Genomic DNA, 115343 nt, shown 5'->3' with positions numbered 1-115343 from the left:
GCGATTTGCTGCATGACGCCATGCCGTCATCGTTCGGTCCAACCGGCCGCAAAAGTCGAGCTTCGGCGCGCCACTACCGGACACTACCGGCCACTGCGAAACGGGCTGCGCAGAAGTGCGCGCAACTGCTGCTGACCGACCAATGCGCAGCAATTCACTGCTGAAAGCGGGCGGCGTGCGGCCCTAACGCAAGCGTCAAATCGCCCCTGGCGGCATGCACGAAAGAACATCGGCGGCTTTGAAGTGGAGCCCATTATATAACCAACATAATACCAGTCAATGTCTGCCGAATCGCCACACCCAACGCATGAATCCTGCTCAGAATCAATAAGTTACAGATTGAACAGCAAGTGCTTTCGGAGAATAATTGCCATCAGGACTTACCCGCATCGGCGCGGATGGTCTGCTTGCCAGTCAATGCACTAGAATTCGGGCAAGTTCGTATTCGCACGATCGTGCTTTCTTTGGCACAATGGGGACATTAGTTCGGAATCGCAACTAATTAATTAAAGCCAGATTTCTGAGAGAGCGAAGGCAGATGGGCTGTTTCGATTCGAGTCGGGCTGTTGAAGCCGTCAGGCGCTTCAACCGGTTTTACGCGCGCCACGCCGGCGCGTTCCATGAACGGCTGCACAAGAGCCATTTTTCGCTGACCGAGGTGCGTATCCTCCATGAGCTTGCGCACGATCGCGCGCACACCGCCGCCGATCTTTCGCGCAATCTCGGGCTGGATACGGGCTACCTCAGCCGCCTCATCTCGAACTTCCAGAAGATGGGGCTGGTCGTGCGGCGCAAGAACGAGTCGGACGGGCGCGCGCATCTGCTGTTCATGACGCCGGAGGCCAAAGCCAAAGTCGATGACCTCGACCTCCACGTGTCATCGGAAACGGCCTCGGTTCTCGATCGGCTCGCGCCCGGCGAGATCGAGCAATTGTCATCGGCGATGGCGGACATCGAACGGCTGCTGTCGCCCTCGTCCTCCGGACTCGCCACGCGCTTGCGCAGTCCGCGGTGCGGCGATTTCGGCTGGATGATCGAGCGGCACGCCCTGCTCGACGTCTCCGAAGGCGCAAGCCTCGCCAATGAAGCCCACGCGGCATCGGTCGTCGCGCGCTTTTTGCGCGCGATGCAAACCAGCGAGCCGGGCATCGCATGCTGGGTGGCGGAGCAGCAAGGCGCCGCTCGGGTCGGCGCGGCGGTGCTGAACGCGGCATCGAAGAACCAGGCGCGCATCGATCTGCTATTCGTCGAGCCGGGGGCGCGTCGCTGCGGTCTGGGAGAACGGCTCGTCGCCGCTTGCGCGAACTTCGCACAGGGCGCGGGCTACGAAAGCGTCACCTGCGAGTTCGACGATGCACGCGAAGACCTGGGCGGCCTCTTCTTGCGCACCGGCTTCAAGCTCCGGCACGACGAAACGGGCGTGGTATGGGAGCGTGAGTTGCGGCGGATCTACGCCGAGTGAGACGGCGCGTCGCGAGTCGCGGCGCAAAGAAAAACGGCGTCCCGAGGGACGCCGTCGAAAGAACGAATACTCGAGTTCTTAGAACGAAGGTACGACCGAGCCCTTGAACTCGTTCTTCAAGAACTGGCGCACGTCTTCGGACTGATACGCGGCGACCAGTTTCTTCACCCAGGGCTGATCCTTGTCCTTCGCGCGTACCGCGATCAGGTTCGCATACGGGCTATGCACGTCTTCGAGCGCAATCGCGTCTTTCGTCGGCTGCAGGCCGGCTGCGAGCGCGAAGTTCGTGTTGATCGCGGCGGCGTCGACATCGGCGAGGGTGCGGGGCAATTGCGCTGCATCGAGTTCGACCAGCTTGATCTTCTTCGGATTCTCGGCAACGTCGAGCGGCGTGGCGTTGTTGCCATTCACGCCCGCGCCTGCCTTCAGCTTGATGACGCCCTGCGACTGCAATAGCAGAAGCGCACGATTCTCGTTCGAAGGATCGTTCGGCACTGTGACCTTTGCGCCTTGCGGCAGGTCCTTCAGCGACTTCAGCTTTTTCGAATACACGCCGAGCGGCGAAATGTAAGTCAGCCCCGCATTCACGATCTTGTAACCGCGCTGCTTGATCTGGCTGTCGAGATACGGCTGATGCTGGAAGCTGTTGGCGTCGAGGTCGCCGGCATCGAGCGCGGCATTCGGCTGCACATAGTCGTTGAACTCGATCACCTTCACGTTCAACCCTTCACGCTTGGCAACCTTCTCCACGACTTGCCAAATCTGCGCATCAGGACCGCTGATGGTGCCGACCTTGATGACCTTGTCGTCGGCATGGGCCGAGAAGCTCGTAACGAACGCCGCGGACGCCACGAAGGCGGCCAAAGCTTTAAGCAAATTTCTGCGCTGCATGGTGTTCCTGTTTCGAATGCAATTGACTGCGGGAGTGCTGATACCGGCTGCCGCATCAGGCGCGTGGCCGGTGCACGAATCTTCGCACAGCGATGGTGCGAGCGGAAATACGGTTTGCTTATGTGAATATCCGCTGGCGGCGGGCCGTACAATGGAACGCACGCAAACTTCGTCGAGGCAGATCAACATGTACGTGATCAATCTGCGCTACACCGGCGCGCTCGCCGAAATCGACGATGCGCTCGACGAACATCGGGCGTTCCTCGAACGCTACTTCGCTGCTGGCATCTTCGTGATGGCCGGGCCGAAGGTGCCGCGCGATGGCGGCGTCATCATCGCGACGGGTGTCGATCCGGAACAACTCGATGCGATCATCGCCGAGGACCCGTTCGCCCGGCAGCAGCTCGCGCATTACGACATCACCGAGTTCAAGGCCACGCGGCTTGCGCCCGGACTCAACTTGCCGGAACCTTCGACGCCATGAAAAAAAGCGGCTCGCGGGCCGCTTTTTTCACGTTTCGCTGGCTGGTGAGCCGATCAATGCATCAGTCGATCAGCAGCTTCAGATCATGCACCCAGGGCTCGACGCCCTGCCCGTCGCGCGCAAAGAGACGCAGTTTGCCGTCCTTGTCGAACACATAGCTCGCGGCGGTGTGATCCATCGTGTAGTCGGCCGGCGTCTTGCCCGCTGCCTTCGCGTAATACACGCGGAAATCCTTGGCGATCTTCTGCAATTGCGCGTCATCCGCCGGACGCAAGCCAATGTACGACGTGTTGAACGCCGTCACGTATTGCCCGAGCAGATCGGGCGTGTCGCGGGCGGGATCGACGGTGACCATCAGCACTTGCACGTCTTTCGACTTGTCGCCCAGTTGCTTCATGGCCTCGGAAAGCTCCGCGAGCGTGGTCGGGCAGACATCCGGGCAATGCGTGTAGCCGAAGAAGAGCACGACCGCCTTGCCCTTGAAGTCCGCGAGCGTGCGGGTCTTGCCGGCTGTATCGGGCAACGAGAAGTCGCTGCCGAACTGCTTGTTGCCGGTGATATCCAGATTCTTGAAGCTAGGCGCCTTATCGCACGCGCACAAAAGCGCCGCGCATGCGAGCAATGCGAGGAGGCGGCGAACGGCGGCCATCATGCGCCGATCACCGTGCGAACGTAGTGGTCGATCAGCAGCGCCGCGAACAGCAGCGACAGATAGACGATCGAATAACGGAAGGCCCGGCGCGCGAGCGCGTCCGAGTAAGCGCGATACAGCTTCCACGCGTAGCCGAGGAACACCGCGCCCAGCGCAATCGCGCTCGCCAGATAGACGACGCCGCTCATTCCGGAGATGAAAGGCATCAGCGTGACGGCGAACAGCACGATGGTGTAGAGGAAGATGTTTAGCAGCGTGTACTTTTCACCGTGGGTGACGGGAAGCATCGGCAGGCCGGCGTTCTCGTAATCCTTGCGGCGATACAGCGCGAGCGCCCAGAAATGCGGCGGCGTCCACACGAAGATGATGAGCACGAGAATCCACGCGTCGCCGGGAACGGAGCCCGTGACGGCGGCCCATCCGAGCGCCGGCGGCATCGCGCCCGACGCGCCGCCGATCACGATGTTTTGCGGCGTATAAGGCTTCAGCAACAGCGTGTAGATGACCGCGTAGCCGACGAACGTCGCGACGGTGAGCCACATCGTCAGCGGATTGGTGAACGTGTAAAGCGTCCACATGCCGATGCCGCCCAACACCGCCGAGAACATCAGAATCTGCGTGCTGGTGATCTGCCCGCGCGCCGACGGACGCCACGCAGTGCGACGCATCTTCGCATCGACTTTCTGCTCGACGAGGCAATTGATGGCGAACGCGCCGGCAGCCAGCAGCCAGATGCCGACCGCGCCGCCGATCAGTTTGGTCCACGGCACCATGCCGGGCGTGGAGAGGAACATGCCGATGACCGCGCAGAAGACGGCCAGTTGCGTGACGCGCGGCTTGGTCAGCGCGATGTACTGCGAGACGCGGCTGCCGAGGGGGGAATTGAGTGTGGTGCTATCCATGGACATGGGCCATCACGCTGAAACGACGTCGCGCGCGGGAAGCGCGGCGCGGCCGGGACGGCTGGAAGAGATTCGAAAGTTTAGCATGACGAGCAGCAGCAGCAGGATCGCCGCCCCGCCGTTGTGCGCGACGGCGACCGGCAGCGGCCATTGCAGGACGATGTTCGACATGCCCGTCAGAAACTGGATGACGATGACCGCCAGCACGCCGTTCGCCGGCTTGCGCAGCGACTCGAAGCGGCGCAGCTTCGCCGCGAGCCACAGCAGATACAGCACCACGACGACCGCGAACGTGCGATGCGTCCAGTGGATCGCGACGAGCGCATCCTGCGAGATCACGTCGCCATCGCCGGTCATGCCGAGCGCGCGCCACAGGTGAAAGCCGTGTTCGAAGTTCATCGGCGGAATCCATTGGCCGTTGCAGAGCGGAAAATCGGTGCAGGCCAGCACAGCATAGTTCGTGCTCACCCAGCCGCCGAGCGCAATCTGCACGACCAGCAGCACGAGTCCGAAGACGGCGGCGGGCATCCAGCGAGCGGCGGCCGAATCGAGCGATGGAACCGGCGTCATGCGCGCCGCGAGCCAGCCGAGCACGCCGAGGAGCGCGAGTCCGAGCAGCAGATGCGTCGTCACGATCACCGGCTGCAGCTTGAGCGTGACGGTCCAGGCACCGAACGCGCCCTGCAGGCAGATCAGCAGCAGAATGCCGGTCGGCCACCACGGCGACACGTGCAGCGGACGGCGCTTGATGCGCGCGGTCCACGCGATGACGACCTGCGCGATGATCAGCACGCCGATCGCCATCGCGAAATAACGATGCAGCATCTCGATCCACGCCTTGACCATGCTGACGGGGCCGGTGGGCATCGCCTGATACGCGGCGGAAATCTGCGCGTGCGCGATGAACGGCGACGACGTCCCGTAACAGCCCGGCCAGTCCGGGCAGCCGAGACCGGAATCGGTCAGGCGCGTGAAGCCGCCGAACATGATCAGGTCGAGCGTGAGAAACGTGGTGAGCCAGACGAGCTTCCTGAACTTGTAGTCATCGGCTTTCACCCAGACATAGGACAGCGGCAAAAGTGCAATGCACACACCGATCAGTCCCAGTTGCAACACGAAATTCATAGTCCACCCTCAACCAATGCGCGACCACTTCAACAGCTTCGCCAGGTCCGCGTTGATCTTCTTCGGGTCCGGGTCCTTCGGGAAGCGCATCATCAGATTGCCGTTGGGATCGACGAGAAAGATGTGATCCGTCAGCTTCGTGCCGTCCGTCACCGGCAGCCAGTCCGCAACGGCGCGCGGATCGGCGATCAGCATGCGCGTGTCCGGCTGCGGATAGGCCGCCTTGATGACATCGGCGACGGGCTTGTCATCGGTGCGCAGCCAGACGTTGACCACGCGGTCGCGCTCCGCCGATTGCAGCACGCGTACCTGTCGCATGTAATAAAGGCGCGTGACGCATTGCTCATTGCAATCGCCGCCGTTGACCGTGATCATCAGCCATTTGCCTTCGAGCGATTTGAACGGAAGCGTTTGCCCCTTTTCATCGGTCACGACGAGTTGCGACGGAATCGGGCGTTGCGGATCGATCAGCTTGCCGTAGCTCGACGTGCCGCCTGCAGGCTTGAAGACGTAGTACATCAGATACGACGCGATCACGGGCGCAGCGCAGACCAGCGCGAGCAGCACGAGCATCCAGCGGCCGCTGGTCCAGGAGCCTTTGGAAGGCGTGCGCTGGCGCGTGGTCGGCTTGTCGGCGGCGGTCGTGGGACGTTGGGAAGGCATCGGATATCAAGAGTGAATTCAGGCGTGGTTCGCGGCTTCGTCGTCGTCGCGAGGATGATCTTCCGCGCCGGTCTTCTTCGCGGCGCGGCGCGCGGCATACAGGCCGAAGCCCACGGCGGCGACGGCCATGCCCCACCACTGGAGCATGTAGCCGTAATTGCGTTCGACGCCGAGCGTCGGCGCGGGCCAGTCGCGCACGAGCCGGTCGTGCGTGTCGTTCGTCTGCTGGATCACGAACGGCTGCAGCGCGAGCCCCGTCTCCGCGGCGAACGCGGGAATGCTCAGGTTCTGGCGAATCTGCTGACGCGCCGCCGATCCGCCCTTTCCCAGTTCGAACGCCTGCGATGGATTCGCGCGTGCGACGCCCTGAATATCGACGATGCCCTTCGGCGTCTCGTACCGTTCGATTCCGGTGCGATCGGCAAGGTTGCGCGGCAGCCATCCGCGATTGACGAGCACATAGCCGCCGCCCTCGAGTTTAAGCGGCATCACGACATAAAAGCCGGGCTGATCGTTATACGGACGATTGTCCAGATACACGACACGCTCCGGCATGAACTCGCCGCGCGCCTCGACGCGATGGAATTCGACCGACTTGAGCGGCAGCGGATCGACGCTCACGCGCTGCGCCGGCGCGTTCTCGAATGCGACGATGCGCGCGTTCAGCGCTTCTTTCTGAAGCGCACGATCGCGCTGCCAGAAACCCAGGCGCACCGTCACAGCCACGACGATGAGGATGAGGACCGTGGGCCAGAAGCGTATTTTCATGCGCGCCGGGACCGCAGTGAAGCGTTGCGCGCCGCGCGGCGCGATGCGTCGAGTGAGATAATGAGATGACTCGTTTCCATACTGCTCAATGCGTTATCCGGGCAACTTGAGCACCATTGCCGGCTGGTTTCATGCACATTATCGTCGCCATCGCTTTCATCCTCATTCTCGGCAGCCTCGGTTCGGCGCTGTACTTCATGATGACCGACCGCGGCAAGACCAAGCGGATGGTCTGGTCGCTCGCCATGCGCGTCGGGCTGTCCATCTCGCTGTTCCTGTTCATCCTCTTCGCGCACTGGATGGGCTGGATCCAGTCGACCGGCATCCCCCTCGGACGATAACCCGGCGCAAAGGTTCTCCAATACGGGACGGATTGTCGCGGGGCGCGGCGTTTTCGCCATCTCGCGCGCGCTAAATTGAAACGCCGCCCCGGAAGCATCGGGGCGGCGCGAATTCACTGCTCGACTGCGCGGTCAGCCAGGCGTGCCGAAGCCGCCCGCCCGAATCCCGCTTACAGCCAGTACACGACGACGTACAGCCCGAGCCACACGACGTCAACGAAGTGCCAGTACCACGCGGCGCCTTCGAATGCGAAGTGGTGCTCCGCCGTGAAGTGTCCGCGAATCAGTCGCACCAGCACGACCGCCAGCATCGTGCCGCCCAGGAACACGTGGAAGCCGTGGAAGCCGGTCAGCAGGAAGAACGTCGAACCGTACACGCCGGACGCAAGCGTCAGATTCAGTTCGTTGTATGCGTGGAAGTATTCGTAGCCCTGGCAGAACAGGAAGATCACGCCGAGCAGCACCGTCGCGGCGAGCCAGCCGATCGCCTTCTTGCGATGATCTTCACGCAGCGCATGGTGCGCCACCGTCAGCGTCGCGCCGGAGCTCAGCAGCAGCGCCGTGTTGATGGTCGGCAGGGGCCACGGCACCATCGCGCGGAAATGCGGGACCAGCGCTGCGGGGCCGTTGTTGGGCCACACGGCGGAGAAGTCCGGCCAGATCAGCTTGTAATCGAGGCTGCCGAGTTCGTGCATCGCGATGGCGCGCGCATAGAAGAGCGCGCCGAAGAACGCGCCGAAGAACATCACTTCGGAGAAGATGAACCAGCTCATGCTCCAGCGATACGACACATCCACGCGCTTGCCGTACATCCCGCCTTCCGATTCGGAGATCGCGTCGCCGAACCAGTGCCACAGCACGAACAGCACGAACAGCAGGCCGAGGAACGTGGTGAACGGCGCGAACGAATGACCGTTGATCCACGCCGCCAGCGAGGCCAGCATCACCAGCAAGCCGCACGCAGCCAGAATCGGATGCCGTGACGGATGCGGCACGAAATAGTACGGGCTCTCGTTTTGACCGCTCATTGTTGATTCTCCACTTCGATCCAGTTGCTTGAATTTTTCTGATGCCGCATCGCCGCGCTCAGGCGCCGCGCGATCGTTGCGTCTATCCGTCTTTTATCCGTCTATCCGACCACCGCCCGCACGACCACCAGCAACAGCACGATGAACAGCACAGCACCGATCACGCCAGCCGCGATCAGGTGCAGCGGGTTGAGCTGCGCCGCATCGTTTTCCAGATCGGCGCGACGCCGCACGCCGAAGAACGACCAGAACACCGCCTTCACGAGCTTCAAGAATCCGCCTTTGCGCGGCGTCCGGGCATTCATGGCGCTCAGGTTCCCTTGGCGACCGACTTCGGCGCATCGAGTTCGAAGAACGTGTACGACAGCGTGATCGTCTTCACGTCTTTCGGCAGCTTCGGATCGACGACGAACACCACCGGCATGCGCTTCGTCTCGTTCGGTTCCAGCGTCTGCTGCGTGAAGCAGAAGCATTCGATCTTCTTGAAGTACTCGGTGGCCTGCTTCGGCGCATAACTCGGAATGGCCTGCGCCTTCACCGTGCGGCCCTGTTCGTTGGTGACCTGATACATCACCGTCATCACTTCGCCCGGATGGATATCCAGGTTCGTCTGTTCCGGCTTGAACTGCAGCGGCCCGCGCGCGTTCGCATCGAACTCGATGGAAACGGTGCGGCTCGCATCGACCTGCGTGTTCTTTGCCTCGCGCGCGCCGACGTCGCGCTGCACGAGATTGTTGATGCCGGTGATCTGGCAGATCGCGCGATACATCGGCACGAGCGCGAACCCGAAGCCGAACATCATCGCGGCGACGACGAAGAGCTTGAAGAGCATCGACCGGTTGAACGAGCGGTCGACGCGCGAATCATCCTGCTGAGTGGACACGTTATCCTCGCGACAACAGGTACTGTCTGACGACGATACCCAGAAAAAAGACGGCGGCGATCAACACCATGATGAGGCCGAGCCGCTTGTTGCCCGCGCGGATTTCGTCGGGCGTGCGTCTTTTTTGTGGATTCGGGGCCATGCTTTCCTGGACTGACTGGCTGCAAGGCGTCCAGCGCTTCAACTGGGCAGCCTTGCAGCACGATGAAACGACTTACTCGACCGTCGGCGGGTTCTCGAACGTATGGAACGGCGCCGGGCTCGGCACGGTCCATTCGAGGCCCTGCGCGCCATCCCACGGCTTGTCGCCGGCCTTCTCGTGCTCGCCGCCGCCGCGATACGTCGGCAGCGCGACCGCGAACAGGAAGTACACCTGCGCGAGACCGAAACCGAACGCGCCGATCGTCGCGATCTGGTTGAAGTCCGTGAACTGCGCCGGATAATCCGCATAGCGGCGCGGCATGCCCGCGAGACCCAGGAAGTGCATCGGGAAGAAGGTGACGTTGAACGTGATCATCGACACCCAGAAGTGGATCTTCCCGCGCATCTCGTTGTACATCCAGCCGGTCCACTTCGGCGACCAGTAATACCAGCCCGAGAACAGCGCGAACAGCGAACCCGCCACCAGCACGTAGTGGAAGTGCGCCACCACGTAGTAAGTGCCGTGCATCTGGATGTCGAGCGGCGCCATCGACAGGATCAGGCCGGTGAAGCCGCCCATCGTGAACACGAACAGGAACCCGATCGCGAACAGCATCGGGGTTTCGAAGGTCAACGCGCCGCGCCACATCGTCGCGACCCAGTTGAAGACCTTCACGCCCGTCGGCACGGCGATCAGCATCGTCGCGTACATGAAGAAGAGCTGGCCCGTCACCGGCATGCCGGTGGCGAACATGTGGTGCGCCCACACCATGAACGAGAGAATCGCGATCGATGCGGTTGCGTACACCATCGAGCTATAGCCGAACAGCGGCTTGCGCGAGAACGCCGGGATCACCTGCGACACGATCCCGAACGCCGGCAAGATCATGATGTACACCTCGGGGTGCCCGAAGAACCAGAAGATGTGCTGGTACATGACCGGATCGCCGCCGCCCGCCGCGTTGAAGAACGACGTGCCGAAGTGGCGGTCGAACAGCACCATCGTGATCGCGCCCGCCAGAACCGGCATTACGGCGATCAGCAGGTACGCGGTGATGAGCCACGTCCACGCGAACATCGGCATCTTCATGAGCGTCATGCCCGGCGCGCGCATGTTCAGAATCGTCACGACGATGTTGATGCCGCCCATGATCGACGACGCGCCCATGATGTGCACCGCGAAAATCGCGAAGTCCATGCCGGGGCCCATCTGCGTCAACAGCGGCGCGTAGAGCGTCCACCCTGCGGCGGTCGCGCCGCCCGGCACGAAGAACGAGCCGACGAGCAGCACCGCAGCAACCGGCAGCAGCCAGAAGCTGAAGTTGTTCATCCGCGCGAACGCCATGTCCGATGCGCCGATCTGCAGCGGCACCATCCAGTTCGCGAAACCGACGAACGCCGGCATGATCGCGCCGAACACCATGATGAGGCCGTGCATGGTGGTCAGCTGGTTGAAGAACTCGGGGCGCATGATCTGCAGGCCCGGCTCGAACAGCTCGGCGCGAATGCCGAGCGCCATCACGCCCCCGGAGAGGAACATGATGAACGAGAACAACAGGTACAGCGTACCGATGTCCTTGTGGTTGGTGGCCCAGAGCCACCTGCGCCAACCATGCGGCACTTCGTGCGCATGGTCGTCGTGCGCGTGGTCGTGACCCGCGACTACATCGTGTCCGATGCTAGACATGACAATCATCTCCTAAAGCGAATACTCGTGGCACTTGGCTTCCCGGCGCTTCTCCGTTGCCTCAGCGAAGGAGAAGCGCGTGCGAGACATGTCAAGCAGCCGGACTGATTTCCACGCGGCGTGCTTCCTTCGCATCCGTGCCGCCCGTGACGGACTCGGGCTTCTTCAATACGATACGTTCTTCGGCCACGCCTGCCGCCTTCAGCGCGTCGCGCACGGCTTGCGCGCGCTGCTTCGCGAGATCGGCGTTGAGGTCGGCGCCGCCGGTTGCATCGGTAAAGCCCGACAGCGCGATCTTCGCGTCCGGATGGGCCTTCGCGTATGCTGCCGCGGCTTCCACTGCGTTCTTTGCGTCGGTCGGCAGCGTGCTCTTGCCCGTCTCGAAGTACACGCTCGCCGGCAAGCCTGCGGCTTGACTCGCCGCTGCGCCCGATGCCGCCGGCGCGCTCGCTTCCGCCGCAGCCGGCGCCGCGGCGCTCGCCGCGTCGGGCGCAAAAGCCGCTGCCGTTGCCGCGCCGCCTTCAGGCATCTTGCCGTTGCGGGCGTCGGCCACTTGCTTCGGCTGCAGCATGTCGCCTGCGTGGTTGCTCCACGCGTTGCGCTCGTAGGTCACGACCGATGCGATTTCGACGTCGTTCAGCGTGGTCTGCCACGGCGGCATGGCGCCCTTGCCGTGCAGCACGATGTTCACGTGCTCGGCGATCGGGCCGCTCGCGACCTTGCTGCCGTCGATGGCCGGGAACTGGCCCGCGCCCTTGCCGGTCGGCTGGTGACAGACCGCGCAGTTCGATGCGTAGACCTGCGCGCCGCGCGTCTTCAGCTCGTCCATCGTGTAGGTCTTGTTCGGATCGTCGGTTGAAGAAGCCATTTTCTTCTTCTGCGCATCGACCCACTTCGTATAGTCGTCGGTGGACAGCACGTTCACGACGACCGGCATGTACGCGTGCTCCTTGCCGCACAGTTCCGTACAGAAGCCGCGATACACGCCGACCTTCTCCGCCTTGAACCACGTGTCGCGCACGAAGCCGGGAATCGCGTCCTGCTTCACGCCGAACGCCGGCACATACCACGAGTGAACGACGTCGTTCGCCGTGGTGATGATGCGGATCTTCCTGTCGACCGGAACGACGAGCGGGTTATCGACTTCCTGCAGATAGAGATCGGAGATCGGCTCCTGGCCGTTCACCTGGCTGCGCGGCGTGGACAGCGTCGAGAGGAAGCTGATGCCCTCGCCCGGCCCCTTCACGTAGTCGTAGCCCCACTTCCACTGATAGCCGGTGACCTTCACGGTGAGATCGGCGTTGGTCGTGTCCTTCATGGCGACGACCGCCTTCGTGGCCGGCAGCGCCATCAGAATGACGATGATGAACGGTACGATCGTCCAGATGATTTCGACCGTGGTGCTTTCGTGGAAATGCGCCGGCTTGAAACCCTTCGACTTGCGATGCTTCACCACCGAATAGAACATCACCCCGAACACGCCGATGAAGATGACGGTACAGATGATGAGCATGAAGATATGGAGGCCGTAGAGCTCCTCGGCGATCTTCGTCACAGGCTGCTGGAAGTTGATTTCGTTCACAGCGGGACCGCCAGGACTGTCGTTGACCGCCAGGGCTACGCCGGCGTTCAGCAGTGCGCCTGCCGCCAGCACGCCCGCGAGGGCTCGCTTGATTGTTTTCATAGCATCCTTACCCAAAATTTCCATTCAAACCCTCGACCCCCGTGGGCATCGCGCCTGGTTGCCCGTTCCTCTTCAGGCAAGGCGTCTCAGTGACGCCTGCAACTCGGCAGCAAACTGCCTGCGACGATGCTGTGCAAGGTGCAGTCCGATTTTCACCGATTGACCGCGCGACACGATCGTAAGCGGCTCTCTCGGCGTCGCACCCGCTTCGACCCGCACCCAGCGCGGGTTGAACTCGAACTGCGTCAATACTTCGGCGTTCATCTGTTCGATCAACAACCGGTTTCGATACAGCCGGATTCTTTCGTAATCGACGGCGTGCCGCGCGTGGATCACGAACGCGACGGCCACGACCATCAACTCGACTCCGGTGAACGGCAGCACCAGCCAGGCGCCATTCAGAAAAAGCGGTGTCGCGATTGCCAGCGAAAACAGCGCAAGCGACAAATAGAAGCACACGAACTGACGCGGCGAGACCGAGCAGTTGCGTTTCATCAGCCAGTCTCTGACAACCGGCTCGGACTCCGTCAGCGTTTGACTCACCTGCATCGCCGCCTCCATCCATCCGCACGCAATCACATACATTTGCTCGAATTTCGCCCAAATTTGTGTCAGTCCGGGCGACAAACTGACGCATTATAGGCGGGTTGGGTGGCATCCACAAGCAAGGGTGGTCGCGTCGCAGAGCCAAGCGCCACAAGCCTCTGCGCCCAATTGACGCAGATTTTCACATGTCTTTTGGGCGCTAATCTCTGACATAACACGCGCCCTCTTTACGGCAATTGCAATGCCGTTCATCGACTTTCCCGCGACTCCCTAGCGGCCGCGTTTCGGCCCCCGCCCGATATCTTCCAGCCGCACGATGCCATGCCCTTCCGCCGTCGTTCGCGGCGCCGCTTTCCACGCGTGACCATAGATGACTTCGAAGGTCAGCGGGATGGCGCCGTCCTCGCGACGCAGCGCCCCGAGCGCCCGATGAACCGCGCCGCGCAAGGCTTCGGCGGCAGCGGCATCGGCTCGATCGGCCTCTGCGCGCTCGAACGGATACGCGCCCCAGCGCGTCACATCCGCGAGCAGCGACTCAGGCGAACGATAGGTGATCGTCAGCACTTCCTGATCCATGACCGGAATCTCGAACCCGCTTTCGACGAGCATGTCGCCGAGATCGTGCATGTCGACGAAATCGATCGTGTGCGGCATCGGCGCGAGGCCCAGCGTGCGCTCGGCTTCGCGATACGCGGCGGCGAGCTCACGCAGGGTATCGGGACCGAAGGTGCTGAACATCAGCAGGCCGTTGACCTTCAGCACGCGTTGCCATTCGGGCAACACGACGTCGGGGCGCGCATGCCAGTGCAGCGCGAGGTTCGACCATAGCAATTCGAATGCGCCGCCCGCGAACGGCAGCGCGGAGAAATCGGCCTGCGCGAGTTGCGGGCCGCGTGCACCGAACGCTCGCGCGAGCGTCAACGGCAGAAAGCGCCGCCAGCCGGCGCCGGATTCGGCTTCCGCGGCCCCGGCGGCGCGGGCGCGCGCGAGCATCGCGGAGGAAATATCGACGCCCAGCACGGATGCCTCGGGGAATCGTTCCCGCAAACGTCCCAGGTCCGCGCCGACGCCGCAGGCCGCATCGAGGACGCGCATCGGCGCGACCTTGATGTACTCCAGACGCTCGCGCATACGATCCGCGATTTCACGCGGCAGGAACGCGACTTCGTCGAAGGCAGCGGCGCGACGGTCGAAAATCTCGCGCAAGCGGCGCGGATCATAGGCCGGTCGGCTAGTTTTGGGGGACGTGGGGGACATGACGATCAGTTCGCGAAGAGTGCGAAGTATACTCGGTCGTCTCGAAATGGGCCGATGCCAGGGCGGTTTCGGCCTTCTCGTACGGATTCCCACGCACGCCCCGTCATGAAACTCGTCCGCCATTTGTCGCCACTTCGCGCTTTCTTTGCAACGCACGCACGCGTTGTGGCAGCGATGGCGCGCCAGACGCTCGACCTTGCGCTGCCAAGTCAGTGCGCGTTATGCGGCAATGTGTCGCAGCAGTTTCTGTGCAACGGATGCGACGGGCAGTACTGGAACGAGCCGCGGTTCCGATGCGCCACCTGTGCGATGCCGCTCGCGCCGTCGCATGTCAGGCGAGAACGCGAAGACGTGCGGCTCCATTGCGCCGCATGTCTCGAGAATCCGCCCGCGTTCAACGACACCATCGCGCTCGCGGACTATCGCGCGCCGCTCGACACGCTGGCCGTCGAACTGAAGTTTCGCGCGCGTCTCGCGGCGGGCGCCGCCTTCGCGCGTCATCTGCACGCGATCTTCGAAGACAGCGCCCTGCCGACGCCCGATGTCCTCGCGCCGGTGCCGTTGTCGCGAAAGCGGCTCATCGCGCGCGGCTACAACCAGGCGTGGGCGATCGCGCGTCCGCTCGCGCGACACCTCGGCGTTCCAGCCGATGCCGCGCTCGTCGCGCGAGTCGTTCATACTGCGGCGCAATCCAGGCTCGACGTCGATACGCGCAGGCGCAATGTCGCGCGCGCGTTCGTCGTTCGGAGCGATGTGCGCGGCAAGCACGTCGGCATCGTCAACGACGTGATGACGTCCGGCGCGACGCTCGATGCCCTCGCCCGCACGCTCAAGCTCGCAGGCGCGCGCCGCGTCACCAACTTCGTCGCGCTGCGCACGCCGAAAGATTGATTAACACAGCCGGAACTCACGCAATCCATGTTCAATGTCGTACTCGTCGAACCCGAAATCCCGCCGAATACCGGCAACGTCATCCGTCTGTGCGCGAACACGGGCGCGCGACTGCATCTCATCGAGCCGCTCGGCTTTCCGCTCGACGACGCGAAGCTGCGCCGCGCCGGTCTCGATTACCACGAGTACGCCGAAATGAATGTGCACGCGGACTGGGATGCGTTCATCGCGAAGGAATCGCCCGATGCCGCGCGCATGTTCGCGTTCACGACGCGCGGTTCGACGCCCTTCTTCGACCACGCGTTCAAGCCGGGCGACTGGTTCGTGTTCGGCGCGGAAACGCGGGGCCTCGCGACGGAATTGCTCGACCGCTTCCCGAGCGAGCAGCGCGTGCGCCTGCCGATGCGTCCGGGCAATCGGAGCCTGAACTTGTCGAATACGGTGGCGATCGTGACGTTCGAAGCGTGGCGTCAGGCAGGCTTCGAAGGCGGGGCCTGATTCGGCAACTCCGCAAGATAAAGCGCGAGCATCGAATCCTGGAAACAGGCGAAGACCACGCGCTCGACTGAAGGCGTGCGCGGCAGCGTCTCGATGACCGTCGATACCGCGATTCGCACCGCCGCTTCGACCGGAAAGCGATAGATGCCGCAACTGATCGCCGGAAACGCGATCGACTTGCAGTGCGCTTCATGCGCGAGTTCCAGCGAGCGTCGATAGCAACGCGCGAGCAGTTCCGGCTCGTCGCGCTTGCCGCCGCTCCAGCGCGGCCCGACCGCGTGAATGACGTGGCGGGCCGGCAAGTCATAGCCAGCGGTGATTTTCGCGTCGCCGGTCTCGCACCCGCCGAGCGTTTGGCACTCGCGCAGCAGACCGCGCCCCGCTCTGCGATGGATCGCGCCGTCAACACCGCCTCCGCCCAGCAGCGACTTGTTCGCCGCATTGACGATGGCGTCGACGTCGAGCGTGGTGATATCGGCGACTACGGCTTCGAGCCGGGCCATGACGCGCTCCGATACGTTGCGCTTATTCCGCCTTCGCGTCGCGGTTCAGCAGGGCCTGGACGGCATCGCGCGGGGCGACCTGATCGAACAGCACGCGGCATACCGCGTTCGTGATCGGCACATCGATGCCGCGCGACTGCGCCAATGCGAGAACCGCGCGCGCGCATCGCACGCCTTCGGCAACGTGGCCGAGCGCGGCGAGGATTTCATCGAGCGTGCGGCCGCTCGCGAGCTGCATGCCGACCGTGCGGTTGCGCGAAAGATCGCCGGTGGCGGTCAGGATCAGATCGCCGAGGCCCGTGAGGCCGGTGAAGGTCTCCGCGCGGCCGCCCAGCGCCGCGCCGAGGCGCGACATTTCCGCGAGCCCGCGCGTGATCAGCGCCGCGCGCGCGTTCAGGCCGAGGCCGAGGCCATCCGAGATGCCGGTCGCGATGGCGAGAACATTCTTCACCGCGCCGCCCACTTCGACGCCGATCACGTCGTCGCCGGTATAGATGCGCATCGCGCCATGATGGAACGCGGCGACCGTGCGCGCGCACAAGTCCGCCGATGGACTCGCCACGGTGAGCGCGACGGGCAAGCCTTGACCCACTTCGCGCGCAAAGCTCGGCCCCGACAGCGTGCCGTTGCTCGCATGGCCGGGAAGTTCGGCGGCGACGACTTCGTTCGGCAGACACTGCGTATCGGCCTCGAAGCCTTTGCACAGCCAGACAATATGCGCCGGAACGACGTTCGCCTGACGCATCGCGCGGCACAGCGCACGCAAGCCGGCAACGGGCGTCGCGACGACGCAGAGCGCATCCGGCGCGGCCGCGTGTTCGAGCGCGACGCCGATGTCCGCTTCGAACGCGAGCGACTCGGGCAAGCGCACGTCCGCGAGATAACGCGTGTTTTCGTGACTATGGGAAAGAGAATCGATGAGCGCGCGATCGCGCGCCCACAGCATCGTGTCGTGCCGTGTCGCAAGGTGGCCCGCCAGTGCGGTGCCCCATGCGCCGGCGCCGAGGACGGCTACTTTCATGCTCGGCTCCGGTCGGCAGAGTCAGGACAGGGCGATGACGCTCAGTGCGTCGCGCCGTTTGCCGCGCCTTCCTGCGCGCTCGCGAGTTGCGCGAGACGTTGCTCGTACAGCGCCTGGAAGTTGATTTCCGCGAGGTGGATCGGCGGGAAACCGGCGCGGGTGATCGCATCCGCGATGTTCGAGCGCAAGTACGGGAACAGGATGGTCGGGCATGCGATGCCAACGAGCGGGTCGGTCTGCTCGGCAGGAATGTTGCGGATATCGAAGATGCCGGCCTGCTTGGCTTCGATCAGAAAGGCGACCTTGTCGGCGACCTTCGCCGTGACCGTGCCCGTCACCAGCACTTCAAAGACGCTTTCCGCGAGGCGATCGGCCTTCACGTCGACTTCGACTTCAACCGACGGCATTTCCTGTTCGAGGAAGATGGCGGGCGAGTTCGGCTGCTCGAGCGACATGTCCTTCAGGTAGATGCGCTGGATGTTGAAAAACGGCTGGTTGTTCTCGTCGGACATAGTGGTTCCCTAGGTAAATCGGTTGCCCGGCGCATGACCGGGCAGCGTGTGGTGTGTCAGGCCGACTCGAGCAGCGGAACGAGACCGCCCTTGCGGTCGAGCGCCGAAAGATCGTCGTAGCCGCCGACGTGCGTGTCGCCGATATAGACCTGCGGCACGGTGCGGCGTCCGGTGCGCTGCATCATTTCCTCGCGGCGGCCCGGTTCACGATCGATCAGCACTTTCTCGATGCTTTCGACCCCGCGGGACTTTAAAAGACGTTCGGCCATCTGGCAATACGGGCACACTTGAGTGCTGTACATGACGACTTTCTTCACTTGACGGCTCCTTGTTTTACGACCGGCATTCCTGCCTTCTGCCAGGCATCAACCCCGCCCTGCAAGACATGGACCTCAGCGTAGCCAGCTTCCGACACGGTGCGGCTGGCGCGCTGCGATCGCTGTCCGGTCTGACAAACGAGCACGACCGGATTGCTCTTATTCTTGGCGATCTGGCCGATCTTTGCTTGGAGCTCCGCCGCGTCGATATTGCGCGCCGACGGCAGATGGCCCTGCGCGAATTCCGCGGCAGGCCGGATATCCACGACGACGGCGTTGCGGCGGTTGATCAGCGTGGTGGCTTCGGCGGCGGAAATGCCGCCGCGTCCGCGACGCGTGATGGCGGGCCACAGAAGCAGCGCGCCGGAGATGAGCGCAATGACGATGAGTGCGATATTCGTGTAATCAGTGAAAAACTTCACGTCTAGGGCCGCCGAAAGATAGTGGAGAAGGGAGAAAGGAAAATGGGGGCAATCCCGGCATTATAAAATAACCCTTTCCCGCGATGGCCCAGGCCATCCGGCCGATGGCGGCACTCCCCGCGCGATGGCAGGATGACGGAGTGCAAATCGGCGCAAGCGCTTTCTCAACTGACCGACCTATCAAACATGTACAAGCTAGTGCTCATCCGCCACGGCGAATCGACGTGGAACAAGGAAAACCGGTTCACCGGCTGGGTCAACGTCAACCTCACCGAGCAGGGCAATCGCGAAGCGCGTCAGGCCGGCGTGCTGCTGCGGGAAGCCGGCTACACGTTCGACCTCGCGTACACGTCCGTGCTTAAGCGGGCAATCCGCACGCTGTGGCACGTTCAGGACGAGATGGACCTGATGTATATCCCGGTTGTCCATTCATGGCGTCTGAACGAGCGTCACTACGGCGCGCTCGCCGGGCTGAACAAGGCGGAGACGGCGAAAAAGTATGGCGACGACCAGGTGCTCGTCTGGCGCCGCAGCTACGACACGCCGCCGCCCGCGCTCGATCCTTCGGACGAACGCGCGTCGTACAACGATCCGCGCTACGCAAAGGTTCCGCGCGAGCAGTTGCCGCTCACCGAATGCCTGAAGGACACCGTGGCGCGCGTGCTGCCGGTGTGGAACGAGTCCATCGCGCCGGCCATCAAGGCGGGCAAGCAGGTATTGATCGCCGCGCACGGCAATTCAATGCGTGCGCTCGTGAAGTACCTGGACGAGATCTCGGACGCGGACATCGTCGGGCTGAATATTCCGAACGGCGTTCCGCTCGTCTATGAACTCGACGAAAACCTGAAGCCGATCAAGCATTACTATCTCGGCGACGCCGACGCCATCGCCGCCGCGCAGGCAGCGGTTGCCAAGCAGGGCAAGGCGGGCTGACGCGCCTCGGCCCGACAACTTTGCAAGTGCACGGGCGCTTCGCCGCAAGCGCCCGTGGCCTATTGCTGTCGCCCGGCTACGCCCCGGGCATTTAAGTTGCGTTTAAGTCGTCTTTGGAGGGGAGCGGGTATACTGGCCCGTCACCCACGATGCTGCTCATTCGATTCCGAACGCACTCTCTATGCGAAAGAACCTGAAAAACTTCGGCCTGATCGCCGTAGGCGTTGCCGCCGGCGCGCTCGCCACCTTGCAGATCTCCGCGTCCGCTCAGCAAGCCGCATCGTCGCCGCTGCCGCTCGATCAATTGCGGCTTTTCGCCGAAGTCTTCGGGCAAATCAAGCACGAATACGTCGAACCCGTCGATGACAAGAAGCTCCTCACCGCCGCCATCAAGGGCATGGTGTCGAGCCTCGATCCGCACTCGTCCTACCTCGACAAGACCGACTACGAAGAGCTTCAGGAACAGACGAAGGGACGGTTCGCGGGCCTGGGTATCGAAATTTCCTCCGAAGACGGGCTGATCAAGGTCATTTCGCCGATCGAGGACACGCCCGCATTCCGCGCGGGCATTCGTCCGGGCGACCTCATCACCCGCATCAACGACAAGCCGGTGCGCGGCATGACGCTCGACAAGGCCGTCAAGCAGATGCGCGGCGAGCCGGGCACAAAGGTCACGCTGACCATCTTCCGCAAGAGCGACGACCGCACGTTCCCGCTGACCGTCACGCGCGCCGTGATCCGCGTGCAGTCGGTGAAGATGAAGGTGCCGGAGCCGGGCTACGGGTACATCCGGATCACCAGCTTCCAGGAACGCACGGTGCCGGACCTCGCGTCGAAGCTGCAGGACCTCGCGCGTCAACAGCCGAACCTGAAGGGCCTCGTACTGGACCTGCGCAATAACGGCGGCGGCCTGCTGCAAAGCGCGGTCGGTGTCGCGGGGGCGTTCCTGCCGGACAACGCCATCGTCGTGTCGACGAACGGGCAGATCGCCGACGCCAAGCAGACGTTCCGGGATACTTACGACAACTATCGCCTGCCGTCCTTCGATCAGGACCCGCTGAAGACGGTGCCGGAAGTCTTCAAGAAGGTGCCGATGGTCGTGCTGACCAACGCCTATTCGGCGTCGGCTTCCGAAATCGTGGCGGGTGCGCTGCAGGATCATCATCGCGCGCTGATCGTCGGCAAGACGACATTCGGCAAGGGCTCGGTGCAGACCGTTCGCCCGATGACCGCCGACACCGCGCTGCGCCTGACCACGGCGTACTACTACACGCCGAGCGGCAAGTCCATTCAGAACCAGGGCGTGCGCCCGGACGTGCCGGTGGATCAGTACGCGGACGGCGATCCCGACGACGCGCTCGTGACCCGCGAAGTCAACTATTCGAACCACCTCGCAAACACGCAGGACCCGAACGAGAAGAAGGAGCAGGACCAGCGCGAGCAGGATCGTCTGGAACAACTGCGCCTGCTCGAAGAGCAGAACGACAAGAAAACGCCGGAGCAACGCCGCAAGGATCGCGAGCGCAAGCCGGTCGAATTCGGCAGCACCGACGACTTCATGCTCCAGCAGGCGCTGAACAAGCTCGAAGGCAAGCAGGTCGTCGAGTCGAAGTCGTTCGCCGAGCGCAAGCTCGCGCAGAGCAAGCCGGCTCGCTCCGCATCGGCGCCGGTCGTCGCTCAGCCGGCAGCGCCCGCCGCGCCGGGCTCGTCGCCGGCTTCGGGCACCGTGCCGGCTTCGTCGCCGACTGCGCAGCAGTCGAAGTAACCAAGCAGCAAGGCTTCGCGGCATCGCGCCGCGAAGCCGTTTCCCCTCCCCGCGCGCTTAGAATGTCACGTTCAAGCGCGCCGTCTTTTTCGGCGTTCCCTTCGCAGCACCATCGGCGCATCCACGCGCGAGCTCGATGAACGACGACCAACTCCTCCGCTATTCCCGCCACATTCTCGTCGATGAAATCGGCATCGAAGCGCAGCAGCGTTTTCTCGATGCGCGGGCGATCATCGTCGGCGCGGGGGGATTGGGCGCGCCCGCCGCGATGTATCTGGCGGCGGCGGGCATCGGAACGCTGACGCTCGTCGATGCCGATACCGTCGATCTCACGAATCTGCAGCGCCAGATCGTCCACGCGACGCGCTCGGTCGGGCAAGCCAAGGTCGAATCCGCGCGTCGCACGCTGAACGCGCTGAACCCGGACGTACGAATCGACGCCGTCGACGCGCGCGCCGACGCAGCCTGGCTCGATGCGAACCTGCCCGGCGCGAGCGTCGTGCTCGATTGCAGCGACAACTTCGCGACGCGCCACGCGATCAACGCGGCTTGCGTCGCACATGGCGTGCCGCTCGTCTCCGGTGCGGCGCTGCGCTTCGACGGGCAGATCAGCACCTTCGATTTCCGCTCGCCGGAATCGCCGTGCTATGCGTGCGTTTTCCCGCCGGATCAGGCCTTCGAGGAAGTCGCGTGCTCGACGATGGGCGTGTTCTCGCCGACGGTCGGCATCATCGGCGCAATGCAGGCGGCCGAAGCGTTGCGGGTGATCGGCGGATTCGGCGAGACGCTTAGCGGAAGGCTGATGATGCTCGACTCGCTGCGCATGGAGTGGAACACGATGAAAATCGCGCGGCAGCCGGATTGCCCGGTTTGCAGCGCGCGTCACGCCCGATAGCGTTCAGGCTTTTTGCAGCCGGGCCAGCGCCGCCTGCAATTCGTTCGGTTCGAAGGACGCGAGCACATCCGCGACCGGCTTTTCCAGCGCCTTCAGATTCGAGCGCAGAATTTCCTGCTTCACGACGAGCAACTGGCTCGGATGCATCGAGAATTCCGTCAGGCCGAGCCCGAGCAACAGACGCGTGACCGACGGATCGCCCGCCATTTCCCCGCACACCGAGACCGGCACGCCCGCGCGCTTCGCCTCGCGCAGCGTCAGCGCGATCAGATGCAGCACGGCCGGATGCAGCGGATCGTAGAGATGCGCGACGGAGTTGTCCGCGCGGTCGATTGCGAGCGTGTACTGAATCAGGTCGTTGGTCCCGATCGACAGAAAGTCCAGCCGGCTCAGGAACAACTGCACCGCGATGGCCGCCGCCGGGATTTCGATCATCGCGCCGATCTGCACCTGACGGTCGTACGCAATGCCGGCGTCGTCCAGCTGGCGCTTGGCCTCGCGGATCAGATCCAGCGTCTGATCGATCTCCTGCGCGTGCGCAAGCATCGGAATCAGAATCTTCGTCGGGCCGAACGCGGACGCACGGAGGATCGCGCGCAGTTGCGTCATGAACATCTGCGGCTCTGAAAGACTCCAGCGGATCGCGCGCAAGCCGAGCGCCGGATTCGGCGCCGTCTCATAGCCGTCGCCGCCGGACATCGAATCGAGCGGCTTGTCCGCGCCGACGTCGATCGTGCGAATCGTCACCGGCTTGCCGTTCATCAGTTCGACGGCGCGCTTGTACGCCTCGAACTGCTCCTCCTCTTCCGGCAGCCGGTCCTTGTGATTCATGAACAGGAATTCGGTGCGGAACAGGCCGACGCCCATCGCGCCGGCTTCGACGGCCACTTGCGCATCGTCGGGCAGTTCGATGTTCGCGCACAACTCGATCTTGGTGCCGCAGAGCGTTTGCGTCGGCGAAAACTTGAGGCGCTGCAGCTTGCGCTGTTCCAGCAGCTTCTCGCTTTGCCGATACGAATATTCCTCGAGGACGATCGGCGCGGGGTCAACGATCACGATGCCGTGATCGCCATCGACGATGATCAGATCGTTCTGGCGAATCAGCACGCTCGCCTGCTGCACGCCGACCGACGCCGGAATGCCGAGACTGCGCGCGACGATCGCCGTATGCGACGTGCGGCCGCCGAGATCGGTGACGAAGCCCTTGAACGCCTGCGTCTTGAACTGGAGCATGTCGGCGGGCGCGATATCGTGCGCAACGACGATCATCTCGTTGTGGCCGTTGCTCGCGGCCGTATGCACGACGAGCGACGCGGCGGTCGGCGCGCCCGCAAGCGCCTTCAGGAGACGCTCGACGACCTGCTCGACGTCGGCTTTACGTTCGCGCAGGTATTCGTCCTCGATTTCATCGAAGTAACTGCCGAGAATGTCGAGCTGTTCGGTCAGCGCCCACTCGACGTTGTAGCGGCGCGTGCGAATGAGATCGATGGTTTCCTGCACGAGCATGGCGTCGTTCAGGATCATCGTATGCACGTTGATGAACGCGCTCATTTCGCTGGGCGCATCGGCGGAAAGGTCTTCGCGCAACGCCTCCAGTTCGGCGGCGACAGCGGCCTGCGCCGCGCCGAAGCGTTCGATTTCAGCGTCGATCCGCTCCGGCTCGATCAGGTAATGCGCGACATCCAGCGCGGCCGGCGCAATGAGATACGCCCGCCCGATGGCGATGCCTCGTGAAACGGGAATTCCATGCAGCGTGAAAGACACGCGCACCTCCTCTAGTTGTGATGTATCCGCGTTCTCCCAGAACCCGCGGGGGCTTGGTGGCCGCCCAGCCCATTATAAGTTCGAAGCATTGCAAAGTCCCTGCACGGACTGCCGCGCGCCAGCCGTGCCGGTCGCAGACTCGTCCGGCGCGAGCGAGCCGGTCGACACAAAAAAGCCGCGTCGATGCGCGGCTCATGAGGGTCGATGCGGGAATGATGGACTTATTGCCCTTCGCCGAATTTGTCGGCGATCAGGGCAAGAATGGCTTGCATGGCTTCGGCTTCATCCGCGCCTTCGGTTTCGATGGTCACCGTGCTGCCGATGCCGGCCGCCAGCATCATCACCCCCATGATGCTCTTCGCGTTGATCCGGCGGCCGTTGCGGCTCATCCAGATTTCGCACTGAAAACTCCCCGCGAGTTGCGTGAGCTTGGCCGAAGCACGCGCATGGAGCCCCAGCTTGTTCACGATCGTTGTTTCTTGTTGCAGCATGATGCTCCGGAACGCTAGTGGATGAATGAAGCGGCGTCAGTGACTGGCGGCTTTTGCGGCGGCCAGATCGGCGCTCGCGGAACACGCGGGATCGGGCGAGCCGGCCACTTTGGTCGCGATTGCGCAGGGATTGAGCGGCGTCGACGCATCAAGTTCCTGAATGCCCTTCGAGCCGCCCTGCAGAATCTTTTCCGACAGCGTGTCGAGCGGCGTCGCGCGGTAACAGACGGCGCGCACGAGCATCGGCAGGTTCACGCCCGCGAGGATGCGCACATCCGCGTCGGCGAGGCTCGCGGCGATGTTGGCGGGCGTCGCGCCGAACACGTCGGTCAACACGATCGCGCCGTTGCCTTCCTTCAGACGATCGATTTCCGAGCGCGCGAACGCGCGTACTTCGACGGGATCGCAGTCGGGCATTACGTCGATAACGCCGATGCGCGCGGGCAAGCCGCCGTAAATGTGGGCGACGCACTCACGGAGCGCGGTAGCGAGCGGTGCGTGCGCAATGATCAGAATGCCAGCCATAACAGGATTGCTGCCTCTGTGAACGAAACGTCAGAGTTCGCTCGAAAGCGCGCGAGCGTCGCGTGGTGCCAGTCGTATATGCGTCCGGGCGGTCGGGAAATCAACGGCCGGAACGCGCTGCTGAAATGTGATCCAGCCCCGAATGCAAGCCGCCGGGAAGTTGATTGTAACAGCGCCCGCGACACGCGTTTTGCAGTGCGACACACGCCGCCCACGCGAAGAAGCGCCCGTTCTCAGCCGACGGCGCGCTCGAGAGCGTCGATGAACATGCCCGCCACGTCGAAGCCCGTCTGGTCCATGATTTCGCGGAAGCACGTCGGGCTCGTGACGTTCACTTCAGTCAGGTAGTCGCCGATCGCGTCCAGTCCGACGAGCAGCAGCCCGCGCGCCTTCAGCGCCGGCCCGAGCGCCTCGGCGATCTCGCGATCGCGCGCCGAGAGCGGTTGCGCGCGGCCGAGTCCGCCCGCCGCGAGGTTGCCGCGCACTTCGCCGCCCTGCGGGATGCGCGCGAGCGAATACGGCACCGGCTCGCCGCCGATCAACAGAATGCGCTTGTCGCCGTCGGTAATCTGCGGGATGAACTTCTGCGACATGACCATGCGCGCGCCGTCCTCGCTCAGCATCTCGATGATCGAACCGAGATTCATGCCGTCGGCCTTCACGCGAAACACGCCCATGCCGCCCATGCCGTCGAGCGGCTTCAGGATGACATCGCCGTGTTCGGCGTGGAATGCGCGCAGACGCGCGGCATCGCGCGTGACGAGCGTCGGCGCCACGTATTGCGGCCATTCCGCGATGGCGAGCTTCTCCGAATGATCGCGAATTGCCTGCGGCTTGTTGAACACGCGGGCGCCCTGCCGCTCCGCGATTTCCAGCAGCCAGGTCGCGTTCACGTATTCGAGGTCGAACGGCGGGTCCTTGCGCATGAGCACCGCGTCGAACTTAGCGAGCGATACGTTCGCCGGCTCGTTCGCCGAGTACCACGGCGAGCGGTCGCTATCCGCTTCATCGCCGACGATCGCGATACGGCGCACGATCGACTCCACCGCGCCACCCGTCCACGCGAGCTGGTGCGGCTCGCACGCGTACAGCACGTGGCCGCGACGCGCGGCTTCGGCCATCATCGCGTAGGTCGAGTCCTTATAGATCCTGAAGCGATCGAGCGGATCGGCGATAAAGAGAATGTCCATGTGTATTCGCTTGATTGACGCGGCCTGCGAGCTTACCGCAAGCCGCGCAATTAGACCTGAATGGCTTCGGGGTCCGTTTTTTCCAGTTCCACCGATGCGGCGAGCAGCCCGAGCCGCGCGACCACGCCATACATGTAGAAGCGATTCGGCGGCGCCGCGCCCGGCTTCGCGTGCGTGTCCGGCAGCGCGGTGTGTTCGAAGCCGAGCGGCACGAAGTGCATGCCCGGCGCGTTCAGGTTCTGATCGCGCTCGCGCGAATCGTGCACGCGGTAAAAGCCGCCGACCACGTACCGGTCGATCATGTAAACCACCGGCTCCGCGACCGCATTCTCGACGCGCTCGAACGTATGCACGCCTTCCTGCACGATGACGTCGTGGACTTGCAGTCCTTCCTTCGCGTCGTTCATCTTGACGCGCTCGCGCTTCGTCAGCGCGGCGACTTCGCTTGCGTCGTGCACGGTCATCACGCCCTTGCCGTACGTGCCGGCATCGGCCTTGATGACGACATACGGCTTCTCGCTGATGCCGTACTCGCGATACTTCTTCGCAATCTTCTTGATGACGCCGTCGATGGCGTCCGCAAGCGCTTCCTCGCCCGTGCGTGCTTCGTAGTCCACGCCTTCGACGTGCGCGAAGTACGGGTTCACCATCCACGGGTCGATTTCGACCATCTTCGCGAACTTCTTCGCGACATCGTCATAACACGAGAAGTGCGTCAACTTGCGGCGCACCGCCCAGCCCGCATGCAGCGGCGGCAGCAGATACTGCTCGTGCAGGTTTTCGAGCACCGGCGGAATGCCCGCCGAGAGGTCATTGTTGAGCAGGATCGAACAGGGATCGAAGTTCTTGAGACCGAGACGGCGCGGCGTGCGCTCGAGCGGTTCGAGCACGATCTTCTGGCCGTCGGCGAGCGGGATCGTCACCGGGCCGTGAATGTTTTCATCGAGCGTGCCGAAGCGGACGTTCAGCCCCGCTTGCCGCATGATGGTCGCGAGCCGCGCGACGTTCTCGAGATAGAACGCATTGCGCGTATGCCGCTCCGGAATCACGAGCAGATTCTTCGCGTCGGGGCAGATTTTTTCGATGGACGCCATCGCCGCCTGCACGGCCAGCGGCAGCACTTCCTGCGGCAGATTGTTGAAGCCGCCCGGGAACAGGTTCGTATCGACGGGCGCGAGTTTGAACCCCGCGTTACGCAGATCGACGGAACAGTAGAACGGCGGCGTGTGCTCCTGCCATTCGAGACGAAACCACCGCTCGATGGCAGGCGTGGCCTCCAGGATTTTCCGCTCGAGATCGAGCAGAGGACCATTCAACGCCGTAACTAAATGCGGAACCATTGATTTCTCGCGAACAGCTTTGCATGGGACCGGCTTCGCGCGCCAACACGACAGCGCCGGCCGACAGAGACGAAAGATTGTAGAGCAATTGCTTTGCCTAATTGGGGATGGGCCGCCAATTACCAAGGTTTCCCGGCTCCCGGCAGTCATCTGTATCGCGCGCCGCTGGACGAAAGTGCGGCAGACCGCGCAGCCAAAAAAAACCCGCCATCGAAGGCGGGCCAAGTCGCTGCGCTCGTTGCTTGGACCGCGCCGGCGTGCGCCGGTCGCGGTATTGTGATCGACGCGTTACTCGACGTGCTCGCCATGCAAGGTGACGTCCAGCCCTTCGCGTTCCTGTTCTTCGGTGACACGCAAGCCCATGACCATGTCGATGACCTTCAGCAGGATGAAGCTGACGACGCCCGAGTAGATCAGCGTGACGATCACGCCTTTCGCCTGCACGAGCACGCTGCCGTCGAAACCGCCGATGTCCTTGACCGCGAACACGCCGGTCAGCAGCGCACCGATGATCCCGCCGACGCCGTGCACGCCGAACGCATCGAGCGAGTCGTCGTAATTAAACTTGTGCTTGAGCCAGGTGGCCGACCAGAAGCAGACCACGCCCGCAACGATGCCGATCACGATCGCGCCCGTCACGCCGACGAAGCCCGAGGCCGGCGTCACGGCCACCAGACCCGCGACCGCGCCCGAGATGATGCCGAGCACCGACGGCTTGCCCTTCGTGATCCACTCCGCGAACATCCAGCCGAATGCGGCGAATGCGGTGGCGATTTGCGTCGTCAGCATGGCGAAGCCGGCACGGCCGTCAGCCGCGACCGCCGAACCTGCATTGAAGCCGAACCAGCCGATCCACAGCATCGACGCGCCGATCAGCGAGAGCACGAGGTTGTGCGGCGCCATGACTTCGCGGCCGTAGCCTACGCGCTTGCCGAGGACGATACAGCACATCAGGCCCGCGATACCCGCGTTGATGTGAACGACGGTGCCGCCCGCGAAGTCGAGCACGCCCGCCGACGCGAGCCAGCCGGTCGGTTCCCAGACCATGTGCGCGATCGGCGAGTAGACGATCAGCGACCACAGCGTCATGAAGACGAGCATCGCGGAGAACTTCATGCGGTCGGCGAACGCACCGGTGATGAGCGCCGGCGTGATGATCGCGAACGTCAACTGGAACGCGAAATACACGGACTCCGGAATGGTCGATGCAAGGTGGCTGACGGTGAGCGTCGTCGCCTTGTCGCCCTTGATGTAGGCCATGCCGTGCAGGAACACGCGCGAGAAGCCGCCGAGGAACGAACCGCCCGGCGTGAACGCGATGCTGTAGCCGACGACCGTCCAGAGGATCGTGATCAGGCAGCAGATCGCGAAGCTCTGCATCACGGTGGCGAGCACGTTCTTCTTGCGGACCATGCCCGCGTAGAAAAGCGCGAGGCCCGGAATCGTCATGAACAGCACGAGCGCGACGGACGTCAGCATCCAGGCGGTGTCGCCCGAACTGATCTTCGACGAATCGACCATGAACGGCTCGGTCGGCGCGCTCGGTGCGGCCTCCGATGCAGCCTGTGCAGCCGACGCCGCTTCCGCCGACGAAGCCATCGCCGTGTTCGCGCTGGCCGGCGCGCTCGCGTTCGATGCGGCGTCGGTCGCGGGCGCCGAGGCGGCGGCCGGAGCGGACGCGTCCTGAGCGAGAGCGGTGCCGACAGTCGCGCCTGCCAGCGCGGTCGCCACCAACAGGGACATCAAAAAGTTACGCATTCTTCTGGTTCCTCTTATCGCCGATTATTCTTAGAGCGCGTCCGCGCCGGTCTCGCCGGTACGAATGCGAATGACCTGCTCGATTGCGGTCACGAAGATCTTCCCGTCGCCGATCTTGCCCGTGCGCGCGGCACGCTCGACGGCTTCGATCGCCTGGTCAACGATGTCGTCGGACACGGCCGCCTCGATCTTCACCTTCGGCAGGAAGTCAACGACGTACTCCGCGCCGCGATACAGCTCCGTGTGCCCTTTCTGACGACCGAAGCCTTTCACCTCGGTCACGGTGATTCCCGAAACGCCGATCGCCGATAACGCTTCACGCGCTTCGTCCAGCTTGAACGGCTTGATGATTGCGGTAATGAGCTTCATGTATCCCTCGCTGTGGTTTCCTGATCTTTCCGCGTGCCGTTCGGTGAAAAAGCGTGCAGAAAAGGTCGCGCCATCAATGCAACTCGTATGCCATGCTAATAACCACGCGGGTTTGCGCAATTCAGCCGCCGAATGAGGTTTTCCCTCTGCCGAACGGCTAACGCGGCCGCCACACGCTGGCGGAGGGGCAGGTTCGTTGCTAGAGTGGTCCCAAGGTCCCGTAAAAAGGGCAGGGACGGCGAAAGAGGCCGCGCGCCGGCGCTAAAATCGCGTCGCCTTCGGGATTGCCCCGCCATGTATCGCCGCAACGCAGCGGCGCACCACTTTCGACCATTCGAAAGCGCGGGGCACTGACCTAACAATGAATGCACATTATTTGTGCACACAGGGAGAAACGATGAAGCAGCCCAACGACGTATTCAACGACCTTCAGCAGAAGATGAGCGACCTGTTCAAGAATTCGCCGGCGAAAGACGTCGAAAAAAACATGAAGGCGATGCTCCAGCACGGCTTCTCCCGGCTCGATCTCGTCACGCGCGAGGAATTCGATACGCAGACGCAGGTGCTCGTGCGCACGCGCGCGCGTCTGGAGGAACTGGAAAAGCGCGTCGCGCAACTGGAACAGCGGCTGGCAAGCGGCGGCACGTCGCAGGACTGACGCGCGCTCCTCATCTCTCGTATCCGGCCGGCGAGCCGTGACGTTCTAGTCTTATTGCGGCGCGGCTTTTCGCTTGCGCCGATTCGGGTGAAATCATGTCGCTTGCCGTGGTACGCAGCCGCGCGCCCGCGCCTGGGCGCGCGCCGGAAGTCGTCGTCGAAGTCCATCTTGCCAACGGGTTGCCGTCGTTCTCTATCGTCGGCCTTCCCGATCTCGAAGTCCGCGAAAGCCGCGAGCGCGTACGCGCCGCGCTTCAGAACTGCGGCTTCGACTTTCCCGTCAGCCGCATCACCGTCAATCTCGCGCCCGCAGACTTGCCCAAGGAGTCCGGCCGCTTCGACTTGCCCATCGCGCTCGGCATTCTGGCCGCGAGCGGGCAGATTCCGGCGGAATCGCTGGAGCATCGTGAGTTTGCCGGTGAGTTGTCACTGACAGGCGCGTTGCGGCCGATGCGCGGCGCGTTCGCGATGGTCTGTGGCGCGGCACGCCAGCATGCCGCGTCCGATGCGCGCGTCCCCGATATCTATCTGCCGCTCGCGAGCGCAGCGGAAGCCGCGCTGGTGCCGGGCATCGACGTGTACGGCGCCGACGATCTCCGTGCACTGTGCGCTCACCTCAACGGCGTGCCGGATGCGCGCCTCAGTCCGGTGCAGGCCGCAACGCTTTCCGACGCCAACGCCGTGACGTCGCCCGATCTCGCGGATGTCATCGGTCATCCCGGTGCGCGGCGTGCTCTCGAAGTCGCGGCGGCGGGCGGGCATCATCTGCTGATGGTCGGGCCGCCCGGCGCCGGGAAGTCGATGCTGGCCGCGCGTCTGCCCGGCCTTCTCCCGCCGATGACCGATGACGAAGCACTCACGTCCGCCGCCATTCTCTCCGCCAGTTCGATGGGTTTCACGCCCGCGCAGTGGCGACAGCGGCCGTTTCGCGCACCGCATCACTCATCGAGTTCGGTTGCGCTCGTCGGCGGGCGTAATCCGCCGCAGCCGGGCGAAATCACGCTCGCCCATCTGGGCGTCCTGTTTCTCGACGAACCGGAAATTTCGCGTTTATGCACTTTCTTGTTCAGGGAAAATCACTAATAGAAACATCGTCTTATGTCCCTCCTGAACAACACGTCCTTGAACAACTTTTATTGAGTGACATCGTGCAGTTTTTGGCCCCCCGGTCCGCGCCGGTGCCGCTTTTCGATTGCGCCGACATCTCGGGCTAGCGCTTCGTATCGCCGCATCACCTCGAGAGTGAAATCGTCCGCCGACAGCTGCTCACGCAGCGCTTTGAGTTCTGCCACACTCGACTCAACGCTTGCAGCGACTCTTGCCAAATCGACGTGGTTGCTAGCAGCCCCATCCTCTCCCGACAGTTCGATAAACGCCCAGTCAATGTAATGGTCCAGTGTTCCCAAGCTCTTGTGGCCAGTCTGCTCTGCAACCTCCTTCATAAAACCTGCCATCTTGAACTTCAATTCGAATTCGGAACGATTTGCGAGCTTATGAGAAAGAATCAAGTCCTTCAATCGAATCGTAACAAACCGATGACGAAATAAATGCGGGTGTGCCTTTCCAGTTATTTTGGCAGCTATTCGAAGCGTGCGGACCTCTCCGGTAATGGTGGTATCTCTAATGGGCGTACCACTTGTTTCTGAAATAAGCAGATAGCCGTGGTCCTTGCTTCCTGACAACGTCCGCTCGATTAAGGGAGCGCGAAAAACCTCTATATAACGCCGAATATACTCAAGGTCATTGAAAGTGACCTTCACGAATCTATGAGGATTTTTGGATTTATCCATTCCCATTTTCTTGGCTGAGTAGAGCTTCAAGAACGGGCCCTCGGTCGCTAACGCCTCTTCAATATCGCCCACAGTTATGAGCGCAATTTCAGACCGACGACCGCCTGTAGCTTCCAATACCCGAAGCATTACCAGTCGCCGCTGCATTACGAATGGTTCGCTTCCACAGGTAACTGCTGCGCGTCGAAGCCTTGACACATAATCTATACCGATTAAGTGTCGCTTCTCAACGGGCACTGGCTCCGGGAAGGAATGGTGGTGCCAATAGTAAACAAGCTTCCTACTCCGAGAGTTATGAGAACCGACCGCTATCGCCCGTTTTTCTGCCTTTATATGGCCGCCGCTTCCATCAAGAAACCCATCTATTCCATGGAGTTCCCCGACAAAACTCAAAAAATCGAGCGAACGACGTCCAATGTTGCATACCGTATTAGCATTTCTTACGTCCTTCGACTCAAGACCATCCTTTTCTTTTTCTTTGGTTAAACCTTGTATAAATGCCGTGAAAATAGAATCATTCAACTCATCAAACGGACAGTTTTTGCGCCAGCAAAACCGCACCAGATGACTGAGATTATTGACATAGGTCCGTAACGTCCCCCCTTTGCTGAACCTCGAAAGATTCCTGCGCGTTGCCTTGCCGAGGAATAACGCCACCTCGTGGCACCAGCGACCGTCCGGCCACTTCGGCAACGGAACGGCTCCTGCCGCCACGGTATTAGCCTCTCCCATTTCGGACATTGATGAAAACACAACCATGTCGTCCGGCGCGATTAAAAAGAGTTTGGGATATGACATTTAGATGACCCGAATGGATTCTGCCCAACGCTCGGCATCGCCGCCCTTTGTCACAACCAACTTCTTAGAGAGCCGGACTTCGCAAAGTATCACCGCTTCCAGCTTTCTCCACTTCTCCATAATGGCTGCATTTTTACTATCTGCGGAGATAGCTCGTCCCGCCTGAATCGCTGCGTACAGCGCACTCGTCAAGTGCCAGCAGTCAACAAGACCTAACGTGACCTCTTCGCTTTTGCTCTTCGCCTTTTGCTTATAATGGTCGCGCGTACGCTTCGGAGGAGCGGGCATCTCATCAAGCAGACGGCCTACAGTTTTGAGTTCCTCTAATGCCTCCTTTCGTAGATTGTCGAACGCCTTCGTGCCTCCCTCTAACAACCTATTGCAAACCCTATCAATTGTGCTGCGAGACGTCGCAACAACATGATGTTCGAGATTTCGATACGTAGCGAGACGGTCCTGTCTTCTCAGCGCGAACAAAAGTTCCTTATCTGATGTGAACTTCCTGGGCGAATCGCGGACGAGTTCAAGAAAGCTATGGAGAGCGGACACAGCACGCTCTGTTTCTGTCTTTGCGCCTTTTATCATAACCGGCTCCCGTTCCGAATAGTCACCGCAATTCTTGCTAGCTTTACGCCACCTACTTCAAAGAAATGCGGAAGTATTTCTAGCCCTTTTTTGATAGACAGCGAAATGAAATTTTCAAGCATGTTTGATTCGATGATTTCAAAATTTCGAGTTCCAAACCTTCTTTCCATACTGTCAGAGAGCTCAGCGAACACTACCTCATGCATATCAATCTCCGATAAATCAAACGGATGATTTTGCAGAGCATCCACCAAGAAATATGCTTGAACCTCGCGGAGCATGTCGCCCGGAGTAATCTTCGTTAGATAATGCCAAAGATGCTCCACGTCGCTATGCGCCAGCATCCATCGCAACGTGTGAACATTTCCCTGCGTTGTTCCATAGTAAAAAGCAAGGACAAGAAACTTTCGATTCTGATGCTGCCGTACGTACCATCGTCGCTTACGCGCATCACATGCAACTTCGAAGTAGTCTGCGAAGGTATCGCAGCAACGGTAGAACACACTTTTCGATGCCGCCCTCATACCCAGTGCGCCTGGCGCATCAAAAAGACGCCCAGTTTCCAGTGTTCCGAGACGCGAATGCAACAACTCGCACAATCGGATATCGTCCGAAATGAGCTTTGGAATCGGACGCTCCTCCACCTGACGTATCTTGAGAACGCCCGATTTTCCGTTGCGGAAAATAATGTTGGCGCGCCGTTCATCTAGTACTCCCTTAACGGGCAAGCCAACAAGTTCGGCGCTACGCCTTGCTGTTAACGGTCCGACATTCTGAGCTACTGACCCAATCAGAACCCTTCCAAGTTCGACCAGTCCTCGATTACCGCGTAGGCCTGTGAAATACTGAGAAACAACATCCGACATCGCAATGTGTCGCTGACTGGCCGCGTGAGCTTCAGCCCCAAGCGAAAACCTCGTTACTCCCATCGCGATAGTATCTTCATGCAGATATTTGCGGAGCCCGTATCTTTCGACCAGGTCGGCGGGCGATAGGCCGGCTTCTTTCGCCGCATTGATTACGTTGGCGTAGCTTTTGACGATATGTTCACCGTGGCGGTAGCAGAACTCCGCTGCGTTTCTAACGTTTTTCATAATTACCGGAAACGGAGCCGTGGCGAAGCGGCTTGTCTCCCGAAGGGACTCGACATCTACAACGCCCTGACTTAGCGCCCCAAGAAGCGCCTGTGTTGGAATGTTTTCGCAAACCCCGTCGAGCACCAAGAGCGTCTTCAGCGACCGGCGCCTATACCCGAGTTCTTGCTTTGTCGGTCAACCGCCAAAGCTTGACACTGGAACAGCTTCTCGCTCGCGATAGCATCTCTCTACAGCTCCCACGCCTAACTCTGGGGTCAGCGGCTTAGCCGATACACCACGCAACGTCCCGCGATAAATAATCGCCGCTACCTTCAGGGTATTCACAGTGTGCGTAAAATCTGTAGAACCTCTGGTCTGATAAAAGCCCCCAACCCAAAGCGCAGCCCTCCAACGAATCAATGTCCGTTTATCGGGTGCCAACTCCCAATCACCCCGAGGAGTATCTATCTGACGTAAGATTGGCTTGGCGCGAAGTGCTCCTGCAAGCTGCGGCCTGTACTTCAAGACCAGAGAATTTAACCAAGCACTTAATCTTGGCTGCCAATCATATAGGGCTTGCACGTTGCTGGATGCAGACTCCATTGCCCGCAACATCTCTTTGAAGTCATTTTCGGTGACCGCCGCCAGACCATGTTTTCCTAGACCTAGTGACTCTTGGTGAAGCAACATGTAATCAATGTTGACTATTACCCGTGTGACGCGGTCATAGATATGTCCGTCATCGTGCAATCGACCATTTGTCACCTTGGGATGTGCTTGCGCGAGCACCCAGCACTTGAACGCATCAAGCAGCCTTTTGTGCTTCTTGTCGGTCAAAACACTTTCACCGAGGGGCACTCCCCAGTTTAAAACAATCCGTTGTTTTCCAATGACTAACGTCCATTCCGCATCGTTGAATGGAGACTTCAACCAAGGAGCTCTAGTAAAACTATCGAAAGTCGGAGTCGCAATGATTTTAAGATGGGCCAGGACGGCCGCTGGAACCGAGTTACTCATATATGGCTTCCTCCGCGATAACGACTTCATGCGCGCACGCCTCTGCCTGCTCCAATAAGAAAACAAGTTCTTCCCGCGGAGGTTGCGCAAAATTTATGTATTTCTTCAGACGCTCCGCGAAATCGGCCCATTCCATAGCGAGTGTTGTCACTTTCCTCGTCGCGAGCTCGACGGCGCGCCGCAAAGCCTCAAGGACGGCCAATGTCTCAACGCTCGCCGAAAAATACACTCGGCTATCTTCAAGGTCGTTGCGCACTTCGGGCTTCTCCGGCTGTATCGGCCTGACTTTGAGGGCATGATTTTCAAGAAATTCGTGGAGGTCCTCTATGCATACAAAGTCAGTGGCCCGAAGAAGATACTCGCTGCCTTTGAGAGCTTCCGCAATGACCGCGTTTTGAAACAAGCGCACCCAACGCTCTTCGAAGAAGGCAATGAGAGGCGGAGGAACGTATCGCTCAATCTGACTGAAGACAAGCTTTTCGTGCCCAAGATTCTTGGCGGCTTCTGCCAAATCGGGCTTTCGAAGGTACCTTTCAACTGCTTCGCTCGCACGCAACGTAATCAAACTAAACCGCAGCGCTAACCGACGGACTTCGCTTTCGCTCAAAGCTGCGTGTGGCGCAAACTCCTTCGTCAACCTTTCGACATTGTCATTTCCAGAAGTACGTTTTGAGGCAGCAACAGGAGTTGGATAGACGAACCCACGTTGGCATTCCAAAAAAATCCTGCGCCAGTTGCCGTCGCCCTTTTTTCGAAGATACTTTCGCAATGGCTCGGTCAAAGCGATGACTTGCGCTAATACCTCTGCCGCGCGGTCGGTGAGGGCGAATGTCTGCTGTGCATTTCTCGGCCCCTTTCTCGCCTTTCTCCCGTCTATAACCCAAGTCGTGTCGATTTCACTTACACCGACCACGTGGTCATGAGCATCGAAGAGAACGAGTTCTTCGAAAAAACTCGGAGTTATCAGGGGGTGTTCGCTTACCAATATCGCCATGTGAGGCAACAGCGTCCCTGCTGTAGGAAGCGCTAAGAGCGAGTACACGTCCGTAGCGGGCGAGCCATATAGCAAGTCAAGCCGCGGCTCATCTTCGGCTGTCTCAAAACCGCGGGCAAGAAACGTAGCCGCAATGTTTTCCCTCCACTTAGAATGACTGCGGCGCGTCTGCCCCTTGCCGAGGACATAGCCGGGCTTAGAGAGCTCCCGAACAACCCCTACCTTTGAAAGCGCGAGAAAGGTTTCATGCCTTTCCCAAAGGTCCAATATCTGAGCGTTCGCCCACTTTTTAACTATCGCCAAGTCACTTTGAATTCGGGAGAAGAGAATTTCGGCCGCTTCCTTATCCGTGAGTTTCAATGGCACGTCCGTCAGGAGTTTTGCGCTGTAGCGTCCGACGCCAGTTCCATCCTCTCGGCGGTGAGTATGATGCTGTACTACCGTAATCGGAAAAATGGGAAGTTCCCAAGACGGAGTCGCCCAAAAACCGGACTTAAGCAACGCTTTTATTATGAAGTTGCGGCCCTTTGTCCAATGTGATTGCACATAGGCATAATGATGCGTCTGCCCTCGTGTCTCGGCGAAGTGGAGCGCGTACAACGCGACTAATTCCTGAATCTTCTCCGGGCGTGCAAAATCATCATAAGCCCACTCAGGCGGAAGTGTTGCCAGGTAGTCGATGAGAAACGCGACCTGGTGTATGGATTCTTGATTGCGGCTGTCATAGAAGCCTTGCGTAGCGCGCTGGAAGCCAGTCGCGTATGCTTCGCCGAAGCGTTGCTCGAGGGCGCGCAAGTCGAGCCACCGGATGCCGCCTGGGGTAGTGACCGGCCAGCCTCTTGCGCTCTTTACCGCTTCCTCGTCCAGGTCGGTCTGTTCGAATTTTTCCTTCTTTTTTTTCCACTCGGCTGTGATGCCCAGCGTCGATGTCGAAGGAAAGGCAGACGCCTCGATGGTCCCGGTTTCGTCTGCGATAAACCTCACTACGCATACCAAATCAAATCGACGTGAGGGGGTCGCCCAGAGGAATTTCTCCGAGTAAATTGCTCCGCAAAAATCGAGGACCACAGACTTTGGGGAAAGGCGTCCATCGCGAAGCTTGAGGCTTTGATTCGTAATTTGCAGGAAGATGTCCAACAGGCGGATGACGACCTGTCGGTTGCTCTTGTGGGGCTTTGGTGCCTCAAGCAACTGGCTCAAACGGTCGAGCGCAGCTACTGAGATTCGTTGGTAGGGCTGCCCGGAATACCACCCTACGTCGCGAACGACCGCAGGCGATGAAAATTGACTGTCGCGCCGTGACTTGAAATCAGTCGTGGCTTCGGACGCAGACTCGGCAGTGGGAACTACATGCAGCCGGCTCATCGCGCACCTCCGGGCAATCCGGAAAGGACAAATGCGCGAAGATTGATTGCAGAACCGAGTGAAGAACGCTTGGCGTCGCCGAGCGCAATCAGGGCAGAAACTTTTCCAGACAAAACGAATCCCTCCGATAAAATCGGGTCAGATTCGTCCGGTCTGTTGACATGGCGCTGTTTGAGTTGGCGCCAACAAGTTGGACGGGTTACTGCTCCAAGCCACGCTTATCAGCGGCTTTGCCTAAAACCTTTCAAACGGCAGGTGCCTTCAACCCTATTTTTGGTCTGGAGCTATTTGATAGGATAGCATCAAAAAGTTTGGCCGGGAAATGGCAATGTTGGGAAAGTGTGGCATGGAGTACCTCGCCGAGAGGGTACACCGGCGTTCGCTTCAGCAGCGGAGGGCTTCCTTCATGCACACGAAGGCATGGGTGTTCCGGGTAGTGCAGCGCCCGGAAACCAGATGCCCGGTCAGCGTCCAGAGCTGTGCCTACCAACGGGGCTGGAGTTGTTTTTCAACCCTACGCTGGCAACGACGGTCTAGTCGCCGTTAGCACCTCGCATACGCGCGTACCCTATCTTGGAAAAACGGATTTTCCCAGTCAGCGACTGTGAAAACTCCGAGTTGCTCTCTTGTAGACGATTCGGCGAAGTCGATGACTGTGCACAAACAATCAGCGTAGATACGACATATCGGCTCGTTGAAGAAGTTGACGGACTCAAAGCCTGCGGCTTGAATCGGGACTTTAAGCCGGTCAAGCTGGGCGGCGACGCGCACGAAATCGGACTCTAGTACCGTCTCTATTGCATCTGCAATTTCTGGCCTACATTCGCGCCGTATGTCGCCAACCATCGCTGAAGCTGTCCTTGAAAGTGCTCTGTGTTCTGCGATATCCAATCAACGAAAATCACGTGTGCAGGATAGCTCGCGTCCGACACCGCTAGCAAAATCAGATGCGGTGCCTCCCCGGCGAAGCTCTTTGCGACAAAGCCACGATATGTATCAGGTATTGCCTTCGGCTTCGTGCTCACCGCGCTCCGGCAAAATACTGAACAACAGGCCTCGCACGTGGCTCCGCATTGCGTGCCGCAGTTTCCGCAGGACCGTGCGCTCGCGAGCGCTCGCCTCCGCTGCTAGACGCTGCTCCCAGATACGGTCATTTATTGCAATCAGGAACAGTGAGGTCAGCAAGCCAGAACCCAGATTCTGTAGCAGGCCCCCCACCATTGGTCGGCACCTTTCGAAAGACCGATAAGTCAGATGGCGACGACAAGAGTGAATACGAACGCGGCAAGGCGCGACTGGAATGGGTTCATTCGGCTCATCTGATGATTTTACCGAACGAATCCCGCCTGGCGTACGCGTCATCCTCCTACGAGGCGTAGCGCGCTCCCTCCGACAACTGTTGAAGGGTCTTCGCCAACTACAAGTGGTTGTCCCAGCTTACTGAATGCCTCGTTGGAATCGACGACAAATCGTCGCTGCCGATGTCTCTTGCAATGACGACGGCTCCCAAGGGTACAACCGTTTCATCCTTGAGCCTTCGCGGAGCTGAAAAAGTAGTTCCAACGGACTGCAGCAAGAGTCGGTCATCCGCATTTTCGCCCGGCACCACCGCCTTTATCCTCAGCAGTCGCTCGCCGAGCGCGCCGGCTATGTTCTCAAGCCAGTCTAATGCGTCTTCCCATGGAATAATGGCGTCATACTTTGCGTGAAACACTCGGACACGCGGATGGAGGAGACGCCGGCGCTCGAAAGACTTGCAGAAGGCACCGACGGGAACATCAATGTTGCCTGGCGGAGCGAAGGCCTCCCGCGCGCGCACCGACGCCGAAAACTCGTTCACAATGAATGCGAGAGGATTGAGTGACCTTACAGTTTCAACCGCTTCCTCGCGCCTCTCCACCGCCACTTGGTCTATCTTTGTGAGCACGACCGTGTGAGCCGCGGCTAACTGCGCCACCGCGTCCTCGAAATCGGGGCCTTGCAGCGGAGGGCGGCTGCAATCGTATGTAGACAGCAAATGGAGCTTGAGGCGAAGGTCCGCAAGTTCCTGTAGCGATGACACTATGGGACCAGGCCTGGAAAGGCCGCTGCACTCAAGAATTATTCGCGAGAACAGGCCCTTGCCAGCGACCTGGCGAAAGTGCATCAGGTCCTGAATAGATGTGACCAAGTCGCTCGTCATCGAGCAGCAGACGCATCCGTTGCTGAGCGTGGCCATGGACATGCCGCTAGCCGATTCCGAGAGCACAGCGCCATCGATATTTATCTCGCCCGCCTCGTTGACAATGACAGCGGTGTCGGACGCGTCGTCACTGCAGTTGAGCAAGCTCTCAATCAACGACGTTTTTCCGCTTCCCAATGCCCCGGAGACGATTATGAACTGCGGTCCACTTTCCATGACTTCCTCACTTCTTCGTCTGCTGGCTCAGGGACGAATCTTTCCAGCTTCCAGCGACCATCTCCCGAACGTCCGCGAGCAATTCTTCGACGTCGTACACCATTCCGCCGCGAATGGTCTTCTGCAGACAACGCTTGAACTCCGGACCGTTCGTTTCTTCGTTCAACCGGACCGCGCCAGTGCCATACAGTAGCTTGAAGTCTGTCAGCGGATTTTGGTCGTGAATCAGAATGTCTGCGCGCTTGCCGACTTCCAGCGTCCCAGCCTCGTCTTCGACACCAAGCAGTTCGGCAGCGTGAGATGTCGCGGCACGCATCACCTCAAGCGGAGAGAAGCCTGCCTCTTGCAGCAGCTCAAGCTCACGGACAAACCCGAAGCCATAGACTTGATACATGAAGCCGGAGTCGCTACCGGCACACACACGCCCGCCGCGGTTCTTGTATTCGTTAAGAAAGGTCATGAGGATGCTAAAACTCTCCTTCCATTCGACTTCATTCTTCACCGACCAGCGGTAGAAGTACGCGCCGTGCCCGCCGCGCTGCGGCTGGAAGTATTTCCACGTTGTACTGTCCGTGTACTCGTCATGCCAGTCGGCGCGACGGGCGCGCATAAGGTCACGATTGCTGTCATACACGTTCATGGTCGGAACGAACGTGTGTCCGGCTTCCAAGAATGCTTCAAGGACCTCGTTCCACTTCGTGCTACCCGGCCGCGCTGCTTGCAGGAACGTCTGCCCCGCAGTCGCGAACCGCATATATTCGTCGTTGTAGTTGTAGTCGTCGCCCACCGATTGGAGCGTGCGGCCGTCGAACAGCGCTTCAGGAATGCCGTAGGCGTGCTCCGTGCTCGTGAGGCCCCAACGAGCGGTACGCAGAGAATTCATGCGCCCAACAGAAAGCTGCGCGTGATGACAACACGTCCTCAGTCCAAGCTTCTTGCTTTCGTCCAGTGCGGCTTGCATGATTGCTGGCGGTGCGCCGAAAAACTTCACGCCTCGCGCGCCTTTTGCATGTGCCTTGCGCAGCCACTCCCTACCTTGCTCCGGCGTATAGATGGTCTTCAGGTAGTCGTTGACCGCAGGAAAATAGACGTACGGGTAGAGCGTTGGTGCAGCAATTTGCCCCTCATCGGCCGCCGCCGCCTGCTGCTGTGTCCACGCAAGACCGTTCATCGTGCCTGCTTCGCGGACGCTCGTGACACCGTGAGCGAGCCAAAGCTTGTAGATATAGTCGGCCGGCAGCATCTCGCCGTTTTCTGCGTGAAACGGCGTGCCGATGTGCGCGTGGCAATCGATGAAGCCCGGGGTGGCGAACTTGCCGGAACAGTCGATTTCGTGGTCGCCGGCTGCGGGCCGACGCGCCGGGTTGATAGGCAACCCCGGTACGCCAACTGCGGCGACTTGAGTGATGCGCCCATCCTCGACTACGATGTCGGCCGGTCCCCAGGGAGGCGCGCCCGTGCCGTCGATGACCATCGCACCGCGCAGGACGAGTCGAACGGAAGGGGCCGGCGCCGCGGTCCCTCTTCGTCGCGGCTTGCACCTGTCCCAAACCTTTCTTTGCGAAACCAGCGACCATCTCTTCTCCGACTTCAATATCCGCATCAGGCGCGCTCATGCTGTCTCCGTTATCGATTTGCCCTTTTCAGGCTTTCGTCAATTCTCAGAATACTTTCGTGCCGGGGGCGACATCACGCTCCGGCTTGAGGTAAACAACTGCGCCGTCCGCGCCCTCGACGCCAAGCATCAGGACCTCGGACTTAAATCCGGCAATACGTCGAGCGCCCAGGTTCACCGCGCAAATGACCATCTGACCGACAAGCTCTTCCGCTTTGTAGAGTGCCACGTATTGACCGCTGGTCGCGAGCTCACCCAGCTCACCGAAGTCAATCCAAATCTTGTAGGCTGGCTTACGTGCCTCTGGGTTCAATTCAACACGGGCGATGCGACCGGCGCGCATGTCAACCATTGAAAACGCTTCGTAGGGGGTTGTATCGCTCATCTTGTGACAATAGAAAATTTGTATCCAAAGCCCAACGGGGTCTCGAGACAAAGCCGCAGTACGGCTGATGTTATCTGGTCGCTATGGCGTCGAGTCCGCGTTCAACATCTGTGCGTCCTGAACTTCGTCCGGATGCTTGTATCTGACCACAGGGAGCAGAGGTCCTTCGAGTTCCCCCTGGCAAACCCGCATGGAAGGGTGAGCATAGTCCAAAATCACGGGACGGAAATGTCGCGGCTCAGCCGCCGGCTCGATGACCGGTAGCGCTGCTCCCGCGGCCACCGCTTCTTCGATTTGTTCCTCTAGCAGAGTCGCCGCCACATCATCGATTAGAGGCCCAACGTCGGTTTGCTCATCGAGCGGGTCTCCGACATGTAACTGAGATACTCGGCTGATGAGTGCGGAGACGGCCGAGTCCCCAATGGAATCGGGTATGTAAAGACACGACACGCGCTCGGCTTCCGCTCGCAAAGGAGGAAAGAAGGCCCGCTCAACAATTGAGTCACATACGGACTCGATGTCGGAGTGCTCGTCAACTGCAAGCGGAGACCGAGTGACCGTAGTCACTGTCACGGGCACTAATGCTTCGTCGCATGCACGCAGGATGTAGCTGCCGACCTCACGGCTTCCTCGAAACCTGACTTCGCTCACACGAGAGTGCATGAGTGCCGCACGTAGCATTCCAATCGCGTCAGTGGAAGGAGCGACGCATAGCAATCCGTCGAGGTCGTCACCTTCGTTCCAGAGGGCGGCGAGCGATAACGAAGATAGCGAGGCTCGCGTAGATGGCTTCACAAGCAAAGCGCGGCCGTTGCTTAGCGCCGCCACCGTCTCTGTTATCAATGACAAGACCGGGTCGCACCAATTCAAGATGCCAAATGTGACCTGCGCTGTTGTCCACTCTCGTGCCAGGGACACAGCCGGGCTCGAACAATACAGGTCGAGAGTCGCGAGTGCCGTCAGCACCTCGACACGAGCAAACCTGATTGGCTTGCCCGTCTCCAGGCTAATGGTGCGCGCCAGTTTCTCTCGATGTACGGCGATTCTTTTCGCCCAGGAACACAACCGCTCCTGAACGACTCGTGTTGTGTGAAGCGTTCCCGCAGCGATAACCGCGCGCTCGAAACACGCCGCGATGGTGCGGCAGTCGGTGTCGGGCGCGGTGCCAACCACCGAACCGTCGAACGGACTATTGATGTCAAATCGACGTATGACGCCTGCTCGCACGCCGAACGGACGCGCAAGCAGGCGTTGGGTGGCTTCGTCAAGCCGTCCGTCCAGCATCGCTCAGACAGCCGCCTTGGCGGCAGTCACGGCGCGACCGAACATCCCAAGTGCGTCCGATACGTCCTGGTCCGAAACCGTCAGGGGCGACAGGAAGCGGACCACATTGCGTTCAACGCCGCACTTGATGATGAGCAGGCCCTCTTCGCGTGCTGCGTCGAGGATGCGTTGTACGAGAGCGCTGTCCGGGGACTTCGTACTCGCGTCGGAGACAAACTCGACAGCGACCATCGCGCCGGTTTGACGGATTTCGCCCATTTCCGCGTGCTGGGCCTTCAACCCTTCCAGCCCAGCGCGGAGTTGCTCGCCGATTTTGGCGCTGCGCTCGAGCAGGTTTTCTTGCTCGAAGATGTCCAGCACGGCATTTGCCGCCGCGCAACCCAACGGGTTGCCGCCATACGTGCCGCCCAATCCGCCCGGCTGCGGGGCATCAACAATTTCGGGGCGACCCACAACGCCCGAGATGGGCAGACCGCCTGCGAGACTCTTCGCCACCGTCACGAGGTCAGGCTGGATTCCCGAGTGCTGAAAGCCAAACATCTTCCCAGTGCGGCCAAAGCCCGTCTGGATTTCATCGCAAATCAGAACGATGCCGTGCTTCTTCGTGAGCTCGCGCAGAGCCTGCATGAATTCGGCCGGCGCGGCCAGGAAACCACCATCGCCCTGTACGGGTTCGAGGATGATTGCCGCAACGCGGTCCGGCTGAATTTGCGTGCTGAAGATGGTCTGGAGTGCCTTCAGCGCATCGTCCGAGCTGATGCCATGGTACGCATTGGGGTACGGAGCATGGTAGACGTCGGGCGCGAACGGTCCGAAGTTCTGCTTGTAGGGTGCGCTCATGCCCGTAAGCGACATGCCAAGGAGCGTGCGGCCATGGAAGCCGCCTCGGAAGGCAATCACGCCAGGGCGATTCGTGTAGCCACGCGCAATCTTGATGGCATTCTCAACTGCCTCAGCGCCGGTCGTCAGAAAGACCGACTTGTAGCCCTGGCCGGGGGCAACCAGTTCCGACAGACGCGCTGCCAAGCGAATGTATGGCTCGTAGCCGACCACTTGGAAGCAGACATGCGAGAAAGATTCGAGCTGCTGCTGCACCGCTGCGACCACCGCCGGGTGGTTATGGCCAACGTTGAGCACGCCGATGCCGCCTACGAAATCGAGGTACTTGCGACCCTTGTCGTCCCACAGGTACGCACCAGCCGCACGGGTAGCGATAACGGGGTGGGCCGTTGCCACGCCGCGAGCAACGTAGGTTTCGCGCAGCGCCGCGGCGCTCGGATTTTTGTCGAGTTCCTTGTTCATCAAATCACCTCCTGAGATAGAACCCATGGTAGGAAGCCATAAACCGTGCGAACACCTACGAAAAGTAGGAATTTCGACGATAATTTTCGTTTTTTTTGGCCTAATTCATAGTTCTTGCACTAATCTACAAGCTCCCGTTCCTACCAAAGATGGGTAGTTATGTGGTTTCTGGCTGAGTTCAATGAGATACGGCTGGTTCCTGACCGGAACCGAACCGACCATTGAAAGCGCTAAGTACGCATCGGGAGCGGAGATGAACACAGTAAATTTGGCAGGAAGCTACGTAGACGAGAAAGCCGCCCGACGGCGGGCCATTGTTGCCACCGTGCTGGGGAACGGCTTCGAGTGGTTTGACTTCATGGTGTACGGCTTTTTCGCCATCACCATCGCAAAGCTGTTCTTCCCGACTGGCAACGACCTCACGTCGCTGATGCTCTCGGTCGCGACGTTTGGTGTCGGCTTCCTTGTTCGCCCCTTTGGCGGCATTCTCATCGGCATCTATTCCGACCGCGCCGGCCGGAAAGCTGCGCTGTCGCTGACGATTCTTCTAATGTGCGCCGGTACGGCAATCATCGGTCTCGCCCCGACGTACTCGCAAATCGGCATGGCAGCCCCCTGCCTGATTGTCTTTGCGCGCCTGCTTCAAGGCTTTTCGGCCGGCGGCGAGATGGGCACGGCAACTGCCTTCCTGACGGAACACGCACCCAAGGGCAAGAAGGCGTACTACTCCAGCTGGATTCAGACGAGCATCGGTTTCGCCGTGTTGATGGGTGCCTGTTTCGGGACGGGTATTACGCTCGGCCTCTCCACTGCCGACATGGAGAGCTGGGGTTGGCGCATCCCGTTCCTCTCAGGTTTGCTCATCGGGCCAATCGGCTTCTTCATTCGTCGCAACCTGGATGAAACGCCGGTCTTTCTTGAGGCAGAGAAGTCGAAGACGCCGCTGAAGGAGGTTCTCCGCGACTACCCGTGGCAAGCCTTCGCAAGTTTCGCGATGGTCGTGCTCTGGACCGTTTGTATCTACGTGATTCTGTTCTACATGCCGACGTTCTCGGTGAAGGTCCTGAAGCTTCCGCAATCCGCATCGTTTATCGCGGCAATGGTCGGTGGCGGTGTCATCACTGTCTTCTCGCCGTTCACCGGCTGGTACTCGGACAAAGTGGGCCGCAAGTGGCTGCTCGGTGGTGCGTCGGCTGCGATGCTTATTCTCGCTTGGCCCATGTTTGCGATGATTGTGAAGGCTCCGTCACTCGCGACGCTGTGCGTTTTTCAGGCCGTGTTCGGCGTGCTCATCGCGATTTATACGGGTCCTATCTTGGCCGCTCTGTCGGAAACCTTCCCAACCAAGGTGCTGTCGACTGGACTCTCGGTCGCCTACAATCTGGCCGTCATGACGTTTGGCGGCTTCGCATCGCTCATTCTGACGTGGCTCATCAGCACGACAGGTACGGCTATGGCGCCGGCGTTCTACGTCATCTTCGCCGCCGCCTTCAGCTTGCTGGGCGTGCTGTTCGGTTATCGCCAGCCCAAAGAGGTTTAACTGTTGCCGCGGTGTCACGCTGATACCGTGGCGAAACTTTTCGCCGCCATGAAGCTTGACACCGCAATTCGTGAAACTGTCTTACGTGAAGCAGAGGTCGTCGCGGGGGAGGAAAACCTCCAACGCGACATCACCTGGGTTCACATGGTCAACCACCCAGATATCGTCAACTGGGTTAAGCCTGGTGAGCTGCTGCTGACCACCGGCTACAACTGGCCGAGCGACACTGAGGCTTCGAGACGACTGGTACGCGACCTGAGTAAAGTCGGGCTGGCGGGGGTTGTGCTGGCGGTTCCTCACTTTCGCGACCACTTCCCTCAAGAAGCCATCGACGAAGCGCGAAGTGTTGGCTTTCCTCTTCTCGAGCTCCCTTGGGCTGTTCAGTTCAGCCAAGTCACGCACGAAATTCTCGCGAAAATAATCAACTTTCAGGCCGAGATAATCGAGCGCTCGGAGCAAATGCACCGTGCTTTGACTAACGCCGCGGTTACAGCGATTAGCCTGGGTGACATCGCAATCACGCTCAAAAAGCTGGTCGGTCGCGAAGTAACATTCACGAACATCTCCGGCGAGGTGCTCGGTACGTCGGCCGCAGAATCCGAAACGCAGGCGCTTGAGGAGCAGTTCCTGAGCTCGTTGTCCGACGCACCCATCGATTCCAGCAGTTCCTCGCGCCCCATCCGGGTGAAGTTCGTCATTGCAGGCCGCTCCCTTTATCGGCTCAGGCTGCCAGTTCGACTCCACGACTCGCTCGTTGCAGTGAACTGGCTCGATTTGGACGGCGCGGAGGTCGATGAACTGGACACTCGAGCAATGGAGCATGCGAGTGTGGTCGCCGCACTGCATCTAATGCATCAACAGCAGCTCGCGCAACAGGAAGACCGGCTAGGATACGCGCTCGTAGCCGGACTGCTCGACGGTGAGTTCACTTCGACGCCAAGCGCGCTCGAACGCGCCCGAGTATGTGGCTGGAGTCAAACGGGCCAATATCGCATCTGCCTTGTGCTGCTCGATGAGCCCATACCCCTGACCACGGAAGGCCTGAATCGTCGTGAGCGCTGGGTCGAGTCGCTCAAGCATCAGCTTCGGGCATCAGGGCAGCCCGAGTTGCTCGCAATATGGCTGAACCAAATCAAGTTCATCCTGCCCGCAGATGCTTCTCCTGAGACGCTGTGGGACGCGGTCAGTGACCAGCGCGCTGCGATGGCAATCAGTCGCGTGCACTCAGGTGTCGACGGGATGGCGATAGGCTCGAAGGACGTTGATGCTCTGCTGCCGACATTGCGCCCTGGAAGACTGCATCGATTCGACGAGATTCTCTTTCCTCGAGCGCTTCTTGGCGACGCAAACGCCCGCGACATGCTCATCGAACGGCTCGTCACGCCACTTGTCTCGCGGCCTCGCGGCGAGTCTCTGTTAGAGACGCTATGCACGCTCGCAGATGAGGGCTTCCAGTTGGTCAACGCGGCACGTTCGTTGGGTATTCACATCAGCACGATGCGCTATCGCCTCGAGCGAATCGAAGAAATTCTCAACGTCACGCTCGAGGACCCCAAGATTCGATTCCAGGTCCAGGTCGCGATGGCGCTGTACCGACTCCGCGAAGATTGACGCCAGCCTTCCTACTTTAAGTAGGAAGACTTCCACTTTGTGTCGCGTTTTAATTTTGGAATGACGCGGGATTTGACGGCAAACGCGCAATTCGCGTGGAGCCGCAGTCTCGCCGCTTTTTCCGGATTGCGCGACCACATGACTTCGAACTCGTCCTCCCCACGCCCCGACCTCAACAAGCTTCTTTCACTGCAGCGCCGACTGGCTCAGACAAGCGACGCTGAAATCAGGTTCGATGCAGGGTCTCGAGCAGCCTACGCGTCAGAAGCATCGAACTACCGACAGGTGCCCATCGGCGTCGTACTGCCGCGCACAGTTGAAGACGTCGTTTCGGTGATGCGCGCCTGTCACGAGGCCGACGTGCCGGTGCTCACACGTGGTGCGGGCACCTCAATGTGCGGCCAGTCCGTGAACGTCGCGGTCATCATCGATACATCGCGACACCTCACCCGCATTGAGCAACTCGACGCCGAGCACCGGACCGCTCTGGTTCAGCCTGGCGTCATCTGTGACCAGTTGAAGACCACCGCTGCACTCAAAGGTCTCACTTTCGGCCCGGACCCCGCCACGCATAGCCGCTGCACGATTGGTGGGATGGTGGGCAATAACTCGTGCGGCGCGCACTCGGTGATGGCCGGAAAGACTGCCGAGAACATCGAGTCGATGGAAATCCTGACCTATGACGGAGAGCGTTTTTGGGTCGGACCGACAGACGAGGCGGCATATCAAGAGCACATCGCCGCCGGGGGGCGTCGAGCCGAGATTGTTCAAGCACTTCGCAAGCTCGTCAACCGTCATGCGGATGAGATTCGCATGGGGTTCCCGAAGCTGAAGCGACGAGTCTCGGGCTACAGCCTCGACCAGCTCTTGCCAGAAAACGGCTTCAACATTGCTCGCGCGCTCGTCGGTTCGGAGGGCACATGTGTGTCGGTCTTGCGAGCAACGACAACGCTCGTGCGCAATCCGACCGCGCGAGTCGTCACCGTCTTCGGATTTCCGACCATCTTTGACGCAGCCGATTGCGTTCCCCAACTGCTGCCGCTCGAGCCCATTGCGATGGAAGGCTTGGACACAGGCATTGTCGGTGGGCTACGCGAGCGAGGGCTTGCTCTTGCTGACATCGCGGAATTGCCTGACGGCAATGCGTGGCTGATGGTCGAGTTCGGCACGGATACCCTCGAATCCGCAGTGGAGCGTGCACAAGCTGCCGCAAATCTTGCGGCGTCGTTGCCCGGCTCCCCGAACGCGCGCGTCGTATCTGACGCAGCAATGATGAAGCGACTTTGGTCGATTCGGGAAACTGGCGCATCCGCTACCTCTATCGGCGATGACCCATCGAAGCCAGACCCGGTTGTTGGCTGGGAAGATGCGGCAGTCGAGCCTCGCCTGCTTGGCGCTTACCTTCGCGAATTCGCTGCATTGGTCGAGCGGTACGGCTACACAACCAACATGTATGGCCACTTCGGCGATGGCTGTATCCATTCGCGCATCAACTTCGACCTGCGCAACAGCCAGGGTATTCACACATGGCGCGAGTTCCTACAGGAAGCAGCGCTACTCGTTGTCAAATATGAGGGGTCGCTGTCTGGGGAACATGGAGATGGACAAGCGAAAGGCGAGCTGCTTTCGCTGATGTACTCGCCCGAGCTTATGGATGCTTTCCGCGAATTCAAGACTATCTGGGACCCGAAGAACCGGATGAACCCCGGCAAACTCATTGACGCGATGCCTGTCGATGAGAACTTGCGACTGGGGCCGACCTATCGCCGAGTCGACGTTCCGAGCCACTTCTCATTCGGCAATCTTCAGACGCCAGACACTTTCGCGCGCGCGACCGAGCGTTGTATCGGCATGGGCAAATGCCGCTCGCTCGACGGTGGGACGATGTGCCCGAGCTATCGTGCGACGCGCGAGGAAAAGTACTCCACCCGCGGCCGCAGCCGCTTGCTTTTCGAGTTGCTCAAGGGCGAAGTCATCACTGACGGTTGGGACAACAAGGACGTCAAGGACTCGCTCGATAACTGTCTCGCATGCAAGGGATGCCGCAGCGACTGCCCCACGCATGTTGACTTGGCGAAGTACAAGAGCCACTTCTTGTACCAGCATTATCAGAAGGCAAAACGTCCTTTGATGGACACGATGATTGGACACATCGGAACATGGCTGCCAATCGCGACCCGCATCAGCGGCGTCGTGAACACTGCCATGACGATGCGTCCTTTCCGCGCCGTGGCAGAAAAATTTGGCTTGGCTTCCCACGTCAAGTTTCCCGCCGTAGCGTCCACGGCTTTCAGGAACAGCGACACCTGCAAGCACCTCATACAAGACGCGCGTACTGCAAGTGCCCAGTCAAAGACGGTCCTGCTGTGGACCGACACCTTCAACAACGGATTCTCTCCGGAGGTTCTTGAAGCGTCTGTCAGAGTGCTGGAGTCATATGGAGTCACGGTCCGCCTCATGAGCAAGCAAATTTGCTGCGGGCGTCCCTACTACGACGCCGGCATGCTCGACCACGCCAAGCGCAACCTCATCGACATCATGGCGGAGTTGAAAGAGGTCATTGCCCTGAAGCTTCCGGTGATTGTGCTGGAGCCGAGTTGCCTCTCCGTGTTTCGTGATGAACTCCGCTCGCTCTTTCCGAGCGACGAGAACGCCACCGCGCTGGCCACCTCAGTCAAGACATTGGCCGAGTACCTCGAGGCGCAACGCTTCGATGTTCCGAAGCTCGACGAGAGCGTCTACGTCCATGGTCATTGCCATCAGAAGGCGTGCGGTGGAGTCCAAGCTGAGTCTCGTCTTGTCAACAAGGCCGCACAGTCCGGGGCGGTCCTGCAGACGGGCTGCTGTGGAATGGCGGGTGCCTTCGGCTATCACACGAAGACGGCAGACGTCGCGCGTTCGGTCGCCGAATCCGAGTTGGTGCCCAAGATTCAGCCGCTCGATGAAAACGCCGTCCTCGTGAGCGACGGCTTCAGTTGTCGCTCTCAGATTCGAAACACCACGGGCCGCTCTGCGATTCACCTCGCGCAGTGGCTTGATGGAAGAACCAAGAAAAGTCCGGCACAGCGCCAGGTCCAATCGCCCAAACAGGAGGAAACCGTATGAATCGTCGTCACTTCGCAAGCCTTGCCGCAGTCAGCGCTTCGGCGCTGCTCCTCTCGCGCACGAGCAACGCCGCCACGAACATCAACGGCAACGACCCCTCGGCTACGCTCGCTCAAGCCCAAACTGCTATTCGGCAAGCCACCTCGCGCGACGCGGCAATTCAGGCGTGGCTCGAGGTTGTGAAGCCACGACTTCCGTTTCTTCAGGCGACTGCTTTGGTATCGCGTCCGCGCCCCGAGGCACCGAAAGAGCTTGGTGCCGTCCGCCGGATTTACTCCACTGTTCCGAGCGCTTACCCCGTAGGTGGCTGGAAACAGCTTTCGGGTTCCGACTGGGCCCGAAAAGTCCTCGAACGCGGAGAGGTTCTCGTCGCGAACAACGACGCGGAGCTCGAACACTACTTTCCCGACCACAAGCTGCTGAAGTCGCTCGGGACTGCAACGCTCGTGAACATTCCCGTCGTCGTCTGCAAGCGAACCGTCGGCGCATTTGCCTTTATGTGCGCAGAGGTTGTCCCTGAAACCGCCATCACCGAAGAAATTCGACTGCTGACGGCACTGACCGCTCCTCTGTTTTCAGACGACCTGGTGCCGGCCGCCTGACAGCAGAAAATGCTAAGCGGAGCCTCGGCTCGATTGGGGAAGTCGAAGAATGGCTTCTCCGGGCGAAACCAAATGCTGCAGGCTCCGGATACTCTAAAGATAGGCAGACCCCTATCAAGGATTGTGAAATGTCACTCGCAACGCTCATTGATTCAGACCGCAAGCATCTCATCCATCCCGTCGCCAATTACCGCGCGCATGAGCAGCGCGGTGTGACGGTCCTCGAACGCGGTAAAGGCGCCTGGTTGTATGACGCCCAAGGCAACGAACTGCTTGATGCGTTCGCGGGTCTCTGGTGCGTCAATACAGGGTACGGCCACGAGAGTATCGTGAAGGCCGCAGCAGAGCAGATGGCGAAGCTTCCCTATGCGACGGGATACTTCCACTTCGGTTCGCAACCGGCCATCGAACTGGCCCAGCGTCTTGTCAACATCACGCCCAAGAGCCTGCAGCACGTCTACTTTTCGCTAGGCGGCTCCGATGCGGTCGACTCGGCCCTGCGTTTCATCACGCACTATTACAACGCCATCGGTCGGCCGAGTAAGAAGCATTTCATTGCTCTGGAACGTGGCTATCACGGCTCCTCGTCCATCGGCTCTGGCTTGACAGCAATCGCCAGCTTCCATCGCAATTTCGACGTTCCGCTGCCGACCCAGCATCACATCCCGTCCCCTTATCTTTATCGCAGCGAGACGCCAGACGATGCTCAGGCGCTCATTGCGAAATCAGTCAAGTCGCTGGAGGACAAGATTGCTGAGCTTGGCGCAGAAAACGTTGCAGCTTTCTTCTGCGAGCCAGTTCAAGGCTCGGGCGGCGTCATCGTTCCGCCGAAGGGGTGGCTCAAGGCGATGCGCGATGCATGCAAGCGGCTCGACATTTTGTTCGTCGCCGACGAGGTCATCACGGCCTTTGGCCGGACGGGTCCGATGTTCGCTTGCGAAACCGAAGGTGTTGAACCGGACCTGATGACTATCGCGAAAGGCCTTACGGCTGGCTACGCCCCCATGGGTGCAGTGGTCATGTCCGATGCGGTCTATCAAGGCATCGCTGATGGTAGCAAGCCGGGAGAAGCAATCGGCCACGGCCAAACTTACTCGGCGCATCCGGTAAGCGCCGCTATCGGACTTGAAGTTCTCCGGCTGTACACCGAAGGCGGCCTCCTTGCAAATGGCCAAGCTCAGGCACCGAAATTTGCAAGCGGTCTGGACAGTCTTCTTGACCACCCACTGGTCGGGGACTCGAGACACGCCGGTCTGCTCGGAGCAGTCGAACTGGTCGCAGACAAGACGACGCGGGCCCGATTCGACCCGGCACTTCATCTCGCTGACCGCATTTTTGACGCTGCTGCTCGCAACAAGGTTATCTTCCGCGCCTTCGGCGACAACATACTCGGTTTCGCTCCGGCGCTTTGCTACACGGAAGGTGAAGTCGACATGTTGGTTCAGCGCGCCCGTAAGACGCTCGACGATGTTCTCGAAAGCGCCGACGTTCGTCGCGCTATCAAAGGTTAAGGGCTTCGGCTCATTTGCCGAAGCAACACGAGAAGTATCTATCGAAGGTATCGGGTATGGAACTGAAACTGAAACGCGAAGAACTGCTGCGCCGCCAGAACCTGATTGGTGGCGAATGGACGGACGCGGTGGACAACGCCCGCTATCCGGTGACGAACCCCGCCACGGGCGGGCTCATTGCTGAAGTCGCGAACAGCGGTAAGGCCGACGCCCGTGCTGCTACTGACGCAGCGGCGAAAGCGGCAAAAGACTGGCGTGAGCGTTTGCCCCGAGAACGGGCAGAGATTTTGAAGCGCTGGCACGCTCTGATTGTCGCGAACACTGACGACCTCGCTACGCTCATGTCGATGGAGCAAGGCAAACCGCTGGCAGAAGCTCGCGGCGAAGTCGCGTACGGGGCGTCGTATGTGGCCTGGTTCGCCGACGAAGCCACGCGCATCTACGGTGACCTCATTCCCCAGCAGCAGCGCGGCAAGCAGATGCGCGCCATCAAGGAGGCGGTCGGAATCGTTGCCGCCATCACCCCGTGGAACTTCCCGCTGGCAATGATTGCCCGCAAGATTGCTCCCGCGTTGGCTGCGGGCTGCACGGTGGTCGGGAAACCGGCTGAGGACACGCCCCTGACGGCACTGGCGCTTGCAGCACTCGCTCAAGAAGCGGGCGTTCCTGCCGGCGTTCTCAACATGCTTAGCGCGTCGCGCGACCACGGCATCGAAGCAGTTGGTGACTGGCTTGCCGACGACCGCGTCCGCAAAATCACGTTCACTGGTTCGACAGCGGTCGGCAAGTATCTCGCGCGCGAGTCGGCTGGCACGCTGAAAAAGCTTTCGCTCGAACTTGGAGGCAATGCGCCTTTCATCGTGTTCGACGATGCGGACCTTGATGCAGCCGTCGTCGGCTTGATGGCAGCGAAATTCCGCAATGGCGGGCAAACGTGCGTTTGCCCGAATCGCGTCTACGTTCAGTCGGGCGTGTTCGACAAGTTCGCCGAACTGCTCGCTGCGCGAGTTGGTGCGCTGAAGGTCGCACCTGCGACGGACCCGCAAGCGCAGATTGGTCCCATGATTAACGCAAAAGCAATCGACAAGATTGACCGTCACGTCAACGACGCGGTTTCGAAGGGTGCGACCGTGCTGACTGGCGGCAAGCGTTTAACCGAGATGGGCCCGAATTACTACGCGCCGACGGTCATCGCCCATGCGACCAACGAAATGCTTGTCACCTGTGAAGAAACCTTTGGCCCGGTGGCTCCGCTGTATCGTTTCGAGTCCGAGGAAGAGGCAATTCGCCTCGCCAACGACACGCCGTTCGGACTTGCCGCGTACTTCTACACTCAAGACATGCGCCGTGCCGACCGAGTCTCGCGTCAACTTGAAGCCGGCGTCGTTGGCCTGAACGAGGGCGCGGTCGCGAGTGAGGCAGCGCCTTTCGGGGGCGTTAAGGAGTCGGGCTACGGTCGTGAAGGGTCAAAGTACGGTCTCGACGATTACCTGTCCATCAAGTACATCTGTCAGGGCGGTCTCGACTAATATCGTGTCGAGCCCCAGGCCATCGTCTCACAAGGACGATGGCCTTTTTCGTTTCCGCTCAGAAAGCCTGGCGCATGCCGACACGCACGACCACCTGGTTGCTCGTGCTCGACGGCGTCACGAAGGCCATCGCGGCCACCGCCTGTTTGCCAGTGGAGTCCGTTCCGATTGCGTGTTCCCACGCGGCAATTGCGTACAGCATGGTTCGCTTCGACAGGTCGTACTCAGCTCCGACGTTCACCTGACTGTACTTGGCGTTCTCTGCTTTCGTATAGTTGTAAGCTGCGCCGACAAGCACATCGGGCTTGATACGGTACGTCGCGTTCGCTTCGATGCTGTTAAACGTCGCAGTGCCTGAGAACGGTGTGGAGTTCGTTGGCACCACATCTTCAAAACGCGTGTTGGTGCAGAGCACACCGATGACTGCGTTGCCAATCGAGTAATTCAGGCCAGCCCCGGCGATTTGCAAGGTATGAGCCGAAACATAGCCGCTGAAGGTCGGGTTCGTAATCGGATTGGTGAACGCCGCGCCCGCCTGCGGACTCGCGGTAGCGTCGTAAAGCGAGGTCGCCGGATTGTTGAGGCGCAACAGCGCGGCTGATGCAGTGACAGGGCCGCCCGCATAGGTCAGGCTCAACCCCTCACCACGTCCTTGGGAGAATTTGCCTGCGACACCGCCGAGGCTCAATAGCGCGCCGAGTTTGAAGCCAGCAAAGTCCGGCGTGTAATATTTGATGGTGTTGCTGACCGAATAGTCGCCCCACACATTATCGACGTCAGCCGCGCGCGTCGTAAGCACCCCACCAAATTTCAGAGACGAAGCCAATGGCATCAGCGAATCCGCGATGAGGTCATACTGGCGACCCAGCCTGAGACTGCCGAACGGGCCGTTCAGCGCGACGTAGGCCTGCCGCCCAAAGAGGCGGCCTCCGTTACCGAGCTTGCCGGTGTTGACGTCAAAGCCGTTCTCCAAGACCGCGACCGCGTTCAGACCGCCGCCGAGGTCCTCGACGGTTCGGAAGCCCCATTTGCTGCTCCCGCGGCCGCCATTCACCATCTGATAGTTGTGGGAACCTGCCTGGTTGTTAGTGAAGGAAAAGCTGTCGTCAACAACGCCGTAAAGCGTCACCGAACTCTGAGCGATGCAAGTCGTTGAGCCAACGAGCATTGCGGCACATAGCACTGTCTTCTTCAATTGTCCCCTCCGGACAGTATGGAATATCTGCCCGGCAGCGAGACCGATTGAACTACGGTCGTTATAGACCTTGATTGCCGGGGCTATCGGAGGTCAGTATTCCTGCAACTATTTTTGGCACCAATCGACGATAGGTAGGAAACCGGCAGCCCAGGTTCGAATGTTTCGTATGACTGCATTTTGCAAGTCCGTCGCCGTGCGTAACGAGCTCGGTCGCGTGAGGAGTCTTTAGAAGCTCAGAGTGGAAGCGGGTTACCGGGAGGCCGGATATGGCCCGGGAAAATCGGTGCGGAGAAGCGCTACTCAGTGCAGCAAGGCTGCCAACTCAGACGCACACCATTTCTGGAATGCTGTCGTACGTCCGTAGTTCATGTGATAACCGAGGGCAAAGACCGCTCGGTGGCTTAACAGATACCCGCGTCCGTCGTTACGCTTGAGGTCCTTGTCCGCGTCGATTTCGCCAGTAGCGCCGACCTGCCAGAGTAGCTTGGCTGCCTTCTGTGGCCTGATGCCGAAGAGATATGCGACGTGGTGAAAGTCGAGCCAAGCCGCGCGCCCATTTAACTTCTCTCTAATCATCTTGCTGCTGGATGCGCAGATATACTGGACCGTCGTCATCCTGATTAGCTCCGTTGCTCGTCGTCTTCCGAAAGCAGTTTGTCGAGCGGTACTGTCTGCTTGACGAAGGTCGACCGAATGACGATATAGCTGAAGTACTTCTCGATTCCAATATTGCGGTCAACCAGCGTCTCAATGACCTCTTGATAATGGCCGATATTCTTGACGATTGATTTCAGCAGGTAATCGTATCCGCCGCTGACCAGGTGGCATTCGGTTATCTCTTCGAAGTCGCGCAGGTTCGCCTCAAAGCGCGTGAAATCCTCTCGACGATGGTCATGAAGCATGATTTCGGTGAAGACCGTTACTGTGCTGGTCAGCTTTGCCAAGTTCAGATGCGCACCGTATCCGGCGATAATTCCCGCAGCTTCAAGGCGCTTAACACGTTGCAGGCACGGACTTGCTGACAACCCGACCGCGTTGGCGAGGTTTGCGTTCGTCATATTGCCGTTCTTCTGCAGTTCGGCAAGGATTTTGACATCGGTCCGGTCAAGCTTCTGTCGCATATCGTGCGTGTTCGAATCGGCTGTGTGTCAATCGAAGGCAACTATGCCATGCTCGAGCAGGTCCTCATGGTGTGCTTTCACCAACTGCGCCATGCTCGTAAATTTGTAGTCAACGGATGGTTCGACCGAGTACTTCACGTTCGCACCAGCTCCGCGCTGCTCGTAGCGACGCTGAATCCAGCATGAGCGAAGCTGCAGTTGGCTTGCAGGCTGATGGTCGTGGTAGACACTATCTGCGACATGAAGTGTATCGTCCCTTCCGATGCCCATCGAGGCAAGGGTCGAGAATAGATATTCGAAGTTGCTTCGCGAAGGCTTGTATGAACCGACGTCTTCAGCCGTCACGATAGCGTCAAAATCGACCGCGAGCTTCTCATTTGTCGCTCGGAAGCTGCGGTTATCAACGTTGGAGACGACAACCAGCTTGAAATACTTCTTCAGATACTGCAGCGTACTCGCCGAGTCTGGAAATGCTGGCCAATCTCCCACGGAGGCACCGTAGGCGACCGCTTCCTCCCAACGATAGGGCACGCCCCATTCTTCGGCGATTCGCTTGAACACAACCTGAAGCAAGCGGTCATACGACATGCCAGGCGTGACTTTCTGCTGATACGACTCGTGGCGCGCGTGGGCTTCGAGAATATCATCGCGCGTGAGAGGTTCTGCAGCTCGAGACGCAAGCTCCGACAGGCCCGACGCGATACCTGACTCCCAGTCGATGAGAGTCCCGTAGCAGTCAAATGTGAGTGCCTTGAAATCCGTCAAAGCCACAACGCCCCCTTTGATTCAATCGCCTGCAGATAAATCTTAACCGGCCTCAATGGTCTCGTCTGCCTCGCCCGCGCAAAATCGGCTCGCAGCGCCCCGAGGCTGACGAGACTCCATTGTCTTACTTATTCGCCAGTTCTTCCTGGTGCGCCTTCGCGAGGTCCGACATGCTGTTGAAGCGGAAATCGATGTTAGGTTTCGAGCCCGGGTTCATCGTCGCACCGAAGCCCGGCTGCGAATGACGGCGATAAATCCAGCACGACGCCAAGCCAAATTCGTTCGCAGGCTTGTGGTCATGGAAGAGGCTTTCTGCCGTGTGTAGAATCTTTTCCTTCTTGATGCCACGGTCGCCGAGCTTCTCGAGCATGTATTCGAAGTTGCGCGGCGACGGTTTGTATGAACCCACGTCTTCCGCAGTGATAATGGCATCGAACTCGACTTTCAGCTTGGCATTGCTGTGGGTAAAGCTCTCGTTGTCGATGTTCGACAGGATGACGAGCTTGAAATGCTTTTTCAGATATTGCAGTGCCTCGGCGCTGTCTTCGAACGCCGGCCAGTTCTGGACCGAGCGACCATAAGCGACGCATTCTTCGTGCGTGAACGGCAGACCCCATTCCTCGGCCAGACGCTTGTAGACGATGGGCAGCAGTTCTTGATAGCGCTTCGCCGGCGTGTACTTCTGTTGCGACGACTCGTGACGCGCATGCGCCTCCAGCACCTGGTCTCGCGTGAGCGGCGTCGTCGCCCGGTCCAGCAGGGTCTTCAGACCCTGGAAGATTCCGCTTTCCCAGTCAATCAAAGTGCCGTAGCAGTCGAACGTAAGGGTGTTGAAGTCGGTCAGTTTCACGGGTTCTCCTCTCATGTGTCCAGGTGGAGACCACAGTTTATTGAGCAGTGGCGGCAAGCAGCACTTTAATCGAGGGGCCGAGCAGCAGCTTTCACCGTCGTGAGCCGCCGCAGCAGCAGCTTCTGCTGCCTTCGTCGTTCTGCCTCCAGCCCAAGTGTTTTCCCTTACGAAGAGGTGCCGCAGAACAGCTAACAGCATCCCGGAACGGTTGCCTCCAGCTTTCGTCGTCATCAGCGTGGGCCTTGCCGGCATCGACCTCCTCGACGAACACCCAACAAAAGTTGCCGAAGTTTTTCCTACTTCAAGTGGGAAGACAGCTGTTGAACGGATGACCCAGATTCAGTCATTTTGAAGGGGCCAAGATGACTACCATCGGCGTGCTCGTGACCGTGTTGATGTGGAGCACGCTTGCAACGAGCGTGGACCTTCTGCATGGAACACCGACGTTGTTTGTCAACGGCATCGCGCTAACAATCGGCGGAATGATTGGTCTGCCGTGGCTTCGGCATTGGAAAATGCCGCTGACACTACTGCTTGCCGGAAGCGGGTTGATGTTCGCTTATCACGTCATCTACTTTTACGCACTGCAACTCGGAAGCCCAATTCGCGTGAGCCTCGTGCACTACCTATGGCCAATCATCATTGTGTGCATGACGGGCTGGCTGGCACCGGCAGAACGCAAGCCGCGGTTCCTGTATGCGAGCGCGTTGCTCGGCTTCGGAGGAGCCGTCGCCGCCTGCTGGTCGATGCAACAGCCTCTGTCGACGCACGACACAGCGGACTCGATGGGGTCGCATGTTTTGAAAGAAATCGCGGCTTACCTTCTCGCGTTACTTTCGGCTCTTGCCTGGGCTGCGTACTCGGTTCTTGGTAAGCGATTCAAGTCGATTTCCAGCCTATCGGTGGGCGCCTTCTCGCTACCCGCTGGTCTCGCGTGCCTTTCGATGCACTTCCTCACGAGCGACTGGCCAAGCCTGCCAGCACAGGACTGGCTCGTCCTTGTCTACATGGGGCTTGGCCCCATGGGTACGGCGTTCTACCTGTGGGATTCCGCGATGAAGAAGGGCAACACAGGTCTCACGACGGCGTTGAGCTACGCCACGCCCGTTCTTTCGACAATCTTTCTCGGTCTACATGTCGCTCAGCCATTGCCGCCCACGTTGTGGCTCGGCGTCGCGATGGTCACCGCCTCTGTCGTTATGGCACGTGCGCGGCGCCGTCCGGACCCCATAGCGAGAGATGGACGAGCGAGCCCGAGCACCAGCGAAGGGTAGGTGCCGCGTCCATTTAACTCCGGCTCGCTACAGTAGTAAAAGGACTCTGTACTCGATAGAAGCTTCGTTCAAAAGCCAAAGCAAAAGAGCTTCTTATCCAACGGCGTCCTATCAGCGAAGACCACAGTTCCGTCCGAAAAGGGTCCGGACAGCGGCAACAAGGTCATAAAAAGGTGAAAGCGTTGCGAGGCAGAGGAAACGAATTTGCACGCTCTTGAAGCGTCGTTCTCACAGCTTCGGCGAATAGGGACCGCGTCAATCGCCGACGAGGTTCCGACTGACAAGGTGTCGATGTTAAGTCGCGTCTTCCCGCGCAACGCTATCGATTCGGGTTCGATGACGAAGACCGAGCGGCGGCGTATAAGGGCGCGGTGTTGGGCTATCCTTCGGCGTACCTCCTCTGATGCGTACGTTCCCGCCATGGCCCTGTCCCCCTTGCCACCACTGCCGTGTCTACACGCGTTCGAAGCCAGTGCACGCTACCTGAGTTTCACTAAAGCAGGTCAGGAGCTTCATCTATCGACATCCGCCATCAGTCGGCAAATTTCTCAGCTCGAAACGTTCCTCGGTCGTCGACTCTTCCTGAGAGAACACAATTTGCTGAGGCTGACCCCCGCCGGAGAAACGTACGCGGTGGACGTTCGCCGCATCTTAGAGCTGTGCACAAGCGCCACATCAAGCCTCATGGCAAGGGTTGTCAAGTCTCGCCTGACGGTTTCATGCACTGCCGGCATCTCGACGCTCTGGTTGGCGCCAAGAATCGGGGCGTTTATCGACGCCAACCCGGACGTTAACCTTCGCATCATCGTGCGGGACCATTTCGGCGTAGTGTCCCCGGCCGAATATGACATTGGAATCTTCCTCCTCCGCAAACCTGACATGCCGGACACGCACACAATAAAGCTGTTCGATGAGAAGGTTTTCCCGGTCTGCTCTCCAACCTACCTTCAAGGCAAGAGGTTAACGCCAGCCGGGCTACTATCGCGCACGTTGCTAGTGCTCGAGGATGCGGAAAGGAGCTGGATGTCGTGGCACAGCTGGTTCGAGCGCGCAGGGTTAGAACGGCCATCGTTGAGCCAGACCATCATCGTTAACAGCTATCCAGTCATCGTGCAGCTCGCCGCGCAAGGCAGAGGCGTCGCACTCGGGTGGAATGGTGTCATTGACCTACTTCTTGAGAACGGAACCCTCGTGAAGGCATCTGACGCTGAGGCCACCTTGGGCAGTGCGTATTTTCTGACTTGGCCATCGGAACGTGGCCAGAGCTCGGCCGCGCGCCGTTTTCAAGAGTGGGTGTTAGCTCAGGCAGGAGTCATTTGATTCCTTGTTCCCCGGAGGGCTGTTGCGTTTTGCGCAACCGCGTTTGCGAAATTAGCGTTATGTGACCAGCACGCCAAAAATTACATTGTTTGCGTGACGAATCGCGAACGCTCACCTCGCTAAACGAATTCGGGGAGGTTTAGATGGCAACTGACGTGTCGAAGCAGCTTTACGTGGGCGAACCGCCTGCTCGCTCAGTGACTCGCAAGAAGGCGATTCTTGCAACAGTCATTGGCAGCGGCCTCGAATGGTTTGACTTCTCTGGCTACGCTTTCTTTGCAGCAATCATTGGCAAACTGTTTTTTCCGCTGGCAACGAGACAACTTCTCTTTTGCTCGCGTTGGCAACCTTCGGTGTTGGCTTCGTCATGCGGCCGCTTGGAGGTATCGCATTTGGTATCTATGCGGACAAGGTAGGTCGCAAGCGTGCGCTTTCGCTTGCCATGCTGGTCATGGCGCTCGGTTCAGCCATCATCGCGTTCGCTCCCACGTACGAAACCATTGGTATCGCTGCCCCATGTCTCATCGTTATTGCGCGAATGCTGCAGGGCTTATCCGCGGGCGGCGAGATGGGTGGTGCGACGGCGTTCCTTACTGAGCATGCGCCAGCGAACCGTCGTGCCTTCTATTCCAGTTGGATTCAAACAAGTGTCGGCTTCGCCGTTGTCATCGGCAGCATCACTGGCGCGGTCATCACCTCGAATATGTCGCCTGAATCGCTGACTTCATGGGGCTGGCGCATTCCGTTCGTTATCGGGATGCTCGTCGCGCCCGTTGGCTACTACATCCGCCTGCGAATCGAAGAAACGCCAGAGTTCGCCTCAGAGACGCGTCACGCGAGTACGCCATTGCGCGATGTCATTCGGGAATATCCGCGGGGCGTCTTCTCGAGTCTTTTGATGGTCGTCCTCTGGACGGTATGCACCTACGTCATCTTGTTCTATATCCCGACGTATGTTGTGAAGTACCTTCACATGCCTCAACGCGAAGGTTTCATCTCCGGCATCGTTAGCGGCTCAGTTCTGATGGCGGTGGCACCCATGTTCGGCGCGCTTTCGGACCGCGTCGGCAAGCGGCCGGTGATTACAGTTGCGGCCCTTGTGATTCTCTTCGCCAGCTATCCGCTGTTTTCTCACCTCATTAAGTCGTCTACCTTCGGTACGCTGCTCACATTTCAGGTCATATTCGGCGTACTCATTGCAGCGTACACCGGCCCTATCTTGGCACTCTTCACTGAGATGTTCCCGAGCCGCGTGCGCACGACGGGGCTATCTCTTGCGTATAACGGCGCCGTGACAATCTTCGGCGGATTTGCATCCTTCATCATTACTTGGCTAGCTCAAGCCACCGGCGATGCTGAGTCCGCTTCCTACTACATCATTTTCGCCGCTGTCGTAAGTTTGTTGGGAACGCGGTTGATGAAGCCATACCAGTCGTGAGGAAAAAAGCAAATGAGTAAGTTAGTCCTTGAAGGTGTCGCCGTTTTCGACCCAGTCACCGGGAAGCGTCAGACGAACGTGAACCTCTGTATTGCTGACGGGAAGATAAAGGCTATAGGAGATGTTCCACCGTCCTTCAGCGATGCACGGAGAATGGAGCTGCCCGGTCGCACGGTACTTCCTGGTTTCACCGACCTCCACGTCCACGTTGCCGCTGCGAATGCCAACTTGGGGGTCAGCGCTTCAATGCCCAACTTCCTCGTGGCGCTCAAGACTCTGCCCGTGCTTTGAGGCATGCTTAATCGCGGCTTCACGACGGTACGAGACGCCGGCGGCGCCGACTACGGCATGTGCGAGGCAGTGAATAGCGGTGCGCTCTGGGCCCCGCGTATCCTCTCGTCCGGAAAAGCGCTGTCTCAGACCGGAGGCCACGCAGACTTTCGCCAGCGTAATGACAAGCTGGATGATGCTTGTGGCTGTTTGGGTCGTCAGGGAGCTATTGGACGGGTGGTTGACGGGGTAGACGCCATGCGACTTGCGGTTCGTGAAGAGTTGCTCAAAGGAGCAACTCAAATCAAGGTGATGGCTTCAGGTGGTGTTGCTTCACCGAACGACCCCATCGCGAACACGCAATACTCAGAGGAGGAACTTCGCGCAGCCGTCCAAGAGGCGGAAGCCGCCGGCACTTATGTAATGGCGCACGCGTACACTGCGCGCGCCGTTCGACGCGCTGTCGAGTGTGGCGTCAAATGCATTGAGCACGGCAATCTAATCGACGAGGAAACCGCCCGCCTGTTAGTTGAGCGCGATGTCGCTTGTGTTCCTACCCTCGCCACTCTCGACCGACTGTCCGAGAAAGGCGCGGGACTCGGCTTCCCAATCGAGTCACTCGAAAAAATCGACGGCGCCCGTTCGGTGGGCCGGAAGGCATTAGCGCTCATGCAGCGCATGGGTGTGCGAGTCGGCTTCGGCTCTGACATGCTGGGTGACTTGCACCCATTCCAGTCGGACGAGTTTGCGGTGCGGGCTGAAGTGGTCGGCAATATCGAGGCCATTCGCTCCGCGACGTGCGTTGCCGCCGAAATCACGCGGGAAACAGGTGTGCGCGGGACCGTCGCAATCGGCGCAGTCGCGGACCTCGTGGTCGTTGATGGCGACCCGGTAGAGGACATCTCCCTCCTATTAGGTCAAGGCGAGCACATCCCTGTGGTCATCAAGGGCGGTGTCGTAATGAAGGAAGCAGGTCGACTGCTCGAACCGGCTGGAAGCTGAGGCACGTTGTGGTTGGGGCGGCTGTGTGCCGCCCTTACTCATCTGCTCAGAGGCGTATCAACTACTGCGGCGTGATATCGCGCTGAACCCGATGGATGTGCTGCTCAACGTAGAAGGCCGCGGCATCGCCGTCTCCGCAGATTATGGCTTCGTAAATTAGCCGATGTTCCGCGACGTAGAGTCGGATGCGTGACGGGTCGTAAATCCCGTCATCCTTCAGCCTCTTCCACAGCGATTGGTCCATGGTCGAGGCAATTTCTTCGGCAAGCTTCGCGAGTAACACGTCGCCGGTCATCACGGCGAGTTGCCGATGGAAAAGCCTGTCGCTGTTGTTCCACAACGCTCGCTCCTCAGGCGTCGCGACGTCGGTCAACGTCTCCATCTGCTCAAGATAGTGCTCGGCGAGTCGGTCGCGTTGCTTGTGTACTGCCGCGCGTCGCGCAATTGCCGGCTCAAGAATCAGTCGGACGTCCAGAGTCGCCGACGGACTAAAGTCCGACGTCGACTCGCCGGTCACTGGGTCTTCGCCCGGTGCTGTTGCAAGAATTTGGTTCGCTGCCGGAGCGACGTAAGTTCCGGAGTTGCGCTTCGTGACGACAAGGCCCTCGTTCTGCAATGCGCCAATGGCTTCGCGCACCGCCGGGCGCCCGACGCCGAACAGGGTCGCCAGCTCACGCTCCGACGGGAGCCGAGCGTCGGGCAGGAATCTGCCGCTTCGGATTTCAGCCCGAATCTTTTCCGACACCTGCTCGTAAATCTGCAGAGGACGAAAGTTTCCCTCTAGTTCGAAGCGTGCGGACGCCATCGTGTGCTCTCTAATCCGGTCATGTGGTTCTCCAATATACCACTCCGTTTAGAAAGCGCACCTATCGGTGTCGTAATCAATCAAACGTCGCTTTAGAACCGGGTTGGACCGAAGCCAGGTCTTCGCTTACGTGGCCCTCAAGAGGGCGGTCTGGTCTTCTATCTGTCCACGCGTGGTCAGATAGGCACCATACTGGCTTGCAAATCGCTCCAACGTGGTATAAATTTAATCCACACCCTGGCGAGCAAAATTGGATGAAATGGAGCCAGATTCCGCCATCGTCCGAAGACCGATTCCCGGCGGCCCACTTAACCGCAATTCGAGGTTTCCAAATGACGTCACGCAGTATCCAAACCTTTGACGCAACGGCGACTGCGTCGCTCCTTGACTATCGTCTGCTGGTACGCGTGCTTGCCGATACCATCGTCCAATACAGCGACGGGAAAGTGGTTAGCCCCGAGCGGCTGGCAATCCCAATCCAGGAAGGCGGCCTGATGCTCTCAATGCCTGCCAGTGCGCAGGACATCGCGATTCATAAGCTGGTCAACGTCTGTCCTTCCAACGCGACACGCCAGTTGCCTACTATTCACGGGCAGGTTATCGCATGCGACGCGTGCACGGGCGAAATGCTCTTCGTCCTTGACGGACCGACGGTCACGGGACGTCGCACAGCTGCGGTGACGGCATTGGGCATCCAGACCCTGCACCGCGAGCCGCCAAAGCAAATCATCATCATCGGCACGGGGAAGCAGGCGTCGAATCACGCGGAGGCATTGGCTGCCATATTTCCGGAAGCGCAATTGCGAGTAAAAGGCCTCTCGAAGGCCGATGCAGACGACTTCGTCGCCCGCAATCGCTCAGTGGCGCCGAATCTCGTCGCGCTGCCCGACGGTGCAATTCCCGAAAGCGCCGACGTTGTCATCACCCTGACAACCAGTAAAACCCCTGTCTACACAGAATCCGCCCGCCCCGAGCGACTCGTAGTCGGTGTTGGCGCTTTCACACCGGACGCCGCTGAAATCTCGAAACAAACGGTTGATGGCAGCGCCGTTGTGGTCGACGACCCAGTCGGCGCGAAGCATGAGGCCGGGGACCTTATACAAGCCAACGTCGACTGGAGCGCGGTTTCGCCCCTGGCGAAAGCTCTCGCAGGTGACTTTCAGCCGACAAAGCCTATTCTTTTTAAAAGCGTTGGATGCGCAGCGTGGGACTTGGCGGCATGCCGTGTCGCCCGCAACGCGTTGCGCTAGTAGTTGGTTGTGACGGGCTCGCCTGCAACGGTTGGGCCTCGTCACAGCGCAGCACTTACGGTCCTCTCGCGTGACACCAACAATTGCGACGCGGAGAAGACGCTCCCCAGAGTGCTCGTACGAAGACGACATAAGACTGCTTCGTAACAGCCGTCTCCAAGTTTGCGGCGATGGGCTGACCTCAGTTCATCGCCATGTTCGTTTGGAAAAGAGTGATTCGCCATGTCAACTCCCGCCGCAACCTCGCAACAGTCGGCTCCCCGACCATCAGTTAAAGGCCCGTTCAGTCAGTTCAGCGCTGAATTGATTCGGCAGTCACGCTTGCGTGAGCTGATTACTGCCGCCTATCGAGAACCTGAGACCGAGTGTGTACCCCGAATCATCGAGCAAGCCCGGCTCAGTTCACCTGCCGCGAAGGCGACGGCGCAATTGGCAGCAAAACTTGTCGAAGCGCTGCGCCGAAAAAACACGGGCTCAGGAGTCGAAGGGCTCATTCAGGAGTTTTCCCTGTCAAGCCAGGAAGGTGTCGCGCTGATGTGCCTTGCCGAGGCGCTCCTTCGCATTCCCGATAGGGCCACGCGTGATGCACTGATACGAGACAAGATTAGTCGCGGCAATTGGCGCTCTCACCTCGGGCAAGCGCCCTCGATTTTCGTGAACGCGGCCACTTGGGGCTTGCTCATCACCGGCAAGCTCGTCGGGACGAACAGCGAGGCGACGCTTGCGTCATCGCTGACCCGCATCATTGGTCGCGGCGGTGAGCCATTGATTCGCAAGGGCGTAGACATGGCCATGCGCCTGATGGGCGAACAATTCGTCACTGGCGAAACCATAGAGAAAGCCCTCGCGAACAGTCGGAAGTTGGAAGCTTTGGGCTTCCGCTACTCCTACGACATGCTCGGGGAAGCTGCGACGACCGCCGAAGACGCGAAGCGTTATTACCAATCGTACGAGAGTGCGATTCACGCCATCGGGAAAGCGTCGGACGGACGCGGCATCTATGAGGGTCCGGGCATTTCTATCAAGCTCTCGGCCTTGCACCCACGGTATTCGCGTAGTCAGCACCGCAGAATGGTGGAAGAGTTGTTGCCTCGCGTTCGCTCGTTGGCCTTACTCGCACGACGCTACGACATCGGTTTGAACATCGACGCGGAGGAAGCGGACCGGCTCGAAATCTCCCTCGACCTTCTCGAGGCGCTTTGTTTCGACAAGGACCTGCAAGGGTGGAACGGCATCGGTTTCGTCATTCAGGCGTATCAGAAGCGCTGTCCATTTGTCATCGATTTCGTCCTCGACTTGGCGCGTCGAAGTGGCCATCGAATCATGGTCCGCCTGGTCAAAGGGGCGTACTGGGATACAGAAATCAAACGCGCGCAGCTAGACGGCCTCGACGGTTACCCGGTCTATACGCGCAAAATCTATACGGACATCTCGTATCTCGCGTGTGCGAAGAAGCTGCTTGCCGCGGCCGACGCAGTCTATCCGCAGTTTGCTACGCACAACGCCTATACGCTTGCTGCAATCTACAATCTAGCCGGTCCGAACTACTACCCGGGGCAATACGAATTCCAGTGCCTGCACGGGATGGGCGAGCCTCTTTATCAAGAAGTCGTTGGGCGCGGCCAACTGAACAGACCATGCCGCATCTACGCGCCAGTTGGAACGCACGAAACCCTCCTCGCGTACTTGGTGCGACGACTGCTTGAAAACGGTGCCAACACTTCGTTTGTGAATCGCATCGCTGACAAGAGTGTCGCCGTCGCGGATTTGATTGCTGACCCAATTCGCGAAGCGGAGCAGTTGTCCCCGCTCGGCGCTCCGCACGCAAAAATCCCGTTACCGCGAGAACTCTATGGTGCGGAGCGTCCCAACTCGCAAGGCATCGACCTCTCGAATGAGCGCGCGTTGCAGGAACTCGGGAAAGCGCTGAACTCGAGCGTGCTGAGAACATGGACGGCAGCACCAATGCTTGCGACGGAAGCGGCCGTGCGGCCCACCGGAGCACCGGTTCTTAATCCCGCAGAACACCAAGACATCGTCGGTACGGTTGCTGATGCAACACCCGACGACGTGGAACTTGCCCTTTCGAATGCGACTAGCGCCTATCGCGGATGGGCCGAAACGAGCGTCGCGCACCGTGCAGAGTGTCTGAATCGAGCTGCGGACCAGCTTGAGGCGGAAATGCCGACCCTGATGGGACTGGTCATCCGCGAGGCTGGGAAGTCACTTCCCAACGCAATCTCCGAAATCCGCGAAGCCGTTGACTTTCTGCGTTACTACGCCGCCCGAATCGGCGAGTTCGACGGGCAGGCTCACGAGCCGCTCGGCCCGGTTGTCTGTATCAGCCCTTGGAACTTTCCGTTAGCGATTTTCATGGGCCAGGTAGTCGCGGCACTGGCCGCTGGCAACACGGTCATCGCGAAACCGGCAGAACAAACCCCGCTAATCGCGGCGCAAGCTGTCCGCATCCTCCGCGAGTCCGGCGTGCCAGCAGGCGTTGTTCAGCTGCTTCCTGGCGACGGCGGGAAGGTTGGGGCCAAGCTCGTTTCTGATTCACGTGTACGCGCGGTCATGTTCACAGGGTCCACTGAGGTGGCACACATCATCAACAAAACGCTGGCAGCACGCCTTGACGCGGAAGGTCGTCCCATCCCGCTGATTGCAGAAACCGGCGGTCAGAATGCAATGATTGTGGATTCCTCGGCACTTGCTGAGCAAGTCGTGGTCGACGTGCTTCAGTCGGCTTTTGATTCGGCCGGCCAGCGTTGCTCGGCTTTGCGCGTGCTGTGCATCCAGGAAGAAGTCGCCGACCGCACGCTTGAGATGTTGCTGGGCGCGATGCACGAGCTCGTCGTCGGAAACCCGGACAGACTTTCGGTTGACGTGGGACCAGTGATTGACGCCGAGGCACGACAAGGCCTTGAGGCGCATATTGCCTCGATGCGTGCCTCGGGCCACCGCGTGACACAGCTGTCGCTTCCCGAAAGCTGCAGCAACGGCACGTTCGTTCCGCCGACGCTCATTGAAATCAATTCTCTGCGCGAGCTCAAGCGCGAGGTCTTCGGGCCCGTGCTGCATGTGCTGCGCTACAAGCGCACCGAGCTGCAAAAGTTGATGAGTGAAATCAAAGATACCGGCTACGGTTTGACGCTGGGCGTACACACTCGAATCGACGAGACCATTGGACTCGTCCTCGAGCAGGCTCATGTCGGAAATGTGTACGTGAACCGCAACATCGTTGGCGCAGTAGTGGGCGTGCAACCGTTTGGAGGCGAAGGTCTATCTGGCACAGGACCGAAGGCTGGCGGAGCGCTGTATCTGCGCCGCCTTTTGGGCAAGCGTCCTTCAAGTCTGCCCAAATCGTTGACTTTTACGCCTACGGCGGTGGCGGACTCTGCCGCGCATCCGAACAATGTTCTTGAGCAGTTGCGTTGACACTTCCATAGCGTGGGTGACGAACTGTCAGCTTCGCGTTGCACGCGGTACATCCAGCAACCTGTCTTCGGCGTGACCGCCGCGTTGCCTGGACCCACCGGGGAGCGAAACACCTATTCGCTGGCGCCGCGCGGAACCGTACTTTGCGTCGCGAACTCGACCGAAGGCGCGCACGCGCAGTTGCTCGCCGCGCTGGCAACAGGCAATTCCGTTGAGCTCGCTGGGTCTGTTGCGGAACAGGTCTATCAGGAGCTGCCGCAGGGACTTCGACAGCACGTGGCGTTGATTGATGTAGCGTCGTCTCAGCCGGACGCAGCCCTCTATGACGGCGATGAAGCAGGCTTGCTGTCGTTGACGAAGATGTTGTCGCAGCGCCATGGCCCCATCGCGACGGTGCAAGCTCATCCGCGTCGGGAAGGGGTGGACGGATTTGAGTATGCCGTTGACCAGCTTCTCGTTGAGCGGACGGTCAGTGTCAACACGACCGCCGCCGGTGGAAACGCTAATCTGATGACTCTCGTATGACGTCGGTCTCATGCGCGCCGTCATCTTGGAGCGGCCCCACGTATCTGAGTACACGAGGACTCTCTTAAAATAAGGGATAGTCTTGTGTCTAACAGTAAGCCTAGTCATTACGTGGAATCCATCGAAATTCTGAGCGAGCCGGAGCGCCGTCGTCGGCGCACCGCGCAGGAAAAAATCGCCATCGTGCAGGAAACACTGGAGCCAGGAGCGTCCGTGTCGGGCGTGGCGCGCCGGCACGGCGTCAACGCCAACCAGGTGTTTGGCTGGCGCAAGCAATACCAGGAAGGCAGTCTGGCGGCGGTGAAGGCAGGTGAATCTGTTGTGCCCGCATCTGAGCTGGCCGCCGCCATCAAGGAAATCAAGGAACTGCAACGACTACTCGGGAAAAAGACAGTGGAAGTCGAAATCCTGAGAGAAGCCGTTGAATGGGGCCGCTCAAAAAACCTGATTGCGCGCTCGCCCTTGCTGCCAGGGGACGACCATTGAAAACGGTCTGCGAAGTTCTCGGCGTGGCGCGCTCTGGTGTAGCAGCGAAACAGGCTCGCTCGCCCGATTGGCAAGATGGTCGTAGCGCCAGGCCGACCGACGACACGGAATTGGTCGAGGAAATCCAGGCCCATGTAGCGCACCTCCCAACTTACGGCTACCGACGCATCTGGGCGCTGCTGCGCCGTAGTCGAGAACAGACCAGCGCGCCGTATATCAATCACAAGCGCGTGTATCGGGTTATGCGTGAGCATCGGTTGCTGCTGCGGCGCCCCGGCGTGCGGCGAGACAATCGGCGGCATGACGGTCGCGTTGCCGTTGACCGTAGCGACACCCGCTGGTGCTCCGATGGCTTTGAGTTCCGGTGCGACGATGGCACGCCGCTGCGCGTCACGTTCGCGCTGGACTGTTGCGACCGGGAAGCGATTAGCTGGGCGGCGACGACCGGCGGCCATAGTGGCGATGTGGTACGCGACGTGATGCTGGCTGCCGTCGAACAGCGCTTCGGCACCACGCAGGCTACGCAGACCATCGAATGGCTATCGGACAACGGCTCGGCCTACATCGACCACCGCACACGCAGCTTCGCTCGTGAACTGGGACTTGAGCCGCTAACCACGCCGGTCCGTTCGCCGCAGAGCAATGGCATGGCCGAATCGTTCGTGAAGACCATGAAGCACAACTACGTCGCGTATATGGACAAGCCCGACGCACCAACAGCGCTCTCGCGTCTGGCCATCGCGTTTGAGCACTACAATGAACGCCACCCGCACAAAGCCCTGAAATACCGCTCGCCTCGCGAGTTTAGATGCGCTGCGGTCTCATCAACCTAGCAGTGTCCGCGTGTCCTGAGTTACAGGGGCAACTCCACATCTCCTTGACGGCGCGCCTGCACGACATTACCCGCAACAGAAATGCGCAGGCTCCGGAAGACCCTGCGCATTTTTGCATCGGTGCCTCTGTAGAAATCGGTCTATGGGTACATCGACTTTGCCGTGAGAGGAATAGGAGGAACGTCTCAGTGAGACGGCAATGCAGCAGAGAAGGGACGAGGGGTCGGCAAGAAACAAGAAAAAGCGCAGACTCACCTGAGCCTGCGCATCTGTCCTTCTCCTATCGCTTAGAAGAACGTTAGCCTTTATCGGAGCTCGCGGACTGCCAAGATTCTGCTCCCGTCCGGCTGAAGCCCCACCTGCGGAACGTCGACGCCGAGGCCAGGACCGCTTCCGGCACATGCTACGCCGCCCTTGATGGCGCCTGCGTCATCACGATACAAGAAGGACAGATGGTCATGAAAACAGTGAAATTCGGCTGAAACGACGTTCGCACGTGCCGCCGCAAAGTGAAGGGTTGCAGCTTGAGCAATCGAGGTAGAGAAACACTGAGGCGTGGACGACACTCCCGCCCGGGATGCCATCCCATCAAGCGCAAGGGCGCCACTTACGCCCCCACAAAGTGGCAGGCAAAACTGCAGGTGCGTAATCGCCTTTGCATTAACGAGTCGCTGGAGCTCGTCATGACGATACTCAGCTTCCGCGGCAATCACGGGCAGGAACTCTCGATTGATGTGCTGCATGAGCTCGACGTCATCGAAGGCGACGGGAGACTGAATAGCGTCAGGCGCGAATCTCTCCAGTTCGCTGAACCACTGCGCGCAAGAGACAGCCGTGAGTTGATTGACGGCGTCCACCCAAAAACACGCGCTGTGGCCGATGGTCGCTCGGACGGCTTCGACCCGCTCCATGTCTAGGGAAAGCGGTATGCCGGCGATTTTCATCTTGAATGAGGTGAATCCGCTGTCAACATACCGCTGGAACTCAGACGCGAGCGCCTGTGCGTCTTGCCCGTCGCGATATAGGCCACCACTCGCATATACGGGGGCTAGCGCATCGCCGCCACCCAGCAGCTTCCAGAGCGGGAGATTGCGTCGCTTGGCAGCAGCATCCCACATGGCAATGTCCACCGCGCTGATGGCGGCGGACAACGCCCACGCAGGCTGCATCGCGTGAGACATGCGCAAGAAGTTATAGGCGCCGCTCGCTGAGTGGAACGTCCGCCCAACGAGCGCTGGCCCGACTTCATCCACGAGTAAGCTGAGAACCGACTGGCAGTCCGTGTATCTAGACCACCCCTCCCCAATGCCGACCACACCGTCCTCAAACTCAATCGAAACGAGCGGTGCACGCCTCTCGCGCCACCGGAAGACGGGATTCCACACCGTCCCATCCAGTTCTCGGCTGAACTCCAAAACAGATACTTTCGTGATTTTCATTGCAGTTCAGCCGGTGCGTCTATCTTCGCCGCGGGATTCGGTTTTGACCTCAAACGGTCGCAATCTCGGAAAGGAAGGACTGTGCACGCGGATGCTTCGGCGAGTTGAAGAATTCGTCAGGCGCGCCCGTTTCCAAAAGCGTGCCTTTGTCCATGAACCAGATGGTGTCAGAGACGTCCCGAGCGAACTTCATTTCATGCGTCACGCACACCATCGTCATGCCTTCTTTCGCCAACGACTTCATGACGGAAAGAACCTCGCCGACCATTTCAGGGTCAAGAGCACTCGTCGGCTCGTCGAACAACATCACTGGCGGCTTCATGGCAAGGGCGCGAGCAATGGCCACCCGCTGCTGCTGTCCGCCTGACAACTGGCCAGGAAATGCCGTCGCCTTGTGACTGAGGCCGACCTTGTTCAGAAGCTCGTGAGCAAGTGAAACCGCCTCAGCCTTCGGAACTTTTGCCACCCTGGTTGGCGCAGCAATGATGTTGTCGAGTACCGATAGGTGCGGAAAGAGGTTGAACTGCTGAAACACAAAGCCGACGCGGCTACGGAACGCGTTCATGTCTATGCCCTTTGCGTGAATGTCCTGCCCGTCGACCTCAATGGTCCCCCCATTGATTTCCTCTAGGCGGTTCACTGTCCGGATGAGCGTTGATTTACCGGAGCCGGAAGGCCCGCAGACGACCACGACCTCGCCGCGTTTGACGGTGGCATTGATATCCTGCAGAGCGTGATAGCTTCCGTACCACTTCTCGACATTCTTGAAAGTAATCATCTCACGGCTCCAGCAATTAAGAGGACACGACAGGCGTCACGCCTTCTGCTTCCAGTACGGCATCTGTGCGTGCCGCAGTACGCTTCTTCGACACTTTCGCCTCGAGATGTCGCGCAAGCTGGGTGAACGTAAAGCAGATGACGAAGTACACAAGAGACAACAGAAAGAAGACTTCGAACGGCTTGGTGAGTGTGTTGTTGTTCACCTGGTTGGCAGCGTAGGTGAGTTCTTGCACACCGATGACATAGCCAAGCGACGTGTCCTTGATTGCAGTCACAAACTGCCCCACCATACTCGGTAGCATGTTGTACAGAGCCTGCGGAAGAATCACGACACGAACTCGCATCCAGTAGCTCATACCGAGTGCCGCCGCTGCTTCAGTCTGCCCCCTCGGCAATGCCTCGATACCAGCTCTCACGATTTCTGCAAGGTAGACCGCTTCAAAGATGACGAGCGTCCACACCATCGTGGTAAAGCCGGTGACCTGGTGTCCGACCAACACCGGAATCACGAAGTAAGCGCCGAAAATGAGCATCACCAGTGGAATGCTTCGGACGAGGTATTTGATGGCAATCGCGGGTCGCCGAATCCAGTTGAAGGGACTCAACTGGGCAAGCGCGAGCAAAATGCTAAGCGGAAAGGCCAGGCCGATGCCGATTACAGAAAGAATTAGCGTAGCCGCCACGCCACCGAGCGGACCGCTCGGGTAAGAGCCAATCAAAATTAACAGCCAGTTGTCTCGGATAATGTCAAACATGGCTTACCTCAAAGGGATATGGTATCTGCGCGCGAGTGCGGCTCCCGCCCACATCAACGCCAAGGCGATGCCGACATAAATTGCTGTGCTCAGACCATAGATGTCGAACGCTTTAAAAGTGCTATTTGCGATTTCTTTGGTCGCGTAGGTGAGCTCAACGGCTCCTACGACCATTGCCAAGCTCGTCGTCTTCATCAGAAGAACGCTGCCACTTACCATCGGTGGGATAGCGTTTCTCAGAGCCTGCGGCATGATGATGTAACGCATAGCGCTCAGGTAGTTGAAGCCGACCGCGCGGGCCGCTTCATGCTGGCCGTACGGGACGCTACGCAGACCACTCCGAATATCCTCAGATACGTAAGCCGCGTAGTACAGACCGATGGCTAATGCCGCGAAATACATCTCCCCATGATGCGCATTCGCTACCTGTTGCAAGCTGACCGGCAAGAGATTTGAGACGCCGAAGTACCAGAGGAAAATGTGCACCAGAGGCGGCACACATCGTTGGTATTCAACGAAGGCGATGACAAGCCATTCCAACACACGGATTCTCGTCATCCGAATGATGGCGAGGAACGTCCCGAAGATGAACGCCAAGAGCCAACTGCCAACGGAGAGAATGACCGTCGCGGCGATGCCGCTCGCTAGCAGCTTGATATTCTGAGGCGTCAAAATTGAGAGGTGGCCTTTCCACCCGGCTGGCGGTGCGGCTTTCTGGGCACCCTTGTTCGGCGTAACAGCCCCTGTTCTCGGAATCGGCGATATCTTGAACTCGCGCGTCATCTTGTAGAGCGTATTTGGCCCGAGCCATTTGTCGAATATCTGTTGCGCCTCGCCAGAGCGCTCGATGTCTTCGAGGGCGATATTGACCGCCTTTAGGAACGGCTCCTCGCCCTTCCTCACACCGAAGCCCCAAATTTCACTTCCGATGGGCGGCTCGAGAATCTTGAATTGCGTGGCTGCGGGTCCGAGTTTGTTCACGAGTCGGCTTGCAACCTCCTCAGAGACGCTGATGGCGTCGCTTTTGCCCTGAGCCATCGAAGTGAACGCCGTCGGTGTGTCCTCAAGACCGACCAGGATGGCGCCGGGCACCTCCTTCTTAACGTAGTTCTCGGCGATGCCGCCTTTCGTGAAGGCTATCCGCCGCCCGTTAAGGTCCGACACTTTGTTGATGCCGTGGTCGACGCGTACGGCGAGGATGTGCGGACTAACGTAATAGCCGTCTGAAAAATCGACCTGCGTTGCGCGCTGTGCCGTGTAGGCAAGACCCGCCGCCATGATGTTGACACGACCCGCCTGCAATTCAGGTATTCGGGCATCAATCGCCATCGGGCGGACCTCGGCGGTGACTCCAATACGTTTTGCGAGCGCATTGCACATGTTGACGTCATACCCCTGCAGCTCACGGTTTGTGCTGACAAAGCCAAAGGGCTCAAAGGAACCGAGGACGCCGCAGCTCATCGCCCCTTTTGCTTTAACGTCTGCAAGTTCGTCCGCGCTGGCGGAGGCCGAGACGATGCTCGTGAGCCCGACTACGCAGGCAACCACGGTCGGAAAGTGCTTTCTCATCATGTCCTCGAAAAAGGCGCCTGAACCATCGTGACGCCCGACATCAATCTGCGGTGGTAAAGTCTCGACCACAGTCCCGGGTAGCACCCCGGTTGCACCTAGAAGGTGGAACGATACTAGGCCAGAAAATAAGACAACTCAAGTCTCAAGACAACTTCTGGTCTTTTTATGACCACTTATCGGGGAAAACCATTATGCGATTTACAAGCAAAGCCTTTCGTGAACGAAGGCGCAAGGGGAAACGAGCATATTGGTATCGTAGGAACCAAGGCCGGTTCGTTGTTTTTGAAATAGGTTGAGTTTCGACCAAAATGCGGTTAATGTGGTCACTCATAAGTCCAATTCGTGGAGTGTCCATGCGCCGCTTAGTAACAACAATGACCGCCGTGGCCGTCGCCGGCTTTTCCTTGTCGACCAATGCTCAAACCGTTGTAACAATCGGTCACTCTGCTCCGTTGACAGGCCCACAGGCACCGAACGGAAAGGACAACGAGAACGGCGCGCGTCTCGCGATAGATGAACTCAACAAAGCCGGCGTCACGGTCGCTGGCCAGAAAGTGACGTTCAAACTGGACTCGGAAGACGACCAGGCGGACCCGAAGATTGGCGTGCAAGTCGCGCAGAAGATGGTGGATAGCGGGGTCGTTGCCGTCATGGGGCCGTATAACTCAGGTGTCGCTATCCCGGCATCGCGCGTGTACAACAGCGCTGGCGTACCCATGCTGCCGGTTGCATCCAACCCGGCTCTAACCAAGCAAGGCTTCAAGAACATTTTCCGTATCGGCGCAAGCGACGAGCAGCTCGGCGGCACGATGGGTCAGTTCGCTGCTAAGACACTGAAGGCGAAAACCGCCGCGGTTATCGATGACCGTACCGCATATGGTCAAGGCGTCGCCGAACAGTTCGTCAAGGAAGCGAAGGCCAACGGAATCCAAATCGTCGACCAGCAATTCACGAACTCGTCAGCGACCGACTTCCTCGGCATTCTCACTAGCATCAAATCCAAAAACCCGGACGTCATCTTCTTTGGTGGGTACGCTTCACAAGGCGCGCCGATGGCCAAGCAAATGAAGGCCCGCGGTCTGCGCGCCAAGCTGCTCGGCGGCGACGGCATCTGTTCAGCTGACATGGGCAAAGTCGCAGGCGACGCAGCATCCATCGTCTATTGCGCACAAGGGGGGATTTCCCTCGACAAGACGCCGGCCGGACGCGAGTTCCTTCAGAAGTACAAGGCCGCGTACAACACGGACACGCAGGTGTACGGCGTCAGCTACTACGACGGCGTGAAGCTGCTCGCGGATGCCATGGTTAAGGCGGGCACTACAACCGACAAGGCGAAACTCACGGCCCAGCTCGCGAAGACGGACTACAAGGGCGTAGCCGGCACGTACTCGTTCGATGCAAACGGCGACCTGAAGGGCGCCCCGACGACTGTCTACGTCATCAAGAACGGGCTTCCGGTCCCGTACGGACAGTAACGCCTCAAGGAACGACGAAGAGCACATGAAAATCACTCGCACTATTTCGACTGTTGAAGTCCATACCGGCGGGGAGGCGTTCCGTATCGTGACGAGCGGACTTCCTCGTCTGCCCGGCGACACTATCGTGAAACGTCGCGCATGGTTGAAGGAGAATGCCGACGAAATCCGTACCGCGTTGATGTTCGAGCCACGCGGCCACGCCGACATGTACGGCGGATATCTGACTGAGCCGATTAGTCCGACAGCCGACTTTGGAGTCATTTTCCTCCACAACGAGGGCTACAGCGACCACTGCGGGCACGGCGTTATCGCGCTCTCTACCGCCGCGGTCGAGCTAGGCTGGGTTCAGCGACAAGTCCCTGAGACACGCATTGGCATCGATGCTCCCTGCGGCTTCATCGAAGCGTTCGTTCAATGGGACGGTGAGCATGCCGGTAACGTTCGGTTCGTGAACGTTCCTTCCTTCATCTGGAAGCGCGACGTCACTGTCGAGACGCCGTCGTTCGGTGCGGTCAAGGGTGATATCGCTTTTGGTGGTGCGTTTTACTTCTACACGGACGGAGCGCCGCACGACCTCGAAGTACGTGAATCGTCGGTCGAAGACCTCATCCGTTTTGGCGCTGAGGTGAAGCAGGCAGCGAACAAGGCATTCCCGGTCGAGCATCCGGACATCCCGGAAATCAACCATATCTACGGCACCATCATTGCCAACAAGCCGCGGCATGAAGGCTCCACGCAAGCGAACTGCTGCGTCTTTGCTGACCGGGAAGTGGACCGCTCACCGACCGGCTCAGGCACCGGCGGCCGCGTCGCTCAGCTTTACCTTCGTGGCGAAATAAGCAAAGACCAGACGCTCGTGAATGAGTCCATCATCGGTACCGTCTTCAAAGGACGTGTGCTCAGCGAGACAACCGTTGGTGATTTCAAAGCGGTCATCCCCGAAGTCGAAGGGAACGCCTACATCTGTGGCTTCGGGCAATGGATTGTGGACGAGCGTGACCCGCTGACGTACGGATTCCTCGTTCGATAACCGGCTCCTAGTGGTACCAGTTAGCGCGGAAAGCTGCGACCCAGCATTCCGCGCTTTTTTTCGCGCGTTAAATCGACAGGTGCCGAAATCAGTCCTTCTCATTGTGCGGCCCTGTCGTCCGGTCCTACCGACCCGAGTCTCTGCCTTCCGCCTGACTGTTGTGCGACCGGTACGTCTGCATAAAGACACGATAGTCTGGTAGGCGTTTCATATGGGCATGGAACGGCTCTTCCGCGTGACACCCGATGCAGAGAACCTCCAGATTCTCATCACGATTGTCATTCTTCTGCCCGTTCCGATGATGGACGTGCAGAAATCTCGAGTCGCTCTGTTTCAATGCCGTGCGGCATTTTCCGCAACAATATCCCCGTTGTCGCCTGGTTCTATCGGAGACCTCGTTCCAGTCGTTCGTGTAATTGTTGACTGGTGCCGTATCAGATGTGTGACCCGGCTTGTTCGCCATCAAATCGCGGGGATATTTCTCGAAGAACGCTGGGAGCCTGAAGCTCGAGACGAGCTCGAGTCGATGCGGGCGGGGCTGTTGCATATCAAACCCGTTCCACGAAATGCTAGCGAGGCAGTTCTGGCAGACATTGAGCGCAACGAGCTTCGAACGTACCGCGCCATCGATGAGATTCACCTGGAAGAGGCCCGAGTCCGAGTTTGCGACGACGTAACGCTCGGAGCGCTTGTTGCGGTACATCATTTCGAGCGTGTGACAGTAGGCAAGATGATATCGCGGCATCTCCACTCTATGGCCCAGGTTCGGCACATCTCTGATGTAGACCAGAACGCGAAAGCCCTTGTATGCGAGCGTGCGGTCGTCGAGGATTTCGATTTGGTCGACGCTGACATCGACGCCGCCATCCTTGAGACGCTCACTTAGGGGAAGCTCAATTTCTTTGATTGGCCGCTTGGCACCGAATCGTTCGATAAGTGGCGCGCCCATGTGGTGCCGGAGCGTGTTGAACGCTCCCCAAGCGAGAAAATCGGGTAGCCGAATACTCATTGCTTTTGCAGCTTCTCAGCGATAGCGTCCATCTTCTCGCTCGCGTTCGTTACGATGCGGAACTCGACCCGCTGATTGGCAAGCTGTGTCTTTGACGTCTGCTCATCCGCAGACAGCGGCCGCGACGACGAGAGCCCATTGGCAGTGACGTGTTGTACCAGCCACTTCTCGTTGTCGCGAAGCGCCGACAGTGAAAGAAGGTACTCGAGGGTGCTCCGCGTGCGCGCCTGCGATAGTTCCATATTTCGGAAATACGCTACCTTCTCGTCGGAAGTTCCAGTCCACGCGGCGCTTGTGTGGCCCTCGATTCGAATTTCTTTGACTGCGCCCTTGTACTGCTTCGACGTAAGCAAACGAACGTACCGAGGGAAGAATTGACCCAGTACCTCCTTGAATTTCGGGCGGAGTTCGGACGAGCCGGTTGCGAACAACACCGTGGGGTCATTGAACCGGATAGTCATATCCCCAAGAATCTCAGCGTTCCACTGTTTCAAGTCTTTCGCGAACTCCTTCTGCAGCGCGAGTTGCATGTCGCGCTTGGTTGTCTCGTATTCCTTGACCACAAGCGTTGTCGTCTGCTCGACTCTTAGCATGAAGGCGGCCGTCAACAACATGAAGACCATCATCAATCCGGTCATCAAGTCGGCCATCGGAATCCAGTATGACTGGTTGCTGTGCTCGAAATCCATCGCGCCCGTTCCTTAGGCTGATTTCGCGATTCGGACGACTTCGCGCAGACGGTCGGTCAAAGGCGTGTAATCCGAGACGAACTTCTCCGATAGGGATGCCAGTTGGCGCCCGAGCGATTCAAGGCTCTTCGAAAGCTCTTCCTGCAGTCCCTTGTCCAAGGCGACGACACTCTGCCTGATTGACTCCATTGACCTGGTCAGGTTGTCGCTTACCTCAGTCTGCGATTTCTTCATTGTGTCCGTGAGCAACTGCTTCAGCTCGGCCGACGACGATTGCAACTGCGTGCCAAATGCCTTCACAACCTCCGCCGTATCAGAGTGAACCTTCGCGACGCCTTGCTTCATCGCCTCAGTCATCTCATCGACCTTTCGCGAGAATTGTGGTGTGACATCCTTCATCTGAAGCAACACCTCAGCCATTGAACGCTGAGACTGGTCTATCGCCTGGTGTTGCTGCGCCAAACCCTTCAAGGTCCGCTCGAGCGCTTCCGCCGTGCTAGCGAATCCTGATGCTCTATCGATGAAGAGCGCCAGTCCGGACGATGCATTGCGGAGGTCGTCAGCCGACGACTTTTGGAGCACCTGTAGCTTGTCCAGTTCCTCCTTGTACTGCTGCTGCCAGACCACTAGCTTCTCGACCGCAGAGTTCAGATGCTTGAAGTTCTCGCCGAACTGCTCGTTGATTTGTGTGTTGAAGTCCCGAATCACTTCCTTCAGCGCTTCGATGAGTGCCTTCGAGCCGTCTTCCGACATTCGCTTGGCGAACGTATCGAACGATGTCCGTAGTTGCTTGAGCTCGTCCCCTTGCTCTTGGCGCATCAACTTCAACTGCGACAAGAGGCTGCCCTCTTCGGTCCCAGAGAGACTGCGTTGTAAGGCGTGCGTTGCAGCGACAACATCGTCCAATGTCGCGGACTTCGGAGCTCCATCGGTCTGTGGAATTGGCTTTTTATGAAGACCATGCCTCGCCCGGATAAGAAGTGACCCGAAGACGCCGCTGACTGATGCCCAGAAAGCTGTTTTGACACCTTCCAGCAGGTGCGGAACGCTCTCCGAGACGTTCGACGCGTCAAAATGAAGCAGCGCGAGGGCGATGCCCAGGAAACAGCCGAGGATGCCGACGGTCGTCAGTATCTCCGGCCCATGGACCACCGCGAAGCGGTTAAATCTATAGAAGACGAAATAGCACGTCAGCACAGCGTTCAGGAGAATAAAAAACAGTGTCGTTGTGTCAGAAAACACCGCTGAAAAAGGACTTGCTGCCACCGCATAGGGCGACAGAGCTGCGCAGGCGACTGCGAGAACTGCTCGTGCTTTCATGATTGCTTGGTCTCAGGTCCAAATCGGCGCGTGTTCGGCGCGTACGCATTCTTGTTGAGTAAATTTGCTCCACTTTTGTCGCATAGCGGTGGAACGTCCTTCTCATTACGTCCTTGATGGACAAAACTTGAGGGCTTCGCGTACTCAAGTTGGCGCTACGTCGGCCGTTAACGCTGAGACGCGTTATCCGGTCGCCTCACAAGCGCGGGAGACCGACATCTGCCGCGGCAGTGTTTAATGTCCGGCGGCGCCCGGAACGACTGAGCGCAGGATTGGAGCGCGTTCACAGTACGACAAATCCGCCGCGCTGACCAAAAGGTCGCGTTCACCGAAATTGCGACGACAGGGATTGTCGGCCCTTAACATTCGATTAAGTGACCACGCAACTTGTCATTTGGACGAAGTCGGTAGGATACGTCTTCAACGTCTGAGCCATCCCATGCTTGCTCTCAAGCTTGCCTTGGTACCCGCTTTCCTTTGGTTCATCTCGATGTCGGGCAAATGGTGGGGCCAAGAGCGGCCGGATGGCTCGCCGGCTTTCCCGCTGTAGCCGGGCCGATACTTCTCTTGCTGGCAAACGAGAAAGGGGCCGCATTCGCTCCCCGGCGGCTTTGTTTTCTGTGTCCGCAATCTGCGCTTCTGAAACATTAAGCTTCGCGACGCCTGGGCGTGCCGCACGGCTAGGTGGCCGACCGCGATTGCGCTCGGCTTTGTTTCCTGGATATTGGTGGCATCGTTGCTATCAAAGTTGCCCGCTACATTGCCGTGGTCCATCAGCGTCGCGCTCGCAAATGTCGTGTTCGGTCAGCGATTTCTCCCTCGCCGCAAGACGGAAGCACGAGGGCTGCCCCTTCTACGGCACGACCTGAAGTTATGAATGGTCCTACGAGCGCTTCTCACACTGGCTGTCACTTATTTTTCTGCCGCTGTTGGCCCCACGTGGAGTGGCTTGCTCGCAATCTTTCCGCTGCTCGCAATCATTCTGTCCGTGTCATCTTGGAAGAAAAGCATGCGACTCAATTGATGATTTTGTGCTTTTTCAACCACACCAAGTGTTTCCTCGTAACCTGGGCGAACAGCTCAGGATGAGTGCGATTCAGAACTGCAAATGCTCCGAGGCAGTCCTGTGGCGATGGGTTCGACCGTAGCTCGGCCGACGCTTCTAGCAGGCTGGCGGTTGGTCCCAGATAAAGGGCCTTTTGCGCACTGACTGTGGTTGCTTGCGAATCTATAATGCCTTGCATCGCACACGATTTGAGCAAGTTTCCTGCTTCCGCAGTGACTTCGGGTCCTAGCATATGTGTTCGATAAACACCAAACTCAAGCTCCGCAGATTGCTGCCAGATTTCGTTTTGTATTTCCTGCCTTTCGATGTCAAGCGCAGGGCTCTCAACGATGGAACCAACGAGTGAGACTGCGGTGCAGAGACAAGCGCCAACTTCCCACCAACCCGACGCAAGCGCCTCGAAATATCGCAAGATGATGGCTGCGGCCACCATGCCGCCACTCATGATTGACGAGGCCGCACTTATGTATTCACCATTCAACCCGGACCTGATACCGAAGAACAGGCCAGCAAAGGCAAAGACGGCTGCTGCAATCGTTCTCACGCTCATAGATTTTGCTCGACCAAAAGCGGTTTCTTTAGACTTTCCGGCTTACCCAGCGCCAAAGTCTTCAACAGAATACGCGTTGAAACCTTGAGTCGTCCTTTACAAACTCCGGTGCAACTCGTCCATCGCTTCTGTCCACAGCGAAGAGAAAGCGGGCGAAGACGTGACTAGCGGCCCGTAGCTCGCTCTTACCCGTACGGCTCCATCGGCAGGATTCAGCCCGCCTGTACAAGCTGACGACTGGGCGCCAATGTGTGCTTATTGTGTCTTTAAAAGGCGAAGTTTGACCAACTCGTCCAACACAACCCGTGCAATGGGAAGGTCTTCAAGCCGGCGAACACGAAGCCAATCGCGCACCTGTACCGCCGTAAGGTCAGAACCTCTAATTTGACCGCTCAATGCCTGTGCCGAAATGCGCGATAGGCCTAGTTCGATGAGCGAGACAACAGTCTTTGTGCATGCCCCCAATTCCAGAGAAAGGGCGACCGGGTAGATGCGTTCTGCCTCCGCATTCATGCCGGCGTTACGCAGCGCCGCAACGAAGCAATCGCAGTAAGCGCGCGTCAGCTGAACGTATCTGAAGCGAAGCGTGGTCTCAAGCAGCGTGAAAATCTTCCGAACAGCACTGTCTGAGTTGGGACCTTGCGCCGCCGCTCGCGCTGTTTGCTTTGGGGGGCTGTATTGAAGCTGTTTCTCGACCATCGTCGCTATGGTTGCCCCCTTCATCCATGCGTTTGCCTGGTAGTTCAGATACCTGGCCCATTTATCATTCGGTTTGCCGACTAGGTACGTCTCAATAGCAACGAACATCCTTTCATATCGTGAATAACTCTCCGGGAGCATGGGATGCGCCGGAAAAACCTCCTTCCAAGTTCCATCGGCAATCGCAGTCGCAAGATACTTAAACATGACTTCCAGTCGCCATGGTGAAATCAACCAATTCCGCTCCGTGACTGACGCGGGTACATCAAGCTCTTCCAGAGCAGTCTGAAGGTGCATCTCGAGCGTTGTTATCTCCGCCTCGCCCAAGCCAGCAGCACATCGTCGTACTGTTTCACGATAGCTCCCCTTCCGAACGCGATTCAATAAAAGTCCAGCTGCGGCTTCGACATCACGGTGGTCCCGACCGCGGCTAGCGACCCTTCCACGGTCCTTGATGTATTGTTCCAGTTCTGGGCGCTCGGAACCAAAGAATCTGCTGAGGGCGGGCTCAACCTTGATTTGAGGTGGTGTATCTAGCTGCTTGGCTGGCCAGTTGTCATAGTCGACGAGGAAGACGTTGCCAGCAACGTCGTTCATCAGGCGTCCGGCCCGCCCAACGAAATTCCAGACATCGTCATCCTCTAGTTGGGCGCTCCTGCCTCTACGTACTTTATCAATGAATACATTTCGCGCCGGCAAGTTGACGCCTTGGAACAGCGTTGTCGTGCACGCGAGGTACGAAAGGCTTCCGTCGCGAAACGCATCCTCCAACGCCTGACGTAACAAGGTTGGCATGGACCCATAATGGAAGCCCACGCCGCGCAATACACAAAACGCAAGCGAATAATCCTTGTGGACGTGCTCGCGTACGAAGCGAGACAGTTCCCTTAATTTGAGGGAGTCGCGCTCAGGCAAATTTATCGCAATCTGCAAAGCGGTAGTTTCAGCGTCGGCAGGCCCAGATGCATATATAAGGGAGCCGCCAGCTGTGCCAAGTTCGGTGCAGACAGAAGTAAGTAACGTGCGACGGTCGCCGAACCCGTAGTCTCGATACAGACGTCCAATCGGACGCCGCAAGCCACGGTCCAACATTTCAAGGGTGAGTTCGTTGGCCGAATCAGCGCTCGGCTTGACAACTATTTTCGTCGACACGACGGGCGAATCGGTTGTTAGATGAGTCGCTACATCGTTCCGTCCAACTGCGGCGGCAAGGTTGTCCACACGGCTCGCCATTGGAGCGATGAAATATTGCCCGCACCTCGGGTTAGCCTTGTTGATACGCTCCAGACAGTCTTGCAAAATCATCCCACGTGAGCCGTCTCCCATCTGTTGAGCCTCGTCGACGACGACGAAATCAAAAGCTGCCGTCGGGACTTCGTCGAGGTAGGCGAGCAAGCGCTCCTGAGTGACTACGAAAACTTGCTTGGGCCTCTGCTCTGCATCCTCAACTGGTACACTTGTAACACGCAGTGTCTCGTCGTTGCCATTGAGAGAGTCAGTTAACTTCTCCTGAACTTCCGCCATCAGGGCACGGGTCGGTACGATGTAGGCGACGTGGACGGCTGGCATTTGCTTGACTTTCTGCACAACGAATGCCCGAACAACAAACGACTTGCCAGCTGATGTCGGAGCAGAAATCGCCGTTGAGCGGCCATGTACCAAGTCGCTCCAGATGTCGAACTGAAAATCCGTCAGTGGCAAACGCCCACCCGGAAGCGTCACCGTATTCTGGTATCTGCGCGCGAAGTCGCGAACCTGGATAAGTGGCGGTAGTACCTGGTCCTTTAGCCCATGCAAGCTCTGAACAAATGTCGAAGCTGGAAAATTGCCGAGCTCAGATAGGATGTGACCGCAGGCCGCGACGAGCCCGGGTTCTTTGTCTGATGCGACAGCGTACAGCGCGATTGTTTGAGCAAATTGATGGCTAACATCGTCTTCAGCGAGCGCAAGACAGCTCGCCGACTCAACCAGCCTCGTAAGACGAAGCAAATCGTCAGCCGACTCGTCGGCCTCAAGCCGAAGGTCCTTGTTCTCTGCAAGTGCGGCAATCCCTCGTGCACATAGCCACGAGAAGTCGCGTTGAAACGACGGATTTGAACGGATTCGGGCAGCGACCCGCGCCGCAAAATTAGCCATTGCTCAATGCCCTTTCGAATTCTTTTCGAAACTCGGAAACGCTTGGTAGGCCAAATATAAACGTCGAGATTTTTTCTTCGGCGAGCGACCGCGCAGCGTACGCATCCGCGACTGTATTTTTTCGGGCGTCACAACGACCGAGGAAGTAATTGCTAACATGCTCTTTTGCACTCATCCCTGCGCTCGTCGCCTTCGAATAGGCAGGTTCGTTGTACGCGAGAAGGCAGGCATGCCTATCAAGACGGCTCGCCGTCTTCGTTCCATATGGGTCAAGAAAGCTCGCCAACGCTTCTTGAGCATCGTCGTCGAGATGGTCGAAGTTGCCGAAATTCAACGCAAGATTGAGTTCCAGGTTGCGCTGCTTGCCTTTTTGAAAATCGCTCATGGATTTTGCCGCGTCTGCAGCTGCCGAATTGATGGTCTTGTGAACCTTTGACTCCAGGTAGAATACTTCCAACGAATCAATATCGCTTCGGTAGCGCACGTGGAGACCGTCCGCGCCGAAGACAGGCATCTCACTATTCGTTTTCGTGTGCATTTTCGCAATGGCCATTGGGGCCCGAAGAAAATGCTCAGCAAACAGATACGCCAACAGCTCACCCGCCTCGCCTGACCTGGCTGGACATTGTTCCCGATAAGTCTGAAAGGCCTGCCTAGCTTCCCGTCTCAACGCGGCCATCGCTGAGGCGACGTCCATCGGATTGCTAGCGTGCTTTTTCAGCTCTTTCAGGATGCGTTTTCGCGGGAGACAGTACCCAATTATTTTGTCCGCAAGTTTCGCGGCGAACTCAGCAAGCATCGGTTGGTCTTCCCGCATCGCGAGAAAGAACTGCCTGAAAGAGACCTCTTCGGTTACCCCTGTTGGTTGCTCTGTCAGATAGACGGTAACCCAATCTGTCGTCCCGAGCAGACTATCCAGAGCAGTTTCCAGATTGTTGGACACCATTCGCCTTTTGTAGTTTTATCTTGTGTTTTAGTTGTTCCGAGCCGGGTTCGGAGATTTTTCCGGCGCGGCTATCTCAGCGTTGGATATGCTACAACACGCTTTCCGATAACGTACATCGTGTGGCTTGCGGCGGTTACCATTGGACGCAGCGCCTTATCTTTGATTCAGAGGGAACCGGTTGATACGCGAAGGTTAATCAAGACTCCCGCTGTTGTCACGTGTCTCCGTATCTTCCTTTTGCCTCGAGATGGTCTCAACCCATCGCTGAAGCAGAAGCTGAATCATTCATTGCCACATGCGCCGCATTCGTCACATGAGGTTCCCGTCAGCGTACGAGTCGTCATTGCTTACACGGTCCACCGACCAGTCGATTCCGGCGCCGGTGCTGTGGGTCAGCTTAACGAGCGTCACCGGACAGGTCGGATAGTGGATGAACTCGATGAGCCTAGGCGTAATGGCCGCATCGACGACCGTTCCCCTCCGCAATGCGTTCTGCCGCGACTGCAACCATTTGCGGTCAAAAAGCGTCGGTCGCTTGGTGTTTGTTCCAAATCCAGGTTTTCCCTCGGCGTGTCCTTCAAGGACGTGCGCCGGTGCGTCGTCCCGCGCTGTCCCGCCATAAGGTGTAGCGTGCCATCCTGGCGTGCGGCCAATTTCTGCGTCGTACTCCTGCGCCATCGTGCTCTCGAATCGTCAGTGCCCGCCTGCGCTAACGGCAAGTGAGAGAAATACTTGAGGCGTGAGAGTTTGTGGCCGCTAACCTAGCTTACGTCCAGAAATCTGCCCATCCGCCGTAAGCGGGTCGAAACCCCACTCGTCAGCAGCGAAGTGCGAGGAATCCCGAACTCCAAAAGCAGCGATTTCCCATCCATCGAGTTCGACCCGACGGAGCTTAAATCCGTCTGCACGAGCCTTCACGCTGTAAAATTTCAGTTCGTCTCTGCAATCCTCGAAGAGCTTGGCAACCGTCGTGACGATAGCTACGTCACAGCGCAGCCCAAAATGAACGGCACGGAGTCGGAAAGGTCGGTCATCAACGCCACTCTTTTGCGACACAGCACGCCACTCACGCTCATAGCGCCATTGAGGAGCCTTCGCGAAGAAGTACTGCTCAAAAATTTTGCGCTCCGCCGCTGACGAGCGTTTCATCAGCCACTGTTGCAAGTCGCTGATGTGGATGAAACGGCTGGAACGATAGTTGACCGGCCCCAGGTCTTTGCACCGGTGGTCATCGGTCTCATACTCAATGCAAATTCCCCTATGCTCATCTGCGTAGTGACTCCACATGAGCGGATTGTCCCAGTTCGACGCCAAGGATAGAACACCAAAGTCTTCGAATCGCTCTTTGAGGTATGCGTTGATGTCCCGAACTAGGTAGTCGAGATAGGTCGCGGTTCCATCTTCATCGTCGTCATGCGCCCCGCCATATTCCGTGGCGTTGTATCGGTACGATTGGAGAATTTGTGCTGCTTGGTCGCGGTCCGTACTCCGCAACATCACAGTCTTCCAGAGACGCTCTACCTCGCGCCATTCCACATCGACAAACACCTCAGGGTTGCAGTCAAACGGGTCATTGAACGTGGCCGGCTTGGCAAAGAAAACCTCCGCTTGACTAAACATGCGCAGGGTTGTCGTACTGAACGCACGGTACTTGTACAGTTTGGTGGGAAGAGTTTTTACGACCATAGATAGGCGTGGAGTAGAAGAACGCAAACGTGCCGCCCAGACCTCATCCTGCGGGGTACACTCATCATCATACGATACCCGATGCTGAGAGCCGCTTATCCTCCGTTTGACCCGACGTTGGCGCCACGAGACACGCTGCGAAGACCTAACGAACGAGTTCAACGTCGCGGAGCAGGCTGAGCGCTCTCGAGAAGTTTAGCTTCCGTCTTTAGGGACCCTGGCTGCAAGGAACGCTTCGCGCGCTTCCTGCAACTCTGACATCGCCGCGGCGAAACGAGCTAGGAGAAGAGCCGGCGGCTTTGAAGGCGCTGTGAAGTGAGATTGAAGCAGGTCGACGCCGACTGAACTTCCCCACGGCGTCGGAAACCCTTGCAATCGCTGCAGCGTCATCGTCTTGCGTCTTCGTCTTATCCTTGCTGACGTCCCGCATAGCCGAAGTGTCGCTATCGTAGCTATCAATGCAAGGTTTCTCCATCGGATTTATCAATCGAGCCACAGGCCGCGTCTCGCCCGTGTCTTGTCAGCCGTCCACGCGCGCCGTAATCTTAGGCACTCGCCCCTGTAAGTGACATACGAATTTCGCCTCAGGCACAGTATCACCTGGGCACGTCATGGCACGCTCGACAACAATGACCAGCTCGGCCAGCGCTTGCAAGGCGTCAACGTGCTGCGCGTAGCTAGGGGAGCGAATCGCAGTCGCCTTCGCTGCGTCCAACGGGCGATTCGCTGTTCGATAGTCGCTTACCGCGCTATTCCTGTTGCGCGGAGCGACCCCATACAACTGACGCCGGCGTTTTCACGGTAACATGCGCCGAATGTCGTTGCTCGCTATCTCATCGATGTTGCGAAATGCTGAAGCAATTGCGGCAAGGTCCTTGCCCTCAACACCTGATGCCATAAAGTGAGGGCGCCAGTTACGCACGACTTGCCAGACATCTGAAATGATTTCGACGGCCGCTTGCTCCGACAGGTCAAACGCGCGATGCTCGGTCAATGCGTTATCTAGTGTCGCGAGCCGCCCCTGTGTGCCTACGCCGAGGTGAAGAAATCGTTCACTGGAAACGCTTGGTCGCGGAACAACGTCATAAAGCGGACTCAGCCGCCACCCACGAATTATTTCGTCCCATATGAAGCCGTGATTGCGGAGATGGTCGTCATCACACGTTGTGAACACGTTGAAAATCATCCTTCGGTACAGCTCACGCATGTCGCTTCGAACGATGTCGGGATGGCAGTGAAGAAGCATCGTTTTTGCCAGACTGGAATACGCCACGTTTCGGGACTCTGACTCATCGCAGCCCATGAGCGTAAGCGCGCTGATGAAGGGAATACGATGTTCAGCCCGTTCGTCACCCGGAACGCTCGACATCCGACTTCCTTCGTCGAGGCTTGCACCGCCTGGAAGCTTCCAAAAGCGGTCGAAGCGTCTAATTAGCATCAATTGCTGGTCACCGAGACGCATGGTCTTAACTTCCGGGACTCGAATGCCTGCCTTCTCCGCCATCTGCAAGGTCGCGCATTCAACAGCCGGAATTGCGAACCGGTCACCTCGACTCGAGAACTTCGCGAGCCAGAGGACTCCCTCCTCGTCGCGAATAGACACTTTGGGTCGCGCTCCGCCCAGACCGACCCCTTGCGCGAAGATGTCGCGGTGTTTTCCGGAGATTGGCAAGCCTTCTTCTATGAGTTCTGCGGCCCGTGCGAGATTCTCGAGATTCGACCACTCATCCTGTTGCCCTGACGGAAGGTCACTTTCCGTTCGTCGGACGTCAATCATCCCGGCACGTTCGCTGCTCGCATGCAGCATGTACTGCGACTCTGGGAGACTGTTCAGTGGTGCTCGAAGCTTAGCCTCGATTACCCGCCGTCCCCAAGAGTCAGGAGTCGCATCGCGCAGAGCGCCAAAGTATGGCAATGGAGCCTTCGGTGCTAACAAAGCATTAGGCGCTACAGGCGTCTTTGAGAAGGAGAGATTGACTGGGTCAAGTTCTAGAGAACGCTCGCCACTGCGATAGACTTCGTTGTATTTGAATAGCGAGGTGCGGAGTTCACCAAGCTCTTCTCTTAAAATGAGTTGACCGCAGCTCACCCACTGCCCGTCAATGTATGCGAACACCGCCAGCTTGGTGTTGTTCTTCGTCGTCGTGCTCATCTTCGGGCCCATTTATAAGTTCTTGCTGTCAGCTCAGACGGGCCATGCCGCCTCCTTAGTCTATCTGCCGTTTCGTCGGAGAGGTCTTTCAATTCCGGCCACAGCTCCCTTCTCCGTAGGCGACTTGCCAGTCGCTAGGTCTGCGCTGCAATTCATCTTCGCAAGCAAAGAAAATAATGCGTCGGCGACATCTATTACGCTCGGCCGCTGCATGACCATCTCAAGCTCGTGAGTGATTTCAGCACCGTTACTCGCATGCACCATCAATCTGAGAAATCGCCCTCGTAAGTAGCATACGAATCCAGCCTCAGGCACGGCATTACTTTGTCCAGCCATGGCACGCTCGACGACAATGACCAGACTCGATGGCGCCTGAGGAATGTCGACCGGATTGGTGTAGCCAGGTGAATGAATTGCGCCGAGCGCACGTCGCCACAACGGACGGCGTGGGTTGACTGCGGTTGAACATGTATAGAGCGGCTTCGCGAGCGATAAGTCATCGAGCGTGTCGGCGTCCCAGACAACGACAGATGTCCGCGAAAATTCTGAGGCCCACGCTCTCGCATAAGCCCGGAGTTGTTTGTAGTTCCTGTCGTCGTCCAGCATGTCCACAGGAACCCTGCCCTCCAGCGCGCCGCAAGCGGTGGTCAGGAAGTCCAGCCGGAGTGCCGCCGGAGCGGGTGCGATGATTCGAGCGATTTTCCACAGACGGTCGAGACGGACGGAAGAACTGCAGAAAATCGCTGGGAAGGTTTTCTGACCATCTACCTCAACTGAAAATACACGCTCATCGCTGAGCATGGCCGCAAACTGAGCGTCGGTTACTCCGAGCTGCTTGCGGAAGCTTTCCTCAGAAATCGACGCTCCGCTCTTCGCTAGGTCATCGTGGCTACGGGCCTGAGAGTCGAGATGGGATTTGTTCGGACGCGGCTTCATTTTTCATCGCTAGGCTTGCGTGTTGCGGGTCGCGCCGCGAGATAGAGTTCCGCAGCGCTCAATGCCGAATAATCAGGCTCCACTCCTTTTCCCTCAAGAAGTCGGCGGACTGTCGTCAAATTTTCCTTTGGCACAAGCACCCATTCCGAATTCAACTCCATAGCAAGCTTGTCCAGCGTCGAACTGGCGATGTCACGCTTTCCGGCCAGCGTCTCGACAAGCTCATCTGGCGTCATTTCGACACGGTTGCGGAAGACTTCAGCTGACGTGCCACGCTGGAACAGGAGAGCATCGATTTGCTTGAAGAGAAGCGTTGCCATAGTTGTCGCCCGGAAAGGTGCCGTTCGTGTCGGTGTGGAAACGTCCATGCCTTTTTAACGTAAGCGGCGAGCACGATGCGCTCGATGTTATCTAATACGTCAGCGGGTATCGACGCGAATCTTCCACGCTCCGCTGTTGGTAGTTGAAAGCTGTTCGCTGCGATTTTTCGAACAAGAGTTGACGCGACGAACTGCGGAATGTCGTACAGCGCATCGATGCGCTGCATTGCGATGCTCCAGACGCTGCTTGGCAAAGATGGCGCTATCGGCATGGCGTGGCTACATGTAAGAAGGACTACCAAAACTGACTCGTAGACGAGGTGCTCGCAATCGTACCGAAGCGAACTATGTGGTCCTCCTGGGTACCACGCTTCGTACGGGCGCCCCTTGCTTTCGCCGTGCTCGTATGTCCAGCGACTTGTAGCAGGAAAAGCGCGACGAACCACTTGGGCGTACGGCTCGCTTTCGCCGTCTTGAAGAGACATCACCACGGCGTCGGGCGGCAAATCGCGTAACAGGTCTATCAGCTCGCTGACTGTCATGAGCCTGCTTCCCGGATTTTCGTGGCACCTGCAACGTGACTGCGACCGTCAAGTGACTGGAGTAGCCTCCTTGCCGTCGTGACAACATCGTCTCCAATCAAGTAGCCGAGCACATCGAGCTCCCTTGTTTCATAGGCGGTTCTCAACGTCGCGTGTGCAACGGAACCCTCGCACGTAACGCGGACCCAAACATTCCTAAGTATTTGTGTGTCCGCGATGACATCCTTACCAATCTCATGAATGAAAATCGTGAACGCTTGCGCGACTGGATACGGACCTCGTGGCGTTGGCGACGCGAGCGCAGCTTCCGCGCGTTGCCAGAACGACGAGTGGGGGTGAACCGATGTGCCATCGCAAACTACTCGCACGATTTTTCCCGCCGGGTCATCGAGATAAACCGACACATCCGTCTGCACTGGGATTTGCTGGCACGAATCAAAGTCGTCGACCATCTGTCTGCTCCGCGGATACTCATCGCTTCATCGTTTCGAACGCCGACCAACGTCTCGTTCGTACAGCAATCTTTTGCTGCCTACCTTGATTGCTCTGGTTATCCGGCGTTTGCCCGTGTTCACAATTGGAAGCATTGGAATTTGCGTCGTTTTGCCCGCGTTGTATTCCGCTGCAAGCTTTCCATGGGTTACTTCGATGCCAAGCTTCCGGAGCGTTTCGGCCGCTATGGTTTCGAAGGCGGCAGCCGGTGCGCGCTTCCCAGTGAATCGGTTGACCTTTGTCTTCGCATACACGCCAAGACTGACTCGTACTAACAGTTGCCGACGTACAAGATTTGCCAGCACGCGAGTGAGCTGCGAACGACTTCCCAGTCGATTCAATTCAGACCGCAGAACTACGACGCCATCTCGTTGCGCTATTGACCGCATGACACGTGCTTCGAGTTTCATGTCGTCTGCAATCTGACAAACGCCGAGGCCTTCGCGCTCACCAATGAAACGCCTTTAGGTCGGGGTGAATGTGAGCGAACAAGTGCGAGCAAAAGACAGCGTCTACATCATCGCTTTCCGCCCTTGCGCAAGCGAGTCATCAAGTCATCTACCGCGGTGTTTTGTTCATTGCTCGCGAGGTGCAGCAAAACGGCGAGACCGACTTCAGGCTCCGACTGCCAAGGGTCTACGCGCACGCCCGAAATCTGTATGGTCGGCCGATTCGTCGCGACAGCTTCGCCACGGACACGTCCCTTCGTATCCACGGAGACAGTGAACCGTGCAGCGGCGTCCTGCAAACGGTCGCGCGCTCTCTCAACGAAACAGGTCACGTGCATTACACGAGTTCGCTTAGTTTTCGCCTCCGGCTCCGTCGGGACCAGTTCACCGCCGACAGGCATCAATTCAGCACTCTCATATCGATTCAGCGCGTGGTAAGCATCGGACCATATGTCCCGCGACTTCCCGTGCTGGATGCAAGGACCGAGGAGTTCTTGGCAACAACGCAAGCTGTAGCCGAACCGACCGGAGTACACGCCGATAACTATGTCCTCGCGTTCTCGAAACTCGGCGTGGTCGACTACATAGACTGCCATTCCTACTGCTCCTTACTTCGGGTGCCGGTTGCTCGCGCTTCACTTGCCTAACCAGTATCCGTTCCGGCGGCTCTACTCTTCTTGAACGTCGGCGGATTTCGGATTCCATAGCCACAACTGGTTTGCCATTCCACTACTCGGTCCGGGCTCGGCCCTCGGTGCCAAGAAACGGTGGCGCTTTAGAAGCCGCCGTTGACGATGCAGGAATCGGACAGGGCCGGTTCAAGGCAGTTTAGCCGCCCGCAATTGAGATGTAAACCCAGTATATTTTTAGGCGGTAGATTTTCACTCTGTAGATTAGTACGCTGTATTCAGCGATGCTTCGTCCGACATGGACAAGCTCGAAAAAGCACAGAAGTCTGCTCGGAAAAATCTCTCGGACAACCTAAAAGCGTTCCGAGCCGAACAGGACCTCTCTCAGGAAGCGCTCAGTGAGCGTGGTGGTTTTCATCGGACGTACGTAAGCCAGCTCGAACGACAGGCTACCAACCCGACGCTGGACACTTTGGTCGCAATCGCCATCGCGCTCGGCGTCGAGTTGAAGGACTTGCTCGCGGAGCGCAAAAGTCCGCCATCGACGCTTAAAGTGGGGAGACGCCCCTCTAAAAAGGCCACCTAAAACGCTTATAACGTCGGTCGTTTGATTCGACCATGCGGCCTAAGGGACCTGCTGGGTATCGCTTGCGAGCAGGAACAGATGTGAGACGAAAAACCATTCTTGCACGGCATTCTGCCGCCAACGAAGCAACTCGCGGTCATAGAATTCGGCGCGCGGTGGCAGGAGCCATGGGCGGCGTTTTGCTCGCACAATGACGGTGCGCTCGGACAAATGAAGCGAATCGCCGAGTTGCTGAGGGTCAAGGTACGAGTTGGTGAGCTTTGAGATGGGCAGGTTCATGCAAGCATTTAGCGCACGCTTTTGAGCGCCCCAAAGCACTTCGTATCAGCGCGACGAGGAGGAGTTCGGGTCAGCGCGCTCCTGGATTGGGCAGACGTGAGAAGCCGTACCTTTAAAAGGGCAGGTCTCTTTGCGCCTTCTGGGGGACGAATTCTCTTGCTGACAGCCAGTCGCTTCCGCGAAGAAGTTGGCGCAAGTTGTTTCGAAACGCTTGCTCGACCTCCTCGAGATTCATGGCGAATGCTTGTGCGGCTACTCGGCTTATCGTCGAGGCCTGCCAAGGGAAGAGCGGCTTCCCGTGCTTGGTTGCGAAAGGGCCATCTGTTTCAGGCACCACGCGTTCCAGCGGCATAGCGGAAAAAAGGTTCCGTCCTTTTTCCCCTTCGAGCATCGCCGGTCCGACGCTGAACCAACAGCCAAGGTCGATGGCTCGCTGCAATTCTTTCAGCGTGCCCGAAAACCAATGCAAAACAGGCGTGCCGCACTGAGGATACGAAGAGATAAGGTCCAAGACGCGCGTTGCAGCTCCGCGCGAGTGTAAGCTGATAATTCTGCCGCCACGCACCTCGCACTCCTGGAGGACGGCGTCCAGGAATTTTTCTTGGGCCGCCAACGAATTGACAAACCTACTTGTGCCGTCGAGTCCAACTTCGCCGATGAATTCGGCATCCGTCACATGTTTCAGCAGAAGTTCTTGCTCCGAGGCCTTCTTCTCAAAAATTTCGGGATGTAATCCAAGCGCAACCTTAATGGTTTCGAATCCAGCGAACACTCGCGACGTCCCGAGCCACGCTCGCGGGCTCGTCGTCACGACGAGCGTGAAGATATTTCGACGTGCGACCTCCGGAAGCAGTTTGAGCGCGTCTGGGTAAAGGTCGAGGTGGCAATGAAAATCAATCACAAGGCGTTGTGAACTTGTAGTAAGTGTCCGAGTTCTTCAAGGCCGCGCTCGGCGACAGCAACGTAGTCGGCACGTTGTCCAGGTTCTGCGAACGACATCGCTCCGCCCACCAGTCTATCGATTCCTTTCTGACGATACGTTACGTAAGCAGCTCCAACTGACCCGACGTCGTTCGCGCCACGGTCGCGACCAGCAACCGCCAAATCGGGGAACACGTACCGCGACGTCGTATCAGGAATAGCTGCGCTGAGAAACGATGCCCGGCGAACTAGACAGGGCACGCACCGGCCACAATGAGTGTAGTTATAGAACCCAAAACGTCCGCAACTCGTAGAGTGCTCGGCTAGCTCTTCCAGCAACCCGCGGTCAGCGCAGTCTCGAAGCAACTCGCCCTTAGTCGCAAACTGATAAGGGCGAATCAAGGTGGCCCGAAGGCCGGCGTGGTTGAAGATTGACTGAATTGCATCTAGAAACGTGGGGTGGGTCGTCTTTGTACTATAGCTCCCAAACCGGCCCGCGTTTAACGCAACGTTCAAACTGATGAAGCCGTTTTCCGGAATAACGAGGTCGGTCGTCATGCCTCCTTGCCACGCCGGCAAAGTTGTCGTCGCAAGCAGCGCGAACGCCAGGAAGACGATAGAGCGTCCGCGCGTAGACCGCTCTGTCGCATGCGGGACAGTGATTCGGTGATTCCATTGAAGATGTCGGTCGGCAGCGCCGAGTCTGCGAGCAAAAAGCTTCTGGGTCTGTTTATCGCCTTTTGCCACTTGAGAAACGAACAAAGGCCGTCGACCATTCGACGTAAGGTCTATGCCACCGACCAAGCTGTCAAGGCCTCCAGAGAGCAAGGCTACACAATCCGCATCGTTGCTCTTCGGCGCAGCTGTTGTCGGGGCGGGCACGCCCCCGTCGACAAAATTCAGGTTCCAGAAATCTCCGGTTAGAAAGCGAAAGGTTCGCTCGAGAAGCGACCTCTGCTCGAGCCAGATTTGCGGCTCGCAGAGCGCCACAGTGAGCTCAATCATCCGAGTCCAACCATCCGCGCTCCCCTGCCGCCTACAGGCGAAATCTGCTGCGGCGACCGCCAGGGAAATCGAGACGAAGTCCCAAACCTCCGTCGTAGGCGCAAAGCCATGTCGCGAAAGCGTTCCGACCCAACCAGGCGAAATTCTTCCCACGTTGGGCCGTCCGGTATTCGCGTAAAGGGAAAAATACTCAACGCCTTCCACGAGTTGCTCTGGGAGCGCCCAATCAGCGACACAGACGACCCTCATGGTAAGTCTCCCTCAAAAACGGCGAACGTATTCGCGAGCGCCTGCTGCATGATTCGCTCGAATCTATTGGGATTAGGGCTGGGATGTTGTTGCCGCATCTCACGCATTTGAGCGCTAATTTCCGCTTTCATGTATTCACGCATATCGTCGGTTCGACGCACGACATCCACAGGCGAAAGTCTCGCGCTTTCAAAAAGCTGTCCGATATCGATTTGGAGACGATTGCAGCACTCAACCGCCAGATACTGCTCGACCAGAGACCAGATGTTGTGTCGGTCATCGATAGAGGATTCACATCCGGCTGCTCGCTAACCAACTCGGAAAGCGCATAAGCCATCGAATCCCGAATTGAATCTTCGTCGACCGTACCGCCGATGCCTGCTACTTGTCGAACAATGGCGTCAATAACCTCGCGCGTCGACGGATTTGTCGCCGTGAGTGCTTGAATCCATTCATTTACCGCAGGGTCAGTGCCGTCTCGCGCGGCCTGAAGGAGGGATACCAATCCGCCGGCCGCGACCGTAGAAACACGCATCCGGCCTGCAGCGCGGCGTGCCCCACCCATGCCGGTTCTGGAGTAGTGGCCTACGGCTCGACGGAACGCACCTTTGTCGCCTGTCGCAGCATAGTCGGAAAGCTGCCGGCGAGCGGGAGCAAATCGCCTTGGCGGCGCCAATTGCCCATCGGGTTCGTGTGGTTCGAATTCGCCTTCTGCGCCATCCTCTGGATTCTCAGGCTGCTGCTCAGGCGGGGCGTTTTGGCCCATCTCCGATTGGAGCGGTTCAAGCCAGGGAGGGTCGAAGGGCACGCCTGGTCCCGGCCCGGAACTCGATGTTGACGTGCCCATGTCTACGCCTTCTTCAAAGCGATGGCGTTTCTAACGGGCTGAGGCGTCTGGACATCGGCCGCCCATCGCACGAGAAGCTCCTTAGCCCATGGCTCGTTCACAATGAGCGGAATAAGTGCCTGTGGTCGCTCTTTTGGCGGCGCCTCATCGAGCAGGCTACAAAAGGATGGGCCGAGCGCAGGAAACGCATCTGTAAGATGAAGACAGTTTCTGATAGTCCTCGAATCCCATTGTTGCGACCGCACGCGGCGTTTCATTCGATTCATAAGCAATTCAGCCTCGCCTTCCCCGAGCGCTCGTACTCTATCGACAAGAAGTTGCTGATGGGACTTAGCTTCGAACAAACCCTCCAACACCGCGTGAGCATCTCGCGATAACTCGTCAAGACCACCCAACGACACAACTCTGTCTCTGCTGAGATGCAGGAGCGGTCGCAGGTCCGTTTCAGCAAGCGGAGGACTTAACGAGACCCAGCCTGTGACAAATGGCGTGTTCCAGCTGTTATCTGGCGCAACGAACGCCTCGCCGTCTTTAAGGGACTGCTCGACTTTCCGCAGAAACTCAGGCCGACCGGTGTCAGAAGCGTTCACAGCATTTACAAGAAAATCAAATGCAGCGGGGGTCGCGCAACGCTCAAATAGCTGCAGCTTCACAAGATGCTCGAAAGAAACGTTCATTCCGTGCGCCTTGGCCACATTTTCGCGAATAACCAGATTATTCAGAAATCGTTTGATAAGGCGAGGATTTCCGGAAATCTGCTCGACTGTCGCCAGAATTGGTGCTAGCTGGTCCGCGATGTCGACCTCCTTTTCTAATGTCGGAATCGTTTTACCGAGGGCGTCATTGAGCGTCTTGCGATGAAGTCCTCCAAGCCAGCCCTCTCTCACAGCCTTTAAAACATTCTTCTTCGCTGCCTCAGCGTCATCCGCTTTCACCCTTTTTCGACGGACCGCCAAATCCATGAGAAGGAGCAACACATACGCCTTCACCTCATTAACCCCGAGGCGAGGAACCCGCAAAGGAATCTGAATCAGCTTATCAAAATAGCTAGTAACCAGTTCATCGTCGAAATGAGCTTGCGCAAAGTGAGCGCGAACCGAGCTGCGAATCATTTTCTCGTCAGCAGCGATGATGAATGCAGTTCGCGGCAGAAAGAGAAGAAGTCTAATTGCTTCCAGCGTTGAAATCGCGGTGTCAGGCATGCAGCGGTCAAGGTCATCGACTAGGACCACCAAAGTCACGTCTAATGACGCCAGCAAATCCTTGAAAGCCTCACGCAGTCCTTCAATCTCCTTTTGCGGCGAATCGCTTCCTTTCTCTTTGAGAAGCTCTTTCAGCTCCGGTGACAACTCGTCGAATGCCTTTTTTATTGCATCCAAATCGCTCTGCTTTACGACGCCTGATACTAACGAGGACACCCCACTAAAAATAGCGCCTATTGGACCTCCGACCGCACCCCCGACCACTGAAGCAGTAATTGCTGGTGCAGCAATCTTGAGTGCCCGAAACCACTGAACGCGTCTTCCAAATTCAATTGCTTTGTCGACAAATGTCTTCCGCGAATTCGCTTCTTGTGAAAGCACATCTGAAACCGACTGGAGAAGAGCAACTTTGGCGTCGTCGAAGCCCTGATACAGCCAAGCATTAAACTCAACGAACAGATAGCGCTTGCCGTCGCCTTGGCCGGTCCTCAGAGACGTGCCAACCATTTTAACAAGCGAAGATTTTCCGGTTCCCCAATTCCCAGATATGCCGACTGATATCGGCTCCCCATCGGAATCGCGAATAAGCTGTGCTGCGGTATTTGCAACGACTTCAAAATTCAGAAGGTCCGACGTTGCCTCGACGTCATGCCACATGTGGCCCCCGCTCAAATTATTGTGATTTTTCGCGGGACGATTTTACGTCGTTAGAGGAATCACGCCAAGGGGAAACCTGCGGTACGTCATGCGGTGGAAAAGTTGACTACGTCAACTCCGTGGGGACAACGCCGTGGACAAGGTCGGAAAACTCCTAAAAGCGCGGAGTTTCCCCAACCTTGCCCACCGGTTGCCCCCACTTTCCCACCGCAGCCACCGGGCCGCCCGACAAAATCATAAGCGACGATTTTAGAAATAAGACAGCTGCGGCCCGGTCATTCCAAGGATGTCAGGGCATCTGAGTTTGAACAACTTTGTGTGGAAATCGTGTCGGAATGCAAAATGCCCGAATTCGACCGCAAAGTGCTCGAAACGCTGCGCGAACCGCTGGAAGCGGGCCGAATCACCATTTCACGGGCGGCGCAGCAGGCCGACTTCCCGGCCGCCTGCCAGCTCGTCGCCGCGATGAATCCCTGCCCGTGCGGCTGGCGCGGCGACCCGGGCGGCCGTTGCCGATGCTCGCCGGAAATCGCCGCCCGGTATCTGCGCAAGCTGTCGGGGCCGCTGATGGATCGCATCGATATTCAGATCGAGTTGCCCGCACTATCGCCTGCGGAGTTGTCGGCACGGACCGCGAAGCGCGGCGAGTCGAGCGCAGTCGTCGCCGCGCGCATCGCCGTGGCGCGCGAAATTCAATTGCGGCGTCAGGGCAAGACCAATCGCGAGCTAGACGGACGCGAAGCCGATGACGTCTGCCGCCCCGACGCGACGGGCGAGTCGCTGCTGCGGTCGGCGGGCGAGCGGTTCGGGTGGTCGGCGCGAGCCTATTACCGCGTGCTGAAGGTCGTACGTACGATTGCCGACCTGGCCGGCGCCGACACGCCCGATGCCGCGCATGTCGCGGAGGCGGTGCAGTACCGGCGCGCCTTGTCGATCGCCTGACGGTGCGGCGAAAGATTGCTTGTCAAGACTTGACTTATGCACACGAAGGCGCTCCGCAGCACCTGATGACCGCGACAAGCCGCCTGCGCACGCCCATTTCACAGACCATTGATTTTATTGAACTAATTAACTTGCCGAGAAGTAGAGCAAAGTAAGCGCAACCGCATAAGGCGGTCTTTTGATGCGTGTCACACACTCTTTTCCACAAAGTTATCCACAGATATTGTGGATAGTGGAAAAAGCCCTGACAAATCCGCGTATTACGCGCGGTTGCTCCGACGCAACCTTCACTGCAATGCCCTTTGCATAGTGCCTAGTTAACTCGGCGTTGACTTAATTCGAGGCATCACTCTAAAAAAGTTTGAAGGACGTGAAGAACTGGTCGGCCTGCTCTGCCGGCGGAGTCTTGTCCGCGACGATCGCCAGTTGATACACGTGCGCGCCGCGCGCGACGAAGCGAGCCTGGATGGTCCGCGCCTCCCGCTTCTCGCCGCTCTGGCCGCTTACCCGCATCTCGCTACCCAGCACGCGGCCTCCGGCGGCGAGCTCGATCTGCGTCGCGCGGGCGTCGGGCCGCGCGTTGACGTTACGTGCGAGGCCCTGCTCCAGGTAATCGAGCGCGGCGCGCTGAAGCGCCGGATCGGCGCTCGGCAGGACGACCGTGCCGACGGCGAATACGGCGTCATTGGCTTCGGCGGTTTGCATGCGCATGATCATCGGCTGGCCCGCGATTTCGATCTTGCGTTCGGCCGCGCGCGGCTTGGCCGGCAGCGTCACTTCGTAGCCGTCGTCGTTATTCTGCAGGGTTCGCCAGTCGTAGGACGGCGTGCAAGCGACGAGCGCGGCGCATGCTAGCGAAGCGCACACTGCTGCAACCGGCGATGAGAGACGTGCGGCAAAACGGCGCATGTTCGCCGCGACGAGGGATGAAACAGACGTCATATCGATTGGATGCCCGGAAAAGCATCATTATCGCGCCGCAGCCCGAGGGCCGACCCGGGCGCTGTCACGCTCCAACGCGCGATTGGCGTAAAATGCTTGCCACGTTTCGTTGCGATTGCGCCCGTCGCGGCGCTCGAGTCCGCAATCCGAGGTTCCCATGTCCCAAACCACCGAAGCCACTTCCGCACGCGCGAAAAGTCCGCTGCGTTACATCGTGATGGCGCTGGTCGCCGGCGTGATCGCGTGCACCGGCTACTTCGCGTTCGGCGGGCAGCAGCGCGCGCCCGACGCCACCTTCACGCTGTTGTCGGGCCAGAAGATTTCGACATCGGGTGACCTGAAAGGCAAGGTCTATCTCGTCAATTTCTGGGCGACGAGTTGCGAGACCTGCATGAAGGAAATGCCCGACATGATCAACACGTACAACAAGTTCAAAGGGCGCGGCCTCGAATTCGTCGCGGTGGCGATGAGCTACGACGCCCCGATGTACGTCAGCAATTACGCGCAGACGCGCAATCTGCCGTTCAAGGTTGCAATGGACGACGGCAGCGCCGCCAGGCAGTTCGGCAATGTGCAGCTTACGCCGACGACTTTCGTCATCGATAAAAACGGCAAGATCCTGAAGCGCTATGTCGGTGAGCCGACGTTCGCGGAACTCGACGCGCTGCTCGACAAAGCGCTCGGCTCGGCAGCATGAACAACGCCCGCTTCGGCGGGCGTTGTCTTTTTATCGTTCGGCATCGCCTTTCACCGCGATTCCGTACCGTTTGATCTTCTCGTAGAGCGTCGCCTTGCCCACTTGCAGGCGATCCGCCGCCACGGCCACCGCGCCGCCGCACTGCTCCAGCGTTTCGCCGATGACCGCGCGCTCGAACTGCTCGGTGCGCTCCTTCAGCGATTGCGTCGTCATGTCGGCCGATGCGCCGATATCGTCGATGACGCCGAGCACCATCCGGTCCGCCGCGTTGCGCAGTTCCCGCACGTTGCCGGGCCAGTCGCGCTGCATCAGTTCGGCGCGCTGACGGTCGGTGATGAGCGGCGCGGGCCGCTCGTAGCGCACGGCGGCATCCAGCAGAAAGTGTTCGAAGAGCGGCACGATGTCCTCGCGGCGCTCGTTGAGCGGCGGCAGCGTGATCGTCACGACATTCAGCCGGTACAGCAGGTCGCGCCGGAACGTGCCTTGTGCGACGTGTTCGTTCATGTCGCCTTTCGCGGCGGCAACCAGTCGCAGATTCGCCCGCACGGGCTGATTCGAGCCGAGCCGCTCCAGCACGCCATCCTGAAGCACGCGCAGCAGTTTCACTTGCAGCGAGAGCGGCATGCTTTCGATTTCATCGAGAAACAGCGTGCCGCCCGACGCATGCTCGAGCTTGCCGATGCGCCGTTTCTGCGCGCCGGTGAACGCGCCCGCTTCGAAGCCGAACATCTCCGATTCGAACATCGGCTCCGGCAGTGCGCCGCAATTCACCGCGATGAACGGCTTGTCGCGACGCGGCGACAGATCGTGCAGGCTGCGCGCGATCAGCTCCTTGCCGGCGCCGGTATCGCCGTTGATGAGCACGGACGCATCCGTCGGCGCGACATTCGCGATCAGCCGGCGCACCTGCTCAATTGCGGGACTGCGCCCGATGATGCGCGGCGCCACGCTGCTTTGCTCCGCCAGTTCGCGACGCAACGCCTGATTCTCGAGCACGAGCTTGCGGCGCTCCAGCGCGCGCCGCACCGCTTCCACGAGCCGCTCCGACGCGAACGGCTTTTCGATGAAGTCGTACGCGCCGTCGCGCATCGCCTGAACGGCCATGGAAATATCGCCGTGACCGGTGACGAGCAACACCGGCACCTCGGGCGCGCGCTCGCGGCACTGCGCGAGCAGATCGAGGCCGCTTGCGCCGGGCAGCCGGATATCGCTGACGATGACGCCGGGAAAATTCGCGTCGATAGCGCGCGCCGCCGATTCGACGCTCCCGTGGCCCGTCACCTCGAAGCCCGCGAGTTGCAGGCTCTGTACGCTCGCGCGCCGCACGAGTTCGTCGTCTTCGATGAAGATCACCTGCAAGCCGGTGGTCATTGTCTTGCCTCGATTCAGTTTGCTATGCACGACGCAGCGTCAATACGAATTCTGCGCCGTGCGAACGATCCGCGTCGGCCTGCGTGCCGCCTTCCGGTCCATCCGCGACGATCGGCGCGATCACGTTCCGGGCGACGAGCGTGCCGCCGTAATCCCGCGCGATCGCCGATGAAATCGCGAGTCCGAGACCCAGTCCGTGGCCCGTTTCCTTCGTCGTGAAGAACGGTTCGAACAAATGCGGCAGCGCATCGGCGGGAATGCCGGGGCCGTTGTCACGCACGACGATCGCGACGGCGTCCGGCCGCGCGTCGATGTCGACGACGATGCGCGGCGCATCGCAGGAAGCGACGGCGTCGAGCGCATTGCCGATCAGGTTGATGAACACCTGCTCCAGCCGCAAATCCTCGCAGCGCACGTGGATAGGCGCGGCGTTGCCTTCGAGTTCCGGGGCGAGGTCGATCGCGACGTTCTTCAGGCGCGGTCCGAGCATCGCGAACACGTTTCTCAGCGCGCGGGCCACGTCGGTGCGCGCGTTCTTCGGCCGCGCCTTCGCCACGAAGAGCTTCAACTGGTTCGTGATCTTGCCCATGCGCTCGGTCAGCGCGGCAATCGCTTCCAGGTTCTCCCGCGCCGCCGCCTGATCGCCGCGGTCGATCAGCACGCGCGTGTTGTCGGAGAAACTGCGCAGCGCCGCGAGCGGCTGATTGAGTTCATGCGTGATTCCGGCGGCCATCTGGCCGAGCGCGGCGAGCTTGCTGGCCTGAATGAGCTCGTCGTGGGCGGCGCGCAAATCCTGCTCCGCGCGCGTGCGCTCGTTCACTTCCTTCGTCAGTTGCGCGTTCGCCTGCGACAAATCCGCCGTGCGCTCCGCGACGCGCTGATTCAGCTCCGCATACGCCGTCTGCAGCATCTCGCGGCTGCGGATCATCTCGCCCACGCGCGCGCGGCGCATCCGCCAGTAGAACGCGAGCAAGCAGAGCGACAAAAAGACGAGCGCGGTCACGACGACCGCCGTCTGCGCCGCGCTCTCGACGGGATCGAGGGGCGCCATCGTGATTAATTGCCAGTCGGGTTCGCCGATCGAGCGGCGCGTCGCCAGAAAACTGAGCGCGTTCAGCCCGCCGCCGACGCGCACGATCTGCGCGCCGCCTTCGAGCGTCTCGACGATGGACATCGGCAGCGGCGTGATCGGTTGCTGCGCGTACTGGCGCGTCGAATAAACCGACGCCTCCACGCTCTGCGGCAGCGGCCGCACCGTGTGATATTTCCACGACGGCACGGACGACAGAAAGATCACGCCGTGATCGTCGGTGACGAGCAGCGGTTCGGACGCGTCCGCGCCTTGCAGCCATTCGAGGTTGAGCTTGACGACGGCCACGCCGATGAGTTCATGCGAGCCTTCCCGATAAACCGGCTGCGAAATGTAGTAGCCCGGTTCGAGCGAAATGGTGCCGAGTCCGAAGAATCGTCCGACGCCGCCCTTCAGGGCATCGACGAAATACGGCCGGAAGTGATATTCGACGCCGACGAAGCTGTCCGGCCCCTGCCAGTTGCTCGCCGCGACGCAAAAGCCGTTGGCGCGGATGAGATAGGTCGCGGTCGCGTGCGAGCGGCGATTGAGGTCTTCGAGATAGCGATTCGCGCGATCGACGTTGCGCGCATCGGGCGCGGCCAGCACGTCCTGCACGAACGGGTGGCGCGAAAGAAGATAGGGAAGATATTCGTAGCGGTCGAGCGTGCTCTTGAGCGTGCTCGTCGTGCGATCGACGCGCGCGGCCGCATTGCGCCGCAACTCGTCGATGCCGCGCTGCCACGCAACATGCCACGTCAGCGCACAGCACGCCGTGAGCAGCGCGATCAGCGCGAAGATCACGAAGATGCGGCGCGTCACTTGAGCAGATTCCCGCGAGTGAGAATCCGTCATTGTGGCATACGCGTTTTCCGGGTACGCCGACCCTGAGGCGCGCGGCGAAGCATCCGCCGATCGGTGCTTCGCCGCGCGTTGCATGGCTTGAATGGTGCGGACGGCTTAGACGGTTTCCGCTTCGGTGTCGTCGGCGCCGTGACTCAGCGCGGCACGCAGCTTGTTGCGATCGAGCTCGCGCTCCCACGCCGACACCACCACCGTCGCCACGCCGTTGCCGACGATATTCGTCAGCGCGCGGCATTCGCTCATGAAGCGGTCGATGCCGAGAATCAGCACCATGCCCGACAGCGGAATGGTCGGCACCACGGCCAGCGTCGCCGCCAGCGTGATGAAGCCCGCGCCCGTCACGCCGCTTGCGCCCTTGGAAGTCAGCATCGTCACCGCGAGCAGCGTCAACTGCTGGCCCCAGGTGAGGTCCGTATTCGTCGCCTGCGCGATGAACAGCACGGCCATCGTCATGTAGATGTTCGTGCCGTCGAGATTGAACGAATAGCCGGTCGGCACGACGAGACCCACGACCGAACGCGAGCAGCCGAGTTTTTCGAGCTTGAGCATCAGTTGCGGCAGCGCGGCTTCGGAAGAACTCGTGCCGAGCACGATCAGCATCTCTTCCTTGATGTACGCGATGAACTTCAGCACCGAGAAGCCGACCATCCGCGCGATGGCGCCGAGCACCACGACGACGAACACGATCGACGTCAGATAGAACGTGCCGATGAGCTTGAGCATCGGCACGAGCGAGCCGATGCCGTACTTGCCGATGGTGAACGCCATCGCGCCGAACGCGCCGATCGGGGCGAGCTTCGTGATGATGCCGACCATGCCGAACAGCACGCCCGACAGGCCTTCGATGAACGTCGTCACGACCTTGCCGCGCTCGCCGAGATGCGCGAGCACCGCGCCGAACAGCAGCGCGATCAGCAGGATCTGCAGGATTTCGCCTTGCGAGAACGCCGACACGAGCGTGTCCGGGATGATGTGCATGAAGAAGTCGACCGTGCTCTGGCCGTGCGCCTTGGCGGCGTAGGTATCGATCGCCTTGTGGTCGAGCGTGGCGGGATCGACGTTGAAGCCGACGCCCGGCTTCAGCACGTGCGTCGCGATGAGGCCGAGCACCAGTGCGAACGTCGACACGACTTCGAAGTACAGCAGGGCCTTGCCGCCTACGCGCCCGACCTTCTTCATGTCTTCCATCCCGGCGATGCCGGTGACGACGGTACAGAAGATGATCGGTCCGATGACCATCTTGATGAGCTTGATGAAGCCGTCGCCGAGCGGCTTCATGTCGGTGGCGAGGGTGGGATAGAAATGCCCGAGTGCGATGCCGATGGCGATGGCGGCGAGCACCTGCACGTACAGGACTTTATAGAAAGGTTTCTTCACGATGGTTCCAGACAAGATCAGGCAGTTGGCAAAAGAGCGCCAGCGGCGAGCCGCGAAGAGCGGGCAAAGCGTCGTTGCGCGGGGAGCCGCGCACGTCGGATCGCGTCGCGTAAGCGAGAGCCGCTACGTCAACGGATTCAGGGACGGCTGGATGCGAAAGGGGTCATCGGCGTGTCTCCTTGACTTTTATGGGCGGCTTCGCGGGCCGTACCGTCTCTATTGCAAGGGCGATGCCAGTGTTCGTTTTCGGCTAAACGCTTGTCGCGGCTGGGATTTTTCGAAGTGCGGATGCGCGTGACGTCCGGGTTTCCGGAAATCGGGAATGCGGTTGTCCGATGCTCTGGACGGCCTGAACTGCCAACCTTCTTTGATAGTCGTTTATCGTCGACGACTCGAAAGCCGAAAAAAAACCCACGTTACCGTGGGTTTCCGTTCCTGCCCGAAGTGCACGTGCCTCAAACGACGCCAGCGCCGTGCGCCTGCACGTCTGCGTGATAGCTCGAGCGCACCATCGCGCCGACCGCCGCGTGCGTGAAGCCCATCTTGTAGGCTTCTTCCTCGTACATCTTGAACGTGTCCGGATGCACGTAAGCACGCACCGGCAAATGATGCTCGGACGGCTGCAAATACTGGCCGATCGTCAGCATGTCAACATCGTGAGCGCGCAGATCGCGCATCACCTGAAGAATCTCTTCTTCCGTTTCGCCGAGACCGACCATCAGGCCCGATTTCGTCGCGACTTCCGGATGCAGCGCCTTGAAGTCCTTCAGCAGCTTCAGCGAATGGTGATAGTCCGAACCCGGACGCGCTTCCTTGTAAAGACGCGGCACCGTTTCGAGGTTGTGATTCATCACGTCGGGTGGCGCGGCCGTCAGGATATTGATCGCGCGATCCAGGCGCCCCCGGAAGTCCGGCGTCAGAATCTCGATGCGCGTCTCTGGCGAATGCTCCCGTACCTGCCGGATGCATTCGACGAAATGCGCCGCGCCGCCGTCGCGCAGGTCGTCGCGATCGACGCTCGTGATGACCACGTACTTCAACTTGAGCGCGCCGATGGTCCGCGCGAGGTTGATCGGCTCTTCGGGATCGAGCGGATCGGGGCGGCCGTGGCCGACATCGCAAAACGGGCAGCGGCGCGTGCACTTGTCGCCCATGATCATGAACGTTGCCGTGCCTTTGCCGAAGCACTCGCCGATATTCGGGCAGCTCGCTTCTTCACACACCGTATGCAGGTTGTGCTCGCGCAGAATCTGCTTGATTTCGTAGAACCGCGAATTGCCCGTCGCCGTGCGCACGCGAATCCAGTCCGGCTTCTTGAGCTTCTCGATCGGCACGACCTTGATCGGAATACGCGATGTCTTCGCCTGCGCTTTTTGCTTCGCGGTAGCGTCGTAGGCAGCGGGAGTGGGAACAGGCGCCGATGAGGCGGCGTCGCCGGCCAGGTTTGCGGTTGCGTCAGTCATTCGGTTGTCCGGTAGATGCAGCGAAACGGCTCGCGCCGTCTTGCGGTTGAGCGGCGGCGCCCTGCGAGCCGTCTATCTGGAGCGCCAGCCTTTCGGCGAGCGTGAGTGCTACGTCGCGCCAGCCGGCGGTGACGCCGAGCGTCGCCATGTCGACGGTTTCGAGTCCCGCGTAGCCGCACGGGTTGATCGCGAGGAACGGCCGCAGATCCATCTCCACGTTCAGGCTGACGCCGTGATAGCTGCACCCGTTGCGGATTTTGAGCCCGAGCGCGGCGATCTTCGCGCCCAGATGCGCCTCATGCAGACGAACGTTCGCGCCTTGCTGCGCCTGTTCCGCCGACGGCCGCGCGACGTAAATGCCGGGCGCGCCAGCCTTGCGGTCGGTCGCGAGATTATACGTCGCGAGCGTTTCGATGACGGCCTCTTCGATGCGCCGCACGAGTTCGCGCACCATCAGCTTGCGGCGGCGCAAGTCGAGCAGCAGGTACGCGACGATCTGCCCCGGGCCGTGATACGTGATCTGCCCGCCGCGATCCACCTTGACGAGCGGAATGCCGCTGTCGGCGAGCAACAGGTGCGCGGGATCGCCCGCGAGGCCGAGCGTGAAAACCTGCGGATGTTCGACGAGCCAGATTTCGTCGGGCGTATCGGGCGTGCGGGTGTCGGTGAACGCGCGCATCGCATCGAAACTTTCGCTGTACGGCTCGACGCCGCGCCAGCGTAAATGGACGCCGTGCAGCACGCCGACGGCGGCGTCGAAGGAAGTCTCGGGAAGGAAGTCAAGCGGCGTGGCGGACATGGTTCCGGTAGTTTACCGAAATCGCACCATGCCCGCCGGGAGTAGAAAGCGCGCAAGCCCTCAGACCGTGCGCCAGCCGGCGCGCAGGCGCTGCGCGAGCCGTTCGATGCCTGTCGATAGCCAGCGCATCGCGCGTTCGTCGCGGCGCGGGAGCATCGTGAAGACGACGCAGGCCGGCTTGTCGCCTTCCGCCGATAGCCACAGGCGTTCGCGGCTGCGCAGCTTCAGGCGATCGCCGGGCGCGAGCCAGTAGTCTTCGATGTCGTCGCTGCGCGTCGCCCAGACCGGGCCGCCATGCACGGTGAGCCGCGTGCTGCGCGCGATGCGCATTGGCACGGTTTCGCCCGGCTTGATTTCGAAGGTGACGCTTGTCGATATTTCTCGCATGATCCACTCCGCCAAGGAACGTTTCGATGACTACAATCCTAGGCGTGGCAAGGCATCCGGCAAAACGATCAATTTTCACTGCTATGTGAGCCGAATTGACAAACGCATCGACATCGATCCACATGGACCTGCGCCAGCTCCCCGCACTGAATGCACTGCGCGCGTTCGAAGCCGCCGCGCGTCACGAGAGCTTTTCTCGCGCCGCCGATGAACTGTTCGTCACACACGGCGCGGTCAGCCACCAGATTCGCGCGCTTGAAGCCGAGCTTGCCGTCACGCTCTTCGCCCGCGACGGCAAGCGCGTGCGGCTCACCGACCGTGGCCGTCAGTACGCCGCCGACGTGCGCGCGGCGCTCGTTGCGCTCGCCGAATCGACGCGGCGCATCCGCGCAGGCGACCGCGACCGCCGGCTGGTGGTATCGACGATTCCCTCCTTCTCCGCGCGATGGCTGACCTCGCGCGTGGGCGGGTTCATCGAAAAGCATCCCGAATTCGATCTCGAATTGCTGTCCACCAGTTCGCTCACGGACTTCAGCCGCGACGACGTCAACCTCGCCATCCGCTTCGGCTATGGCAAATATGCCGGCGTACACGCCGAACCTCTGCTCGACGAAGTGTTCTTCCCGGCCTGCTCGCCGCGCTTCAACGGCGGCGCGCTGCCGCGCACGCCCGCCGACCTGCCGAATTTGCAACTCCTTCGTTCGAGCGACGAACTCTGGCGGCCGTGGTTCGACGCAGCCGGTCTCCCCGACGTGCCCGAGCCGAAGCGCGGCGTCTTATATGAGGATTCGTCGAATCTGCTGCAGGCGGCCATCGACGGCCAGGGGATCGCGCTCGTGCGGCGCTCGCTCGCGATGCAGGAAGTGATCGCGGGAAGGCTGGTGCGGCTTTTCAACGTGGATGGTCCGAGCCCGTGGACCTATTTCTTCGTATGTCCGCCTGAATTGCTTGGAACGGCTCGCGTTCAGGCGTTTCGTGAATGGATTTTCGCGGAAGCGGAACAGTTCCGCCTGCTCTACGAGCGCACGCCCGCAGTGTGCGATGCGCCCGCAGGCGATCTCAGAGCACTACCTTGACCATCGGATGACCGGTGAGCGCACGATAAATGTCGTCCAGATGCGCGCGATTCTGCGCGCGCACGGTGCACGTGAGCCCGGTGTAGTTGCCCCCCGACGACGGCCGCGTTTCGATGCGCGTGACGTCGAACTCGCCGTCGAACTCGCGGATCACCGTGACGATGGTGTCCTGAAACTCGGGGTGCGACTTGCCCATCACCTTGATCGGGAAATCGCAGGGGAAATCGAAGAGGTCGTCGGTGGTGGTCGGTTGTTTGGTGGAATCGGACATGGCTTTCTCCTTAACCTGCGCGGCTCGCCTGATTCGCGAACTCCCGCGCTTTCGCCCGCTGGTAGGCATCGTATAGCGCAGCATAGACCGGGCCGGGGCGGCCGCCGCCGACGCTCGCGCCATCCAGCGTCGTGATCGGCATCACTTCCTTCGTCGCCGAACTGATCATGATTTCATCGGCGGCGCGCAATTCGGCCTCGGTGATGTCGCGTTCCTGAAACGGAATGCCCGCCTCGGCCGCCAGTTCTTCGATCAGCCCGTAGCGGATGCCTTCGAGGATGCGCGGTCCGCGCGGCGCGCCCAGCAGCGTGCCGCCTGCAACAATCCACACATTTGAGGACGAACCTTCGGTAAGCAAGCCGTCGCGCAACTGGATGGTTTCGAGCGCGTCGTTTTCCGCTGCGTGCTGCGCCATCAGCACGTTGCCGAGCAGCGATATCGATTTGATGTCGCAATGCAGCCAGCGTTTGTCCTCGGCGGTCACGGCTACCGCGCCTTGCGCGCGGCTCGCGTCGCTCGGATACGCGATCGGACTCAGCATCACGAACACCGTCGGCGCGATGCCCGTTGGAAACGCGTGCCCGCGCTTCGCCGCGACGCCGCGCGTAACCTGAATGTAGACGAGCGCATCGCCGGGGCCGGCGTTCGAATCGATCGCGCGATGAATCAGGGCGCGCCAGCCGGCATCGTCAAAGGGATTGCCGATGCGAATCTTGCCGAGACTGCGGTTCAGACGCGCGAGATGCTGCGCGAGGCGGAACGGCAGACGCGCGCCGCCGGACTGCGCGTAAAGCGGCACGACTTCATAGACGCCGTCACCGAAGATGAACCCGCGATCCAGCACGGGAATGCGCGCTTCGGAGAGCGGCCCCCATTCGCCGTTCAGATAGACCGTCGGGTCGAATACATCGGCGTGGGTCGAGTTCATCGGTGCCGCTCCGTTCGGAACAAACGCGTTTTACTTCCGCTTCTGCCACATCAGCAGCGCGGAATCCCACAAGCGGCCGAACAGGCCCGCTTCCGGCACTTCCTGCAGCGCGACGAGCGGGAACTGCGCGACTTCCTTGCCATCGGCCATCATCCGGACGGTGCCGACTTGCTGGCCCTTCTTCACCGGCGCGATGATCAGATCGTTGCGCGTGATCGTCGGCTTGACCTTGTCGCCGAGACCCTTCGGCACGGTGATGTACTGATCCGTCGATACGCCCGCCTGCACGTTGTCCGCCGCGCCCTTGTACACGCGCGGCGATTCGACCACCTGATTCGCCTTGTAGAGACGCAGCGCGTCATAGGCCGTGTAGCCGTAGCTCAGCATCTTGAGGCTGTCCTGCACGCGCGCCGACTCCTTCGGCTCGCCCATCATCACCGCGACGAGGCGGCGGCTCGCGTCCGGCGTGCCGACGAGCGGACGCTTGGCCGTCGCGATCAGGCAGTAGCCGGCGGCCTTCGTGTGGCCGGTCTTGAGGCCATCGACGGAGGAGTCGAGCCACAGCAGGCGGTTACGGTTCGGCTGCTTGATCTTGTTATACGTGAACTCCTTTTCCGAGAAGATGCTGTAGTACTCGGGGAAGTCGCGGATCAGACGCGTGGACAGCACCGCGAGATCGCCGGCGGTCGTGTAGTGCTGCGGATCGGGCATGCCGTTCACGTCGGCATAGTGCGTGTGCTTCATGCCGATGCGCTGCGCCGCGCCGTTCATCAGATTGACGAAGTTGGCCTCGCTGCCGCCGACCAGTTCGGCCAGCGCGATAGCCGCGTCGTTGCCCGACTGGATGATCATGCCGTACACGAGGTCATGCACCGTGACCGGCTTGTTCGCCTCGATGAACATGCGCGACTCGTCGGTCCGCACGCGGCGCACGGCCTCGCTCGGCATCACGGTCTGATCCATGTTGATCTTCTTCGCTTTGAGCGCGTCGAAGACGAGATAAGCGGTCATCAGCTTGGTCAGCGACGCCGGTTCCACGCGCTCGTCAGGATTGCCCGATGCGAGCACCTGGTTGCTGGTCGCGTCGACGAGCACCCACGAACGGGCCGTGACCGCGGGCGGCGGCACTTGCGCCAGTGCGCTCGCAGCGGCGAAGACGGCCGGCAGCACGATAGCGGCCTTCAGCGCGCGAAGCCTTACGGAAGAAGCAGGAGCGGAAACAGAAACGGACGGGACAGAAAAGCCGGAAGGGAAAAAGCGCATAGGATCGGTCGGCAGAAAGTGCGTCGGCGCAACGCCCGGAATGATCCGAAAGGCGGCGAAGCGCGGGTTGAACAGGCAGACCGTCGATGCCGGTCGGCGCTTCGCCTGATTCTCCGGGAGGCCGGAAAGCCGGCACTCGCGGTGGCGCGGCGAAGAGCGCTCATTCGACAGACGGCCGCGCCATCGGTTCTCAAACGTTTGTTTTCGAAACGTCGCGTTGGCCGGCATGAGAGCCGGCGTTCAGGCGTCGGGCTTTTCGCCGGAACCGATTCGCTCTCGCGTTGCGGCGACAAGAATGCGAATGGCCGGGCGAAAAAATTCTGCGCCATTATACGCGCGGCTCACAGCGCCTTTGCTGTCAATCTGCCCGTCTTTGGCCCGAAGCCGCGCTTTTTAAGGCGATGCCTAGGCACGTTTCCGGGTTCGGCTCACGCGCCCGCGCTACCGCCAGGCGTCAACGATCACGCGCTTCAGGATATGCAGCTTGCGGTGAAAGAAGTGTTCGCCGCCCGGAATCACCACGACCGGCAATTCCTGCGGACGCGCCCAGTCGTACACGGATGCGATCGGCACCGTGTCGTCCACTTCGCCGTGAATCACCAGCGTGTTCTCGGGCACCGGGGCCACGTCCCAGCGGCTCGCCGCCGTGCCGACGAACACCAGCCGTTCGATCGCCTGCCCTTCGTCCGTCAGGCGCTTCGCCACGTGCGACAGCACGAAGGTGCCGAACGAAAAGCCCGCGAGCACGATGGGCACATCGCCCTGCCCCGGCTGCGCGCGCATGTGAGCGATGACGGCCAGCAGGTCCTCGCGCTCGCCAATGCCGTTGTCGTGCTCGCCTTCCGTCTGCCCGACGCCACGGAAATTGGAGCGATACGTCGTATAGCCGAGCTGAACGAAGGTCCGCGCGAGCGTCTGCGCAACCTTGTTGTCCATGGTGCCGCCGAAAAGCGGATGCGGATGCGCGACGAGCGCGATGCCGCGCGGCGCGGCGTCGGTCCGGTCGAGCGCGACTTCGATCTTGCCGGCCGGCCCGTCGATCAGGAATTTTTCTGTTTGCGCGTTCATGCGGCGAGGCGTTGTTTAAACCGGTTGATCGATGAGAAGACGCTCGACGATCTTCCCGTTGGCGAGATGCGAATCGACGATTTCGTCGATGTCCGTTTCATCGACATACGTGTACCACGTGCCTTCCGGGTACACGACCACGACCGGCCCCAGCTCGCAGCGGTCGAGGCAGCCCGCCTTGTTGATCCGCACCTTCCCTTCGCCCGCGAGGCCCAGCTTCTTCACGCGCTTTTTCGCGTGCTCCTGCATCGCCTGCGCATTGCAGTTCGCGCAGCTCGGCCGCGTTGCGTCGGCGTCGCGCTGATTGAGGCAGAAGAACACGTGGTACTTGTAGAAAGAATCCATGAGTATCGGGTGCGCCGGGCGAATGAGTGTCGGTCGATTATAGCGAGCGATGTCCCGCGCTGCCGTCAGCGCTCATCGCCCGCGCCGCCCGAATTCCCCACGCGCCGCCGCATGACCCATGCGCGTTCCGCCGCCGACGCGAGCCAGCCCAGCGCCGCATACGGCCACACCCACGCGAGCCAGTGCAGCAGCCCGTTGAAGTGCAGGTAGCGGCCTTGCCGCCAGTCGGCGAGCACGATGTCGAAGTACGGATTCACCGGCAGCAGATTGACGAGCGCGAGCCCGGCGACGAGCGCCCCGCCCGCCAGCGCCGCCCGCAGCGCACGCGGCAGCGCGACCGACAGCACGCCCGCCACCGCGCCGATGCCGATGCCTTCGAGCGCGCCATCGGTGGCCCAGTCGAACGTCAGGCCCGCGCGCGATTGCAGGAACGACGCGCCCGCTTTTGCAAACAGCGTCGCGACGATGAGGCCGATCATCAGGCGGATGCGCGGCGCGCGTTCGCGCGTCAGCAACGTCACGAGCACGAGCGCCGCAAAGAGATTCGACGACGTGATGAGCGCTTCCCATGAATCGTCGGGCAATAGCGCGCCGAGCCGGTCCGGCCAGCTTTCGA

General features: G+C 59.4%; 102 protein-coding genes and 5 pseudogenes (1 of these 107 only partly in view). 30 read left to right on the top strand and 77 right to left on the bottom strand.

The genetic code is table 11. The features are described from left to right. The first annotated feature begins 538 nt into the window (after window positions 1–538). A complete protein-coding gene (locus P9255_RS20695) occupies window positions 539–1462 on the top strand; it encodes a bifunctional helix-turn-helix transcriptional regulator/GNAT family N-acetyltransferase (protein ID WP_309763455.1) in 924 nt (307 codons plus the stop codon). A gap of 78 nt (window positions 1463–1540) precedes the next feature. Here the strand turns inward: P9255_RS20695 and P9255_RS20690 are convergent, their stop codons facing one another. Beyond that, window positions 1541–2353: a MetQ/NlpA family lipoprotein gene (locus P9255_RS20690; RefSeq protein ID WP_309763456.1), complete on the bottom strand. Its 813-nt coding sequence runs from the start codon at window positions 2351–2353 to the stop codon at window positions 1541–1543. A 187-nt stretch (window positions 2354–2540) separates the two neighbouring features. Between P9255_RS20690 and P9255_RS20685 the strand changes: the two genes are divergently transcribed. After that, window positions 2541–2837 (top strand): YciI family protein, encoded by a 297-nt coding sequence (locus P9255_RS20685; protein WP_309765360.1) that lies wholly within the window; start codon window positions 2541–2543, stop codon window positions 2835–2837. Between the two features lie 61 nt (window positions 2838–2898). Here P9255_RS20685 and P9255_RS20680 read toward each other — a convergent pair whose 3' ends face one another. Genes P9255_RS20680 through P9255_RS20660 form a run of 5 tightly spaced genes read right to left on the bottom strand, consistent with a single transcriptional unit; the run spans window position 2899 to window position 6947 of the window. Further along, on the bottom strand, window positions 2899–3489 hold the full coding sequence (locus P9255_RS20680) for an SCO family protein (protein WP_309790389.1): 591 nt from the start codon (window positions 3487–3489) through the stop codon (window positions 2899–2901). Further along, window positions 3486–4391, bottom strand: a complete 906-nt coding sequence (cyoE, locus tag P9255_RS20675) for a heme o synthase (RefSeq protein ID WP_309763459.1) — start codon at window positions 4389–4391, stop codon at window positions 3486–3488. The genes P9255_RS20680 and cyoE overlap by 4 nt, the downstream gene beginning before the upstream one ends. Window positions 4392–4403: 12 nt before the next feature. Then, window positions 4404–5516 (bottom strand): COX15/CtaA family protein, encoded by a 1113-nt coding sequence (locus tag P9255_RS20670; protein ID WP_309790388.1) that lies wholly within the window; start codon window positions 5514–5516, stop codon window positions 4404–4406. Window positions 5517–5525: 9 nt separating this feature from the next. Then, entirely contained in the window at window positions 5526–6179 is a 654-nt protein-coding gene (locus P9255_RS20665; protein ID WP_309763462.1) for a cytochrome C oxidase subunit I, read from the bottom strand. 18 nt (window positions 6180–6197) lie between these two features. Beyond that, complete coding sequence (locus tag P9255_RS20660; protein ID WP_309763464.1) at window positions 6198–6947, bottom strand: SURF1 family protein; 750 nt, start codon at window positions 6945–6947, stop codon at window positions 6198–6200. Between the two features lie 131 nt (window positions 6948–7078). Here P9255_RS20660 and P9255_RS20655 point away from each other — a divergent pair, with 131 nt between their 5' ends. Continuing rightward, on the top strand, window positions 7079–7288 hold the full coding sequence (locus P9255_RS20655) for a twin transmembrane helix small protein (RefSeq protein ID WP_035961831.1): 210 nt from the start codon (window positions 7079–7081) through the stop codon (window positions 7286–7288). Between the two features lie 170 nt (window positions 7289–7458). Here the strand turns inward: P9255_RS20655 and P9255_RS20650 are convergent, their stop codons facing one another. The 8 genes from P9255_RS20650 to P9255_RS20615 all read right to left on the bottom strand — a co-directional run bounded on the left by P9255_RS20650 (window position 7459) and on the right by P9255_RS20615 (window position 14514). Beyond that, entirely contained in the window at window positions 7459–8316 is an 858-nt protein-coding gene (locus tag P9255_RS20650; protein ID WP_309763465.1) for a cytochrome c oxidase subunit 3, read from the bottom strand. A gap of 101 nt (window positions 8317–8417) precedes the next feature. Continuing rightward, window positions 8418–8621: a DUF2970 domain-containing protein gene (locus tag P9255_RS20645; RefSeq protein ID WP_309763467.1), complete on the bottom strand. Its 204-nt coding sequence runs from the start codon at window positions 8619–8621 to the stop codon at window positions 8418–8420. Window positions 8622–8626: 5 nt separating this feature from the next. Beyond that, entirely contained in the window at window positions 8627–9199 is a 573-nt protein-coding gene (locus tag P9255_RS20640; protein ID WP_309763469.1) for a cytochrome c oxidase assembly protein, read from the bottom strand. A 1-nt stretch (window position 9200) separates the two neighbouring features. After that, on the bottom strand, window positions 9201–9341 hold the full coding sequence (locus tag P9255_RS20635) for a cytochrome oxidase small assembly protein (protein ID WP_309763470.1): 141 nt from the start codon (window positions 9339–9341) through the stop codon (window positions 9201–9203). 72 nt (window positions 9342–9413) lie between these two features. After that, window positions 9414–11027: a cytochrome c oxidase subunit I gene (gene ctaD, locus P9255_RS20630; RefSeq protein ID WP_309790387.1), complete on the bottom strand. Its 1614-nt coding sequence runs from the start codon at window positions 11025–11027 to the stop codon at window positions 9414–9416. A gap of 91 nt (window positions 11028–11118) precedes the next feature. Then, window positions 11119–12735 carry a cytochrome c oxidase subunit II gene (gene coxB, locus P9255_RS20625; protein ID WP_309790386.1) on the bottom strand — a complete coding sequence of 539 codons (1617 nt, stop codon included), beginning with the start codon at window positions 12733–12735 and terminating at the stop codon, window positions 11119–11121. Between the two features lie 48 nt (window positions 12736–12783). Further along, the gene (locus P9255_RS20620; RefSeq protein ID WP_309763473.1) at window positions 12784–13260 is read right to left on the bottom strand and encodes a DUF2244 domain-containing protein; all 477 of its coding nucleotides are present in this window, start codon (window positions 13258–13260) and stop codon (window positions 12784–12786) included. Between the two features lie 267 nt (window positions 13261–13527). Next, window positions 13528–14514 carry a methyltransferase domain-containing protein gene (locus P9255_RS20615; RefSeq protein WP_309790385.1) on the bottom strand — a complete coding sequence of 329 codons (987 nt, stop codon included), beginning with the start codon at window positions 14512–14514 and terminating at the stop codon, window positions 13528–13530. A 105-nt stretch (window positions 14515–14619) separates the two neighbouring features. Here P9255_RS20615 and P9255_RS20610 point away from each other — a divergent pair, with 105 nt between their 5' ends. Then, window positions 14620–15405: a phosphoribosyltransferase family protein gene (locus tag P9255_RS20610; protein WP_404980380.1), complete on the top strand. Its 786-nt coding sequence runs from the start codon at window positions 14620–14622 to the stop codon at window positions 15403–15405. Window positions 15406–15432: 27 nt separating this feature from the next. Then, window positions 15433–15903 carry a tRNA (uridine(34)/cytosine(34)/5-carboxymethylaminomethyluridine(34)-2'-O)-methyltransferase TrmL gene (gene trmL / locus P9255_RS20605; RefSeq protein WP_309763475.1) on the top strand — a complete coding sequence of 157 codons (471 nt, stop codon included), beginning with the start codon at window positions 15433–15435 and terminating at the stop codon, window positions 15901–15903. On the opposite strand, the gene P9255_RS20600 is transcribed toward trmL, so the two are convergent. From P9255_RS20600 to P9255_RS20580, 5 genes are read right to left on the bottom strand one after another with little or no spacing between them, the layout of a single operon-like run. Beyond that, window positions 15876–16406 carry an O-acetyl-ADP-ribose deacetylase gene (locus P9255_RS20600; RefSeq protein ID WP_309763476.1) on the bottom strand — a complete coding sequence of 177 codons (531 nt, stop codon included), beginning with the start codon at window positions 16404–16406 and terminating at the stop codon, window positions 15876–15878. The genes trmL and P9255_RS20600 overlap by 28 nt on opposite strands. Before the next feature lie 22 nt (window positions 16407–16428). After that, a complete protein-coding gene (locus P9255_RS20595) occupies window positions 16429–17427 on the bottom strand; it encodes an NAD(P)H-dependent glycerol-3-phosphate dehydrogenase (protein ID WP_309763477.1) in 999 nt (332 codons plus the stop codon). 41 nt (window positions 17428–17468) lie between these two features. Next, on the bottom strand, window positions 17469–17939 hold the full coding sequence (gene secB, locus P9255_RS20590; RefSeq protein WP_309763478.1) for a protein-export chaperone SecB: 471 nt from the start codon (window positions 17937–17939) through the stop codon (window positions 17469–17471). A 56-nt stretch (window positions 17940–17995) separates the two neighbouring features. Then, complete coding sequence (gene grxC / locus P9255_RS20585; RefSeq protein ID WP_250450153.1) at window positions 17996–18256, bottom strand: glutaredoxin 3; 261 nt, start codon at window positions 18254–18256, stop codon at window positions 17996–17998. Next, window positions 18253–18678 (bottom strand): rhodanese-like domain-containing protein, encoded by a 426-nt coding sequence (locus tag P9255_RS20580; RefSeq protein WP_309763479.1) that lies wholly within the window; start codon window positions 18676–18678, stop codon window positions 18253–18255. The genes grxC and P9255_RS20580 overlap by 4 nt, the downstream gene beginning before the upstream one ends. Before the next feature lie 186 nt (window positions 18679–18864). On the opposite strand from P9255_RS20580, the gene gpmA reads away from it, so the two are divergent. The 3 genes from gpmA (at window position 18865) to P9255_RS20565 (ending at window position 22271) form a co-directional block, all read left to right on the top strand. Then, on the top strand, window positions 18865–19611 hold the full coding sequence (gene gpmA / locus P9255_RS20575; protein WP_309790383.1) for a 2,3-diphosphoglycerate-dependent phosphoglycerate mutase: 747 nt from the start codon (window positions 18865–18867) through the stop codon (window positions 19609–19611). Window positions 19612–19792: 181 nt separating this feature from the next. Beyond that, window positions 19793–21376, top strand: a complete 1584-nt coding sequence (locus tag P9255_RS20570) for a S41 family peptidase (RefSeq protein ID WP_309790382.1) — start codon at window positions 19793–19795, stop codon at window positions 21374–21376. Window positions 21377–21512: 136 nt separating this feature from the next. Then, on the top strand, window positions 21513–22271 hold the full coding sequence (locus P9255_RS20565) for a molybdopterin-synthase adenylyltransferase MoeB (RefSeq protein WP_309763482.1): 759 nt from the start codon (window positions 21513–21515) through the stop codon (window positions 22269–22271). A 3-nt stretch (window positions 22272–22274) separates the two neighbouring features. Here P9255_RS20565 and ptsP read toward each other — a convergent pair whose 3' ends face one another. From ptsP to P9255_RS20535, 6 genes are all read right to left on the bottom strand, one after another. Further along, complete coding sequence (gene ptsP, locus P9255_RS20560) at window positions 22275–24035, bottom strand: phosphoenolpyruvate--protein phosphotransferase (RefSeq protein WP_309763483.1); 1761 nt, start codon at window positions 24033–24035, stop codon at window positions 22275–22277. A 221-nt stretch (window positions 24036–24256) separates the two neighbouring features. Beyond that, the gene (locus P9255_RS20555) at window positions 24257–24526 is read right to left on the bottom strand and encodes an HPr family phosphocarrier protein (protein ID WP_309763484.1); all 270 of its coding nucleotides are present in this window, start codon (window positions 24524–24526) and stop codon (window positions 24257–24259) included. Between the two features lie 36 nt (window positions 24527–24562). Then, complete coding sequence (locus tag P9255_RS20550) at window positions 24563–25051, bottom strand: PTS sugar transporter subunit IIB (protein WP_309763485.1); 489 nt, start codon at window positions 25049–25051, stop codon at window positions 24563–24565. Between the two features lie 233 nt (window positions 25052–25284). Continuing rightward, window positions 25285–26241: a glutathione synthase gene (gene gshB, locus P9255_RS20545; RefSeq protein ID WP_309763486.1), complete on the bottom strand. Its 957-nt coding sequence runs from the start codon at window positions 26239–26241 to the stop codon at window positions 25285–25287. Window positions 26242–26291: 50 nt separating this feature from the next. Then, complete coding sequence (gene gshA, locus P9255_RS20540; RefSeq protein ID WP_309790381.1) at window positions 26292–27581, bottom strand: glutamate--cysteine ligase; 1290 nt, start codon at window positions 27579–27581, stop codon at window positions 26292–26294. Window positions 27582–27869: 288 nt separating this feature from the next. Next, window positions 27870–29102: an ammonium transporter gene (locus P9255_RS20535; protein ID WP_309790379.1), complete on the bottom strand. Its 1233-nt coding sequence runs from the start codon at window positions 29100–29102 to the stop codon at window positions 27870–27872. Between P9255_RS20535 and P9255_RS20530 the strand changes: the two genes are divergently transcribed. Beyond that, window positions 29101–29268, top strand: coding sequence for a hypothetical protein (locus P9255_RS20530; protein WP_309790377.1), 168 nt, complete (start codon window positions 29101–29103; stop codon window positions 29266–29268). The genes P9255_RS20535 and P9255_RS20530 overlap by 2 nt on opposite strands. A 101-nt stretch (window positions 29269–29369) precedes the next feature. Here P9255_RS20530 and P9255_RS20525 read toward each other — a convergent pair whose 3' ends face one another. After that, on the bottom strand, window positions 29370–29708 hold the full coding sequence (locus P9255_RS20525; RefSeq protein ID WP_014190273.1) for a P-II family nitrogen regulator: 339 nt from the start codon (window positions 29706–29708) through the stop codon (window positions 29370–29372). Between the two features lie 397 nt (window positions 29709–30105). On the opposite strand from P9255_RS20525, the gene P9255_RS20520 reads away from it, so the two are divergent. After that, entirely contained in the window at window positions 30106–30366 is a 261-nt protein-coding gene (locus P9255_RS20520) for an accessory factor UbiK family protein (protein WP_309763489.1), read from the top strand. Between the two features lie 95 nt (window positions 30367–30461). Beyond that, window positions 30462–31439 (top strand): annotated as a pseudogene (locus P9255_RS20515) (YifB family Mg chelatase-like AAA ATPase); the annotation flags it as partial. Between the two features lie 59 nt (window positions 31440–31498). On the opposite strand, the gene P9255_RS20510 reads toward P9255_RS20515, so the two are convergent. From P9255_RS20510 to gabT, 10 genes are all read right to left on the bottom strand, one after another. Continuing rightward, entirely contained in the window at window positions 31499–32953 is a 1455-nt protein-coding gene (locus P9255_RS20510) for a tyrosine-type recombinase/integrase (protein WP_309790376.1), read from the bottom strand. Next, window positions 32954–33538 carry a hypothetical protein gene (locus tag P9255_RS20505; RefSeq protein WP_309790375.1) on the bottom strand — a complete coding sequence of 195 codons (585 nt, stop codon included), beginning with the start codon at window positions 33536–33538 and terminating at the stop codon, window positions 32954–32956. After that, window positions 33535–34761, bottom strand: coding sequence for a hypothetical protein (locus P9255_RS20500; protein WP_309790374.1), 1227 nt, complete (start codon window positions 34759–34761; stop codon window positions 33535–33537). Before P9255_RS20500 ends, P9255_RS20505 begins: the two co-directional genes overlap by 4 nt. A 48-nt stretch (window positions 34762–34809) precedes the next feature. Further along, entirely contained in the window at window positions 34810–35631 is an 822-nt protein-coding gene (locus P9255_RS20495; RefSeq protein ID WP_309790373.1) for a hypothetical protein, read from the bottom strand. Continuing rightward, on the bottom strand, window positions 35624–37990 hold the full coding sequence (locus tag P9255_RS20490; RefSeq protein ID WP_309790372.1) for a hypothetical protein: 2367 nt from the start codon (window positions 37988–37990) through the stop codon (window positions 35624–35626). Before P9255_RS20490 ends, P9255_RS20495 begins: the two co-directional genes overlap by 8 nt. A 1417-nt stretch (window positions 37991–39407) precedes the next feature. After that, window positions 39408–40388: a CobW family GTP-binding protein gene (locus P9255_RS20485; protein ID WP_309790371.1), complete on the bottom strand. Its 981-nt coding sequence runs from the start codon at window positions 40386–40388 to the stop codon at window positions 39408–39410. A 7-nt stretch (window positions 40389–40395) separates the two neighbouring features. Then, window positions 40396–41862 (bottom strand): amidohydrolase family protein, encoded by a 1467-nt coding sequence (locus P9255_RS20480; protein WP_309790370.1) that lies wholly within the window; start codon window positions 41860–41862, stop codon window positions 40396–40398. A 187-nt stretch (window positions 41863–42049) separates the two neighbouring features. Further along, window positions 42050–42388: a tRNA-binding protein gene (locus P9255_RS20475; RefSeq protein WP_309790369.1), complete on the bottom strand. Its 339-nt coding sequence runs from the start codon at window positions 42386–42388 to the stop codon at window positions 42050–42052. Window positions 42389–42469: 81 nt separating this feature from the next. Continuing rightward, window positions 42470–43672 carry an aldehyde dehydrogenase family protein gene (locus tag P9255_RS20470; protein ID WP_309790368.1) on the bottom strand — a complete coding sequence of 401 codons (1203 nt, stop codon included), beginning with the start codon at window positions 43670–43672 and terminating at the stop codon, window positions 42470–42472. A 3-nt stretch (window positions 43673–43675) separates the two neighbouring features. After that, window positions 43676–44974 carry a 4-aminobutyrate--2-oxoglutarate transaminase gene (gene gabT / locus P9255_RS20465; protein WP_309790367.1) on the bottom strand — a complete coding sequence of 433 codons (1299 nt, stop codon included), beginning with the start codon at window positions 44972–44974 and terminating at the stop codon, window positions 43676–43678. A gap of 253 nt (window positions 44975–45227) precedes the next feature. Here gabT and P9255_RS20460 point away from each other — a divergent pair, with 253 nt between their 5' ends. From P9255_RS20460 to P9255_RS20435, 6 genes are all read left to right on the top strand, one after another. After that, window positions 45228–46514, top strand: coding sequence for an MFS transporter (locus P9255_RS20460; RefSeq protein WP_309790366.1), 1287 nt, complete (start codon window positions 45228–45230; stop codon window positions 46512–46514). Window positions 46515–46541: 27 nt separating this feature from the next. Then, the gene (locus P9255_RS20455; protein WP_309790365.1) at window positions 46542–48125 is read left to right on the top strand and encodes a PucR family transcriptional regulator ligand-binding domain-containing protein; all 1584 of its coding nucleotides are present in this window, start codon (window positions 46542–46544) and stop codon (window positions 48123–48125) included. Window positions 48126–48263: 138 nt separating this feature from the next. Continuing rightward, on the top strand, window positions 48264–51230 hold the full coding sequence (locus tag P9255_RS20450) for an FAD-binding and (Fe-S)-binding domain-containing protein (protein WP_309790364.1): 2967 nt from the start codon (window positions 48264–48266) through the stop codon (window positions 51228–51230). Then, a complete protein-coding gene (locus P9255_RS20445) occupies window positions 51227–51832 on the top strand; it encodes a hypothetical protein (RefSeq protein ID WP_309790363.1) in 606 nt (201 codons plus the stop codon). Before P9255_RS20450 ends, P9255_RS20445 begins: the two co-directional genes overlap by 4 nt. Window positions 51833–51960: 128 nt before the next feature. Continuing rightward, window positions 51961–53343: an aspartate aminotransferase family protein gene (locus P9255_RS20440; RefSeq protein WP_309790362.1), complete on the top strand. Its 1383-nt coding sequence runs from the start codon at window positions 51961–51963 to the stop codon at window positions 53341–53343. A 56-nt stretch (window positions 53344–53399) separates the two neighbouring features. Continuing rightward, the gene (locus tag P9255_RS20435; protein ID WP_309790361.1) at window positions 53400–54872 is read left to right on the top strand and encodes an NAD-dependent succinate-semialdehyde dehydrogenase; all 1473 of its coding nucleotides are present in this window, start codon (window positions 53400–53402) and stop codon (window positions 54870–54872) included. A 58-nt stretch (window positions 54873–54930) separates the two neighbouring features. Here P9255_RS20435 and P9255_RS20430 read toward each other — a convergent pair whose 3' ends face one another. The 5 genes from P9255_RS20430 to P9255_RS20410 form a co-directional block, all read right to left on the bottom strand. Beyond that, on the bottom strand, window positions 54931–56067 hold the full coding sequence (locus tag P9255_RS20430) for a porin (RefSeq protein WP_309790360.1): 1137 nt from the start codon (window positions 56065–56067) through the stop codon (window positions 54931–54933). A gap of 303 nt (window positions 56068–56370) precedes the next feature. Further along, window positions 56371–56685, bottom strand: a complete 315-nt coding sequence (locus P9255_RS20425; RefSeq protein WP_309790359.1) for a hypothetical protein — start codon at window positions 56683–56685, stop codon at window positions 56371–56373. Window positions 56686–56690: 5 nt separating this feature from the next. Next, window positions 56691–57191: an Lrp/AsnC family transcriptional regulator gene (locus tag P9255_RS20420; RefSeq protein ID WP_309790358.1), complete on the bottom strand. Its 501-nt coding sequence runs from the start codon at window positions 57189–57191 to the stop codon at window positions 56691–56693. Window positions 57192–57218: 27 nt separating this feature from the next. Next, window positions 57219–57962 (bottom strand): haloacid dehalogenase type II, encoded by a 744-nt coding sequence (locus P9255_RS20415; protein WP_309790357.1) that lies wholly within the window; start codon window positions 57960–57962, stop codon window positions 57219–57221. 118 nt (window positions 57963–58080) lie between these two features. Continuing rightward, window positions 58081–58806: a haloacid dehalogenase type II gene (locus P9255_RS20410; RefSeq protein WP_309790356.1), complete on the bottom strand. Its 726-nt coding sequence runs from the start codon at window positions 58804–58806 to the stop codon at window positions 58081–58083. A 362-nt stretch (window positions 58807–59168) separates the two neighbouring features. Here P9255_RS20410 and P9255_RS20405 point away from each other — a divergent pair, with 362 nt between their 5' ends. The 4 genes and pseudogenes from P9255_RS20405 to P9255_RS20385 all read left to right on the top strand — a co-directional run bounded on the left by P9255_RS20405 (window position 59169) and on the right by P9255_RS20385 (window position 64110). Further along, entirely contained in the window at window positions 59169–60080 is a 912-nt protein-coding gene (locus P9255_RS20405) for an EamA family transporter (protein WP_309790355.1), read from the top strand. A 420-nt stretch (window positions 60081–60500) separates the two neighbouring features. Then, window positions 60501–61400 (top strand): LysR substrate-binding domain-containing protein, encoded by a 900-nt coding sequence (locus P9255_RS20400; protein ID WP_309790354.1) that lies wholly within the window; start codon window positions 60501–60503, stop codon window positions 61398–61400. Between the two features lie 143 nt (window positions 61401–61543). Next, window positions 61544–62838 (top strand): annotated as a pseudogene (locus P9255_RS20395) (MFS transporter). A gap of 12 nt (window positions 62839–62850) precedes the next feature. Next, window positions 62851–64110, top strand: a pseudogene (locus tag P9255_RS20385) (amidohydrolase family protein). Window positions 64111–64171: 61 nt separating this feature from the next. Here P9255_RS20385 and P9255_RS20380 read toward each other — a convergent pair. Then, window positions 64172–64915, bottom strand: coding sequence for a GntR family transcriptional regulator (locus tag P9255_RS20380; RefSeq protein WP_309790351.1), 744 nt, complete (start codon window positions 64913–64915; stop codon window positions 64172–64174). Between the two features lie 332 nt (window positions 64916–65247). On the opposite strand from P9255_RS20380, the gene lhpI reads away from it, so the two are divergent. From lhpI to P9255_RS20365, 3 genes and pseudogenes are all read left to right on the top strand, one after another. Then, a complete protein-coding gene (lhpI, locus tag P9255_RS20375) occupies window positions 65248–66165 on the top strand; it encodes a bifunctional Delta(1)-pyrroline-2-carboxylate/Delta(1)-piperideine-2-carboxylate reductase (protein ID WP_309790350.1) in 918 nt (305 codons plus the stop codon). A gap of 279 nt (window positions 66166–66444) precedes the next feature. Then, window positions 66445–70125: pseudogene (gene putA / locus P9255_RS20370) on the top strand (trifunctional transcriptional regulator/proline dehydrogenase/L-glutamate gamma-semialdehyde dehydrogenase); the annotation flags it as partial. A gap of 120 nt (window positions 70126–70245) precedes the next feature. Continuing rightward, a protein-coding gene (locus P9255_RS20365; RefSeq protein WP_309790784.1) for an IS3 family transposase occupies window positions 70246–71444 on the top strand; the annotation gives its coding sequence in 2 pieces (ribosomal slippage) (window positions 70246–70561 and window positions 70561–71444; 1200 coding nt in all). 305 nt (window positions 71445–71749) lie between these two features. Here P9255_RS20365 and P9255_RS20360 read toward each other — a convergent pair. Genes P9255_RS20360 through P9255_RS20345 form a run of 4 tightly spaced genes read right to left on the bottom strand, consistent with a single transcriptional unit; the run spans window position 71750 to window position 75990 of the window. After that, window positions 71750–72883 carry a mandelate racemase/muconate lactonizing enzyme family protein gene (locus P9255_RS20360; protein WP_309790349.1) on the bottom strand — a complete coding sequence of 378 codons (1134 nt, stop codon included), beginning with the start codon at window positions 72881–72883 and terminating at the stop codon, window positions 71750–71752. Window positions 72884–72932: 49 nt separating this feature from the next. After that, a complete protein-coding gene (locus P9255_RS20355; protein WP_309790348.1) occupies window positions 72933–73661 on the bottom strand; it encodes an amino acid ABC transporter ATP-binding protein in 729 nt (242 codons plus the stop codon). A 16-nt stretch (window positions 73662–73677) separates the two neighbouring features. Further along, the gene (locus P9255_RS20350; protein WP_309790347.1) at window positions 73678–74418 is read right to left on the bottom strand and encodes an amino acid ABC transporter permease; all 741 of its coding nucleotides are present in this window, start codon (window positions 74416–74418) and stop codon (window positions 73678–73680) included. A 3-nt stretch (window positions 74419–74421) separates the two neighbouring features. Further along, window positions 74422–75990 (bottom strand): ABC transporter substrate-binding protein/permease, encoded by a 1569-nt coding sequence (locus P9255_RS20345; protein WP_309790346.1) that lies wholly within the window; start codon window positions 75988–75990, stop codon window positions 74422–74424. A 353-nt stretch (window positions 75991–76343) separates the two neighbouring features. On the opposite strand from P9255_RS20345, the gene P9255_RS20340 reads away from it, so the two are divergent. Both P9255_RS20340 and lhpH read left to right on the top strand, forming a co-directional pair. Next, the gene (locus P9255_RS20340; RefSeq protein WP_309790345.1) at window positions 76344–77465 is read left to right on the top strand and encodes a branched-chain amino acid ABC transporter substrate-binding protein; all 1122 of its coding nucleotides are present in this window, start codon (window positions 76344–76346) and stop codon (window positions 77463–77465) included. Window positions 77466–77490: 25 nt separating this feature from the next. After that, a complete protein-coding gene (gene lhpH, locus P9255_RS20335; protein WP_309790344.1) occupies window positions 77491–78498 on the top strand; it encodes a trans-3-hydroxy-L-proline dehydratase in 1008 nt (335 codons plus the stop codon). A gap of 124 nt (window positions 78499–78622) precedes the next feature. Here the strand turns inward: lhpH and P9255_RS20330 are convergent, their stop codons facing one another. The 13 genes from P9255_RS20330 to P9255_RS20270 all read right to left on the bottom strand — a co-directional run bounded on the left by P9255_RS20330 (window position 78623) and on the right by P9255_RS20270 (window position 94086). Beyond that, entirely contained in the window at window positions 78623–79507 is an 885-nt protein-coding gene (locus P9255_RS20330) for an HNH endonuclease (protein ID WP_309790343.1), read from the bottom strand. Next, complete coding sequence (locus P9255_RS20325; protein ID WP_309790342.1) at window positions 79504–80196, bottom strand: OmpA family protein; 693 nt, start codon at window positions 80194–80196, stop codon at window positions 79504–79506. Before P9255_RS20325 ends, P9255_RS20330 begins: the two co-directional genes overlap by 4 nt. A 12-nt stretch (window positions 80197–80208) precedes the next feature. Then, a complete protein-coding gene (locus P9255_RS20320; RefSeq protein ID WP_309790341.1) occupies window positions 80209–81516 on the bottom strand; it encodes a hypothetical protein in 1308 nt (435 codons plus the stop codon). 1016 nt (window positions 81517–82532) lie between these two features. Further along, window positions 82533–83132 carry a hypothetical protein gene (locus tag P9255_RS20315; RefSeq protein WP_309790340.1) on the bottom strand — a complete coding sequence of 200 codons (600 nt, stop codon included), beginning with the start codon at window positions 83130–83132 and terminating at the stop codon, window positions 82533–82535. Between the two features lie 255 nt (window positions 83133–83387). Then, window positions 83388–85967: a DEAD/DEAH box helicase gene (locus tag P9255_RS20310; protein ID WP_309790339.1), complete on the bottom strand. Its 2580-nt coding sequence runs from the start codon at window positions 85965–85967 to the stop codon at window positions 83388–83390. Further along, window positions 85960–86913 carry a DUF1837 domain-containing protein gene (locus tag P9255_RS20305; protein WP_309790338.1) on the bottom strand — a complete coding sequence of 318 codons (954 nt, stop codon included), beginning with the start codon at window positions 86911–86913 and terminating at the stop codon, window positions 85960–85962. Before P9255_RS20305 ends, P9255_RS20310 begins: the two co-directional genes overlap by 8 nt. A gap of 309 nt (window positions 86914–87222) precedes the next feature. Continuing rightward, window positions 87223–87591, bottom strand: coding sequence for a hypothetical protein (locus P9255_RS20300; RefSeq protein ID WP_309790337.1), 369 nt, complete (start codon window positions 87589–87591; stop codon window positions 87223–87225). 78 nt (window positions 87592–87669) lie between these two features. After that, entirely contained in the window at window positions 87670–88533 is an 864-nt protein-coding gene (locus tag P9255_RS20295; protein ID WP_309790336.1) for a DUF2971 domain-containing protein, read from the bottom strand. 862 nt (window positions 88534–89395) lie between these two features. Continuing rightward, a complete protein-coding gene (locus tag P9255_RS20290; protein WP_309790335.1) occupies window positions 89396–90763 on the bottom strand; it encodes a HipA domain-containing protein in 1368 nt (455 codons plus the stop codon). Window positions 90764–90811: 48 nt separating this feature from the next. Next, window positions 90812–91687: a hypothetical protein gene (locus tag P9255_RS20285; protein WP_309790334.1), complete on the bottom strand. Its 876-nt coding sequence runs from the start codon at window positions 91685–91687 to the stop codon at window positions 90812–90814. After that, complete coding sequence (locus P9255_RS20280; RefSeq protein ID WP_309790333.1) at window positions 91684–92007, bottom strand: transcriptional regulator; 324 nt, start codon at window positions 92005–92007, stop codon at window positions 91684–91686. The genes P9255_RS20285 and P9255_RS20280 overlap by 4 nt, the downstream gene beginning before the upstream one ends. Before the next feature lie 1021 nt (window positions 92008–93028). Then, window positions 93029–93430, bottom strand: a complete 402-nt coding sequence (locus P9255_RS20275) for a DUF6088 family protein (RefSeq protein WP_309790782.1) — start codon at window positions 93428–93430, stop codon at window positions 93029–93031. 128 nt (window positions 93431–93558) lie between these two features. After that, window positions 93559–94086: a hypothetical protein gene (locus P9255_RS20270; protein WP_309790332.1), complete on the bottom strand. Its 528-nt coding sequence runs from the start codon at window positions 94084–94086 to the stop codon at window positions 93559–93561. Window positions 94087–94417: 331 nt separating this feature from the next. Here P9255_RS20270 and P9255_RS20265 point away from each other — a divergent pair, with 331 nt between their 5' ends. Next, window positions 94418–94705 (top strand): helix-turn-helix transcriptional regulator, encoded by a 288-nt coding sequence (locus tag P9255_RS20265; RefSeq protein WP_309790331.1) that lies wholly within the window; start codon window positions 94418–94420, stop codon window positions 94703–94705. Window positions 94706–94744: 39 nt separating this feature from the next. On the opposite strand, the gene P9255_RS20260 is transcribed toward P9255_RS20265, so the two are convergent. The 5 genes from P9255_RS20260 to P9255_RS20240 all read right to left on the bottom strand — a co-directional run bounded on the left by P9255_RS20260 (window position 94745) and on the right by P9255_RS20240 (window position 99865). Continuing rightward, entirely contained in the window at window positions 94745–94984 is a 240-nt protein-coding gene (locus tag P9255_RS20260) for a hypothetical protein (protein ID WP_309790330.1), read from the bottom strand. Between the two features lie 112 nt (window positions 94985–95096). Further along, complete coding sequence (gene qatD, locus P9255_RS20255; RefSeq protein ID WP_309790329.1) at window positions 95097–95885, bottom strand: Qat anti-phage system TatD family nuclease QatD; 789 nt, start codon at window positions 95883–95885, stop codon at window positions 95097–95099. Further along, complete coding sequence (gene qatC, locus P9255_RS20250) at window positions 95882–97063, bottom strand: Qat anti-phage system QueC-like protein QatC (RefSeq protein ID WP_309790781.1); 1182 nt, start codon at window positions 97061–97063, stop codon at window positions 95882–95884. Before qatC ends, qatD begins: the two co-directional genes overlap by 4 nt. Window positions 97064–97286: 223 nt before the next feature. Next, window positions 97287–98006 carry a hypothetical protein gene (locus P9255_RS20245; protein ID WP_309790327.1) on the bottom strand — a complete coding sequence of 240 codons (720 nt, stop codon included), beginning with the start codon at window positions 98004–98006 and terminating at the stop codon, window positions 97287–97289. 2 nt (window positions 98007–98008) lie between these two features. Next, the gene (locus tag P9255_RS20240) at window positions 98009–99865 is read right to left on the bottom strand and encodes a P-loop NTPase fold protein (protein WP_309790326.1); all 1857 of its coding nucleotides are present in this window, start codon (window positions 99863–99865) and stop codon (window positions 98009–98011) included. 339 nt (window positions 99866–100204) lie between these two features. Here P9255_RS20240 and P9255_RS20235 point away from each other — a divergent pair. Next, window positions 100205–100807: pseudogene (locus P9255_RS20235) on the top strand (ATP-binding protein); the annotation flags it as partial. Between the two features lie 351 nt (window positions 100808–101158). Here the strand turns inward: P9255_RS20235 and P9255_RS20230 are convergent. Next, window positions 101159–101749, bottom strand: coding sequence for a hypothetical protein (locus tag P9255_RS20230; protein WP_404980379.1), 591 nt, complete (start codon window positions 101747–101749; stop codon window positions 101159–101161). Between the two features lie 157 nt (window positions 101750–101906). On the opposite strand from P9255_RS20230, the gene P9255_RS20225 reads away from it, so the two are divergent. After that, window positions 101907–102446 carry a TlpA disulfide reductase family protein gene (locus P9255_RS20225; protein WP_309763492.1) on the top strand — a complete coding sequence of 180 codons (540 nt, stop codon included), beginning with the start codon at window positions 101907–101909 and terminating at the stop codon, window positions 102444–102446. A 30-nt stretch (window positions 102447–102476) separates the two neighbouring features. On the opposite strand, the gene P9255_RS20220 is transcribed toward P9255_RS20225, so the two are convergent. The 6 genes from P9255_RS20220 to P9255_RS20195 all read right to left on the bottom strand — a co-directional run bounded on the left by P9255_RS20220 (window position 102477) and on the right by P9255_RS20195 (window position 109776). Further along, a complete protein-coding gene (locus tag P9255_RS20220; RefSeq protein WP_309763493.1) occupies window positions 102477–103817 on the bottom strand; it encodes a sigma-54 dependent transcriptional regulator in 1341 nt (446 codons plus the stop codon). Between the two features lie 22 nt (window positions 103818–103839). After that, on the bottom strand, window positions 103840–105825 hold the full coding sequence (locus tag P9255_RS20215; protein ID WP_404980378.1) for an ATP-binding protein: 1986 nt from the start codon (window positions 105823–105825) through the stop codon (window positions 103840–103842). 21 nt (window positions 105826–105846) lie between these two features. Beyond that, entirely contained in the window at window positions 105847–107127 is a 1281-nt protein-coding gene (locus P9255_RS20210; RefSeq protein WP_309763495.1) for a dicarboxylate/amino acid:cation symporter, read from the bottom strand. Window positions 107128–107582: 455 nt separating this feature from the next. Continuing rightward, complete coding sequence (gene lipA / locus P9255_RS20205; protein ID WP_309763496.1) at window positions 107583–108590, bottom strand: lipoyl synthase; 1008 nt, start codon at window positions 108588–108590, stop codon at window positions 107583–107585. Further along, window positions 108583–109389 carry a lipoyl(octanoyl) transferase LipB gene (gene lipB, locus P9255_RS20200; RefSeq protein ID WP_309763497.1) on the bottom strand — a complete coding sequence of 269 codons (807 nt, stop codon included), beginning with the start codon at window positions 109387–109389 and terminating at the stop codon, window positions 108583–108585. Before lipB ends, lipA begins: the two co-directional genes overlap by 8 nt. A 60-nt stretch (window positions 109390–109449) precedes the next feature. Next, window positions 109450–109776 (bottom strand): DUF2917 domain-containing protein, encoded by a 327-nt coding sequence (locus P9255_RS20195; RefSeq protein ID WP_309763498.1) that lies wholly within the window; start codon window positions 109774–109776, stop codon window positions 109450–109452. 122 nt (window positions 109777–109898) lie between these two features. On the opposite strand from P9255_RS20195, the gene P9255_RS20190 reads away from it, so the two are divergent. Next, window positions 109899–110852 carry a transcriptional regulator GcvA gene (locus tag P9255_RS20190; protein ID WP_309790325.1) on the top strand — a complete coding sequence of 318 codons (954 nt, stop codon included), beginning with the start codon at window positions 109899–109901 and terminating at the stop codon, window positions 110850–110852. On the opposite strand, the gene P9255_RS20185 is transcribed toward P9255_RS20190, so the two are convergent. The 6 genes from P9255_RS20185 to P9255_RS20160 form a co-directional block, all read right to left on the bottom strand. Continuing rightward, window positions 110836–111123 (bottom strand): DUF493 family protein, encoded by a 288-nt coding sequence (locus P9255_RS20185; RefSeq protein WP_309763500.1) that lies wholly within the window; start codon window positions 111121–111123, stop codon window positions 110836–110838. The genes P9255_RS20190 and P9255_RS20185 overlap by 17 nt on opposite strands. 10 nt (window positions 111124–111133) lie before the next feature. Next, window positions 111134–112051, bottom strand: coding sequence for a D-amino acid aminotransferase (locus P9255_RS20180; protein ID WP_309763501.1), 918 nt, complete (start codon window positions 112049–112051; stop codon window positions 111134–111136). Window positions 112052–112081: 30 nt separating this feature from the next. Further along, window positions 112082–113314 (bottom strand): D-alanyl-D-alanine carboxypeptidase family protein, encoded by a 1233-nt coding sequence (locus P9255_RS20175; RefSeq protein ID WP_309790324.1) that lies wholly within the window; start codon window positions 113312–113314, stop codon window positions 112082–112084. Between the two features lie 441 nt (window positions 113315–113755). Further along, the gene (locus tag P9255_RS20170) at window positions 113756–114382 is read right to left on the bottom strand and encodes an alpha/beta hydrolase (RefSeq protein ID WP_309763503.1); all 627 of its coding nucleotides are present in this window, start codon (window positions 114380–114382) and stop codon (window positions 113756–113758) included. A 15-nt stretch (window positions 114383–114397) separates the two neighbouring features. Beyond that, window positions 114398–114727 (bottom strand): (2Fe-2S) ferredoxin domain-containing protein, encoded by a 330-nt coding sequence (locus P9255_RS20165; RefSeq protein WP_309763504.1) that lies wholly within the window; start codon window positions 114725–114727, stop codon window positions 114398–114400. A gap of 65 nt (window positions 114728–114792) precedes the next feature. Beyond that, window positions 114793–115343: the final stretch of a VanZ family protein gene (locus P9255_RS20160; protein WP_309763505.1), read on the bottom strand. 631 nt of this gene lie beyond the right edge of the window; 551 of the gene's 1182 nt are visible here — the last part of the coding sequence; its start codon lies beyond the right edge, outside the window — the gene reads right to left on this strand; its stop codon occupies window positions 114793–114795.

Origin of the sequence: Caballeronia sp. LZ019, from assembly GCF_031450825.1 — a bacterium.
Taxonomy (GTDB): Bacteria; Pseudomonadota; Gammaproteobacteria; order Burkholderiales; family Burkholderiaceae; genus Caballeronia.
This window is presented reverse-complemented; position numbering and strand designations above follow the sequence as displayed.

Coding starts and splice junctions, on each gene's coding strand:
- P9255_RS20350 (WP_309790347.1), bottom strand. CDS start 74,418: ATGTTTGACATTATCCGAGACAACTGGCTGTTAATTTTGATTGGCTCT.
- P9255_RS20225 (WP_309763492.1), top strand. CDS start 101,907: ATGTCCCAAACCACCGAAGCCACTTCCGCACGCGCGAAAAGTCCGCTG.
- P9255_RS20685 (WP_309765360.1), top strand. CDS start 2,541: ATGTACGTGATCAATCTGCGCTACACCGGCGCGCTCGCCGAAATCGAC.
- P9255_RS20240 (WP_309790326.1), bottom strand. CDS start 99,865: ATGTGGCATGACGTCGAGGCAACGTCGGACCTTCTGAATTTTGAAGTC.
- P9255_RS20420 (WP_309790358.1), bottom strand. CDS start 57,191: ATGCGACAGAAGCTTGACCGGACCGATGTCAAAATCCTTGCCGAACTG.
- P9255_RS20320 (WP_309790341.1), bottom strand. CDS start 81,516: ATGAAAGCACGAGCAGTTCTCGCAGTCGCCTGCGCAGCTCTGTCGCCC.
- P9255_RS20355 (WP_309790348.1), bottom strand. CDS start 73,661: ATGATTACTTTCAAGAATGTCGAGAAGTGGTACGGAAGCTATCACGCT.
- P9255_RS20475 (WP_309790369.1), bottom strand. CDS start 42,388: ATGAGCGATACAACCCCCTACGAAGCGTTTTCAATGGTTGACATGCGC.
- P9255_RS20440 (WP_309790362.1), top strand. CDS start 51,961: ATGTCACTCGCAACGCTCATTGATTCAGACCGCAAGCATCTCATCCAT.
- P9255_RS20185 (WP_309763500.1), bottom strand. CDS start 111,123: ATGTCCGATTCCACCAAACAACCGACCACCACCGACGACCTCTTCGAT.
- P9255_RS20345 (WP_309790346.1), bottom strand. CDS start 75,990: ATGATGAGAAAGCACTTTCCGACCGTGGTTGCCTGCGTAGTCGGGCTC.
- P9255_RS20305 (WP_309790338.1), bottom strand. CDS start 86,913: ATGGTGTCCAACAATCTGGAAACTGCTCTGGATAGTCTGCTCGGGACG.
- P9255_RS20340 (WP_309790345.1), top strand. CDS start 76,344: ATGCGCCGCTTAGTAACAACAATGACCGCCGTGGCCGTCGCCGGCTTT.
- P9255_RS20635 (WP_309763470.1), bottom strand. CDS start 9,341: ATGGCCCCGAATCCACAAAAAAGACGCACGCCCGACGAAATCCGCGCG.
- P9255_RS20535 (WP_309790379.1), bottom strand. CDS start 29,102: ATGGTCGATTCGTCGAAGATCAGTTCGGGCGACACCGCCTGGATGCTG.
- P9255_RS20495 (WP_309790373.1), bottom strand. CDS start 35,631: ATGAGTAACTCGGTTCCAGCGGCCGTCCTGGCCCATCTTAAAATCATT.
- P9255_RS20175 (WP_309790324.1), bottom strand. CDS start 113,314: ATGCGCTTTTTCCCTTCCGGCTTTTCTGTCCCGTCCGTTTCTGTTTCC.
- gshB (WP_309763486.1), bottom strand. CDS start 26,241: ATGGACATTCTCTTTATCGCCGATCCGCTCGATCGCTTCAGGATCTAT.
- P9255_RS20330 (WP_309790343.1), bottom strand. CDS start 79,507: ATGAGTATTCGGCTACCCGATTTTCTCGCTTGGGGAGCGTTCAACACG.
- P9255_RS20400 (WP_309790354.1), top strand. CDS start 60,501: ATGGCCCTGTCCCCCTTGCCACCACTGCCGTGTCTACACGCGTTCGAA.
- P9255_RS20655 (WP_035961831.1), top strand. CDS start 7,079: ATGCACATTATCGTCGCCATCGCTTTCATCCTCATTCTCGGCAGCCTC.
- P9255_RS20195 (WP_309763498.1), bottom strand. CDS start 109,776: ATGCGAGAAATATCGACAAGCGTCACCTTCGAAATCAAGCCGGGCGAA.
- P9255_RS20525 (WP_014190273.1), bottom strand. CDS start 29,708: ATGAAGCTCATTACCGCAATCATCAAGCCGTTCAAGCTGGACGAAGCG.
- P9255_RS20245 (WP_309790327.1), bottom strand. CDS start 98,006: ATGGGCACGTCAACATCGAGTTCCGGGCCGGGACCAGGCGTGCCCTTC.
- gshA (WP_309790381.1), bottom strand. CDS start 27,581: ATGGTTCCGCATTTAGTTACGGCGTTGAATGGTCCTCTGCTCGATCTC.
- P9255_RS20615 (WP_309790385.1), bottom strand. CDS start 14,514: ATGTCCCCCACGTCCCCCAAAACTAGCCGACCGGCCTATGATCCGCGC.
- P9255_RS20310 (WP_309790339.1), bottom strand. CDS start 85,967: ATGGCTAATTTTGCGGCGCGGGTCGCTGCCCGAATCCGTTCAAATCCG.
- P9255_RS20270 (WP_309790332.1), bottom strand. CDS start 94,086: ATGGCAGTCTATGTAGTCGACCACGCCGAGTTTCGAGAACGCGAGGAC.
- P9255_RS20220 (WP_309763493.1), bottom strand. CDS start 103,817: ATGACCACCGGCTTGCAGGTGATCTTCATCGAAGACGACGAACTCGTG.
- P9255_RS20610 (WP_404980380.1), top strand. CDS start 14,620: ATGAAACTCGTCCGCCATTTGTCGCCACTTCGCGCTTTCTTTGCAACG.
- P9255_RS20435 (WP_309790361.1), top strand. CDS start 53,400: ATGGAACTGAAACTGAAACGCGAAGAACTGCTGCGCCGCCAGAACCTG.
- P9255_RS20600 (WP_309763476.1), bottom strand. CDS start 16,406: ATGGCCCGGCTCGAAGCCGTAGTCGCCGATATCACCACGCTCGACGTC.
- P9255_RS20480 (WP_309790370.1), bottom strand. CDS start 41,862: ATGGTCATCGACGGCACGGGCGCGCCTCCCTGGGGACCGGCCGACATC.
- P9255_RS20230 (WP_404980379.1), bottom strand. CDS start 101,749: ATGACGTCTGTTTCATCCCTCGTCGCGGCGAACATGCGCCGTTTTGCC.
- P9255_RS20530 (WP_309790377.1), top strand. CDS start 29,101: ATGAACGGCTCGGTCGGCGCGCTCGGTGCGGCCTCCGATGCAGCCTGT.
- P9255_RS20470 (WP_309790368.1), bottom strand. CDS start 43,672: ATGCTGGACGGACGGCTTGACGAAGCCACCCAACGCCTGCTTGCGCGT.
- lipB (WP_309763497.1), bottom strand. CDS start 109,389: ATGTCCGCCACGCCGCTTGACTTCCTTCCCGAGACTTCCTTCGACGCC.
- P9255_RS20620 (WP_309763473.1), bottom strand. CDS start 13,260: ATGCAGGTGAGTCAAACGCTGACGGAGTCCGAGCCGGTTGTCAGAGAC.
- P9255_RS20445 (WP_309790363.1), top strand. CDS start 51,227: ATGAATCGTCGTCACTTCGCAAGCCTTGCCGCAGTCAGCGCTTCGGCG.
- P9255_RS20680 (WP_309790389.1), bottom strand. CDS start 3,489: ATGATGGCCGCCGTTCGCCGCCTCCTCGCATTGCTCGCATGCGCGGCG.
- P9255_RS20490 (WP_309790372.1), bottom strand. CDS start 37,990: ATGAGCCGGCTGCATGTAGTTCCCACTGCCGAGTCTGCGTCCGAAGCC.
- P9255_RS20190 (WP_309790325.1), top strand. CDS start 109,899: ATGGACCTGCGCCAGCTCCCCGCACTGAATGCACTGCGCGCGTTCGAA.
- P9255_RS20315 (WP_309790340.1), bottom strand. CDS start 83,132: ATGAGCGTGAGAACGATTGCAGCAGCCGTCTTTGCCTTTGCTGGCCTG.
- coxB (WP_309790386.1), bottom strand. CDS start 12,735: ATGGAAATTTTGGGTAAGGATGCTATGAAAACAATCAAGCGAGCCCTC.
- P9255_RS20645 (WP_309763467.1), bottom strand. CDS start 8,621: ATGAATGCCCGGACGCCGCGCAAAGGCGGATTCTTGAAGCTCGTGAAG.
- P9255_RS20595 (WP_309763477.1), bottom strand. CDS start 17,427: ATGAAAGTAGCCGTCCTCGGCGCCGGCGCATGGGGCACCGCACTGGCG.
- P9255_RS20285 (WP_309790334.1), bottom strand. CDS start 91,687: ATGAAGCCGCGTCCGAACAAATCCCATCTCGACTCTCAGGCCCGTAGC.
- P9255_RS20670 (WP_309790388.1), bottom strand. CDS start 5,516: ATGAATTTCGTGTTGCAACTGGGACTGATCGGTGTGTGCATTGCACTT.
- P9255_RS20260 (WP_309790330.1), bottom strand. CDS start 94,984: ATGAACCTGCCCATCTCAAAGCTCACCAACTCGTACCTTGACCCTCAG.
- P9255_RS20505 (WP_309790375.1), bottom strand. CDS start 33,538: ATGATAAAAGGCGCAAAGACAGAAACAGAGCGTGCTGTGTCCGCTCTC.
- P9255_RS20275 (WP_309790782.1), bottom strand. CDS start 93,430: ATGCGGTCAATAGCGCAACGAGATGGCGTCGTAGTTCTGCGGTCTGAA.
- P9255_RS20290 (WP_309790335.1), bottom strand. CDS start 90,763: ATGGGCCCGAAGATGAGCACGACGACGAAGAACAACACCAAGCTGGCG.
- P9255_RS20450 (WP_309790364.1), top strand. CDS start 48,264: ATGACTTCGAACTCGTCCTCCCCACGCCCCGACCTCAACAAGCTTCTT.
- P9255_RS20425 (WP_309790359.1), bottom strand. CDS start 56,685: ATGACGACGGTCCAGTATATCTGCGCATCCAGCAGCAAGATGATTAGA.
- P9255_RS20165 (WP_309763504.1), bottom strand. CDS start 114,727: ATGGATTCTTTCTACAAGTACCACGTGTTCTTCTGCCTCAATCAGCGC.
- P9255_RS20555 (WP_309763484.1), bottom strand. CDS start 24,526: ATGCTGCAACAAGAAACAACGATCGTGAACAAGCTGGGGCTCCATGCG.
- P9255_RS20485 (WP_309790371.1), bottom strand. CDS start 40,388: ATGGAAAGTGGACCGCAGTTCATAATCGTCTCCGGGGCATTGGGAAGC.
- P9255_RS20695 (WP_309763455.1), top strand. CDS start 539: ATGGGCTGTTTCGATTCGAGTCGGGCTGTTGAAGCCGTCAGGCGCTTC.
- P9255_RS20180 (WP_309763501.1), bottom strand. CDS start 112,051: ATGAACTCGACCCACGCCGATGTATTCGACCCGACGGTCTATCTGAAC.
- P9255_RS20460 (WP_309790366.1), top strand. CDS start 45,228: ATGAACACAGTAAATTTGGCAGGAAGCTACGTAGACGAGAAAGCCGCC.
- trmL (WP_309763475.1), top strand. CDS start 15,433: ATGTTCAATGTCGTACTCGTCGAACCCGAAATCCCGCCGAATACCGGC.
- P9255_RS20280 (WP_309790333.1), bottom strand. CDS start 92,007: ATGGCAACGCTTCTCTTCAAGCAAATCGATGCTCTCCTGTTCCAGCGT.
- P9255_RS20570 (WP_309790382.1), top strand. CDS start 19,793: ATGCGAAAGAACCTGAAAAACTTCGGCCTGATCGCCGTAGGCGTTGCC.
- P9255_RS20360 (WP_309790349.1), bottom strand. CDS start 72,883: ATGAAAATCACGAAAGTATCTGTTTTGGAGTTCAGCCGAGAACTGGAT.
- P9255_RS20665 (WP_309763462.1), bottom strand. CDS start 6,179: ATGCCTTCCCAACGTCCCACGACCGCCGCCGACAAGCCGACCACGCGC.
- P9255_RS20300 (WP_309790337.1), bottom strand. CDS start 87,591: ATGGCGCAGGAGTACGACGCAGAAATTGGCCGCACGCCAGGATGGCAC.
- P9255_RS20690 (WP_309763456.1), bottom strand. CDS start 2,353: ATGCAGCGCAGAAATTTGCTTAAAGCTTTGGCCGCCTTCGTGGCGTCC.
- lhpH (WP_309790344.1), top strand. CDS start 77,491: ATGAAAATCACTCGCACTATTTCGACTGTTGAAGTCCATACCGGCGGG.
- P9255_RS20565 (WP_309763482.1), top strand. CDS start 21,513: ATGAACGACGACCAACTCCTCCGCTATTCCCGCCACATTCTCGTCGAT.
- P9255_RS20265 (WP_309790331.1), top strand. CDS start 94,418: ATGGACAAGCTCGAAAAAGCACAGAAGTCTGCTCGGAAAAATCTCTCG.
- P9255_RS20510 (WP_309790376.1), bottom strand. CDS start 32,953: ATGTCATATCCCAAACTCTTTTTAATCGCGCCGGACGACATGGTTGTG.
- lipA (WP_309763496.1), bottom strand. CDS start 108,590: ATGACTGACGCAACCGCAAACCTGGCCGGCGACGCCGCCTCATCGGCG.
- gabT (WP_309790367.1), bottom strand. CDS start 44,974: ATGAACAAGGAACTCGACAAAAATCCGAGCGCCGCGGCGCTGCGCGAA.
- P9255_RS20660 (WP_309763464.1), bottom strand. CDS start 6,947: ATGAAAATACGCTTCTGGCCCACGGTCCTCATCCTCATCGTCGTGGCT.
- lhpI (WP_309790350.1), top strand. CDS start 65,248: ATGACGTCACGCAGTATCCAAACCTTTGACGCAACGGCGACTGCGTCG.
- cyoE (WP_309763459.1), bottom strand. CDS start 4,391: ATGGATAGCACCACACTCAATTCCCCCCTCGGCAGCCGCGTCTCGCAG.
- P9255_RS20380 (WP_309790351.1), bottom strand. CDS start 64,915: ATGGCGTCCGCACGCTTCGAACTAGAGGGAAACTTTCGTCCTCTGCAG.
- gpmA (WP_309790383.1), top strand. CDS start 18,865: ATGTACAAGCTAGTGCTCATCCGCCACGGCGAATCGACGTGGAACAAG.
- P9255_RS20295 (WP_309790336.1), bottom strand. CDS start 88,533: ATGTTTAGTCAAGCGGAGGTTTTCTTTGCCAAGCCGGCCACGTTCAAT.
- secB (WP_309763478.1), bottom strand. CDS start 17,939: ATGTCCGACGAGAACAACCAGCCGTTTTTCAACATCCAGCGCATCTAC.
- P9255_RS20405 (WP_309790355.1), top strand. CDS start 59,169: ATGACTACCATCGGCGTGCTCGTGACCGTGTTGATGTGGAGCACGCTT.
- P9255_RS20520 (WP_309763489.1), top strand. CDS start 30,106: ATGAAGCAGCCCAACGACGTATTCAACGACCTTCAGCAGAAGATGAGC.
- P9255_RS20325 (WP_309790342.1), bottom strand. CDS start 80,196: ATGGATTTCGAGCACAGCAACCAGTCATACTGGATTCCGATGGCCGAC.
- P9255_RS20650 (WP_309763465.1), bottom strand. CDS start 8,316: ATGAGCGGTCAAAACGAGAGCCCGTACTATTTCGTGCCGCATCCGTCA.
- P9255_RS20215 (WP_404980378.1), bottom strand. CDS start 105,825: ATGCAACGCGCGGCGAAGCACCGATCGGCGGATGCTTCGCCGCGCGCC.
- P9255_RS20170 (WP_309763503.1), bottom strand. CDS start 114,382: ATGAACGCGCAAACAGAAAAATTCCTGATCGACGGGCCGGCCGGCAAG.
- P9255_RS20550 (WP_309763485.1), bottom strand. CDS start 25,051: ATGGCTGGCATTCTGATCATTGCGCACGCACCGCTCGCTACCGCGCTC.
- ctaD (WP_309790387.1), bottom strand. CDS start 11,027: ATGTCTAGCATCGGACACGATGTAGTCGCGGGTCACGACCACGCGCAC.